Origin of the sequence: Gordonia desulfuricans NBRC 100010, assembly GCF_001485495.1 — a bacterium.
Classification (GTDB): domain Bacteria; phylum Actinomycetota; class Actinomycetes; order Mycobacteriales; family Mycobacteriaceae; genus Gordonia; species Gordonia desulfuricans.
Genome location: NZ_BCNF01000036.1, coordinates 1 through 107585 on the forward strand (window position 1 = coordinate 1; position 107585 = coordinate 107585).

At 68.7% G+C, this 107585-nt stretch carries 93 protein-coding genes, 1 tRNA gene, 2 pseudogenes and 1 riboswitch; of the genes and pseudogenes, 41 read left to right on the forward strand and 55 right to left on the reverse strand.

Annotation, left to right across the window (positions count from 1 at the left end):
- Nucleotides 1–155: 155 nt before the first annotated feature.
- The 12 genes from GD1_RS05390 to eccCa form a co-directional block, all read right to left on the reverse strand.
- Complete coding sequence (locus tag GD1_RS05390; RefSeq protein WP_059036168.1) at nucleotides 156–1616, reverse strand: bifunctional ADP-dependent NAD(P)H-hydrate dehydratase/NAD(P)H-hydrate epimerase; 1461 nt, start codon at nucleotides 1614–1616, stop codon at nucleotides 156–158.
- Between the two features lie 6 nt (nucleotides 1617–1622).
- Nucleotides 1623–3485 carry a glutamine--fructose-6-phosphate transaminase (isomerizing) gene (gene glmS, locus GD1_RS05395; protein ID WP_059036170.1) on the reverse strand — a complete coding sequence of 621 codons (1863 nt, stop codon included), beginning with the start codon at nucleotides 3483–3485 and terminating at the stop codon, nucleotides 1623–1625.
- Nucleotides 3486–3491: 6 nt separating this feature from the next.
- Nucleotides 3492–4433, reverse strand: a complete 942-nt coding sequence (locus tag GD1_RS05400; RefSeq protein ID WP_373855247.1) for a dienelactone hydrolase family protein — start codon at nucleotides 4431–4433, stop codon at nucleotides 3492–3494.
- A 10-nt stretch (nucleotides 4434–4443) separates the two neighbouring features.
- Complete coding sequence (locus GD1_RS05405; protein ID WP_059036172.1) at nucleotides 4444–4704, reverse strand: hypothetical protein; 261 nt, start codon at nucleotides 4702–4704, stop codon at nucleotides 4444–4446.
- The gene (locus GD1_RS05410; protein WP_059036175.1) at nucleotides 4701–5840 is read right to left on the reverse strand and encodes a hypothetical protein; all 1140 of its coding nucleotides are present in this window, start codon (nucleotides 5838–5840) and stop codon (nucleotides 4701–4703) included. Before GD1_RS05410 ends, GD1_RS05405 begins: the two co-directional genes overlap by 4 nt.
- Nucleotides 5837–6163: a hypothetical protein gene (locus tag GD1_RS05415; protein WP_059036177.1), complete on the reverse strand. Its 327-nt coding sequence runs from the start codon at nucleotides 6161–6163 to the stop codon at nucleotides 5837–5839. Before GD1_RS05415 ends, GD1_RS05410 begins: the two co-directional genes overlap by 4 nt.
- Before the next feature lie 289 nt (nucleotides 6164–6452).
- Nucleotides 6453–7169 carry an HAD family hydrolase gene (locus GD1_RS05420; RefSeq protein WP_059036179.1) on the reverse strand — a complete coding sequence of 239 codons (717 nt, stop codon included), beginning with the start codon at nucleotides 7167–7169 and terminating at the stop codon, nucleotides 6453–6455.
- Nucleotides 7170–7171: 2 nt separating this feature from the next.
- Entirely contained in the window at nucleotides 7172–8503 is a 1332-nt protein-coding gene (glmM, locus tag GD1_RS05425) for a phosphoglucosamine mutase (protein WP_059036181.1), read from the reverse strand.
- A gap of 1 nt (nucleotide 8504) precedes the next feature.
- Entirely contained in the window at nucleotides 8505–9098 is a 594-nt protein-coding gene (gene rpsI / locus GD1_RS05430; RefSeq protein ID WP_083533879.1) for a 30S ribosomal protein S9, read from the reverse strand.
- Entirely contained in the window at nucleotides 9095–9538 is a 444-nt protein-coding gene (gene rplM, locus GD1_RS05435) for a 50S ribosomal protein L13 (protein WP_020791917.1), read from the reverse strand. Before rplM ends, rpsI begins: the two co-directional genes overlap by 4 nt.
- A 170-nt stretch (nucleotides 9539–9708) precedes the next feature.
- The gene (locus tag GD1_RS05440; protein WP_083533882.1) at nucleotides 9709–11034 is read right to left on the reverse strand and encodes a type VII secretion-associated protein; all 1326 of its coding nucleotides are present in this window, start codon (nucleotides 11032–11034) and stop codon (nucleotides 9709–9711) included.
- 13 nt (nucleotides 11035–11047) lie between these two features.
- Nucleotides 11048–15211 (reverse strand): type VII secretion protein EccCa, encoded by a 4164-nt coding sequence (eccCa, locus tag GD1_RS05445; protein WP_059036183.1) that lies wholly within the window; start codon nucleotides 15209–15211, stop codon nucleotides 11048–11050.
- 126 nt (nucleotides 15212–15337) lie between these two features.
- On the opposite strand from eccCa, the gene eccD reads away from it, so the two are divergent.
- A complete protein-coding gene (gene eccD / locus GD1_RS05450) occupies nucleotides 15338–16924 on the forward strand; it encodes a type VII secretion integral membrane protein EccD (protein ID WP_238403574.1) in 1587 nt (528 codons plus the stop codon).
- Nucleotide 16925: 1 nt separating this feature from the next.
- Complete coding sequence (gene mycP, locus GD1_RS05455) at nucleotides 16926–18329, forward strand: type VII secretion-associated serine protease mycosin (protein WP_059036185.1); 1404 nt, start codon at nucleotides 16926–16928, stop codon at nucleotides 18327–18329.
- A gap of 27 nt (nucleotides 18330–18356) precedes the next feature.
- Here the strand turns inward: mycP and GD1_RS05460 are convergent, their stop codons facing one another.
- Complete coding sequence (locus GD1_RS05460; protein ID WP_244882537.1) at nucleotides 18357–18980, reverse strand: TetR/AcrR family transcriptional regulator; 624 nt, start codon at nucleotides 18978–18980, stop codon at nucleotides 18357–18359.
- Nucleotides 18981–19101: 121 nt separating this feature from the next.
- On the opposite strand from GD1_RS05460, the pseudogene GD1_RS05465 reads away from it, so the two are divergent.
- The 3 genes and pseudogenes from GD1_RS05465 to GD1_RS05475 all read left to right on the forward strand — a co-directional run.
- A pseudogene (locus GD1_RS05465) lies at nucleotides 19102–19599 on the forward strand (enoyl-CoA hydratase/isomerase family protein); the annotation flags it as partial.
- Between the two features lie 6 nt (nucleotides 19600–19605).
- Nucleotides 19606–20756 (forward strand): annotated as a pseudogene (locus GD1_RS05470) (acyl-CoA dehydrogenase family protein).
- A gap of 103 nt (nucleotides 20757–20859) precedes the next feature.
- On the forward strand, nucleotides 20860–22380 hold the full coding sequence (locus GD1_RS05475; protein WP_059036187.1) for a class I adenylate-forming enzyme family protein: 1521 nt from the start codon (nucleotides 20860–20862) through the stop codon (nucleotides 22378–22380).
- A 100-nt stretch (nucleotides 22381–22480) separates the two neighbouring features.
- Here the strand turns inward: GD1_RS05475 and GD1_RS05480 are convergent, their stop codons facing one another.
- Nucleotides 22481–22813: a lipoprotein LpqH gene (locus GD1_RS05480; RefSeq protein ID WP_307190334.1), complete on the reverse strand. Its 333-nt coding sequence runs from the start codon at nucleotides 22811–22813 to the stop codon at nucleotides 22481–22483.
- Between GD1_RS05480 and GD1_RS25365 the strand changes: the two genes are divergently transcribed.
- On the forward strand, nucleotides 22716–23027 hold the full coding sequence (locus tag GD1_RS25365; RefSeq protein WP_202926808.1) for a hypothetical protein: 312 nt from the start codon (nucleotides 22716–22718) through the stop codon (nucleotides 23025–23027). The two genes, GD1_RS05480 and GD1_RS25365, sit on opposite strands and share 98 nt — an antisense overlap.
- Nucleotides 23028–23160: 133 nt before the next feature.
- On the opposite strand, the gene GD1_RS05485 is transcribed toward GD1_RS25365, so the two are convergent.
- Nucleotides 23161–24114, reverse strand: a complete 954-nt coding sequence (locus GD1_RS05485) for a 4-hydroxy-3-methylbut-2-enyl diphosphate reductase (protein ID WP_059036189.1) — start codon at nucleotides 24112–24114, stop codon at nucleotides 23161–23163.
- Between the two features lie 52 nt (nucleotides 24115–24166).
- Between GD1_RS05485 and GD1_RS05490 the strand changes: the two genes are divergently transcribed.
- From GD1_RS05490 to GD1_RS05500, 3 genes are read left to right on the forward strand one after another with little or no spacing between them, the layout of a single operon-like run.
- A complete protein-coding gene (locus GD1_RS05490; RefSeq protein ID WP_059036191.1) occupies nucleotides 24167–24958 on the forward strand; it encodes a lipid droplet-associated protein in 792 nt (263 codons plus the stop codon).
- 7 nt (nucleotides 24959–24965) lie between these two features.
- On the forward strand, nucleotides 24966–26270 hold the full coding sequence (xseA, locus tag GD1_RS05495) for an exodeoxyribonuclease VII large subunit (protein ID WP_059036194.1): 1305 nt from the start codon (nucleotides 24966–24968) through the stop codon (nucleotides 26268–26270).
- On the forward strand, nucleotides 26267–26527 hold the full coding sequence (locus GD1_RS05500) for an exodeoxyribonuclease VII small subunit (RefSeq protein ID WP_059036195.1): 261 nt from the start codon (nucleotides 26267–26269) through the stop codon (nucleotides 26525–26527). Before xseA ends, GD1_RS05500 begins: the two co-directional genes overlap by 4 nt.
- A 36-nt stretch (nucleotides 26528–26563) precedes the next feature.
- Here GD1_RS05500 and GD1_RS05505 read toward each other — a convergent pair whose 3' ends face one another.
- A complete protein-coding gene (locus tag GD1_RS05505; protein ID WP_053777673.1) occupies nucleotides 26564–27172 on the reverse strand; it encodes a DUF4245 domain-containing protein in 609 nt (202 codons plus the stop codon).
- Nucleotides 27173–27317: 145 nt separating this feature from the next.
- On the opposite strand from GD1_RS05505, the gene glpX reads away from it, so the two are divergent.
- The 3 genes from glpX to GD1_RS05520 all read left to right on the forward strand — a co-directional run bounded on the left by glpX (nucleotide 27318) and on the right by GD1_RS05520 (nucleotide 31622).
- Nucleotides 27318–28313, forward strand: a complete 996-nt coding sequence (gene glpX, locus GD1_RS05510; RefSeq protein WP_059036197.1) for a class II fructose-bisphosphatase — start codon at nucleotides 27318–27320, stop codon at nucleotides 28311–28313.
- Between the two features lie 114 nt (nucleotides 28314–28427).
- A complete protein-coding gene (locus GD1_RS05515; RefSeq protein WP_059036279.1) occupies nucleotides 28428–30128 on the forward strand; it encodes a fumarate hydratase in 1701 nt (566 codons plus the stop codon).
- Between the two features lie 93 nt (nucleotides 30129–30221).
- Entirely contained in the window at nucleotides 30222–31622 is a 1401-nt protein-coding gene (locus GD1_RS05520; protein WP_059036199.1) for a class II fumarate hydratase, read from the forward strand.
- Nucleotides 31623–31674: 52 nt separating this feature from the next.
- Here the strand turns inward: GD1_RS05520 and GD1_RS05525 are convergent, their stop codons facing one another.
- The 4 genes from GD1_RS05525 to GD1_RS05540 all read right to left on the reverse strand — a co-directional run bounded on the left by GD1_RS05525 (nucleotide 31675) and on the right by GD1_RS05540 (nucleotide 36376).
- The gene (locus tag GD1_RS05525; protein ID WP_059036201.1) at nucleotides 31675–32961 is read right to left on the reverse strand and encodes an NtaA/DmoA family FMN-dependent monooxygenase; all 1287 of its coding nucleotides are present in this window, start codon (nucleotides 32959–32961) and stop codon (nucleotides 31675–31677) included.
- Between the two features lie 75 nt (nucleotides 32962–33036).
- Nucleotides 33037–33936 (reverse strand): LLM class oxidoreductase, encoded by a 900-nt coding sequence (locus tag GD1_RS05530; protein WP_059036203.1) that lies wholly within the window; start codon nucleotides 33934–33936, stop codon nucleotides 33037–33039.
- Nucleotides 33933–35186, reverse strand: a complete 1254-nt coding sequence (locus GD1_RS05535; protein ID WP_053777669.1) for an acyl-CoA dehydrogenase family protein — start codon at nucleotides 35184–35186, stop codon at nucleotides 33933–33935. The genes GD1_RS05530 and GD1_RS05535 overlap by 4 nt, the downstream gene beginning before the upstream one ends.
- A 62-nt stretch (nucleotides 35187–35248) precedes the next feature.
- Nucleotides 35249–36376: a GNAT family N-acetyltransferase gene (locus GD1_RS05540; RefSeq protein ID WP_238403579.1), complete on the reverse strand. Its 1128-nt coding sequence runs from the start codon at nucleotides 36374–36376 to the stop codon at nucleotides 35249–35251.
- 382 nt (nucleotides 36377–36758) lie between these two features.
- Between GD1_RS05540 and GD1_RS05545 the strand changes: the two genes are divergently transcribed.
- Together GD1_RS05545 and GD1_RS05550 are read left to right on the forward strand one after the other, a co-directional pair.
- Nucleotides 36759–37373 carry a class I SAM-dependent methyltransferase gene (locus GD1_RS05545; RefSeq protein WP_059036205.1) on the forward strand — a complete coding sequence of 205 codons (615 nt, stop codon included), beginning with the start codon at nucleotides 36759–36761 and terminating at the stop codon, nucleotides 37371–37373.
- Nucleotides 37374–37377: 4 nt separating this feature from the next.
- Nucleotides 37378–38067 carry a PIG-L deacetylase family protein gene (locus tag GD1_RS05550; protein WP_059036208.1) on the forward strand — a complete coding sequence of 230 codons (690 nt, stop codon included), beginning with the start codon at nucleotides 37378–37380 and terminating at the stop codon, nucleotides 38065–38067.
- Between the two features lie 70 nt (nucleotides 38068–38137).
- Here the strand turns inward: GD1_RS05550 and GD1_RS05555 are convergent, their stop codons facing one another.
- From GD1_RS05555 to GD1_RS05570, 4 genes are all read right to left on the reverse strand, one after another.
- Nucleotides 38138–39718 carry an APC family permease gene (locus GD1_RS05555; RefSeq protein WP_083533891.1) on the reverse strand — a complete coding sequence of 527 codons (1581 nt, stop codon included), beginning with the start codon at nucleotides 39716–39718 and terminating at the stop codon, nucleotides 38138–38140.
- A 145-nt stretch (nucleotides 39719–39863) separates the two neighbouring features.
- Complete coding sequence (locus GD1_RS05560) at nucleotides 39864–41207, reverse strand: hypothetical protein (RefSeq protein WP_244882539.1); 1344 nt, start codon at nucleotides 41205–41207, stop codon at nucleotides 39864–39866.
- A complete protein-coding gene (locus tag GD1_RS05565) occupies nucleotides 41204–42004 on the reverse strand; it encodes an alpha/beta fold hydrolase (RefSeq protein WP_059036212.1) in 801 nt (266 codons plus the stop codon). The genes GD1_RS05560 and GD1_RS05565 overlap by 4 nt, the downstream gene beginning before the upstream one ends.
- Nucleotides 42005–42197: 193 nt before the next feature.
- Nucleotides 42198–43205 (reverse strand): L,D-transpeptidase family protein, encoded by a 1008-nt coding sequence (locus tag GD1_RS05570; protein ID WP_238404326.1) that lies wholly within the window; start codon nucleotides 43203–43205, stop codon nucleotides 42198–42200.
- 232 nt (nucleotides 43206–43437) lie between these two features.
- Between GD1_RS05570 and GD1_RS05575 the strand changes: the two genes are divergently transcribed.
- The 3 genes from GD1_RS05575 (at nucleotide 43438) to GD1_RS05585 (ending at nucleotide 47370) form a co-directional block, all read left to right on the forward strand.
- The gene (locus GD1_RS05575; RefSeq protein WP_020792717.1) at nucleotides 43438–44394 is read left to right on the forward strand and encodes a phosphotriesterase family protein; all 957 of its coding nucleotides are present in this window, start codon (nucleotides 43438–43440) and stop codon (nucleotides 44392–44394) included.
- 78 nt (nucleotides 44395–44472) lie between these two features.
- On the forward strand, nucleotides 44473–46005 hold the full coding sequence (locus GD1_RS05580; RefSeq protein WP_059036216.1) for a class I adenylate-forming enzyme family protein: 1533 nt from the start codon (nucleotides 44473–44475) through the stop codon (nucleotides 46003–46005).
- A 117-nt stretch (nucleotides 46006–46122) separates the two neighbouring features.
- Entirely contained in the window at nucleotides 46123–47370 is a 1248-nt protein-coding gene (locus GD1_RS05585; RefSeq protein ID WP_059036218.1) for an MCE family protein, read from the forward strand.
- A gap of 30 nt (nucleotides 47371–47400) precedes the next feature.
- On the opposite strand, the gene GD1_RS05590 is transcribed toward GD1_RS05585, so the two are convergent.
- From GD1_RS05590 to GD1_RS05625, 8 genes are all read right to left on the reverse strand, one after another.
- The gene (locus GD1_RS05590) at nucleotides 47401–48090 is read right to left on the reverse strand and encodes a TetR/AcrR family transcriptional regulator (RefSeq protein WP_059036220.1); all 690 of its coding nucleotides are present in this window, start codon (nucleotides 48088–48090) and stop codon (nucleotides 47401–47403) included.
- Between the two features lie 58 nt (nucleotides 48091–48148).
- Nucleotides 48149–49192, reverse strand: a complete 1044-nt coding sequence (locus GD1_RS05595; protein WP_059036222.1) for a phosphotransferase family protein — start codon at nucleotides 49190–49192, stop codon at nucleotides 48149–48151.
- A 35-nt stretch (nucleotides 49193–49227) separates the two neighbouring features.
- Nucleotides 49228–50493: an acyl-CoA dehydrogenase family protein gene (locus GD1_RS05600; protein ID WP_053777746.1), complete on the reverse strand. Its 1266-nt coding sequence runs from the start codon at nucleotides 50491–50493 to the stop codon at nucleotides 49228–49230.
- 57 nt (nucleotides 50494–50550) lie between these two features.
- Entirely contained in the window at nucleotides 50551–51360 is an 810-nt protein-coding gene (locus tag GD1_RS05605; protein ID WP_053777663.1) for an SDR family oxidoreductase, read from the reverse strand.
- A 141-nt stretch (nucleotides 51361–51501) separates the two neighbouring features.
- Nucleotides 51502–52812, reverse strand: a complete 1311-nt coding sequence (gene phoH2 / locus GD1_RS05610) for an RNA 5'-3' helicase PhoH2 (RefSeq protein ID WP_059036224.1) — start codon at nucleotides 52810–52812, stop codon at nucleotides 51502–51504.
- A 391-nt stretch (nucleotides 52813–53203) separates the two neighbouring features.
- Nucleotides 53204–54076, reverse strand: a complete 873-nt coding sequence (locus GD1_RS05615) for an acyl-ACP desaturase (protein WP_059036226.1) — start codon at nucleotides 54074–54076, stop codon at nucleotides 53204–53206.
- A gap of 171 nt (nucleotides 54077–54247) precedes the next feature.
- Entirely contained in the window at nucleotides 54248–55555 is a 1308-nt protein-coding gene (gene glyA / locus GD1_RS05620; protein WP_020791829.1) for a serine hydroxymethyltransferase, read from the reverse strand.
- Nucleotides 55556–55624: 69 nt separating this feature from the next.
- Nucleotides 55625–56878: a hypothetical protein gene (locus GD1_RS05625; RefSeq protein ID WP_059036228.1), complete on the reverse strand. Its 1254-nt coding sequence runs from the start codon at nucleotides 56876–56878 to the stop codon at nucleotides 55625–55627.
- 102 nt (nucleotides 56879–56980) lie between these two features.
- Here GD1_RS05625 and coaA point away from each other — a divergent pair, with 102 nt between their 5' ends.
- Nucleotides 56981–57922: a type I pantothenate kinase gene (gene coaA / locus GD1_RS05630; RefSeq protein WP_020791484.1), complete on the forward strand. Its 942-nt coding sequence runs from the start codon at nucleotides 56981–56983 to the stop codon at nucleotides 57920–57922.
- 36 nt (nucleotides 57923–57958) lie between these two features.
- On the opposite strand, the gene GD1_RS05635 is transcribed toward coaA, so the two are convergent.
- Nucleotides 57959–58324: a cupin domain-containing protein gene (locus GD1_RS05635; protein WP_059036230.1), complete on the reverse strand. Its 366-nt coding sequence runs from the start codon at nucleotides 58322–58324 to the stop codon at nucleotides 57959–57961.
- A 59-nt stretch (nucleotides 58325–58383) separates the two neighbouring features.
- Between GD1_RS05635 and GD1_RS05640 the strand changes: the two genes are divergently transcribed.
- Nucleotides 58384–58836: a MarR family winged helix-turn-helix transcriptional regulator gene (locus GD1_RS05640; protein ID WP_059036232.1), complete on the forward strand. Its 453-nt coding sequence runs from the start codon at nucleotides 58384–58386 to the stop codon at nucleotides 58834–58836.
- A gap of 15 nt (nucleotides 58837–58851) precedes the next feature.
- Here GD1_RS05640 and GD1_RS05645 read toward each other — a convergent pair whose 3' ends face one another.
- The 3 genes from GD1_RS05645 to GD1_RS05660 all read right to left on the reverse strand — a co-directional run bounded on the left by GD1_RS05645 (nucleotide 58852) and on the right by GD1_RS05660 (nucleotide 61962).
- A complete protein-coding gene (locus GD1_RS05645) occupies nucleotides 58852–59598 on the reverse strand; it encodes an SDR family oxidoreductase (protein WP_059036286.1) in 747 nt (248 codons plus the stop codon).
- Between the two features lie 88 nt (nucleotides 59599–59686).
- Nucleotides 59687–60820: an alpha/beta hydrolase family protein gene (locus tag GD1_RS05650; protein WP_059036287.1), complete on the reverse strand. Its 1134-nt coding sequence runs from the start codon at nucleotides 60818–60820 to the stop codon at nucleotides 59687–59689.
- A gap of 332 nt (nucleotides 60821–61152) precedes the next feature.
- A complete protein-coding gene (locus GD1_RS05660) occupies nucleotides 61153–61962 on the reverse strand; it encodes an isoprenyl transferase (protein WP_059036236.1) in 810 nt (269 codons plus the stop codon).
- A gap of 90 nt (nucleotides 61963–62052) precedes the next feature.
- Here GD1_RS05660 and trhA point away from each other — a divergent pair, with 90 nt between their 5' ends.
- On the forward strand, nucleotides 62053–62721 hold the full coding sequence (gene trhA / locus GD1_RS05665; protein WP_059036237.1) for a PAQR family membrane homeostasis protein TrhA: 669 nt from the start codon (nucleotides 62053–62055) through the stop codon (nucleotides 62719–62721).
- On the opposite strand, the gene GD1_RS05670 is transcribed toward trhA, so the two are convergent.
- From GD1_RS05670 to GD1_RS05680, 3 genes are all read right to left on the reverse strand, one after another.
- Entirely contained in the window at nucleotides 62688–63869 is a 1182-nt protein-coding gene (locus GD1_RS05670; RefSeq protein WP_083533896.1) for an ABC transporter substrate-binding protein, read from the reverse strand. The two genes, trhA and GD1_RS05670, sit on opposite strands and share 34 nt — an antisense overlap.
- A gap of 141 nt (nucleotides 63870–64010) precedes the next feature.
- Nucleotides 64011–64219, reverse strand: a riboswitch (cobalamin riboswitch).
- A gap of 55 nt (nucleotides 64220–64274) precedes the next feature.
- Nucleotides 64275–65369 carry a 3-deoxy-7-phosphoheptulonate synthase gene (locus GD1_RS05675; RefSeq protein WP_059036239.1) on the reverse strand — a complete coding sequence of 365 codons (1095 nt, stop codon included), beginning with the start codon at nucleotides 65367–65369 and terminating at the stop codon, nucleotides 64275–64277.
- Between the two features lie 283 nt (nucleotides 65370–65652).
- Nucleotides 65653–66099 carry an Lrp/AsnC family transcriptional regulator gene (locus GD1_RS05680; RefSeq protein WP_020790786.1) on the reverse strand — a complete coding sequence of 149 codons (447 nt, stop codon included), beginning with the start codon at nucleotides 66097–66099 and terminating at the stop codon, nucleotides 65653–65655.
- A 97-nt stretch (nucleotides 66100–66196) separates the two neighbouring features.
- Here GD1_RS05680 and rocD point away from each other — a divergent pair, with 97 nt between their 5' ends.
- Together rocD and GD1_RS05690 are read left to right on the forward strand one after the other, a co-directional pair.
- The gene (gene rocD / locus GD1_RS25625) at nucleotides 66197–68269 is read left to right on the forward strand and encodes an ornithine--oxo-acid transaminase (protein WP_083533893.1); all 2073 of its coding nucleotides are present in this window, start codon (nucleotides 66197–66199) and stop codon (nucleotides 68267–68269) included.
- A 52-nt stretch (nucleotides 68270–68321) separates the two neighbouring features.
- Complete coding sequence (locus GD1_RS05690) at nucleotides 68322–68945, forward strand: histidine phosphatase family protein (protein WP_059036241.1); 624 nt, start codon at nucleotides 68322–68324, stop codon at nucleotides 68943–68945.
- Nucleotides 68946–68950: 5 nt separating this feature from the next.
- On the opposite strand, the gene GD1_RS05695 is transcribed toward GD1_RS05690, so the two are convergent.
- From GD1_RS05695 to mca, 3 genes are read right to left on the reverse strand one after another with little or no spacing between them, the layout of a single operon-like run.
- The gene (locus GD1_RS05695; RefSeq protein WP_059036243.1) at nucleotides 68951–70969 is read right to left on the reverse strand and encodes a thioredoxin domain-containing protein; all 2019 of its coding nucleotides are present in this window, start codon (nucleotides 70967–70969) and stop codon (nucleotides 68951–68953) included.
- Between the two features lie 23 nt (nucleotides 70970–70992).
- Nucleotides 70993–71292: a hypothetical protein gene (locus GD1_RS05700; RefSeq protein ID WP_059036245.1), complete on the reverse strand. Its 300-nt coding sequence runs from the start codon at nucleotides 71290–71292 to the stop codon at nucleotides 70993–70995.
- Complete coding sequence (mca, locus tag GD1_RS05705; protein WP_059036292.1) at nucleotides 71289–72155, reverse strand: mycothiol conjugate amidase Mca; 867 nt, start codon at nucleotides 72153–72155, stop codon at nucleotides 71289–71291. The genes GD1_RS05700 and mca overlap by 4 nt, the downstream gene beginning before the upstream one ends.
- Nucleotides 72156–72296: 141 nt before the next feature.
- Here mca and GD1_RS05710 point away from each other — a divergent pair, with 141 nt between their 5' ends.
- From GD1_RS05710 to greA, 3 genes are all read left to right on the forward strand, one after another.
- The gene (locus tag GD1_RS05710; protein WP_059036247.1) at nucleotides 72297–72770 is read left to right on the forward strand and encodes a DUF4307 domain-containing protein; all 474 of its coding nucleotides are present in this window, start codon (nucleotides 72297–72299) and stop codon (nucleotides 72768–72770) included.
- Nucleotides 72771–72780: 10 nt separating this feature from the next.
- Nucleotides 72781–73533 (forward strand): queuosine precursor transporter, encoded by a 753-nt coding sequence (locus GD1_RS05715; RefSeq protein WP_059036249.1) that lies wholly within the window; start codon nucleotides 72781–72783, stop codon nucleotides 73531–73533.
- A gap of 136 nt (nucleotides 73534–73669) precedes the next feature.
- Nucleotides 73670–74167 carry a transcription elongation factor GreA gene (greA, locus tag GD1_RS05720; protein WP_020790408.1) on the forward strand — a complete coding sequence of 166 codons (498 nt, stop codon included), beginning with the start codon at nucleotides 73670–73672 and terminating at the stop codon, nucleotides 74165–74167.
- 132 nt (nucleotides 74168–74299) lie between these two features.
- Here the strand turns inward: greA and GD1_RS05725 are convergent, their stop codons facing one another.
- A complete protein-coding gene (locus GD1_RS05725; protein WP_059036251.1) occupies nucleotides 74300–75001 on the reverse strand; it encodes a DUF4352 domain-containing protein in 702 nt (233 codons plus the stop codon).
- A gap of 232 nt (nucleotides 75002–75233) precedes the next feature.
- Between GD1_RS05725 and GD1_RS05730 the strand changes: the two genes are divergently transcribed.
- From GD1_RS05730 to GD1_RS05740, 3 genes are all read left to right on the forward strand, one after another.
- Nucleotides 75234–75542: a hypothetical protein gene (locus GD1_RS05730; RefSeq protein ID WP_020790255.1), complete on the forward strand. Its 309-nt coding sequence runs from the start codon at nucleotides 75234–75236 to the stop codon at nucleotides 75540–75542.
- 101 nt (nucleotides 75543–75643) lie between these two features.
- Complete coding sequence (locus GD1_RS05735; protein ID WP_059036294.1) at nucleotides 75644–76717, forward strand: ATP-binding cassette domain-containing protein; 1074 nt, start codon at nucleotides 75644–75646, stop codon at nucleotides 76715–76717.
- Complete coding sequence (locus GD1_RS05740; protein ID WP_059036253.1) at nucleotides 76714–77547, forward strand: ABC transporter permease; 834 nt, start codon at nucleotides 76714–76716, stop codon at nucleotides 77545–77547. Before GD1_RS05735 ends, GD1_RS05740 begins: the two co-directional genes overlap by 4 nt.
- Here GD1_RS05740 and GD1_RS05745 read toward each other — a convergent pair.
- Entirely contained in the window at nucleotides 77476–80865 is a 3390-nt protein-coding gene (locus GD1_RS05745) for an AfsR/SARP family transcriptional regulator (protein WP_083533897.1), read from the reverse strand. The genes GD1_RS05740 and GD1_RS05745 overlap by 72 nt on opposite strands.
- A gap of 68 nt (nucleotides 80866–80933) precedes the next feature.
- On the opposite strand from GD1_RS05745, the gene GD1_RS05750 reads away from it, so the two are divergent.
- A complete protein-coding gene (locus tag GD1_RS05750; RefSeq protein ID WP_059036255.1) occupies nucleotides 80934–81446 on the forward strand; it encodes an SRPBCC family protein in 513 nt (170 codons plus the stop codon).
- 101 nt (nucleotides 81447–81547) lie between these two features.
- On the opposite strand, the gene GD1_RS05755 is transcribed toward GD1_RS05750, so the two are convergent.
- Together GD1_RS05755 and GD1_RS05760 are read right to left on the reverse strand one after the other, a co-directional pair.
- Entirely contained in the window at nucleotides 81548–82702 is a 1155-nt protein-coding gene (locus tag GD1_RS05755; protein ID WP_020790045.1) for a cystathionine gamma-synthase, read from the reverse strand.
- A gap of 37 nt (nucleotides 82703–82739) precedes the next feature.
- Nucleotides 82740–84140 (reverse strand): cystathionine beta-synthase, encoded by a 1401-nt coding sequence (locus tag GD1_RS05760; protein WP_020790046.1) that lies wholly within the window; start codon nucleotides 84138–84140, stop codon nucleotides 82740–82742.
- Between the two features lie 128 nt (nucleotides 84141–84268).
- On the opposite strand from GD1_RS05760, the gene GD1_RS05765 reads away from it, so the two are divergent.
- Together GD1_RS05765 and GD1_RS05770 are read left to right on the forward strand one after the other, a co-directional pair.
- Nucleotides 84269–85237, forward strand: coding sequence for an SGNH/GDSL hydrolase family protein (locus tag GD1_RS05765; RefSeq protein ID WP_053777736.1), 969 nt, complete (start codon nucleotides 84269–84271; stop codon nucleotides 85235–85237).
- A 108-nt stretch (nucleotides 85238–85345) separates the two neighbouring features.
- On the forward strand, nucleotides 85346–86569 hold the full coding sequence (locus GD1_RS05770; protein WP_059036256.1) for an acetyl-CoA C-acetyltransferase: 1224 nt from the start codon (nucleotides 85346–85348) through the stop codon (nucleotides 86567–86569).
- 67 nt (nucleotides 86570–86636) lie between these two features.
- Here the strand turns inward: GD1_RS05770 and GD1_RS05775 are convergent, their stop codons facing one another.
- The 3 genes from GD1_RS05775 to GD1_RS05785 all read right to left on the reverse strand — a co-directional run bounded on the left by GD1_RS05775 (nucleotide 86637) and on the right by GD1_RS05785 (nucleotide 90650).
- Nucleotides 86637–87491, reverse strand: coding sequence for a Bax inhibitor-1/YccA family protein (locus GD1_RS05775; protein WP_020791628.1), 855 nt, complete (start codon nucleotides 87489–87491; stop codon nucleotides 86637–86639).
- A gap of 125 nt (nucleotides 87492–87616) precedes the next feature.
- Nucleotides 87617–88300, reverse strand: a complete 684-nt coding sequence (locus GD1_RS05780) for a TetR/AcrR family transcriptional regulator (RefSeq protein ID WP_020791631.1) — start codon at nucleotides 88298–88300, stop codon at nucleotides 87617–87619.
- Complete coding sequence (locus GD1_RS05785) at nucleotides 88251–90650, reverse strand: MMPL family transporter (RefSeq protein WP_059036258.1); 2400 nt, start codon at nucleotides 90648–90650, stop codon at nucleotides 88251–88253. Before GD1_RS05785 ends, GD1_RS05780 begins: the two co-directional genes overlap by 50 nt.
- 155 nt (nucleotides 90651–90805) lie before the next feature.
- On the opposite strand from GD1_RS05785, the gene GD1_RS05790 reads away from it, so the two are divergent.
- Nucleotides 90806–90882 (forward strand) — tRNA-Leu (locus GD1_RS05790).
- Nucleotides 90883–91146: 264 nt separating this feature from the next.
- A complete protein-coding gene (locus GD1_RS05795) occupies nucleotides 91147–91791 on the forward strand; it encodes a GPR1/FUN34/YaaH family transporter (RefSeq protein WP_152972792.1) in 645 nt (214 codons plus the stop codon).
- A gap of 98 nt (nucleotides 91792–91889) precedes the next feature.
- Here the strand turns inward: GD1_RS05795 and GD1_RS05800 are convergent, their stop codons facing one another.
- Nucleotides 91890–93350, reverse strand: a complete 1461-nt coding sequence (locus tag GD1_RS05800) for a dihydrolipoyl dehydrogenase family protein (RefSeq protein ID WP_059036296.1) — start codon at nucleotides 93348–93350, stop codon at nucleotides 91890–91892.
- A gap of 62 nt (nucleotides 93351–93412) precedes the next feature.
- Between GD1_RS05800 and GD1_RS05805 the strand changes: the two genes are divergently transcribed.
- The 4 genes from GD1_RS05805 to GD1_RS05820 all read left to right on the forward strand — a co-directional run bounded on the left by GD1_RS05805 (nucleotide 93413) and on the right by GD1_RS05820 (nucleotide 98182).
- Complete coding sequence (locus tag GD1_RS05805) at nucleotides 93413–94363, forward strand: hypothetical protein (protein WP_020791135.1); 951 nt, start codon at nucleotides 93413–93415, stop codon at nucleotides 94361–94363.
- A 177-nt stretch (nucleotides 94364–94540) separates the two neighbouring features.
- On the forward strand, nucleotides 94541–96076 hold the full coding sequence (locus GD1_RS05810; protein WP_059036261.1) for an alkaline phosphatase family protein: 1536 nt from the start codon (nucleotides 94541–94543) through the stop codon (nucleotides 96074–96076).
- 20 nt (nucleotides 96077–96096) lie between these two features.
- Nucleotides 96097–96345, forward strand: coding sequence for a hypothetical protein (locus tag GD1_RS05815; protein ID WP_059036264.1), 249 nt, complete (start codon nucleotides 96097–96099; stop codon nucleotides 96343–96345).
- 277 nt (nucleotides 96346–96622) lie between these two features.
- Nucleotides 96623–98182 carry a DEAD/DEAH box helicase gene (locus GD1_RS05820; RefSeq protein WP_059036298.1) on the forward strand — a complete coding sequence of 520 codons (1560 nt, stop codon included), beginning with the start codon at nucleotides 96623–96625 and terminating at the stop codon, nucleotides 98180–98182.
- A gap of 118 nt (nucleotides 98183–98300) precedes the next feature.
- Here the strand turns inward: GD1_RS05820 and GD1_RS05825 are convergent, their stop codons facing one another.
- Nucleotides 98301–98621 (reverse strand): putative quinol monooxygenase, encoded by a 321-nt coding sequence (locus GD1_RS05825; RefSeq protein ID WP_020791066.1) that lies wholly within the window; start codon nucleotides 98619–98621, stop codon nucleotides 98301–98303.
- Nucleotides 98622–98785: 164 nt separating this feature from the next.
- On the opposite strand from GD1_RS05825, the gene GD1_RS05830 reads away from it, so the two are divergent.
- Nucleotides 98786–100210 (forward strand): aldehyde dehydrogenase family protein, encoded by a 1425-nt coding sequence (locus GD1_RS05830; RefSeq protein ID WP_059036266.1) that lies wholly within the window; start codon nucleotides 98786–98788, stop codon nucleotides 100208–100210.
- A 99-nt stretch (nucleotides 100211–100309) separates the two neighbouring features.
- Here GD1_RS05830 and GD1_RS05835 read toward each other — a convergent pair whose 3' ends face one another.
- From GD1_RS05835 to GD1_RS05845, 3 genes are all read right to left on the reverse strand, one after another.
- Nucleotides 100310–101149, reverse strand: a complete 840-nt coding sequence (locus tag GD1_RS05835) for an alpha/beta hydrolase (RefSeq protein ID WP_020791062.1) — start codon at nucleotides 101147–101149, stop codon at nucleotides 100310–100312.
- Between the two features lie 25 nt (nucleotides 101150–101174).
- Complete coding sequence (locus GD1_RS05840; RefSeq protein WP_020791061.1) at nucleotides 101175–101570, reverse strand: hypothetical protein; 396 nt, start codon at nucleotides 101568–101570, stop codon at nucleotides 101175–101177.
- A 71-nt stretch (nucleotides 101571–101641) separates the two neighbouring features.
- The gene (locus GD1_RS05845) at nucleotides 101642–102271 is read right to left on the reverse strand and encodes a TetR/AcrR family transcriptional regulator (RefSeq protein ID WP_059036300.1); all 630 of its coding nucleotides are present in this window, start codon (nucleotides 102269–102271) and stop codon (nucleotides 101642–101644) included.
- Between the two features lie 170 nt (nucleotides 102272–102441).
- Here GD1_RS05845 and GD1_RS05850 point away from each other — a divergent pair, with 170 nt between their 5' ends.
- The 3 genes from GD1_RS05850 to GD1_RS05860 are packed head-to-tail and all read left to right on the forward strand — an operon-like array spanning nucleotide 102442 to nucleotide 105888.
- Entirely contained in the window at nucleotides 102442–103569 is a 1128-nt protein-coding gene (locus GD1_RS05850) for a DUF5938 domain-containing protein (RefSeq protein ID WP_059036302.1), read from the forward strand.
- A gap of 11 nt (nucleotides 103570–103580) precedes the next feature.
- On the forward strand, nucleotides 103581–105140 hold the full coding sequence (locus GD1_RS05855; protein ID WP_059036268.1) for an acyl-CoA synthetase: 1560 nt from the start codon (nucleotides 103581–103583) through the stop codon (nucleotides 105138–105140).
- The gene (locus GD1_RS05860) at nucleotides 105133–105888 is read left to right on the forward strand and encodes an SDR family NAD(P)-dependent oxidoreductase (protein ID WP_059036271.1); all 756 of its coding nucleotides are present in this window, start codon (nucleotides 105133–105135) and stop codon (nucleotides 105886–105888) included. Before GD1_RS05855 ends, GD1_RS05860 begins: the two co-directional genes overlap by 8 nt.
- On the opposite strand, the gene GD1_RS05865 is transcribed toward GD1_RS05860, so the two are convergent.
- Nucleotides 105849–107120, reverse strand: coding sequence for a benzoate/H(+) symporter BenE family transporter (locus GD1_RS05865; protein ID WP_157079378.1), 1272 nt, complete (start codon nucleotides 107118–107120; stop codon nucleotides 105849–105851). The genes GD1_RS05860 and GD1_RS05865 overlap by 40 nt on opposite strands.
- Nucleotides 107121–107585: the final 465 nt, after the last annotated feature.

A 107585-nucleotide genomic window follows, 5' to 3' on the forward strand; every position in this document is an offset into this window, starting at 1 on the left:
CGCGATGCTCGGTCCCGGCTCAATCAGCCACGCCCAGTAGGTAGCCGACGTCGCCAACGCAACCACGTCCGACGTGGCCACCACCCAACCCAAGCCACGGAGATTTCGACACAGCTCAATCAGCGAAGTAGGTGCGGCAACCTGTCCGGTGACACTCAGGGCGCCAGTAACTCTCGGATCGTGGGGCGCAGTGCGGCAAGCAGATCCGAGGCGCCGATGGGGGCACCGGATGCGGCGTTCCGTGCCGCGTGGGCGTGGACCCGGGCGGCGGCAGCGCCGGCCCAGATCGGGGGAAGGCCGGCGGCCAGGAGCGATCCGGCGATCCCGGAGAGCACGTCTCCGGCACCTGCGGTCGCAGCCCACGACGATCCGGCGTCGTTGCCGTAGACGGTGCCATCGGCCTGGGCGACGAGGGTGATCCGTCCCTTCAACAGCACCGTGGCACCCCAGCGTTTGGCCAGGTCGGCGACGGCGGCCAGGCGGTCGGCGCCGACGGGTTCGCCGGTGAGACGGGCGAATTCGCCGGCGTGTGGGGTGAGCAGGGTCGGCGCATCCCGGCCGATGACGAGGTCGGGGTGCGCGGCGAGCACCGTCAGCGCGTCGGCGTCGACGAGGACAGGCAGATCGGTGGCGAGCACTGTCCGCAACCGTTCCAGGGCGGCGTCGTCGGTGCCGGCGCCGGGACCGATCACCCACGCCTGCACCCGTCCGGCCTCGGAGAGTTCCGGTACCACAACCACTTCCGGCCGGTGTGCGACGACCTCGGCATGTGCCGAACCGACGTAGCGCACCATCCCCGACGTGGCGGCGACCGCCGCACCGGTGGACAGGATGGCCGCCCCCGGGTAGCGATGCGAGCCGGCGATCACCCCGACCACGCCTTGGGTGTACTTGTCGTCATGGGCACCGGGGACGGGCCATGCCGCGGCGATGTCGGCGTCGGTGAGTGCCTGCAGCCGGATCTCCCCAGGTGCATATTCCTCGGCGACATCCGGATCGCCTTCGTGGTCGGCGGGAAGTCCGATGTCCACCACCACGATTCGCCCGCACTGCGGCCCGGCCAGCAGATGGGCACGCCGGCGCACACCGAAGGTCACGGTGATGTCGGCGCGGACCGCCGGATCGTGCACCACTCCGGTGTCGGCATCCACTCCGGAGGGAAGGTCCACCGCGACGACGACCGTCGACGGCGCCACCCCGGCGAACACCTTTGCGGCGGTGGGCCGCAATGGTCCCCGACCACCGATCCCGACGACTCCGTCGATCACCACGTCGAGACCGCGGGGCAGTTCGGTCCCGAGTCGGCCGCCGGCGGAGCCGAAGGCGAGCAGCGCCTTCGGATGAGCCTTGTCCGGAGCCAGGAGCACTGCGGTGACCCGGATCCCGCGACGCGCCAGCTCGGCGCCCGCGAACAGGGCATCCCCGCCGTTGTCACCGGCACCGACGACGATCCCCACCGTGCGGCCGTAGCAGCCGCCGGTGGCGGCGAGCCGGCCGACCACCACCTGCGCCACACCGTGCGAGGCCCGGCGCATCAGTGTGCCGTTGGCGAGCAGCTCACCGGTGGAACGCTCGGCCACACGAACCTGTTCTGCGGTGAGAAGGCTGACCGGCATGGCGGACTATTCGACCGTGACCGACTTGGCGAGGTTACGCGGCTTGTCGACGTCGTATCCGCGGGTCTGGGCGACCGTCGCGGCGAAGACCTGCAGCGGCACCGTCGACACCAGCGGCTGCAGCAGCGTCGGGGTGCTGGGGATCGGGATGAAGTGGTCGGCGACCGTCTGGGCGGCCACGTCGTCGGCCTCGGAGATGACGATGGTGCGCGCACCTCGCGCCTGGATCTCGCGGATGTTGGACACCATCTTGGAGTGCAGCAGGGCACGCCCGGCCGGTGACGGCATCACGATGATCACCGGCAGGCCGTCCTCGATCAGGGCGATCGGGCCGTGTTTGAGTTCACCGGCGGCGAACCCCTCGGCATGCATGTACGCGAGCTCCTTGAGCTTGAGCGCACCCTCGAGTGCCACCGGGTACCCGACGTGGCGACCGATGAACAGCACGGTGTTGTGATGGGCGAGCGACCGCGCGAGCTCGCGGACCGGCTCCATGGTGTCGAGGACCTCGCGCACGGCCTCGGTCATCGATTCCATCGCCGCGAACTCGCGGGCCACCTCGTCGGCGTATTTGGTGCCACGCGCCTGGGCCAGCGCCAGACCGACCATGTAGGCGGCGGCGATCTGCGCCAGGAAGCACTTGGTGGATGCGACACCGATCTCCGGGCCGGCGTGGGTGTAGAGCACCGCGTCGGATTCACGCGGGATCTGCGCGCCGTTGGTGTTGCAGATCGCCAGGACCCGGGCCTTCTGGTCCTTGGCGTGCCGGACGGCCTCCAGGGTGTCGGCGGTCTCGCCGGACTGCGAGATCGCGACGACCAGCGTCGATCGGTCGAGCACCGGATCGCGGTAGCGGAACTCGCTGGCCAGCTCCACCTCGACGGGCAGCCGGGTCCAGTGCTCGATGGCGTACTTGGCGAGCAGACCGGCGTGATAGGCGGTGCCACAGGCGACGACGAAGACCTTGTCGACATCGCGCAGGTCGTCGTCGGTCAGCCGCTGCTCGTCGAGGACGATGCGGCCGTCCTCGAGGTGGCCGAGCATGGTGTCGGCCAGTGCGGCGGGCTGCTCGGCGATCTCCTTGAGCATGAAGAAGTCGTGGCCGCCCTTCTCGGCGGCGGCGAGGTCCCAGTCGATGTGGAACGGCTTGCCCTCGCGGGGCTCCTGATCGAAGTCGGTGACGGTGTAGCTGTCGGCGGTGATCACGACGACCTCGTCGTGGCCGAGCTCGACGGCATCACGGGTGTGCTCGATGAAGGCGGTGACATCCGAGGCGACGAACATCTCGCCGTCGCCCACGCCCACCACCAGCGGCGTGGACCGGCGTGCGGCGACGATCGTGTCCGGGTGATCGGAGTGCGTGAAGACCAGGGTGAACGCACCGTCGAGCCTACGCAGTGCCGCGTAGGCGCTGGCCACGAAATCACCGGCGGTCGCACCCTGCGTGTACTCCCGCGAGATCAGGTGGACCGCGGTCTCGGTGTCGGTGTCGGATGCGAACTCGACGCCCTCGGCCTCCAGCTCGGCTCGCAGCGGCGCATAGTTCTCGATGATGCCGTTGTGGACGACGGCGATCTTGCCGTCGAGGCTCACATGCGGGTGGGCGTTGCGATCGGTGGGCTGACCGTGCGTGGCCCACCGGGTGTGTCCCATGCCGGTGCTGCCGGCCAGCGAGTCCCGGCCGACCGTGGCGATCTGCTTGTCGAGGTTCTCCAGCCGACCGGCCTTCTTCTCGATCGCGGTGTGACCTTGCCCGTCGAGGATCGCCACACCGGCCGAGTCATAACCGCGGTACTCCATACGCCGAAGCGCTTCGACCACGATGTCGAGGGCGTCGCGGCCCCCCACGTATCCGACGATTCCACACATAAGTCGTCAGGGTACCGGGATTTCTGCAGTGGCCTTGCCACGCCGCTTGCGCGGTTTGGCGCCGAGCAACGCCGACACGTGATCCAGTTCTCCCTCCGGGGTCACCTCGGGGTCTGCGACCAGGGTCTTTCCGATGACGGCGGCCGGATCGGCGAACCCGGCGTAGTCGGTGTCCAGGGTCAGCGAATGCAGCAGGAATCCGGTCAGCAGAGCCCTGACCTGGGTGTGGGTCAGCTTGTCCGCCCCGTTGATGCCGACCAGCGACTTGGGCGTGCGGCGCTCGAGCAGGCCGCGGCTACTGGCGCCGAGCAGGGTGCGCAACACCACATCGCCCCCGTAGGCGCGGGCCAGGGGGCGGGCGTTGGCGTCGACGGTGTCGAGGGCTGTCGGCGAGGCCAGGATGAGCCCCGGTGCGGTCACGGTCGCGGCGGCCGGCTCCAGCACCGGTGTGGTGGGCGCCGGGAACAGCGCCACCACCGCCTTGGTCTCGATGGGCGGCTGACCGGCCACCACATCCGATGACGCCGCGATCACCGCGGCAGATGCACCGAATCCGTGCCCCACATAGCCGACGCGACGGGGGTCGACGGTGATGCCGCCGTCGCCGAGCGGCGCATGCGACACCACCGACAGCGCAGACCGCAGTTCACCGGCGAACCCGACGTCAGATGGCATCAGACCACGCTGCCCGTCCGGGGCGGCGACCACGATGCCCCAGGAGGCCAGGTGGTAGAGGAGGTCGCGGTAGCGGCTGCTCCCGGTGAGCCAGTGATGGCCGAAGGCCACTGCGGGCAGGTGCGTCCCCTCGGACGGCGCGAACACCCGGCCGTCCATCCCGACGATCCCGAGGCTGCCGGACAGCACCCGGTGCGGACCGCGTCGGGCCAAGGTCTTCATGAGCTTGGCCGGAGGCTTCGACGGCTTCTTGGAACCACTTGTGCCGAACACGTCACACAGCCTATTCGGAGTGGCGCCCGCGGTGGGGACTGGCCTCGGCCACGTCGGCCGGGAGCAGGATTCGCGGGGTGGGACTGTCGCACGCATCGGCGGCCACCTCGAGGTCGGCGCGGAGTCGGGCGGTGGCATCGGCGGTGGCCTGCCGGTGCTGGCCGGCGACCCCGGAGAGCCGACGCTGCACGGCGCTGAACTCCCGCGATGCCTCCGCCAGCCGGGTGGTGGTGGCGCGGGCGATCTGTTCGATCTGGTCGGCGGTGTTCACTGATCACCGGCGAGCGCGAGATCGGACTGGGTGGAGGAGGCGTCGGGAACCGGCGGTGCCGGCCGGGACGGCGGTTCGGGCACGCCGGGTGACGCCGGTGTGGCCGCGTCCGGGGTGGTGACGTGCGGTGTGGCCGTATCGGATTGCGTGGTGTCGGATTGCGTGGTGTCTGGCGACCCGGTGGGCGGCGTCGCCGGGATCGTCTGGGGGCGGGCGCCCGGGTCGTCGGTGGTCCGTCCCGCCGGAGGGCCCGGATCGTTCGCCGGGGGCTCGACGTGCCGGGGCGCAGACGCCCCGGACGATGCCGTGTCCGGTGACGGTTCGTCCGATGCCAGGGTGAACGGCACGTCGGCGGCGGGTGGGACGTCGACCGGCTGTGCGATGCCCGCCGGCGGCGCGCCCGCCCGATCCGTGTCGGGTCCCGCGGTGCGCCGGTCGGCGTGCGGGTCGTCCGGCAACTCGGCACGCACCGCCGTGCCCGCCTGGCCGCGTGGGTCGCCGAGCTCGCCGTCATCCCATGTGTCCGAGGTCCTCGACAGCACCGCGAGGACCCCGCCGATCCCCTGTCGTGCGGAGTCGGAGGCATTGCGCAACAGCGTTATCCGAGATCCGACGTCATCGATGACGACCTGCAGCGGGATCTCCCCGGTCAGCACCCGGGCGGGGATCTCGGGTACCGGCACTCCGGCCACCATCGGACTCGACAGACGCGCCACCGTGAGATACCAGGTGCGCAGGATCTGGTCGATGCCCGCTGCCGCGGCGTTCGCCGCATCCGACACCGACCGCAGCGCATGCAGGTCGGCTTCGGCCCGGCGCTGGTGTTCGATCACCAGTCCGAGCACCACCCGCCCGGCCTCCGAGACCCAGCCGGCGTCGAGACGTACCTGCTGTTCGGGTAGCCGATGCAGCCGGTCGGCGACGGCACGGTGGGCCGATGCCAGCCGTCGGGCGTCTGCGGCGAGACCGTCGACGTCCACACCGCCGACGGAGGTGAGCATCGACCGGATCTCGTCATCGCCCGGTACGTGCATACCCAGCAGGCGACCCGTTCCGAGCACGGCGATCAGGTCCTCGACTCCGCGGATGGCCTGATCACGCAGCGCGGCAAGGGAATCCGTGCGCGGTGCGGTCATGATTGCGTTCCCGCGTCCGAATGCAACGCCCCGGCGGCCTCGTCGTCGGCGGCCACCACATGGTCCACGCCCCGACCGAGTGTCTCGGCCAGTGACGACGCGGATGCGGCCTGCACACGGAGCCGGTCGGCGAGCAGGCCCGCGGTCTGGGCGAAACGCCGGCCGAGTTCGTCGTGGTCGGGGCCGCACCACGATCCGAATGCGTCGCCGTCGAGGTCGGCGGCAGCCGCGTCGACCACCTGCGCGACCCGCCGGTAGTACCCGACGACGGCCGTCACCTGATCGACGTCCATCCGCATGTGTGCCCCGTCCGCACCCGTCATCCCCGCCCCTCCCCTGGACACCGCCATCGCAGGCGGTCATGAGATGGGTCACAGCCTAACGCCCGGATCCGACACCCACCCGCCGAAGACCCATCACCCACAGATCGGGGGCGTCGTGCACAGGGGACGGATTTCCGGTCCACGAGCCCACCGGATGTGGTAGCCGACGGCATCGGCACCGCCGGGTATCGGGGTGCACAAACGCCGAACCGGGAAAAGGGCCGTCAGCGGCGCCGGCCACGTGGAGCAGGACCGCCGCGGCGTCGCGACCGGATCGACCTCGAGTGGATCAGTCTGCTGCGGGGATGGTGACGCCGTGCGCGGCGACGGCGGAGATCAGCGCGTCCGGACGTTGTGTCACCGGACCGTCCGCGACGAGTTCGAAGGCGCATCCGAGGGTGCGCGATCCGCCGTCGGCGTGTTCGCTGTCACCGATCATCAGCGCCTGTTCGGGCGGCACGCCGAGACCGTCGAGGGCGGCCTGGAAGATCCGCGGGTCCGGCTTGATCACGCCGACCTCGTACGACAGCGCCCACGCCCCGACATGTCCGGTGAGCCCGTGCAGGGCCAGGACCTCGCGGAGATCGAAGGCGATGTTGCTGACCACCCCCACCGCGATGCCCTGTGCGGCAAGGCCGGCGAGTACGGCCACGGTGTCGGGGAACGGGACCCAGGAGTGCGGGTCGAGAATCCGTGCATACAGCTTCTCGGCATGGCCGGGAACGGTCAGGCCCGACGCCCGCAGCACCGCCAGGTAGGCCCGACGATGCTTCGCGGGATCGAGATCGCGTTGCTCCCAGGCGATCCGGTCGTCGCCGGTCAGATCTGCGGGCATCCCGACCGGCTGGGTCATCCGGCGGATCAGGTCCGCCTGCGCGTCGACGTGCAGGGGCCGGCCCTGCGCGTCGTGGAGTCCCGCGAACCATTCGTCGCGGGCCTCGAACCGGAAGAGCGTGCCGGAGAAGTCGAAGAGGACGGCACGCGGGACCGAGGTCTCCACCGCCATCGTCACTCCCCGACCGTCGCGACCACGCCCGCGACGCGCTCGGCGATCCCCAGCGCCAATTCCGGCGTGGGCGCCTCGACCATCACGCGTACCAGTTGCTCGGTTCCCGAGGGCCGCAAAAGAATTCGCCCGGTCTCACCGAGTTCGGTCTCGGCCTTGGCCACCGCGTCGGTCACCGATTGCGCCTGTGCCACGGCATGTTTGTCCGCAACGCGCACGTTGATCAGTTCCTGCGGCAGGACGGTCACGATCGACGCGAGATCGGCCAGACGCTTCGAGTTCTCGACCATCTCGGCCATCAGCAGCAGCCCGGTGAGGATGCCGTCACCGGTGGTACCCGAGCCGGGTACCACGATGTGGCCGGATTGTTCACCGCCGAGCGAGTAGCCACCGCGACGCAGTTCCTCGAGGACATAGCGATCGCCGACAGCGGTGGTGTGCAGGGAGATTCCCGCCTCACGCATCGCGATGTGCAGACCCAGGTTGCTCATCACCGTCGCCACCAGCACGTCCTCGTGCAGCCGGCCCTTCCGGTGCATCGCCGAGGCCAGGATGGCCAGGATGTGGTCGCCGTCGACGAGTCCGCCGGTGGAGTCGACGGCCAGGCACCGGTCGGCGTCACCGTCGTGGGCCAGCCCCAGGTCGGCGCCGTGTTCGAGCACCGCGGCCTGCAGCTTGTCCATGTGGGTGGACCCGCAGCCCTCGTTGATGTTGATGCCGTCGGGTTCGGCGTAGATCGGGATGACCGTCGCGCCTGCGGCCGCGTACACGTGGGGTGCCACCGCGGAGGCGGCGCCGTTGGCGCAGTCGACCACCACGGTCACGTCGTCGAGGCGCACGTCGATCGCCGCGGCGAGGTGGCGGGCGTACCGCTCCTCCGCGTCGGGGGCGTCGAGCAGACGGCCGACGTCACCGCCGGTCGGACGCGGGTGATCGTCGGCGGCCATCGCGGCCTCGATCCGGTCCTCGACGTCGTCGTCGAGCTTGTGCCCGCCGGCGCCGAAGAACTTGATGCCGTTGTCCGGCATGGGATTGTGGGATGCCGAGATCATGACGCCGAAGGCGGCGTCGTAGTCGGCGGTCAGAAAGGCGATCGCCGGTGTGGGCAGCACGCCCACCCGGATCGCGTCGACACCCGCGGCGGCCAGGCCTGCGCACACCGCGGCCTCCAGCATCTCGCCGGAGGCACGGGGATCGCGGCCCACGACCGCACGGGGTCGGGTACCGGTACCGAGAACGACCGCGGCGGCCGAGGCCAGGCGCAACCCGAGCTCGCAGGTGAGCTCGGAGTTGGCCAGGCCTCGGACGCCGTCGGTTCCGAAAAGGCGTGACAAGTCAGCGCTTGGAGTACTGCGACGCCTTGCGGGCCTTCTTCAGGCCGTACTTCTTGCGCTCGACCGCACGCGGGTCGCGCGTGAGGAAGCCGGCCTTCTTCAGGGCCGGGCGATCCTCCGGGGTGACCTCGATGAGGGCACGGGCGATCGCCAGACGCAGCGCACCGGCCTGACCCGAGGGGCCACCACCGACGAGGCGTGCGTGGATGTCGAAGGACTCGGTCCGCTCGACGGTGACCAGCGGGGCCTTGATCAGCTGCTGGTGCACCTTGTTCGGGAAGTAGTCCTCGATGGTGCGGCCGTTGAGGCGGAAGTCGCCGGTGCCGGGCACCAGGCGGACGCGCACGACGGCCTCCTTGCGGCGACCGACGGTCTGGATCGGGCGGTCGATGACGACCGGGCCGCGGTCGGCGACGGCATCGTCGTCGACGGCAACGTCGGCGTCGTAGTCGTCGGTGGCCTCTTCGACAGCCTCGACGGCCTGCTCGACAGCGGTCTCGGCGGCAGCGGTGTCGTCACCGGCATCGGCCTGGACCTCGGCAGCATTTTCCACGGCGGCCTCCACGGCCTCGTCCGAAATGTTCTCGTTGGTCACTGGGCCACCTGCTTGATCTCGAAGGGGACGGGGCGCTGGGCCGCGTGGGGGTGGTTCGGGCCGGCGTAGACCTTCAGCTTGGAGGCCATGGCGCGTCCGAGCTTGGTGTGGGGAAGCATGCCCTTGATGGCCTTCTCCAGGACGCGCTCGGGGTGCGACTCGAGCAGCTCGGCGGTGGTCTGGGCCTTCAGGCCGCCCGGGTGACCGGAGTGGCGGTAGTTGAGCTTGGTCTGCGCCTTGTTGTTGGTCAGCGCGACCTTCTCGGCATTGATGATGACGACGAAGTCGCCACCGTCCATGTGGGGGGCGTAGGTGGGCTTGTGCTTGCCGCGGAGCAGGTTCGCGCTCTGCACGGCCAGCCGGCCGAGCACCACGTCGGTGGCGTCGATGACATGCCACGTGCGTGTGATGTCACCGGCCTTCGGGGTGTAGGTAGACACAGTTGGTCCTTCAACTCTTGTCGACGGTGCTGGTCAGATGCAGCGGCAGAGGAACACCCGGCGACCAGTGGGGACCCGGGACTCGACTACCCGGAACACCACGAGGGTGACCAGGTGCCACGCACCAGCGATCCAGAGTACGGGATCGCGCAGTTCAGGGTCAAAATGCCTCAGCCGGGCCCGATCCGTACCGACGCCACCGCCTCGGTGCACGGGCCGTCGATCGTCTCCGCGCCGGTTCCGCCCTGACACCCGACACTCACCTGCAGATCGTCGTCGACCAGGACGTACCAGCGGATCGGCGCCCCCGACACCGGGGCCTCGCGATAGCTGATCACATCCCGCCCGGCATAGCGCGTGGACGGCGAGAACTCGGTGACGACGTCGTCGCCGCGCTGCCGGATCCGGTTGTGCAGGCTGGTGGCCACCGAGGCCGGCGTCGACCCGGCCCGTACCGGGCTCTGGACCAGGAGGATGCGGGAGCCGTCGTCGCCGGCGGCGAACACGGTGCGCGTCTGCGAGCCCGGGCCGGCCGTCCCCGACGGTGCGGGCGGATCACTGCGATGCCAGTCGCCGGGCACCGTGAGCGTGGTGCGTCCCACCGTGACGTCGTCGGTGTGCGACCCGGCCGGTCCGTCGTGTTGCCAGATCCCCACCCCGGCCGCCACGGTGGCCACCGCGGTCGCACATGCCGCGGCCACCCAGATCCATCGGATGCTGCGTGACGTCGTGGGCTCGTCGCCGACGGCGGGCCCGGGGCCGGTGCCGAGGGCCGCCCGCCGGCTGCGTGCACCCCACCGCGCGATCAGCTGCGGATCCACCTGGAGAATCCGTCCGGCCACCGTGTGCCGGCCGATCGCGTCGACCGCCGCGGCACGTTCGGCCGGGATCGCGCCGTCGACGAACACCACCTCGATGCCGTCGTCGACGGCCGCCTCCACCTCGACGCGGTCGGCTCCGGCACCGGTGACAGCGACGACGGCGCTCGCCTCGATCTCCCAGTCACCGCCGCGGCGGCGCAGGCGTTGCACATCCCACGTCGGTGCCGAACCGGCCGGGTACCGCGGCAGATGTGTCGTCTCCACCACCGCACACCGCGACACGGTGGTGTCGGTGTGGCCGCGGGCGATCAGCACCGCCCGCGGCACCACGTCGATGTCTGCCGGGACGCGCGCGGCGGCACGACGCAGGACACCGGCGCGCACCGCACCCCAGGTGCTCGGATGTCCGATGATCAGCGACGCCCCACACGATTCCGACCACCGGGTGAAGATCTCGGTCCACCGCTGCTCCACCATCACCGCAACGCCGTCGAGGACGATCCGGTCGGCATCGATCGCGTCCATCAGTCCGGTCAGATCGGGTCCCGGCACCGCACCGATGCGGGTGTGCCCGTAGCCGAGGTCCACCACGACCGGGCCCACCACCGCGGATACTTCCGCGGATGAGACCGACTCGGGTACCACCGATCCGGCGTCGGACAGCTCGATCACCATGACGATCCCCGCGTTACCGCGTCGGCCCGGGGTCCGAGTCCGCCAGCCCCACCTGGATCATCTCCTGGACCCGAGTGCGAGACACCAGTTCTCCGCGCCCGGGTACCAGTCGCTGCAGCCGGGTGCGTCCGGTGATGTACCCCTCGTCCCGGTCCCCGCTCATCAGCAGCATGTCGCAGGAGAGGTCCTTCAGGCGTGCGATCACCGGGTCGAACATCGCGCGGCCGAGCCCGCCCGAGCGGCGGGCCAGCACCAGATGCATCCCGATGTCGCGGGCGTGGGCGGCCAGATCCAGCAGTGCCAGAAGCGGATTGCCCGACGACGTGGCGACCATGTCGTAGTCGTCGACGATCACGTACACGTCCGGACCCGACCACCAGCTGCGATCGCGGAGCTGCTCGACGGTGAGGTCTTCCGGGGGCAGCCGTTTGGTGAAGTACGCGGCGAGCTGACGCATCATCGTCGTCGCGTTCTCCCCGGTACTGGCATACCCGGCAAGATGGTCTCCGGTGATCACGCTCAGCAGGGTGCGGCGGTAGTCGACGAGGACGATCTTGACCTCCTCCGGCGTCGAGTTCGCGACCAGCCCGGTGACGATCGCGCGCAGCAGTGCAGTCTTTCCGCATTCGGCGTCCGCGAAGGCCATGAAGTGCGGTTGGGTGGTGAAGTCCAGGACCACCGGGCTCAGTTCGAGTTCGCCGACACCGATCACCACCTGGTTCGGCCGCAACGCGACACCACCGGCGGCGACCAGCTCGCGCACGCTCTCGAGGGAGATCTCGGTGCCGAGTTTGCGGACCGGCATCGCCGCCCGATCGTCGTAGGCGGCACCGACGGCGGCCACGGCCAGGGCCACCCCACCGGGCAGGGATGCCGGTGACGGGTCACCGTCGAGACGCGGCAGGGCGATCAGCAGGTGCAGTCCGTCGGGGCTCAGTCCGCGGCCGGGGCGGCCGTGCGGGACCGTCGACGCCTCACGCCGCCCGACCTCGGAGTCCATCGCATCACCGAGGCGTAGTTCGACGCGACTGCCGATCAGATCCCGCATCGCCGGGCGGACGTCGGCCCACCTGGTGGCGCTGACCACCAGGTGCACACCGTAGGACAGTCCCTGTGTGGCGATCGTGGCGATCTGGTCCTCGAGGAAGTCGAGTTCGGAACGGACCACCCCGATCCCGTCGATCACCAGGAAGACGTCCCCGTGCAGATCGTCGGCGAGCGGATCGTCGTCGGTGCACGCCCCGGTGGTCATCCAGTCGCGTCGCCGTGCCCGATAGTCGGCCATCGACTCGATCCCCAGTCGCACGAACCGGGATTCGCGCGCCCGGATGATCGCGGCCACCTCGGCGACGGTGCGCCGCACCGCATCCAGGTCGCCGCGGGTGGCAACCGAACCCACATGCGGCAGGCCTGCGATGCCGGTGAGCGCACCGCCACCGAAGTCGAGAACATAGAACTGCACCTGTTCGGGGGTGTGCGTCGCCGCCGCCGACAGGATGAGACTGCGCAGGGCCGTCGACTTGCCGGTCTGGGGGCCGCCGACCACCGCGACATTGCCCGCCGCCCCGGACAGGTCCAGGACGTGCACGTCACGACGCTGGTCGAAGGGCCGGTCGACGATGCCCACCGCAACCCGCAGCGACCCGGTGGTGGCGGGCAGGCCGAAGTCCCGGTCGCCGACCAGCGCGTCGACGGTCGGTGACTCGTCGAGCGGTGGCAGCCACACTTCGTGGGCGCTCGGGCCGTGACCCGCGATCCGGCCGACGAGCGTCTGCAGCAGGGTCGGTACCACCGCCGGGGCGGTGCCGGAACCGAGATCGGCGTCGGTGTCGGGCGTTTCCGGCGCCTCGTCCAGCAGCGCCGCCGCGCGGTCGAGTACCGATCCCCCGGCATCTGCGATCGCGCCCGGCGTCTCGATCGAATCCGGCGTCCCGGTCGAATCCGGGGCCGCGGTCGCGGCGGAATCGGGATCCATCGGTACCGGGAGTGCGGTGAACATCCGCATCCGATGCCGCACGGCGGCGGGCCCTATTCCTGCCGACACCGTCCCGGGGAGGGCGGCCGGCGAGTGGTAGGGCCCCGACACATAGCTGGTGTTGAACCGGACCGGCTCGGCGGCATCGCATTTGAGATAGGCCGAACCGGGCACACTGGGCAGGTGGTAGGCATCGGGGACACCGAGGACCGATCGGGACTCGTTGGCCGAGAAGGTCTTCAGTCCGATGCGATACGACAGGTGCGAGTCGAGCCCACGGAGCTTGCCCTCCTCCAGCCGCTGCGAGGCGAGGAGAAGGTGGATGTGCAGGGACCGGCCGAGTCGACCGATCGCGACGAAGAGCTCCGCGAAATCCGGTTTCTGCGCGAGCAGTTCGGAGAACTCGTCGACGATCACGAACAGGGCGGGCAGCGGGGCGAGCGGGGCACCGGCCCGCCGGGCCTGCTCGTACTCGGTGACGTTGGCGAAGTTCCCCGCGGCCCGCAACAGTTCCTGGCGTCGGTTGAGCTCCCCCGACAACGCATCCTTCATCCGGTCGACCATCGCCAGTTCCTGCTCGAGGTTGGTGATCACCGCGGCGACGTGTGGACTCTGGTCGAGTCCGAGAAAGGTTGCACCGCCTTTGAAGTCGACGAGCACGAGGTTGAGCTCGGCCGGGGAGTGGGTGGCGAGCATACCCACCACGAGAGTTCGCAGGAACTCACTCTTTCCGCTACCGGTCGCTCCGATGCACAGTCCGTGCGGCCCCGTGCCGCCGTGCGCACTCTCCTTGATGTCGAGTTCCACCGCGGTCCCGGCCGGGGTGAAGCCGATCGGCACCCGCAATCGATCTCGTCCGGTGCGTCCACGCCAGTGCACGGCCGGATCGAACGATGCCATGTCGTCGATGCCGAGCAGCGCCGGCAGGCCCGGATCGGTGGCCGACGCCTCGGCGTCGAGGCTGGCCAGACTCGCCTTCGTCGCGGGGCGATAGCGGGCCATCCGTCGGGCCACCGCCTCACACTCGGCAACGGTCAAGGTGTCACCGGAGGCGAACTCCTCCACCCCGAAGGCACTGCGTGCCGACACTTTTCCGCCGCCGACCACCAGTTGCAGCCCGCGGCGGGCGGCGGGACCGTCGGCCGGTGCGGTCAGGTCGAGCACCGTCACCCCGGACATCCCGGCATCGTTCACCAGACGTTCGGTGCCGTCCACCCGGCCGTCGTCGATCACCACCACCAGGTGGTGCTGCCCGGGCACCGGTGGCGCGGAGCGGCTGAACCGGCCGCGGTCGGCGAGATCGGCGCCGAGGGACAGTTCGAGGTCGGCCAGACTCGGATAGATCATCCGGAACGGCCCGACCGCGTCGGCGATCGACGGATGACCGGCATGGGGAAGCCATTTCGCCCAGTCCCAGACCTCCCCGGCGGGATCCCGGGTGACGATCGCCACCCGCAGATGGTCTGGACCGTGGAAGGTGCACAAACCGATCACCATGGCGCGCACCAGTTCCCGGGTGTCCTGCCGCACCCCTTCGATGTTGATCGCCGGGAAGCCACGCAATGACACCGCGGTGGGTAGTCGATGGACCACCGAGTGGGTCCGGACGAAGCGACGCAGCGCCACCATCGACACCGGTTCGATGTCCTCGAGCGGACCGGTCTCCGGCGGCATCAGGCGGGTCGCGAGGCGTTGGGTCCCCAACCCCACACGGGCGTGCGCGAAGTCGGTGTCGGCAGGCCTGCGTTCCCACATCCGCCGACCGCCGACGACCTCCCCGAGCACCCGTGGGTCCGGGTGCGTCCAGGCCAGCGCAGCGCGCTGGGCACGAGCGGTGTCGGCCACCTCGTCACGCAGTTGTCCCAGGTAGCGGAAGTAGTCCTTGCGTTCCTCGTTGAGTTCGGCAGCCCGTTTTCCGCCGCCGCGGCCACCGGCCGCGAACATGCCGAACATCGACATCAGCATCATCAGCGGGAACATCATGAACAGCGGGTTGCTGAGGATGTTGCGCCCGCCGGTGGCGACCATCATCGCGAGCATGCCGACCACGGCGACGATCATCACCACCGGCAGCAGCTTCATCAGGAGCCCGCCGGGTACCACCCGCGGTACGTCCGGCGGCGGTGCGATGTTCAGTTCACCGCCCGGCGTCCGCGGCGGTGTGATGCGTGGCCGCCGCACGAATCCCTCAGTCGTCGTCACCCGTTCCCCCTACTAGGTCTCCCCTGACCCGACACCCCGCACTTGTCCACCGGCTTGTGTCCAACCCCTGAACCGGATGCGGAGTGTGGTTATGGTAACTGCGAATCCAGGGGGAGGAGCAGGTTGATGCCGATTGTGGATATGCCGGCCGCGACGGACACGTCGGGCTCGGCTGCAGCAGGGGTCTCGGGAGCAGCGGGGGTCTCGGGAGCAGCGGGGGTCTCGGGAGCAGCGGGGGTCTCGGGTCCGATCGAGCCCGCACTGGTGCGGGTGTCGGTCCTCGGCGGCAACACCCAGCTCGACATCGCGTTGCCGGCAGCGGTCCCGCTCGCCGCGCTGATCGGTGAGCTGGTGGCCCAGATCGAATCGCGCAGTCCCGCCGGGCGGGAGGTCGACGACGCGGACGCGGGTTCCGACGACCATCGGCCACATACCCACCGCACCCGGTGGACACTCGCGCCGATCGGCCAGGAACCGTTGCCGGTCAACCGATCCCTGGCCGAGTCCGGTGTCCGCGACGGCGATCTGCTGATGCTGTCGACGGCATCGACCGGCGATTCGGCGGCCTTGTTCGACGATGTCGTCGACGCCATCGCCCGGCTCAACGACTCCCGATTCGCCAACTGGTCACCGGCCGCCGCACGAATCGTCGGGCTCGGGTTGGCCGTGCCGGCGTCGGTGGTGGCCGCGGTCTGTCTACTCGGCGCCCGGTCGGCAACCGAGGCCCTGTGGCCTGTCGCACCGGCCGCGGTGTCGGTGCTCGCGCTGCTCGTCGCGGCGACCCTGATCGCCCGGCGCCACGGCGATCCGGGCACCGCCGCGACCCTCTCGGCGACGTCGTTCGCACCCGCCTTCGCCACTGGGATGCTGTGCGTTCCCGGAGGTTTCGGATCGGCGCATCTGGCACTCGGGGCCGCGGCGGTCCTGTTGACCGTGGTGCTCTCCTATCGACTGACCACCGTCGGTCCGGTGCTGCACGCCGCGGCGTCGACGGCGGCTGCGCTCACCGCGTCCGCGGCGGTCACCGCGCTGCTGTCGACGATGACCGTGCCCCACGTCGCTGCGGTGTGGGCTGCGGTGGGCCTGGCGACCGTTGCGGTGGCCCCGCGCCTGACCATCGTCCTCGCCAAGCTGCCGTTGCCGCCGGTCCCGACGGCGGGCGCGAGCCTCGACGCCGACGATCTCGAACCCGCACCGGCCATCGAGGGGATCGGCGCGATCGGCGCGATGGCGCTGCCCCGTGCCGACGCCCTGGAGCGGCGGGCGCATCTGGCGAACGCCTACCTGACCGGCATCATCATCGGGGGTGCCACGGTCACCGCGACCGGGGCCGTCCTCACCGTCGTGCCGTGGCCGCAACATCCGGTGGTGCCTGCGATCTACGCGGTGGTCGTCGCGGTGGTCCTGTGTCTTCGCGGACGTTCACACACCGATCTCGCACAGGCCTGTGTACTCACCGTCGCGGGTGCTCTCGCGCTGGCCGTGCTGACGGTGTCCCTCGCCGTCGCCGGTGGCGGTTGGGCGCTGACCGGTTTCGGTACCGCGATGGTGTTGCTGATCCTGGCGGTGGTGCTCGGCGTCGTCGCACCGAACCGCGAGTTCTCCCCGGTGATGCGGCGCATGGCCGAACTCGGCGAGTACCTGCTCGTCGGAACGGTTGTCCCGCTGCTGCTCTGGGTACTCGACGTCTATCAGATGGTCCGGGACATCTGATATGCGCCGCCGTGATCCGGCGACCCGCCGCGGGGTGATCCTCACCGCCGTCGCCGTGATCGCCCTCGCCCCGTCGGTGCTGCCGTCCGTCCCCGCACAGGCCATCACCCCGCCACAGGTCTCCCCCGGCGCCCTGGTCCGCGGGGCCACGGTCGGACCTCCCGAGCCCACCGAACAACGCACGCTGTGCGCCGAGCCGGTGGCCGCAGGCCCGCAGACGACCCCTTCGAACGCCCAGCAGATGATGAATCTCCCAGGCGCGTGGCGGTTCTCACGCGGGCAGGGCCAGCGGATCGCGGTGATCGACACCGGGGTGACCCCGCATCCACGACTCCCCCGACTCCGCGGCGGCGGAGACTATGTGTCCACCGGCGACGGACTGTCGGACTGCGATGCACACGGCACCCTGGTCGCCGGGATCATCGCGGCGAGCCCGTCGGCGCGCGACGGATTCACCGGCGTCGCACCGGATGCCTCGATCATCTCGATTCGACAGTCCAGCAACGCCTTCGACGCCAAGAGCCGCCGTACCGAGTCGGCCGACGCCACCGTCGGCAGCGGTTACGGATCGGTGCGCACACTGGCCGCCGCCGTGGTGCGGGCCGTGGACCTCGGCGCCACCGTCATCAACATCTCCGAGGTGGCGTGCGTGCCGGCCGGGACCCCGCCGGGCGACGGGGCTCTCGGTGCAGCGGTTCGCCACGCCTATGAACGCGATGTGGTGGTGGTCGTCGCGGCCGGCAACCTCTCGTCCGGGTCGTCTTGCGCGACACAGAATCCCGATCCCGATCCGGCCGATACCCCCGGATGGGGTTCGGTGCGGACCATCGCCAGCCCGGCCTGGTTCGACGACTACGTGCTCGCGGTCGGATCGGTGGATGCCGACACCGGCCGGCCCAGCGGCTTCAGCCTGCACGGCCCATGGGTGGACGTGGCCGCACCCGGGTCCGGGATCGTCAGCCTCGACAGTTCCCCGCGCGGCACCGGGCTCGTCGACGCCCAGCAGGGTGATTCCGGTCCGCTGCCACTGCTCGGCACCAGCTTCGCCGCACCCTATGTCGCGGGGACCGTGGCGCTGGTCCGCGCCCGGTACCCGCAGTTGTCGGCGGGTGAGGTGATGGACCGCGTGGTGCGGACCGCACACGCTCCCGGGACCGGCCATGACCAGGCGATCGGGTACGGCGTGATCGATCCGGTCGCCGCACTGACCGCGGAACTGCCCGAGGAACCCGGCCCGGCGCCCATCGCCCGGATCGCCGCGCCCGCACCGGTGGCGCCCCCCGACCACACCGCACGCGATGTGGCCTTGATCGGTGCCGGGGTCGCCGCTGCGGTGATCATCGCGGTGGTCGCGGCGTCGTTGCCCTTCCGGCGAGACCGCAGGCTCGATCCGGACGAGTTCTGACCCGAGCGGTCTCCGGCCCACCCGAGTTCAGTTCCGGCGGGGCGGTGGGACCTCGATGGAGACTCGCAACGACGGCTTGACCGCGTCCGCGTGGTCCGGATCGGCGAGTTGGGCCCACATGGCGTCGACCATGGGCTGCAAGAACATGCTGCCCAATTGGCGGACCATCAGACCGATCACATGATCGGACTCGGCCCGGGTGGTGGAGGCCTGTCCCGATTCGCGCAGTTTGGCCACCTCGCGGCGGCTCAGCTCGGTCAGCCTGGAGAGCAGACCGTTCCCCGCTTCGCCGGGGTCGAGGACCGCTCGCCGCAGGTAGTTCACCACCGGCGGGTTGTTCTCGAGCATGGTGCGAACCGCGTCGTCGCGCGCGGCGGCGACCTCGGCCGCAGTGCCCTCGCCGGACGCCGACGCGATCGCCTGCGCGTGATAGTCGACGATCAGCTGTTCGACGGCGTCGCGGAGCCCGTCCTTGTTCTTGAAGTGGTGCTGCACTGTTCCGACCGTTACGCCGGCGGCGGCGGCGACGGTCCGCATCGAGACCCGATCCTCGCCTTTCGCGGCGTACAGATCCAGTGCGACATTCCGGATCCGTGCCTTCGCGGTCAGGTCGTCGAGCGTTGCGCGAGGGTCGGTCGTGGTCGCATTCACGCAGATCATCATACATCTCCATGGCTGCCGTTACATACGCATGGCATTGACCACTTACGATCGCATGGATTACTATACAGTTGTATGCGGCCGAAAGGAGTCCTCGAATGTCAGCCGCACCTTCCCCAAGCCGGTGATCGCCGCGGTCGAGGGCCTCGCCCTGGGCGGTGGCTGCGAGATCATGATGGCCTGCGACATCGTCGTCGCCGCGGCGTCGGCCAGAATCGGCGTACCCGAGGTCAAGCTCGGGGTGATTCCCGGCGGCGGCGGGACACAGCGGCTCATCCAGGCGATCGGCAAGCCCAAGGCGATGGCGTTGCTGCTCAGCGGTGACCTGATCCCGGCCGAACAGGCCGGCGAGTGGGGGCTGGTCTCGCGCGTGGTGCCCGACGGGCAGGCGCTGATCGAGGCGACGGCACTGGCCCAGCGGATCGCCGCGAACTCGCCCCTGGCCGTCGCACTGGCCAAGGATGCCGCGCTGCAGGCGCTGGAGACCTCCCTCGCGCAGGGCCTCGAACACGAGAAACGCAACTTCTACGTCGCCATCCACTCCGCCGACAGCCGGGAAGGGCAGTCCGCCTTCCTCGGCAAACGCACCCCCGAATTCACCGGAGAGTAGGAAACCATGTCCGAGCTTTTCCCCGACTACCGTTCCCCCTGGGAGTCCGACGATCAGGCCATGCTGCGCAAGCACGCCGCTGACTTCTTCCGCAAGGAGCTCACCCCCAACGTGGCCAGGTGGGCCGCGAACCACGAGGTCGACCGCGACTTCTGGAACAAGGCGGGCGCCGCCGGGCTGCTGTGCCTGGACATCCCCGAAACCTACGGCGGCGGTGGCGGCGACTTCGGTCACGAGGCGATCGTGCAGCAGGAGCTGGCGAAAGCCCAGGACGGCGGTTTCGGTTTCGCCGTGCACTCGACGATCGTGGCGCACTATCTCAACACCTACGCCACCGACGAGCAGAAGAAGCGCTGGCTGCCCAAGTGTGCGAGCGGCGAATCGGTCCTGGCCATCGCCATGACCGAACCCGGAACCGGATCCGATCTGCAAGGGGTTCGCACCACCGCCGTTCGCGAAGGCGACCACTATGTGGTCAACGGCAGCAAGACCTTCATCTCGAATGCCAGCCACTGCGATCTCCTGGTGATCGTCGCCAAGACCGACCCCACGCAGGGGGCCAAAGGCATTTCCCTGCTGGTCGCCGAAACCGACGGCCTGGAAGGCTTCGGGCGCGGCCGGGTCCTGGAGAAGATCGGCCAGCACGGTCAGGACACCCGGGAGCTGGCGTTCACCGACATGCGGGTGCCGGTGGAGAACCTGCTCGGCGGCGTCGAAGGCCAGGGCTTCTACCAGCTGATGAACCAGCTGCAGCGGGAGCGCCTGATCCTGGGTGTCGGCGGGATCGCGGTCGCCGAGGCGGCCGTCACCGAGGCCATCTCGTACGCGAAGCATTCGGCAAGCCGATCATCGAGTTCCAGAACACCAAGTTCGTTCTCGCCGAATGCAAGACCGAGGTGCTCGCGGGCAAGACGCTCATGGACCACTGCATCGCCCAGCAGATCGCCGGAACCCTCGATCCGGCGACCGCGTCGATGGCCAAACTCTGGGGCACCGAACGGCAGGGCGAGATCGTCGACCGTTGCCTGCAGATCTTCGGCGGCTACGGCTACATGGTGGAGTACCCGATCGCCCGCATGTACGCCGATGCGCGCGTGCAGCGTATCTACGGGGGCACCAGCGAGATCATGAAGGAACTCATCGGCCGATCGCTCTGATCAAGCCCCCGGGACCCTGCTCGGCGCGCCGGGCAGATCCGCGCCGAATCCACCTCATGACCCATCGGTCGTGCCACCGCCCACAGCGAAGCACTCCCGTTCCATGGCCACCCTGCACGGACAACTCACACGCAATGCTCACCGGCTGCCCGACAAGACGGCACTGATCTTCGGCGACACCGAGCACACCTATCGCGATCTCGACGAGCTCACCGACCGGTACGCGAACGCCCTGATCTCGCTGGGAGTTCAGAAGGGTGATCGGGTCGGTCTGATGTCGGCCAATTCGGACCGGTTCCTGATCGCGTTCTACGGAGCACTCAAGGCCGGTGCGATCGTCTCGCCGTTCAATCCGCGATCCACTGCACGGGAACTGCACTACCTGCTCGAGGATTCCGGTGCCACGGTGCTGCTGTTCGCCGGCGCCACCGTGGCGGCGGTGTCGGGCCTGGACCGGTTGGAACCCGCACCGGACGTGCGCATCCTGTCGATCGACGGCACCGACGGCTACGACGATCTGCACGCGCTGGCGGTCAGCACACCTGCCCGCGCCCCCGGCGTCGACGTCGCCGAGGACGACGACTGCATCATCATCTACACCTCGGGCACCACCGGACGACCCAAGGGTGCGTTCTTCGATCACCACCGGATGCTGTGGGTGGGGCACAGCGTCAGCGCCCTGGGGCTGAACATCTTCGACCGGCAGCTGCACGTGGCGCCGCTGTACCACTGTGCCGAGCTGGTGCTGTTCGCATTGTCCGGCCTGTCACTGGGTACCACGCATGTGGTGCTGGCCGAGTTCGAGCCGACTGCAGTGGCCGATGCGCTGGCCGAGCACCGGATCTCGGTGTTCCTCGGGGTGCCGACCATGTACCAGATGATGCTCAGGCTGCCGGACCTGACCGAGCGAGACCTGTCGGCGTGGCGCCTGGGCTTCTTCGGTGCGGCCCCGATGCCGGCGTCCATGGTCTCGCGACTGGTGGAGACCCTCCCGACCGTCGGCTTCGTCCAGCTGTGCGGTCCCACCGAAGGCGGGCCCACCGGAATGTACTCGTCACCCGAGGACGTCGTGGCCCGCCCGGACGCCACCGGACGCCGGCCGATACCCAACGCCGAGGTGCGCGTGGTGACCCCGGACGGCGACGATGTGGGGCCCGGTGAGACCGGTGAGGTCATCATCCGGGGTGAAACGGTGATGAAGGGGTACTGGAACAAGCCGGACGCCACCTCTGAGGCCATCCGCGACGGTTGGCTCCACACCGGCGACCTGGCGACCAAGGATGCCGACGGCTACATGACCCTCGTCGACCGGCTCAAGGACATGATCATCACCGGCGGCCGGAACGTCTATTCGGTAGAAGTCGAGAACGCCCTCGCGGCCCACCCCGATGTGCTCGACGTGGCCGTGGTGAGCCAACTCGACGAGCACTTCGGCGAGACCATCGTCGCGGTCGTCATGCCGATCGAGGGGCGCGAGGTGACCTTGGAGTCCCTGCGCGCCTTCGCCGCCGAGTACATCTCGGACTACAAGCTGCCCCGCGAACTGGTCATCCGGCCGATCCCGCGGAACCCGTCCGGCAAGATCCTCAAGCACGTGCTGCGGGCGCAGGTGAGGGGCGAGTGACGTCCGCGCCGCGTACCCGGTCCACGGCGAAGATCTACGGCGACGATCTCCGGCCACACGCCCACCTCTTCGGCGTGCGGCCGGAGATCGCGCCCCCGGATCAGGGGCAGGTCACCGTGATCTCGTAGGACTTGGTGACCACCGATGTGGGATTGCTGATGTCGATGCCGGTGGCCTTGCCCTTGATGGTGTAGGTGTCACCCTTCTTGGTGGCCGCACCGCTGCCGTCCCCGGCATCCTTCTGGTAGGCCAGGGTCACACCGTCGACGGAACCGAGTCCCGCCGACTCGACCTCCGGCGAATCGCCGCTGGTCACGACCGCTCCGACGGCGCCGATGTCGGCTCCTGAGATCCCGATCGTCACCCTGCCCCCGCCCTCGGTGCATCCGACCGTGGCGTCGCCCAGATCGACGTCGTCGCCGTCGACCACCACGGAGGCATCGCGGCCGACGCTCGCCGACCCGGTCTCGGTGGCGTCGGTGGTGGAGGTGCTGCTGGTCTCGTCGCTCTCGGTCGTGGTGCTGGTGCCGGTGGTCGTGGCGCCGGTCGTGGCACTGGTCGCGGTGGCCGAATCCGAGTCGTCGGAACCGCATGCGGTGAGCACGACGGCCTATGCCGCCGCACCCAGTAGGGAAGTGGTCATGTGAACTCTGCGCATGAAAGAACTCCTGGACGGTTGCCGTGTGGTCCGTTTGACCGACACACCCAGCGAACCTAGACGCCCATTCGGGAGATTCCACGCAGAACACGCGAACCCGGACATATCGCCCGGGAGTGTCCTCACTTCGCGGTGCGCGCCGGACGCAGTTCGCGCGGCAGCGCGAAGGTGAGTGTCTCCTCGGCGGTGGTGACGGTCTCGACGTCGGCGAAGCCGTAGTCGCCGAGGAAGTCGATCACACCGCGCACCAGCACCTCCGGTACCGACGCACCCGAGGTGATGCCCACGGTGCTGACACCCTCGAGCCACGACGGGTCGATCTCGCGGGCGTAGTCCACCAGGTAGGACGCCGCCGCACCGTTCTGCAGGGCCACCTCCACCAGGCGCACCGAGTTGGACGAGTTCTTCGACCCCACCACGATCACCAGGTCGCACCGCGGGGCCATCGCCTTGACCGCGACCTGCCGGTTCTGGGTGGCGTAGCAGATGTCGTCGCTCGGCGGGTCGTTGAGCTCGGGGAACTTCTCCCGCAGCCGCCGCACGGTCTCCATGGTCTCGTCCACCGACAGCGTCGTCTGCGACAACCAGATCACCTTGGACTCGTCACGCACGGTCACGTTGTCCACGCTGTCGGGGCCGTCGACGAGTTGGATGTGTTCGGGCGCCTCACCGGCGGTCCCCTCCACCTCCTCGTGGCCTTCGTGGCCGATCAGCAGGATGTCGTAGTCGTCGCGGGCGAAGCGCTTGGCCTCCTGGTGCACCTTGGTGACCAGCGGGCAGGTGGCGTCGATGGTCTTGAGACTGCGCGCGGCCGCGGTCCGATGGACCTCGGGCGACACCCCGTGTGCGGAGAACACCACGATCGCGCCCTCGGGAACCTCGTCGGTCTCGCCGACGAAGATCGCGCCACGTTCGGCGAGGGTGTCCACCACGTGACGGTTGTGCACGATCTCCTTGCGGACGTAGACAGGAGCGCCGTGCTTGTCGAGGGCCCGTTCCACCGTCTCCACCGCACGATCGACGCCCGCACAGTAGCCGCGCGGTTCGGCGAGCAGGATGCGCTTGGATTCAGCCATGACTCCCAGGGTACGTGTTGGCCGACCCGGTCAGAGGTGGCAGAGTATGGGAATGGTTCGCGCACCGTATCCGGCACGCATCGCCGCAGGTCTCATCGTCACCGCCATCGAGGAGACGCGCAAGCTGCCGACCCTCATCGTCACCCTCCCGATGACCGCGATCAGCCAGACGCTGCAGGCCGGTATGCGGGCCCAGCAGCAGATCGCCGAGCTGGCCATCAAGGGTGATGCGGCGCTCGAGTTCATCTTCGACTCCCCCGCCGAGGAACCGTCGTGGGCGCGCTTCGACGAGGACGAGATCGACGTCACCGAATCGGTGGTCCCGATCGAGTCGGCGAGCAGCGCCGGCCGCCCCACCCCCGCCGTGCTGAGCACCCCGACACCGGCGGTCCCGAAGCCCCCCACGGACCCCGCCGGCAGCGACACCCCCGACACGACACCGGATTCCGCCCCCGCGGACTCCGCCGAGGCGACCACGACCGCCGACCCCGCAACCACCGACGAGTCCGCAACCACCGACGGGTCCGCGACGACCCGCTCGGATGTCGGCCGCTTCGCGCTGTACAGCTCGGCCCCGGCCGAGGTCGTCGCCGCGGCCAACGGTGCCGCCGCGACCTCCGACGACTCCACCGACGACGACTCCGACAAGCCCGAGGCGGTGGTCCTGCTCGACTACGACACCCTGACCCTGGCACAGCTGCGCGCCAAGCTGCGGTCGGTGGGCGTCGACGATCTCGGTGTGCTGCTCGACTACGAGAAGGCCGGCCGCAACCGGGCGCCGTTCGTGACGATGATCGACAACCGGATCAGCTCGGCCACCGCGAAGCGCCCGTCCCAGTCGTGACCCGGCGGTGAGCACATCCGCGAACTCGGCGGACAACCCGTGGCCGGTCCGCACGGTCAACACCAAGATCGCCGACTGGATCCACAAGCTCGGCCAGATCTGGGTGGAGGGGCAGGTCACCCAGATCTCCCGTCGGCCCGGTACCCGCACCTCGTTCCTGACGCTGCGCGACCCGGCCGCGGACATCTCCGTCTCGGTGACCTGTAGCCCGGATCTGCTGGCGCGCTCGGAGGTCCCGATCACCGACGGCGCCCATGTGGTGATGCTCGGCCGGCCCAGCTTCTACACCGGCCGCGGCACGCTCTCGTTGCGCGTCACCGACATCCGGCCGATCGGCATCGGGCAGCTGCTGCTCCGGATCGAACGGTTGCGGCAGCTCCTGGCCGCCGAGGGACTCTTCGATCCCCGGCTCAAGCGACCGTTGCCGTTCCTGCCGCGCACGATCGGCCTGATCTCCGGGCGGGCCAGCGCCGCGCAGCGCGATGTGGTGTCGGTGGCATCCGCCCGGTGGTCGTCGGTGCGCTTCGACATCCGTGACGCCCCGGTACAGGGCCCGACCGCGGTGCCGCGCATCCTGACCCATCTCGCCGACCTCGACGCGCACCCCGACGTCGACGTGATCATCATCGCGCGCGGTGGCGGCAGCGTGGAGGATCTGCTGCCGTTCTCCGACGAGGCGCTGTTGCGGGCGGTCTCGGCCTGCACCACCCCGGTGGTCAGCGCGATCGGACACGAACCCGACAATCCCCTGCTGGACTTCATCGCCGACCTGCGCGCCGCGACGCCGACCGACGCCGCGAAACGCGTGGTACCCGACGTGGCGGCCGAACTCGCCGGGATCGCGGCGATGCGCCACCGCAGTGCGCATGCCCTGCGCAACTGGGTGCACCGCGAGGAGCGGGTCCTCGCCGGGTTGCGGGCACGCCCGGTGCTCGCCGACCCGTTGTCGATGATCGACCGGCATGCCGACCAGGTGGAACGGCTGCGTGCCGATGCCCGGCGCGACATCCGCCGGCTGGTCGACGCCGAGGAGCGTCGTACCGAGCATCTCGCGGCACGGCTGGGTAGCCTCGGCCCGGCCCAGACCCTGGCCCGCGGGTATGCGGTGGTGCAGCGCGTCGACACCGATCCGGCCCAGATCCTGACCTCGGTCGACGAGGTCACCGACGGGGCCGCATTGCGTGTCCGGGTGGCCGACGGGTCGGTGCACACCGTCGTCTCCGGGGTCGAGCGGTCACCGCAGCACCACCACGACGGCACCGAGACCGAACAGAAGAATCCCGGCCCGAACAATCCTGAGGAGGACCAGTGAGCCCGCGCGGAAAGTCCACCGACGACGCCCCCGTCCCGGTCGGTGAACTCGGCTACGAGCAGGCCCGTGACGAACTCGTCGAGGTGGTCACCACTCTCGAACGCGGCGGTCTGGACCTCGATGCCTCCCTCTCGCTGTGGGAGCGCGGCGAGGCCCTGGCCAACCGCTGCGAAGAACACCTGGCCGGTGCGCGGGACCGGATCGAGGCCGCGATCAACGACGGTGAGGACGACGCCGACCCCGACGACGAGGACTGACCCGACGACGACTGACCCGACGAGGACTGGCCCCGGTCAGTTCCCGGTCGGCAGTTCGGTCAGGATCGCCGCGCCGCCGGCGCGTTGTGTCAGCGGTTGCTGGGCGAGCACCAGCCCGGCCATCTGTGCCATGGCGTCGTCGGAACCCCGCGACATCACCGCGATCCGGACGTCACCGAGGTCGGTGATCCAGAACTTGTTGCCGTCGTAGGTGGTGTAGGTGATCCACTTGTGGCCACCGATCTCACGGGACCCGGTGTCCGACGACACCTGGTCACCACCGAGCTTGTGTTCCACCTCGTCGACCGCGGCATCGGTCTGGGTGAGCTGCAGATACGACCCCGCGGCGGTCAGCCAGCCGACGTTGCTGGCCAGGTGGGTCTCGATCGAGTCCCGGCTGCCCGAATTGGGTTTCCAGCCCTCCGGGGTCGGTGGCCGCCGGATCGGGAACGGCATGGTCTGCGCATCGGAGTCGAGTGCGGCGGCGACATCGAACGAGGGCCGCTTGTCGTCGCTGGCGGTGCCGTTGAGCCCCACCGAGCAGTTGCCGGACACCATGGCGACGAACGCACAGATCGCGAGCAGCGGGATCACCGACCAGATCATGTCCTTACCGCTGGTCAGGATGCGCGGTTTCTGTGCCATGCCCGCCAGTATTCCAGCCGGACCCCGAGTGATCTGTCCCACGCCCGGTTCGCGGTGTTCAACCGCAGGGTGGCCGACCGGCCGTGCGGTGTGACATGCGAGGATAGGCGAGAGAGCCACGTCGCACGCCGAGGAGTCGAAGAACATGACCGAAACCAACCACCAGGCACCTGACCGCAACCTCGCGATGGAGTTGGTGCGAGTCACCGAAGCGGCCGCACTGGCCGCCGGACGCTGGGTGGGTCGCGGCGACAAGAACGGCGGCGACGGTGCCGCCGTGGACGCGATGCGCGAACTGCTGTCGACGGTGTCGATGCGCGGTGTGGTCGTGATCGGCGAGGGCGAGAAGGACGAGGCGCCCATGCTGTTCAACGGCGAAGAGGTCGGCGACGGCACCGGCCCCGACTGCGACGTCGCGGTGGACCCGATCGACGGCACCACCCTGATGGCCGAGGGCCGCCCCAACTCGATCTCGGTGATCGCGGTCAGCGAGCGCGGCACCATGTACGACCCGTCGGCGGTGTTCTACATGGACAAGATCGCCGTCGGCCCGGAGGCCAAGGGCGCGATCAACATCAACGAGTCGGTCGAGTGGAACGTCAACTCGGTCGCCAAGGCCAAGGGCATCGACGTCGCCGACCTGACCGTGGTCGTGCTCGACCGTCCGCGTCACGCCGATCTGATCGGCGAGATCCGTCAGGCCGGCGCCAAGATCCGGCTGATCTCCGACGGCGACGTGGCGGGCGCGATCGCCGCGGCCGGCGATTACAGCACCGTCGACATGCTGATGGGTGTCGGCGGTACCCCCGAGGGCATCATCACCGCCGTCGCGATGAAGTGCATGGGTGGCGAGATCCAGGGCAAGCTGTGGCCGCGCAACGCCGAGGAGCGCCAGAAGGCCCTCGACGCCGGACACGACCTCGACCGGGTGCTGACCAACGACATCCTGGTGAGCGGCGAGAACTCCTTCTTCTGCGCCACCGGCGTCACCAACGGCGACATGCTGCGCGGTGTCACCTACCGTCGCGGCGGCGCCACCACGCGCTCGCTGGTGATGCGCTCCAAGTCGGGCACCATCCGCCGCATCGAGGGCGTCCACAAGACCGAGAAGCTGCGCGAGTACTCCCGCATCGACGTCTAGTTCGACGCCGTCTGCGACACCTCTTGCGACCCTCGTCGCCTCCCCGCCATCACGGCCCGGAGACGGCGAGGGTCGCGCATGTGGGCCCTGACCGCCCGCGATACGATTTCCCCCGTGAGCAAACCAGCCCTTGCTCCGGAGTTCCGCTATGCCGATTTGCTGCCCTCCGGCGCCGATGAGACCCCCTACCGACTGATCACGACCGAGGGTGTGTCGACGTTCGACGTCGACGGCCGCACGTTCCTCAAGGTCGAACCCGAGGCCCTGGAAAGACTGACCGCCGAGGCGATCCACGACATCAGCCACTACCTGCGCCCCGCCCATCTGGCGCAGCTCCGCAAGATCATCGACGACCCCGAGGCATCCGGCAACGACCGGTTCGTCGCCCTGGACCTGCTCAAGAACGTCAACATCTCCGCGGGCGGTGTCCTGCCGATGTGCCAGGACACCGGCACCGCGATCGTGATGGGCAAGAAGTCCGAGGGTGTCCTCACCGGTTCCGACGACGCCGAGTGGATCTCCCGCGGCGTGTACGACGCCTACACCAAGCTGAACCTGCGGTACTCGCAGCTCGCCCCACTGACCACCTACGACGAGAAGAACACGGGCACCAATCTGCCTGCGCAGGTGGAGATCTACGCCACCGAGCAGGGCCCCAAGGGGCCGGAGTACAAATTCCTGTTCATGGCCAAGGGCGGTGGGTCGGCCAACAAGTCGTTCCTGTTCCAGGAGACCAAGGCCATCCTGAATCCCAAGCGGCTCTTGGAGTTCCTCGACGAGAAGATCCGTTCGCTGGGTACCGCGGCCTGCCCGCCGTATCACCTCGCCGTCGTGATCGGCGGCACCTCGGCCGAATTCGCGCTCAAGACCGCGAAATACGCCTCGGCACACTACCTCGACACCCTGCCGACCGAGGGATCGATGGCCGCGCACGGCTTCCGCGACGTCGAACTCGAGGAAGAGGTGTTCAAGCTGACCCAGTCGTTCGGGATCGGCGCCCAGTTCGGCGGCAAGTACTTCTGTCATGACGTGCGCGTGGTGCGGCTGCCCCGTCACGGTGCGTCGTGCCCGGTGGCCATCGCGGTCTCGTGCTCGGCCGACCGTCAGGCCCTCGGCAAGATCACCGCCGACGGTGTCTTCCTCGAGCAGCTCGAGACCGACCCGGCCAAGTACATGCCCGCCGTCGGCGTCTCCGAGGACATCGAGGGCGGCGAGGTCGTGAAGATCGACCTGAACCGTCCGATGCCGGAGATCCTGGCCGAGCTGTCGAGGTACCCGGTCAAGACGCGCCTGTCGCTGACCGGCCCGCTGGTGGTGGCCCGCGACATCGCGCACGCCAAGATCAAGGAACGCCTCGACGCCGGCGAACCGATGCCCGAGTACCTGCGCAACCATCCGGTGTACTACGCCGGTCCGGCCAAGACCCCCGAGGGGATGGCGTCGGGCTCGTTCGGTCCCACCACCGCGGGCCGCATGGACAGCTATGTCGAGCAGTTCCAGGCAGCCGGCGGATCGATGGTCATGCTGGCCAAGGGCAACCGCTCGCAGCAGGTCACGCGCGCCTGTGACGCCCACGGCGGTTTCTACCTCGGCTCGATCGGCGGCCCCGCCGCGCGACTCGCCCTGGACTGCATCAAGAGCCAGGAGGTCATCGAGTACCCCGAGCTCGGCATGGAGGCGGTCTGGAAGATCGAGGTCGAGGACTTCCCCGCGTTCATCGTCGTCGACGACAAGGGCAACGACTTCTTCACCGATCCCGGAGGAGCGGTGACGGTGCCGCTGGGCGGGGTCAGGATTCGCTCCAAGGAGCGCTGAGGAGAAATCTCACAGCCTCGGGCGATCCGATCGCAGTACCGTGAGTAAGGACAACCTTACAACCAGATCGGCTCCCCGGAGGATGTGCACGTCATGACCGAACCGCAGTACCGCATCGAACACGACACCATGGGCGAGGTCAAGGTACCCGTCGACGCGTTGTGGCGCGCACAGACCCAGCGTGCGGTGGAGAACTTCCCGATCAGTCATCGGCCGCTGGAGCGCACGCAGATCCGTGCGATGGGACTGCTCAAGGCCGCATGCGCCCAGGTGAATGCCGACCTCGGTCTGCTCGATGCGCAGAAGGCGGAGGCGATCATCGCCGCGGCCACCGAGATCGCCGACGGCAAGCACGACGACCAGTTCCCGATCGACGTCTTCCAGACCGGTTCGGGCACCAGTTCCAACATGAACGCCAACGAGGTCATCGCCTCGATCGCCAAGGCGCGCGGCGTCGAGGTCCACCCCAACGACCACGTCAACATGTCGCAGTCGTCCAACGACACGTTCCCGACGGCCACCCACGTCGCGGCCACCGAGGCCGTGGTGACCGACCTGATCCCGGCGCTGGATCACCTGCGGCTGGCCCTGCTGGAGAAGTCCACGGAATGGCGTGAGGTGGTCAAGAGCGGCCGCACACATCTGATGGACGCGGTGCCGGTGACCCTGGGCCAGGAGTTCGGCGGATACGCCCGGCAGGTCCAGGCCGGCATCGAGCGGGTCTCGGCCACCCTGCCCCGCGTCGGCGAACTTCCGATCGGCGGCACCGCGGTGGGTACCGGACTCAACGCCCCCGACGGCTTCGGCACCAAGGTGGTCGCCGAACTGCGCACGCTCACCGATGTCGACGCGCTCTCGCTGGCGCAGGACAACTTCGAGGCGCAGGCCGCCCGCGACGGTCTGGTGGAACTGTCCGGACAGCTCAAGACGGTGGCGGTGTCGTTGACCAAGATCGCCAACGACGTGCGCTGGATGGGTTCGGGTCCGCTGACCGGCCTGGGCGAGATCACCCTGCCGGATCTGCAGCCCGGCTCGTCGATCATGCCCGGCAAGGTCAATCCGGTTCTGCCGGAGGCGGTCACGCAGGTCGCTGCCCAGGTCATCGGCAACGATGCGGCGGTCACCTGGGGTGGCGGCAACGGAGCCTTCGAGCTCAACGTCTACATCCCGATGATGGCCCGCAACGTGCTCGAGTCGCTGAAGCTGCTGGCCAATGTCTCCCGGCTGTTCGCCGACCGCTGCATCTCCGGTCTGGCCGCGAACACCGACCGCCTCAAGACCCTCGCCGAGAGCTCCCCGTCGATCGTGACGCCGCTGAACTCGGCGATCGGCTACGAGGAGGCGGCCGCGGTCGCCAAGCAGGCCCTCAAGGAGGGCAAGACCATCCGGCAGACCGTGATCGATCGCGGCCTGATCGGCGAGTCGCTGTCGGAGGCCGAACTCGACAAGCGTCTCGACGTGCTCAAGATGGCCAACCTGGATCGGCAGCGCTGACCCGTCACGCCTGACCGACACCCGTTGCCGACGCCGGTCGACGGGATGGGGATCAGATGGGCGCCGACGGTGCAGCTGCGGCGAGATGTCCTCGCAGGGTGACGGTCTCGTATTCGTGGCGGTAGAGACCCCGGCGACGCAGGATGGGCACCAGTTCGTCGGCGATCACCTCCAGCCCGTCGAGAAGCGCATCCGGCTGCAGGTTGAATCCGTCGATCGCACCGGCATGGAACCAGTCCTCGATCCGATCGGCCAACTGTTCCGGGGTGCCGACGAATCCACCGTGTCCCGATCCCGAATACCTTGTCTCCCGCAGGTAGTCGCGCACGGTGGGATTGGTCTCGCGAATTCGGGCGATGATCGACTCGCGGAACCCCACGCTGCCGGCGAAGGTTGCCAGATCGACCGGACCGTCGAGCACTTCGGCCGGAAACGGCTCGTCCAGTTCGAGTTTCGAGGCGTCGATCCCGATCGCGTGCGAGAGCCACCCCACCGCATACGACGACGGACTGCGGTCGTGGAGGTCGTCGTTGCGCCGGCGTGCCTCGGCCTCGGTGCTGCCCAGCGACACCAGCAGGCCCGGCAGGATCTTGATGTCGTCGGGCGATCGGCCGTGTGCCACCGCCCGCCGCTTCACCAGGCGATAGTGGTCGACGGCACCGGCGCGGGTGAGCTCGGCGGCGAAGACTCCCTCGGCGACCCGGGCCGCGAGTTCTCGCCCCTTGGCCGAGCCGCCCGCCTGGAACAGCACCGGATCACCGCCCGGGCCGGCCGGGACATGCAGCCGCCCGTCGACGTCGAAGTGGGCGCCGTGATGGGTGACCGCTCGCCCGCTGCGCGACGATCCCCACAGTGCGCGAACCACATCGACGAACTCGGCGGCACGCTCGTACCGGTCGTCGCGCTCCGGGACGTCGGGTTGCCCGAAGTTCCGTGCCGGTGCCTGGCCGCGTGAGGTCACCACATTCCACGCCGATCGGCCACCGGAGAGGGTGTGGAAGGTGAGGAGCCGTTCGGCGAGTTCGACCGGATCGTTGAAGGTGGTCGACGCCGTCGACACCAGCCCGAGGTGTTCGGTCACCCCGGCGACATGCGCCCAGTTGACGGTCGGTTCCAGATGGGCCGGGTTCGCGTCGTAGGCCGGGTCACCGAGCGCCGGGACATCGGCGAGGAACACCGCGTCCAGGGTGCCACGTTCGGCGGTCCGCCCGATCGTCTCCCAATAGCCGGGGTCGACGAACGAATGGGGGTGCAGGCCAGACGATTGCCATGATGCCGGGACATAGCCGAGCACCAGGGCGTTGATCCCCAGGACCACGTGTCCGTCACGTCGCGTCATCGTGCCACTCCTCGTCTGCGATCGGTTGCGTCACTGCGATTCTCGTGTGTCCGCTCGTGTGGCGGCCGTACTCGGTCACCGACTCGCCAGCGGTTCGGGTGCGGCGAAGGCACGTCGCCGGCCTTCTCGTGCCACCGGCCGGGGCAGACCGAGTGCGTGCCGCAGCGGGCCTGGTCCCACGTGGTGGGCACCCACCAGCAGACGCTCGGCTGCGTCCAGCAGCGCACCGATCGGACGGTCGTCGCCCGCGCGGACCAGCACCCCGCCCACCTGGCCGCCGGGCAGCCCGGCATCGGCGTCGATCACCGGGATCGCCGCGCCCGCACCGAGGACCAGATCCAGGACCGCCTCCGCCTGTGGTGGCGGTGGTGTGTCGGAGGTGAACCATCCGATCACCGACGGGCCGGTGAGCGGTTCGGGCACGGTGAGCGGGCCGGCGATCCGGTACCTGCCGTCGAGATCGACGTGGCGGATCTCCTCGGAGCGCACGAAGATCCCGGTGTGGCGATCGGCGATCACCGACTCGGCAGGCCAGCTCTGCTCGAGGTCGCGCACCGCCACGGCGACCTCGCCGACGAGCGCCGCGGTGCCCGGGGCCGATACCGCCGCGCTCGTTGCCGCTGCCGGCCATGGCCATCCACCCACGGCGCGTGGATCGACGGTCCCCAGGAGCAGGCCGCTCCGGCCCCGGGAGAGATGACCGACCGATGCGACGCGTCGTGCCAGGTTGTAGGGGTGGTCCCGGCTCGGGGCGGTGGCCGCGAGGAACCGCGCCTGTCGGGTGCGCGCCCCCAGGAGGCCGGCCGCGACGGTCGACTCGATCGTGGCGTCTGCGGCAGGGCGCCCGTCCACCCGGTCGATCCCGATCACGCTGAACGCCAGCGGAAGACGGTCCCATCGATGCAGGGCATCCGGGTCGGCGAGCAGCCGCGTGACGTCGGCGCCGGTCAGCCCCAGTGCGACATACGGAGTCAATTACCCTGTCCCCCACGACCGAATGCGGACAGGTCGGGCACCGGGTCGGTCCCGTTGACCAGCCAGTCCCCCAGGATTCGCGCCTTGTACACGCGCGGGTTGTGGGATGCCAGGGTCCGTGCGTTACGCCAGTGCCGGTCGAGTGCACGGTCTTTCGACACCCCGGATGCGCCGAGTGCGTCGAAGACGGTGGAGGTGGCGGTCAGTGCGGCCTCGATGATGACCAGCTGGGCGTGATCGGTGGCGACCTGGGCCTCGGTCACCAGCTCGGCCCGTCGCTCGAGGTCGCCGGCCGCGTGCGCGGCGGCGAGCCGGTCGAGTACCCGCGTCACCTGTCGCAGCGCCGCCTCGGCGGCGAAGGCCTGCGTCGAGACCTCCCCGATCACCTGGAGCAGCTGGGGGTCGCGCGCCGGCACCGGATCGAGTCCCTGCGGATAGTTCCGGCGGCGATCATGCAGTGCCGCAACACCGTCACGGAGCGCTCCACGGATGATCCCGGTGAGTACCGCGAGGATCGCCACCTGGTAGAAGTGCCCCTGGTAGACGAATCGTTCGGACACCGGGAAGACATCGGCGGGGTCGGCCGGGACATCGGTGTAGGCGGCGCTGCCGCTGGCGGTGGTCTGCTGGCCGAAGCCGCCCCAGTCGTCGACGAGGGTGACCCCGGCGTCGTCGCGGCGGACCAGTGCGGTCAGCAGCGATCCGTCGTCGGACTTCCCGATGACGTCCAGCCAGTCCGCGTAGAGACTGCCTGTCGCATAGTATTTCGCACCCGACACGAGGTAGTGGTCGCCGTCGCGCCGGACGGTGGTGGCGATCGCGGCCAGTGTGCGGTTGTCCGCCTCGGTCCATCCGCCGCCGACGAACTCCCCGGCCAGGAACCGCCGAATCCACCGGTCGTTGCCCTCCGACGGGCGCGCGTTGAGCCGGTCCTCGACGAATGCCAGATGGTTGCGGAAGACGTGGGCGATGTTCGGGTCGGCCTCGGCGACCCGGGACAGGACGACGAAGGTCTGCTCGAGCGAGGCGCCGAGACCGCCGTGGTCCTCCGGGATTCGCAGTCGGCCGAGTCCGCGTTCGTTCAGCTCACGCACCAGGTCGTGGGCAAAGGTGCGGTCGCGTTCGCGAACGGCCTCGTCGCGGGCGATCCGGTCGAGAACCGGCGCGAACCGGGCCAGGAGCGCGTCCTCGTCGGCCGTGGACGACTGCAGGTAGCTGACGGCGACGGGTGCGTCGACGAGTTCGGTCATGGGTGACTCCTCGGAACTGATGTCCCGATCGCCGGGTGGCCATCGGAATCGGATGGGAAAGGTCAGAAGGTGGTGCCCGAGTAGGGCTGGGTACCGGTGCCGAACAGGCGGTCCAGCCGGTTCACCGCGTCGCCGGTGTGGACGTCCACGCGTCCGGCCGATGCGAGCCGGCGCCACGTGGTGCCGCCGAGATAGGCCGCGGCGAGGGTGGCGACGTCGACCGTCGCCTCGGCGGCACGAGTCGAACGTGTCACCGCACCGGCGGTGATCTCGAAGACCGCGGTGTTCGCGGGCAGGCGACGATCCTCGACGCCGATCCGCACTCCGGGCCCGTCGCCGAATCGTCTGGCCCGCAGTGCGGCCTCGACATCGATCAGACGCAACCACGTCTCGTCATGTGCCGCACCGAGTTCCACCGCACGCTCATCGGTCAGCGCCAACGGCAGCGGGTCGTCGAGTGCCGCGGAGCCGACGTGGATGACGTCGACCAGGTCGAGGTCGAGCAGGTGCCGCCACAACCCGAATCGGGCGGCATCGGTGAGCGCCACGAAGTCGATCACGTCGATGGCCTTCTCCCGGCTGGTGAACCAGGCCTCGGTGTCACGGGGCCGATAGATCACATATCCCTCGTCGACGCCGTCGCGCGAGTGCACCGCGACGTAGTGCACGGTGGGATCGGCCGCGCGGCGCAGCTCCTGGAGCCGCCACCATCCGGCCGGGCGTTCGATCGCACCCACCCCGTTCGTGCGGCGATGAACCGCGGCGAGCAGCTCGGTGTCGGCATCCGCGTCCGCCAGACGCACCGAACCCTGTGCCACAACCGATTCCCGGAGGCGGGCGCGGCGGGTGTCCACGAGCAGTGATCTGGCCGTCGAGGCGATCCCGTAGCCGAAACGCTCGTAGATCCCGGCTTCGGACGCCCGCAGGGTGGCGACCACCTCGCCGCGGTGGGCGAAGTCCTCGAGCTGACGCTCGATCAGGGCCGTCACGATCCCGCGGCGTCGATGAGTCGGCAGCACACCCACGTGGGTGACGGCGGCGTGCGCCACCCGCGCACCCCCGGGAACCACGAGGTCGCTGGTGTACGAGTCGGCACCACCGACGATCCGATCACCGTCGAATGCGCCGAGATAGCGCCCGGTCTCGGTGACGGCGGTGGCGTCGACGCCCCGGAACGGCAGCCCCACCATGGACCGGAGAAACACACCGAAGGCGGTGTTCACCTGATCGGCCCCGGTCAGCGCGGCGATCGTCGGCCGTGTGCCGGTCGAATCCGCTCGAGCCGCGCCGTCGGCAACGTCAACCGTCATGCGCTCGCCCCTGAGTCGCCTCGTCGAACCCGCATGTCCTCATCTCCTCGTCGAAGTCTCACCGATCACCACCGGCCCTGTCGCCGGCCACCCAGCGAGCCTGCTCGCGCGGTGCCGTGACGCCCAGCCTTGTACTCAGCCAGATTCTGGTTCGGTCGTTCCACAAACCGGAGGAATCGCCCCGCCGGCGGCGGGCGGTCACGCCCGGGCGCACTCCGGCGGTCCGGACACGTGGGCATCGTGAGCGGGTAACGTCACACCCATGGCCACGACCCCGCCCAGATGGTTCACCGACACCAAACCCGGCCACAGCGAGTGGTACATCGAACGGTTCCGCACGATGGCCCGCGAAGGTGCCGACCTGGGCGGCGAGGCCCGGATGATCGATGCGATGGTGCCGCGTGGCGCCCGGGTTCTCGACGCCGGGTGCGGGCCGGGCCGCATCGGCTCCTTCCTGCACGTCGCCGGACACACCGTGGTCGGCGTGGACGTCGACCCGGCCCTGATCGCCGCCGCACAGGCCGATCATCCCGGGCCGCGGTGGCTGGTCGGCGACCTCAGCGAACTGGACCTCGCCGCACAGGGTGAGACCGATCCGTTCGACGCGATCGTGTGCGCGGGCAATGTGATGGTCTTCCTCGCCCCGGGTACCGAGGTGCAGGTGCTGCGCCGGCTGTCGGCGCATCTGGCCGAGACCGGCGTGCTCGTGGTCGGCTTCCACACCAACCGCGAGCTCTCCCTGGAGGCCTTCGACGCCGCCGTGGCCGAGACCGACCTCTACGTCGAACATCGTTTCGCCACATGGGATCTGCGCGCATGGCATCCGGATGCGGACTTCGCGGTGACGGTCCTGCGCCACACCGCCGATCGAGCGTGACGCCGTGACCGGGCTCGACGAGTTCCCCACCGGCTGGCAGACCGCACTGGCGCTCGTCGCCCATCCCGACGACCCCGAGTACGGCATGGCCGCCGCGGTCGCACGCTGGACCGGCGAGGGCCGGCGCGTGGTCTACGCCCTGGCCTCGAGCGGTGAGGCCGGTATCGCGGGCATGGCGCCCGAACAGGCCGGACCGCTGCGCGAGGACGAGCAGCGGGCGTCGGCGCGGATCGTCGGGGTGGACGAGGTGGAGTTCTGGGGCTTCCCCGACAGCGAGATCCGCAACACCCCCGAACTGCGGGAACGGATCGGCGAGACCATCCGGCGCGTCGCACCCGAGGTGATCCTGTCGCTCTACGGCGGACCCGAGTGGGCGCCGGGTGCGCCGAACCAGCGCGATCACATGGAGTTCTCCGCGGCGGTCCTCGACGCATACGACGCCTTGCCCGCCGACGCCCGCCCGCGTTGGCTGTTCGAGAACGGCCCGCACCCGACGCACGCCGTGGACGTCGAGGCACAGGTCCCGGCCGCGATCGACGCCTTGTCGGCGCACCGGGTGTACCTGGAGGTGCTCGATCCGACGACACCGGTCGCCGATCAGGCCCGGGCACAGGTGGACCGGACGACCACACCGCGCGACGACTTCGACGGTCGCCGCGCGGCGTGCTTCGAGCTCAAACGGGTCACCGGCTGAACCGGGTCGACCGACACCGGATGTGCTTGCCGGCCAGGATGCCTCACCCGGTTCCGGCATCCGGCGGCGTCTACCGGTCGACGGTCCGGTGGCCGGGCGCCTCCTCGTCGAGTACCTCGAGGATGCCCAGGTCGGCCAACCGTTCCTGTTCCTCGGTGGACAGCGTCTGGATGCTGCCGACGCGGGCCGCGATCTCGGGGCGGGCGACGCGCAGGTAGGCGTACCACAACAGCCCGACGGCGAGGATGCCGAGGAAGACGAACGGCAGGATGCTGAACGGGAACGCCGGCACCGGGTACACATTGCTGACGATCACATATCCGAGCGCCGCGATCGCCAGGCCGGACACGATCGCCCGTGCCGGGGTCAGCGCCTTGATCCGGTACAGCCAGATCGGTGTGGCGATCACCACCAGCAGGTAGCTGACCAGGAATCCCCAGGTCGCCACGTAGCCGCCGTACACGTCGAACACGAGGCGGCCGGCCGAGGAGAAGGTGGCCACGACGGCGAAGACCAGGGCCAGCGCACCGACGAAGACCACACCGACCCACGGCGTCTTGTAGCGCGGATGGACCTTGGCGAAGACCTGCGGGAGTGCACCCTCGTGGGCGAGGGTGAACAACGACCGTGCCGCCGACGTGGTGACCGCGGTGACGAAGACGATGAACGCCACCGAGACCGCGGCACTGACCACCGGGTTGATCCATGACACGTGCGAGGCATCGGCGAGCTGTGGCAGCACCGCCTTGTCGCCGTCGATCCCGTTGAAGTGCAACACCTGTGGGTAGGTTGCAAGGATGTAGAGCACCCCGAGGATGAGTACGACGCGCAGCAGCGACCGTGCGATCGTGCGGTGCGCATCACGCGCCTCGGCCCCGAGGGATGCGACACTCTCGAAGCCGGCGTAGGCGCCGACCGCGGTCACCGCGGCGACGAAAGTCGAACTGTGCCCGAGATTGCTCGGATTCCACTGCTCGGTGTCGATCCGCCAGCCGTAGCTGACATAGGACGCCACGATGATCACGAATATCGCTGCGACGGCGACGACCTCGAAGATCAGCTCGTACTTGGCGGCCAGGGAGGCACCACGGAGCGGGAGGTACACCCCCACCCCGACGACGACCGCCACGAGCAGCAACCGGAACCACGATGCCTGCGAGCCCAACCCGATCTCCTCGAGGAAGGCGTCGACGTAGAGGACGCCGCCGAGAGTGCCGGTGGTGGCGAATCCGATGTAGCCCAACAGAAGACTGAACCCGGCGGCGAAGGCGAAGCCCGGCCCCAGACCGTTGCCGGTGTAGGTTCCCAACGATCCCGAGGTCACCGTGCGCCGCGCCTGATAGCCGATGGTGGTGGCGATCAGGACCGCGATCACCAGACCGACGATCGCCGCCCAGGCCGCTCCCTTACCCGATGCGGTGTAGAGCGAGAACGGCACCGAGGCGATCGCGACGCTCGGTGCGGCCGCGGCCAGTCCCTGCGCGAACACTCCCCAATGCCCGAGTGCACCTCGCGCCAGGCCGGTGCCCTCGGCGGCCGTCAGCCGACGGCCACCCAGGCTCACCGCCTGCGCACCACGTTCCCGGACTTCGACGCCCTCTGCCGGACTCACCTCGCTCCCCGGCGAATCAGGCTGTACCTCAATCGACATGACACTTCACCTTCCACGCGAGCATAGATCGTGCATTGACCAGAAGGAGTATGCCCGACAGCGATATCCGTTACCCCCCTTAGGTTCTCACGGGTTCTATCGGTGTGGACGGCGCGATCGGCCGCCACCGGATCCGCGACGACCGTCAGGAGTGCCACACGTCCTGGTGGTCACGATGCGTGGGCAGGTAGGCACCCGGATCGAAGTGGTGGTCATAGAAGTCGGTGTCGATATGTTGCGCCTGAAGGTAATTCAGGATGTGTACGGTCGGTACGGTTCCCGGTATCTTGCCGAACACGTCGTCCACGTAGGCGATCTGGCCGGTCAGCAGTTCGGTGAACCGCTCGTCATAGGGCGCCGCGGATGCCCGCACCCGCGGGGTGTCCCGCCACGGACCGTCGGTGTCGGGGTGAAAGGGCCCACCGGGGCCGAACTTCCGTTCCGTGAAGCGCGCCACCGCCTCGCCGGCATCGGCCACGTGCGGGCGTGACAGCGTCTCGAAGACTCCTGGCAGCCCCGTGGGATTGGGCAGCGACCACCTGTCGTCGGTCTGTACCTCGAATCCCAGACCGGGTACCGCCGGATCACCGGAGGCACCGAGGACCGACAATCGGTCGATCCCGTCGAAGGTCCATCCGCCCAGACCGAGTGCACCCAGGACGAGATGGCCGTTGTAGGCGGCGGTGACCAGCTCCGCACTCGCCTCGGCGAGGGTGTACTGCTCCACGAACGACAGCGGGAAGGGATCCCCCGCATGACGCAGCGACGGATCCGAGGCACCGGGGATCTCCCGATCGTGGATGTCGTCGTAGAGCCCGTATCCGTTCTGCAGGAAGAACGCGACGTTCGCGATGAAATGCTGGGCGAGGTCGGCGATGGGGATCACCAGCAGCGAGCCCGGATGGTTGGCGATCCAGGTGTTGTGGCCTTCCAGATACGGTTCTTCGCGTGGGAGATGTATCCGGTGATCAGAGATCTTGCGATACCGGCCGACCGTCTCGGCGAGCCAGTCCTCGATGCCCCCGTCCCCGATGTCCCCGCCCTCGATATCCCCGTCCCCGATGTCCCCGCCGCCTCCACTGGAAGCAGGGGCGGCGTCGCGACTGGACAGGAAGTAGGTGCCCGAGTCGTCGGTGAAGAAGAACTCGGTGGTGTGGAATCCGGCGGCGGACGGAAACGTGCGCCCCGTGGCCGATCCCGAGTAGTTCGGCAGCGCCGGTGCATATCCGGGATGGTGGCTGATGCCGAAGTGCCGGCCGGTGACGCCGGTGACGACCGACAGGACGAGGGCACGCTCGACCTCGCTGAGCGGTTGGACCGGCCGGTTGCTGGTGAAGGCGAGTTCTCCGGCGGGGATACGGCCGCCGACCGGGAAACGACGGGATCGGCGCCCGGTGATCGCACCGAGTAACGGGAAGGCGGCGAGGTCGGTCAGGGCGCGACGCTCGCCGTCGGTCAGGTCGAATCCGCGCCGGTCCGTCGTCGTCACGAGGACACCGCCGAGGGCACGTGGTCGCCGATGTGCCGGCCGATCACCGCGGCGACGTGGGCGTGGGCCACCTCGTTGAGCACGTCGTGGGCGCCGTCGGCGACGACCTCCACGCGGAGCGTCGGCAGCCGGTCCTGCCACGCGGTGACACCGTCGAGCGGCGCCACGGCGTCGTTGCGGCCGTGGACGGCCAGCAGCGGGATCGTCGACGCCGGCAGGTCGCGGTCGAGTCTCTCCCATGCGGGCGTGAACAGTCGGCTCAGTTCGCCACCGATGTCGGCGGCGGTGAAGGCCAGCGGATCGTTGGCCAGCTCGTCGCGATAGAACGGGTCCGCCGACAGCGCATCCAGATCGAGTTCGAACGGGTCGTCGGAATCGACGGCGGCCTGCAGCCACGGCAGCGGCGACAGCGGCGCACCCGAGACGACGACGCTCGTGTACCGCCCGGGCCGGTCGAGTGCCGCGAACACGGCGCCGAGGCTGCCCAGCGAATGACCGCCGATCGCCAGGGGGACGTCGGGACGGTGCGCGGCGGCGAGATCGGTCAGCACCCGGGCGTTGTGGACGACGGCGTCACAGGAGCCGACGTTGCCGCGTTCGCCTTCGGAGAGTCCGTGGCCCGGCTGGTCGAGCGCCCACAGCTCGACTCCGTGCGAGGCGAGTTCGGCGGCATACCGGTGGTAGAGACCCGAGTGTTCACCGAATCCGTGCAAGAAGATCAACGCTGCGGTCGGTGTGGTCGCGGCCGGCCAGTGACGATAGAACACCCGGCCCTGCGCACCGTCGAAATAGGGCATGGCTCACTCCTTTCCGGGGCGCGACGGGTTTCGTGCCCCGATTCGCTGCACGAGTACTTCGCAACCCACAGAGCATTCACCCGGCACCGGAGGGGTCGCCAGACTATGGCCCACCGCGATTCTCAGGGAGGCCGACGCACAGCGCCGCCGGTCATCGGACCGACGGCGCTGCGTTCTTCAGATGGTCAGGGATTCAGCCTCCGACACCGAGTAGCGCCGGGAGCACGCCCACGAGCTGGTTGAGCAACTGGGTCAGGGCATTCGAGTCGCCGAGTCCCGTCCCGGGAGTGGTGGTACCCGGAGTCGTGGTACCCGGGGTGGTGGTGCCCGGGGTGGTCGGGGTCGTCGTCGACGGCGCGGTGCCGCCTTCGGGGGTGGTCGCCTGCGCCTGCCCGGTGGGTGCCGGCTGGTTGACGCCGATGGTGATCCGCGGGTTCTTTGCCGGGTCGAGCCAGACCAGGATCTGCCGCAGGATGTCCTTGTCGATGGCGACGCAGCCCATGGTGGGTTCACCGGTGCTGGCGTGCAAGAAGATCGCCGACGCCTTGCCCGGAATCCGTTGCGGGTTGTGCGCGATGTTCACCGCGTAGTCGTAGGCGGCACCGGAGTTGTACAGGTTCTCGCTGTCGCCGCCCGGACTCTGTGCCTGACGGACGTGGGTGTTGTAGGTCGGCGAGCTCGTGTCGGAGTCCCACCAGTCCTGCGTGTCGGTCTTGAAGTAGGGCATCTTGGTGCCGGGGTCGGCCAGCCGTCCGAAGGCCTGGTCGAGTGCGAAGGTGCCCTCCGGGGTGCGGTAGACGTTGTCCTGCGGCTGCCCCATCCCGAGTTCGCCGAGGAAGGCCTTGGTCGGACCGAACACCGGCCGCCAGGTCCCGTTGTCCTCCTTCTGGAAGGCGGTCAGTGTCGCGGTCTGGTCGCTCGCCTTGGGCGCGGTGACCACGATCATCTGACTGCTCTCACCGGCCTGCGGACCCAGCTCGGACGAGCCCGCACCGGAGAGCTTGTTCAGGATCGTGTCGAGCTCGGGAATCCCGGTCTCGGGAATGGAGATCCCCCCGAGCGCGCCCAGCCCGTTCGTACCCGGTGTGGATGTACCCGGTGAGGATGTACCGGGAGTGGATGTACTGGGCGTCGTCGTGCCCGGGGTGGCTTGCGGCGCCGCGAGTGCGGCTCCGTTCCCGCCCGCGACGGCAGCGAGCATCGCCGCCACCATCAGTCCCACTAGTCCCAACGACCTCATCAGTAACTTCAGCACCACACCAGTGTGGCAAAAGGCAAGAGCCACTGAGTCTCGCAACGGTCACAGTGCGACATGGATCCGATCACTACCGACTCTTGAATCTGAAATCAGGCTCAAGTAGTCTCGACGCCAGAGTGATCCACCCCACACTCCATCGCGACTGTGGGGTCACCCCCACCTCGAAGGGATGCGCATGTCCGTCGTCAACACCGTCACCGGCCCGATCGAATCGGCCGATCTCGGCACCACCCTGGTCCACGAGCACGTCTTCGTCCTCGGCGAGGAGTTCCGCCAGAACTACACCGAGTGGGACGAAGAGCAGAAGATCGCCGACGCGGTGCGCGACCTCAACGAGCTCAAGGGGCTGGGCGTCGACACGATCTTCGACCCCACCGTGCTCGGCCTGGGGCGCTACATCCCGCGGATCCAGAAGATCGCCGCACAGACCGACCTCACCATCGTGGTGGCCACCGGGCTCTACACCTACAACGACATCCCGTTCCAGTTCCACTACACCGGTCCCGGCCTGCTCTTCGACGTCCCCGAACCACTGGTCGAGTACTTCACCAAGGACCTCACCGAGGGCATCGCAGACACCGGGGTCAAGGCGGCGTTCCTCAAATGCGCGATCGAAGAACAGGGACTGACCCCCGGCGTCGAGCGGGTGATGCGCGCGGTCGGCATCACCTCCGCGCAGACCGGCGCACCCATCACCGTGCACACCAACCCGCACACCAGGTCCGGTCTCGTGGCCCAGAAGATCCTCGCGGAGGAGGGCGCCGACCTCACCAAGGTCGTGATCGGACACTCCGGCGACAGCACCGACCTCGACTACCTCATGGAGATCGCCGACGCCGGGTCGATCCTGGGCATGGACCGCTTCGGCCTCGACGTCCTCCTCCCGTTCGAGGACCGGATCAACACCGTCGTCGAGCTGGTCGCACGGGGGTACGCCGACCGCATGGCCCTGGCCCACGATGCGTCGTGCTTCATCGACTGGTTCGACCCCGATGCGAAGCGGGCGGCCGTGCCCAAGTGGAACTTCCGCCACATCAGCGAGGACGTCCTGCCCGCCCTACGCGAACGCGGCGTCACCGACGAGCAGATCACCACCATGCTCGTCGACGTCCCACGCCGCTACTTCGAGTGACCCACCCGGACCCGCCGCACCCCTCATCACGCGCCTCCCGGCCCCCCTCACGAATCCACCCGAGCAGAAACGGATCCCATGGCCAGCATCGTCACCGACCTGCGGCAGTGTGCCGACTCCCATCCCGATCGCCCCGCCGTGCGCGCCGGCGACCGCATCCTGTCCTACGCCGACCTGCGTGACCGGATCGCCCGCGCCGCAACCAGACTCGCCGCGGCCGGGGTCTCCCGCGACGACCGCGTACTGCTGATCGCGCCGTCGGTCCCGGAGTTCGCGATCGCCTACTACGGACTGCAGTCGGTCGGGGCCACCGCGATCACCCTGAACGTGATGTCGACGCCCGCCGAGATCGGTTATGTCATCGACGATTCCGGGACATCGCTGGTTCTGGCGTGGCATCGGTGCGCCGAGGCCGCGAGGTCAGCGGCGGGTGAACGCGGTCTCCCGATGCTCGAACTCACCGAGTTCGAGAACGAACCCGACGACGCCGTCGCGGCCACCGCACCGGTCGACCGCGACGCCGACGACACCGCGGTGATCCTCTACACCTCCGGCACCACCGGACGGCCCAAGGGCGCCCAGCTCACCGTCGCCAACATCGATGCGGTCCCGGCCGCCTTCCAGGCCGCCCTGCAGGTCGGCGAACACGAACGCTGGGCCACCGCGCTGCCCCTGTTCCACTGCTTCGGGCAGGTCGTGGTGATGCACAACGCCCTCGCCGGTGGCGGCACCCTCTCGCTGCTGAGTCCGTTCACCCCGACGGCCTTCATGGATCGTCTGCGTGACGAGCACATCACCATCGCCTGCGGCGTGCCGACCATGTGGAACGCCATGCTGCAGGTCACCGAGGGCTACACCCCCGCCGACTTCGCCGACCTACGGTTGGCGTGTTCGGGTGGCGCATCCATGCCCGGCGAGGTGATCCGGGAGTTCTCCGACCGGTTCGGCTGCTCCATCCTCGAGGGATACGGACTCACCGAGACCGCCGGCACCACCACCTTCCGCAACCTCGAGGGGCCGCCGAAGGTGGGCACCGTGGGTCCGGCCCTGCCCGGGTTCACCATCGAGGTCCGCGATCCCGACGGCCATCCGGTGCCGGCCGACGAGATCGGTGAGATCTTCATCAAGGGCCCCACCGTGATGAAGGGCTACTGGAACCGGCCCGACGCCACCGCCGCCGAACTGGTCGACGGCTGGTTCCGCACCGGCGATCTGGGCACGATGGACACCGACGGCGATGTTCGCATCGTGGACCGCACCAAGGACATGATCATCCGCGGTGGGTACAACGTGTACCCGCGTGAGGTCGAGGAGGTCCTCTACACCCATCCCGACATCGTCGAGGTGGCGGTGATCGGTGTGTCCGACGACCACTACGGCGAGGAGATCGCCGCGGTCATCACTCCCCGGCCGGGCACCCAGATCGATCCGGATGCGTTGCGCGCGTGGACCAAAGAACGCCTCTCGGCCTACAAGGTGCCGCGCATCATCCGCTTCGTCGACGCACTCCCCAAGGGCGCGACGGGCAAGATCCTCAAGCGTGCGATCGACCGCTCGGAGCTCGTCGCACCGACGAGTGCGGCCACCGGACGATCCGGTGGCGGCCTGTGACGGCACCCACAGCCGAATGTACCCATGGACGTTGTCACGATCCTCTGGCGCGGCGAACTGACCCGTGGGTAACCTGACCGGGCCCCGGCCGGGGCGGAAGGGTCGGGTCCTCGTCACATGCCACCGCTCAGTCGTCTCGCACGACTGCAGATCGCCGCGATCCTCGTGATCGGCCTGGCGGTCAGTGTCTTCGCCGGTATCCGCTACGTGCACATCAACCGGGTGGTCGGGATCGGGGTCTACACCGTCACCGCACAACTACCCGACTCCGGCGGGATCTTCACCAATGCCGAGGTCACCTACCTCGGCATCCCGGTGGGGCGGGTCGGCGAACTCCGGCTCACCGCCGACGGTGTGGACGTCGACCTGCAACTGGACTCCAGCGCCCCCGAGATCCCCGAGTCGTCGGTGGCCGTGGTGGCCGCACGATCGGCGATCGGTGAGCAGTACATCGACCTGCAACCGTCGAAGATCGACGGCCGGCACCTCGCCGACGGCTCGCGGATCACCCGGGCGTCGATCCCGCCGAAGGTCGAGGACGTCGTGTCGTCGGCGATCGATCTCTCCGAGTCGATCCCGCTCGACGACCTGCACACCGTGATCACCGAGCTGGGCAAGGGATTCCACGGCCAGAACGAGAACCTCCCACGGCTGGTCGACTCGCTGTCGAAACTCGCCGAGGCCGGTGCCGACAACATCCCGGCCACCATCGGCCTGCTCCGCGACGCCGACACCGTCCTGGCCACCCAGGCCGACCAGTCCGACGCGATCCTGTCGTGGTCACGCGGACTCGACCTGGTGTCGGCCACGCTGGCCACCGCCGACCCGGACCTCCGCCGACTGCTGACCACCGGCTCGGCATCGGCCACCCAGATCTCGGAACTGGTGCAGCGCAACGGCGGTGACCTCGCCACCGTCGTCGGCCAGCTCGCCGACGTGGCACGCACCGTCGGGCCGGCCACCTACACCACGTCGATGACCTTCGCCTTGCTGTCACAGCTGTCGGCCGGTGCGCACTCCCCCGCGCCCGGTGACGGACAGATCCATTTCGGCGTCGTGCTCGAGACCAACGACCCGCCCGCCTGCACCAGAGGCTACGAGAGCACGCAGCGGATCATCGACGAGATGAAGCGCACCAAGCCGGATTTCGACATCCGCTACGACGACTTCCCGTTCAACACCGACGCGCGGTGTGCCGTACCGTTCGGCAATCCGACCGGGGTGCGCGGTGCCGACCGGGCCCGCTATGCCGATCCGTCGACCGCACAGCCCTGGGACACCACGCCGAAGAAGGATCCCGACCGCCTGAACCTCAATCCGCTTGCGCGGCAACTGGCGACACTGCTGGGTGTGCGGACCGACTGACACCCACCCGCACCCGATCGTCCGAGCCGCTCAGCCCTTCGGTGACCGCAACCCGATCGCATTGGCCCACAACCGGGTCGCGGTGAAGGTGAGATCGTCCATGGACACCTCGTCGACGCCGATCGCAAAGGCCTGGTAGGCCATTCGCGACACCATCCCCGAGAGCGCCTGGGCGGCACCCATCGCGTCGAGGTCCGGATCGGCGAGCCCGGACTCCTGGAGCTTCTCGATATGGCGCGCATTGCGACTCGCGAACACCAGACCGCGTTGCCGTCGCTTCTCCCGGAACTCCGGCATGTTCGCGGTCACCTGCTCGAGCACGAGACGTAGCTTCGCATTGCGTTTGTACGCCTCGAAATACGCCCGATTGGCGGCCTCGAGCACGGCGATCGGATCGCCCTCCGATCCGGACTCCACATGCGGGAACCCGGGATGCAGCATGTCCTCGTGTGCCTCCGCCAGCACCGCGTCGAGGATCTCCTCCTTCGAGTCGAAGTAGGTGTAGAAGGTACCCGTCGAGCAGCTCGCGGCCACGGTGATGTCGGTGAGCCGGGCATCGGAGAAGCCGTCGCGCTCGAAGATCTGCCGGGCGGCCGCGATCAGCGCCGCCCGGGTCCGTTCCCCGCGTGCGGTGGCCGGCGGCGCCTTCTCGGTGCCCGCGGCGGCGATCCGCGGCAGATCCGATCCGACCAGCTCGGACCCCCTCGATTCTGCGGTCATCGTGCCATCCTGACACCCGCCGTCGCCGCCGTGCACATCGAGTACCCCATGGACGCGACTAGAGTCCCGCGGAATCCGCGACAGCGGTCGCCTTGGACACCAGGATGTCGATCACCTCACCGGTCGGGACACCCGCCGACGCCCGGTTGGCGGGATTGTCCGCCGCTCGACGCAGCACGCCCTCGGCGATGATCGCCACCTTCCACAACCCCAGCGCATGCCAGAACTCGAGGGCACGCGGATCACGACCGGTGCGTTCGATGTAGCTCGCGGCCAGTTGCGCCCGGTCCGGGAATCCCTCGAGCAGTTCCACCGGCGCTCCGGTCAGGGACGGCTCACCGGGACCGGGCCAGTACGCCAGCGTGCTACCGATGTCGGCGAGCGGATCGCCCAGCGTCGACAGTTCCCAGTCGAGTGCCGCACGCACCGCGCCGGTGGCCGGATCGATCATCACGTTGCGGATGTGGAAGTCGCCGTGGACGAGTCGGGTCTCGTGCTGCTCGGGCGCACTTCGGATCAGTCGCTGTGTCAGCGCGTCCAGGGCCGGGATCTCGCGGGTCTTGGACTTCTCCCACTGCGCACTCCAGCGCTTCAACTGACGTGCGGCATAGGGCTTGTGGCTCGCCAGGTCGTCGAGTCCGACGGCCTCGATGTCGACGGCGTGGATGCGGGCGAGCGTCTCGATCATCGACTCGCCGATCCGGGTGCGGATGGCGGGATCCAATGCCTCCCCGGCCGGCAGGTTGTCGAGCACCACCGCGTCGACGAACTCCATGACGACGAGGGGAACCGGGGTCACCGACTCGTCGGTGCACACCCCCAGCACCTGCGGGACCGGTACGTCGGTGGGGCCGAGCGCGGAGAGAATCCGCGCCTCGCGCACCACGTCGTGTGCCGATGCCAGCAGGTGTCCCACCGGCGGTCGCCGCAGGACCCAGCGGCCGCCGGCGTCGTCGGACAACAGGTAGGTGAGGTTCGATTGACCGATTCCCACCCGCGTGCAGGTGATCTCGCCGTCCGCGTCGACACCGATCTCACCCAGCCATCGCTGCAGTGCACCGGAATCCACCTCGGGGATCACCGACAGTCCACTCGTCGTCATGGTGTTGCCGTTCGTCCTCTCTGTTCCTCTGCCCGTCAGAAACGGGCGCTCAGTGCGGCATCGGAGACACCCGGCACCGTCTCCGGTGCGGGGGTGTCACGGTAACGACGCAGCTCACGACGGGCGATGGCACGCTTGTGCACCTCGTCGGGGCCGTCGGCCAGACGCAGGGTGCGGATGCCGGCATAGGCCGAGGCCAGCGGGAAGTCGTCGGTGACACCGCCACCGCCGTGCACCTGGATGGCCCGGTCGATGATCTTCAGCGCGATGTTCGGCGCCGCGACCTTGATGGCGGCGATCTCGGTGGCCGCCGCCTTGTTGCCGACGGTGTCCATCATGTGGGCGGCCTTCAGCGTCAGCAGACGCACCATCTCGATGTCGATGCGCGACTCGGCGATCCAGTCCTGGATGTTGGCGCGGTTGGCCAGCGGCTCCCCGAAGGTGGTGCGCCGGGTGGCCCGCGTGCACATCAGTTCCAGTGCGCGTTCGGCCATGCCGATGATGCGCATGCAGTGGTGGATACGACCCGGGCCCAGACGTGCCTGGGCGATCGCGAATCCCTCGCCCTCCCCCTTCAGCACGTCCTTGGCGGGCACCCGCACGTTCTCGAAGACGAGTTCGCCGTGGCTTTCCCGGTCGGTGTAGCCGAACACCGGCAGGTTGCGCAGGATGGTCAGACCGGGGGCGTCGGTCGGCACCACCATCATCGACTGCTGGCGATGCGGCGGACCGGTCGGATCGGTCTTGCCCATCACGATCAGGACCTTGCAGTCGGGACGAACAGCGTTGGAAGCAAACCACTTCCGGCCGTTGAGGACGTACTCGTCGCCGTCGCGGACCATGGCCATCTCGATGTTGGTGGCATCCGAGCTGGCGACGTCGGGCTCGGTCATCGCGAATGCCGAGGCGATCTCGCCGTCGAGCAGCGGACGCAGGTACTTCTCCTTGTGCTCATCGGTACCGAAGAGCGTCAGGACCTCCATGTTGCCGGTGTCGGGGGCGTTGCAGTTGAACACCTCCGACGCCCAGTGCACCCGGCCCATGATCTCGGCCAGCGGGGCGTACTCCAGATTGGTCAGGCCCGGCGCCCATTCGGCGTGCGGGTGGAAGAGGTTCCACAGGCCGGCCTCCTTGGCGCGGCCCTTGAGTTCGGTGAGGATCGCGGGCATCCCGTGCGGGTTGTCCAGCGCAGCCATCTGCTCCTCGTAGACACCCTCGTTGGGGTAGACGTGGGTGTCCATGAAGGCCAGCAGCTTCTGCCGGTACTCCTCGGCACGGGGCGACGGGTCGAACAACGTCATGATCACTCCTTGATATCCGGTTGAAAGTCTTTGTGGCCGTGCGGGTCACGGCTCCGCTCAGGAGAGCAGCGAGGCCTGGAAACGGCGCATGCCGCGCAGCCAGCGGTCGTAGTCGGCACCCTTGCGGCGGTACATCTCGAGGACCTCCGGGTGCGGCAGGATCAGGAACCGCTCGTCGTCGATCGCCGCGAGGACCACCTCGGCGACCTCCTCGACGGTCAGCACCTCCCCGGCGGTCTCCACCGCACGCTGCATCAGGTCGCCGTTCGGGTCGTCCGGCATGGCCTCCGGCCGCAGCAGTTTGGTGTCGACGCCCATCGGGCACAGGCAGCTGACCCGGACCCCGCGGTCGCCGTAGCTGGCCGAGAGCCACTCGGCGAAGCCCACCGCGGCGTGTTTGGTGACCGAGTAGGTGGCCGATCCGAGCTGGGTGAGCAGTCCCGCCGCCGACGCGGTGCTCAGGAAGTAGCCACGGCCCCGTTCCACCCAGTCCGGGACGAGGAGACGGGCGGCGCGCACGTGGCCCATCAGGTTGATGTCGATCGCCCGCTCCCAGTCGGCGTCGGTGGCGTCGATCCCACCGCGACCACCGATCCCCGCATTGGCGACATACAGATCCACCGGACCGAATGCCTCTGCCGCAGCGGCGATCACGGCCTCGATGTGCTCCTGTGACGCGGCATCGCCGGCGAGTGCGCGAGCAGAACCACCGGCCTTCTCGATGTCGGCGGCGGTGACCGCGACCGACGCCTCGTCGAGGTCGGTGACGACGACGCGGGCACCGCGGGCGGCCAGCGCGCGGGCGATGGCCCCGCCGATCCCGCCACCCGCTCCGGTGACGACGGCGACTGTGTTCTCGATCTCCATGAATCGAACGTACTTGAACCCAGTTTCAAGTTCAAGGACCTGGGTCCGCACAGAACGGGACCCCGAGGTCAACCGACCCCGGGGTCCCGAAAAAATCGCCCGCTCGCTACGCTCCCGGTGCTGCCACACCGCGCCCGCTCGCTACGCTCCCGGTGCGCCCGGCCCGAATTCCTCCAGCATGTCCGTCACCAACGCCGCAATCGGCGACCGCTCACTACGGGTGAGCGTGATGTGCGCGAACAGCGGATGCCCCTTGAGCTTCTCGATCACCGCGGCGACACCGTCATGACGCCCCACCCGCAGGTTGTCACGCTGCGCCACATCGTGGGTGAGCACCACCCGCGAACCCGCACCCAGCCGTGACAGGACCGTCAGCAGCACATTGCGTTCCAGCGACTGCGCCTCGTCGACGATCACGAACGAATCGTGCAGGGACCGCCCGCGGATATGCGTCAGCGGCAAGACCTCCAGCATCCCGCGACCGAGCACCTCCTCGATCACCTCCGGCGACGCCAGCCCCTCGAGGGTGTCGAACACCGCCTGCGCCCACGGCCCCATCTTCTCGGCCTCACCGCCGGGCAGGTACCCCAGTTGCTGGCCACCGACGGCGTACAGCGGGCGGAACACCACCACCTTGCGCTGGGTACGGCGCTCGAGCACCGCCTCCAGACCCGCGCACAACGCCAGCGCCGACTTGCCGGTACCGGCCTTGCCGCCCAGCGACACGATTCCCACGCTCTCGTCGAGCAACAGGTCCAGGGCGACCCGCTGCTCGGCCGAACGCCCGTGCAGACCGAACGCCTCACGGTCACCGCGGACCAGCTGCACCTGCTTGGCCTCGTTCACCCGGCCCAACGCCGACGACGACCCGTGGCCCAACAGCCGAATCCCGGTGTGGCACGGCATTTCCCGGGCGTCGTCGATGTCGACCACACCGTCGGTGAACAGGGTGTCGATCACCTGCTGGTCCACGTCGAGCTCGGTCATCCCCGACCAGCCGGAGACCACCACGTCCTGGGCGTGGTACTCGTCGGCGGCCAGACCCACCGCGCCGGCCTTCACGCGCAACGGGATGTCCTTGGAGACCAGGGTGACCTCGCGACCCTCGGCCCGCAGGTTCAGCGCACAGGCCAGAATCCGCGAATCGTTGGTGTCGGTCCGGAAACCGGCCGGCAGCACCGCCGGGTCGGTGTGGTTGAGCTCCACCTGCAGGGTGCCACCGTCCTCGCCGATCGGGAGGGCGAGATCGAGGCGGCCGTACTCGAGTCGCAGGTCGTCGAGCAGACGCAAGGCCTCACGGGCGAACCAGCCGAGCTCGTGGTGGTGACGTTTGCCCTCGAGTTCGCTGATCACCACCAGCGGCAGGACCACATGGTGTTCGGCGAAGCGCTTGACCGCCCAGGGATCGGACAGGAGCACGGAGGTGTCGAGGACGTAAGTGCGAGTGGTCACGTGAGCTCCTCGTCTGTGCGGCGCCCGCACAAACCTGTTCAAGGTCGACCGGTCGGTTCTTGTCGGTGCTCTCTCGGCGTCAGCCGAGAGCGACGAGGACCGGGGCCGGCCCCCTCGCGCTGCTGCTGCAAACCACGAATCGAACCTCCCGGACGAGCCGCTTCCCCGCGACCCGTCACTGGTCAACGTACGCGGGAACCGGCATGACGGCGCGGTGGACAGGGTGTGTCGGCGTGAATTTCGCGTTAACGGACGTAGCGTGGAAGTCACTGTCGCACAAAGTGCGTCACCTGGGATTTTGCGGCCCTTTACCACCACCGGGCCCCGCTCGCGAGTGCGAGCGGGGCCCGGTGGGGTGGGAAGTGGGTGACCCGGAGGCGGGTCCTGCCGATCAGCGACCGGCGAGCGTCAGGATGCGCGTGCGCGCCGCTTCGGCGTCGTCGCCGAGTTCCTGTACCGAGTCGAGCTTGAGCGCATCGGCAAGGCTCCCGGCGATCGCGGCACGGGTCTCGTCGGTCTCGTAGCCGGCGATCAGTGCGCGCTCGGCGTCGAAGTTGTCGATGTCGTAGCCGAGCGGCTCGTCGACCAGTCGCGCCAGCGCCCGGTCCACCGCGACGACCGTGGCATCCTGGTCGGCCACCAGCGCCGCGTTCAGGAAGTTCCCGAAGGTGACTCCCTGCTGGGCGTCGTCCCCGGCGATCAGATGCAGGATCTCGCTGTACACGTCGTCGCCGACGACCGTGGCCAGCCGGTTGGTGAAGTGCACGCACTGGTACTCGTGCACCGCCATCAGCGCCAGCACGTCCAGCGGGCCGAGTTCGTCGACCTGCTCGGGGGTCTGCCGGAAGCCCTTGGTGACGTGATCACGACGCCGCTCTTCGGAGTCCACCGGATCGATGGCACGACGCACCACGAGGTAGTCCCGCAGCACCACGGCATGGCGGTTGTCCTCGGCGGTCCACACGCCGACCAGCTGCCGCCAGTCGGAGAAGGCCGGGAAGTACTTGGCCAGCACACGGTGGTAGGACGGCAGGTTGTCCTTGGTGAGCAGCAGCGCCAGCGAACCCGCGCGCGCCTCGTCGGACAGGGTGGCCTGTGAGGGATCCCAGTCGTCGCCGCCGAGGAAGGCGAAGTTGCGGCCGTCCTTCCACGGGACGTAGTCGTGCGGGTTCCACACGACCGCAGCCGCCTGGTGGTCCTCGGCGATCTCCGGAAGCGCCTTCTCGAGCGCGATGATCAGGTCGTCTTCGGTGAGTGCGTTCATCGCGTCCAGGATACGGATCCGTAACCCCCGAGGGCAATCGGGTCATATCCGCAGCACGACGGCGTGCCGGGGCCACCGGCGGCGGGACCGGCGGAGACGACGTACCCCCGGTATGCCGTCGGCACACCGGGGGTAGCTGACCGGATCTCCGGAAAGATCGGGCCGAGAAGATCAGGCCCGGCTCATCAGACCCCACGACTCGAGACCCTCGTACAGCGGGAAGTCCAGGGCCAGCTTCGACACGCGCGCACGCAACGCCGAGACATCGGCGGCCTGGCCCGCGGCCAGCGCGGTACCGATGATGTCGGCGACCTCGGTGAACTGCTCGTCACCGAATCCGCGGGTGGCCAGTGCCGGGGTGCCGATCCGCAGGCCGGAGGTGACCATCGGCGGGCGCGGGTCGAACGGCACGGCGTTGCGGTTGACCGTGATACCCACCTGATGCAGGAGGTCCTCGGCCTGCTGGCCGTCGAGGGCGCTGTTGCGCAGATCGACCAGCACCAGGTGCACGTCGGTGCCGCCGGTGAGCACCGAGACACCCGCCTTGGCGACGTCGGCGCCGGTCAGGCGCTCGGCGAGCAGCTTCGCGCCCGACAGAGTGCGGCGCTGACGCTCGGCGAACTCCTCGGTGCCGGCGATCTTCAGGGCGACGGCCTTACCGGCGATCGCATGCATGAGCGGGCCACCCTGCTGGCCGGGGAACACCGCCGAGTTGAGCTTCTTGGCCCACTCCTGTTTGGCCAGGATGATGCCCGAGCGCGGGCCACCGAGGGTCTTGTGCACGGTCGAGGAGACGACGTCGGCATGCGGCACCGGCGACGGGTGCAGACCCGCGGCGACCAGGCCGGCGAAGTGCGCCATGTCGACCCACAGGCGGGCACCGACCTCGTCGGCGATCTCGCGGAACGCCGCGAAGTCGAGGGTCCGCGGGTAGGCCGACCAGCCGGCGACGATCACCTTGGGGCGGGCGTCGAGGGCGATCTTGCGCACCTCGTCCATGTCGACCCGGAAGTCTTCCTTGCTGACGCCGTAGAAGGCGTTCTCGTACAGCTTGCCCGAGAAGTTCAGCCGCATGCCGTGGGTGAGGTGGCCGCCGTGGGCGAGATCGAGACCGAGAAGGGTCTCCCCCGGCTCCATGAGTGCCTGCAGCACAGCGGCATTCGCCTGCGCTCCCGAGTGCGGCTGCACGTTGGCGAAGTCGGCACCGAACAGTTCCTTGGCCCGGTTGCGGGCGATGTCCTCGACGACGTCGACGTACTCACAGCCTCCGTAGTACCGACGTCCGGGGTAACCCTCGGCGTACTTGTTGGTCAGCACGCTGCCCTGCGCCTGCAGCACCGCGCGCGGCACGAAGTTCTCCGACGCGATCATCTCGAGCGTGTCGCGCTGACGGCTCAGCTCACCGTTCATCGCCGCGGCTACGTCGGGGTCGAGGTCGGCCAACGACATCGAGTTGACGGACTGGGAGTTCTCGGTCATGGGATCGAGTCTATTGGTTGACCCGCAGGTCCCCGAAATCCGGTCTCGGTGCTGCCGCAGGTCACACCCTCAGGCGGGTGCACCCGCCAATTCGGCCCGCAACGACGCCGGGATCAGCGGCTCGTCGAGCAACCGCCCGAACCGTGCCGCACGGCCGTCCCCGGCGATGGTCGGCACATCGGCGTCGAGCCACTGCTCGAGGAGCCGGTAACCCTCCACATAGGTCGAGATATAGGCACGCCACAACGGCGAGGTCAGGAATCGCAGCATCTGCCGGGCGCGGGCCTCCGGGGCGAGCAGCCACCGCTGCAGGAAGGCGGTGGCCTCGTCGGCGTCGGCGTGCCGGTCGTGCAGCAGCAGGGCCGCATCCTGGCGCACCCCGATCAGACCGCCGGTGGCACCACCGACCCGCTGGGCGCGGTCACCGTCGAATCGCAGCCCGAGGTCGGCGTAGATCTCCTGCGCCCACAGTCCCCAGTCCGGCCCGACGATCGCCTGGAGTGCGTGGTCGGCGAGCCCCTCGGCCATCAGGCACTGCGGGGTGTTCACCAGGAAGATGGTCTGTTCGTCCTGGCCGCCGCCGACGAGTCGCTGTTCCTTGCGACAGTGTTCGGTGTGGTGCCCCGGGTACGCCTCGTGGGCGATCAGGTGCGGCAGGCTCGACATGTACTGGGTGAGGTCGGCGTTGATCGCGACCCGGGAGCGGTAGTCGCCGAGGTAGTAATTGAATCCCGACCACGGTTTGTCGGTGACCACCTCGAACTCGACGATCTCGGCGTCGGGCAGCGGGTAGGCGTCACGAACCTTCTCCCGCAGCGCGCCGCTGAACGCGCGCACGCACTCGTCCACCCGCTCGGGCGGGATCTCGTCGGCACGACGGTAGGCGGTGTAGCTCGACAGCAGACGGTCGGCGGCGGCATCCGGTTCGCCGAGTGCGACGGCGAGCTCGGCATGTGCCGCCCGATAGGTCTCCACATCGCCGAGGGTGATGTCGACGTCGAAGTACGCACGCACCTCGTCGACGAAGGAGATGTCCTCCCCGGCGAACGTGCGGGCCGAACACTCCAGCGCACGCAGATGCGCACCGACGAACGCCGCACGTTCGGGGTCGAGGTCGGCGGGGAGATCGCCCTGCAGGCCCCGCGCGACCTGCGCCAGCTGCGCCGGATCCGGGGCCGGTCCGCTCATCACGTCGGCCCGCAGGGACGGGTCGCCGGTGTAGGCGTCGACGAAGCCCTCTTCGAGCCGGTCGAACGCGAGGCCGAGGCGCAGATAGTCGGTGACCAGCGGCGAGATGGGTCGGTGACCATGTTCGGAAGGCATGGAAGGAAGGCTACCCATGGCGCGGGTTACACGTGGTCCTAAGCTGTAGCGCATGACATCTCGGGTCTCCTGTGACCTCGCCCCGACGGGACGCGCCGGCTGATGGCGCGCGACACGACCGGGCGCGATCCGAGCCTCTATCTGGAGCTCGATCGCAAGCAGTGGCGTGAACTCCGCGAATCGATGCCGATGGTGCTCACCTCCGACGAGCTCGACCAGCTCGTCGGACTCGGTGAGCAGATCGATCTCACCGAGGTCGCCGAGGTCTACCTGCCCCTCTCGCGTCTGATCCACCTGCAGGTCGCCGCGCGGCAACGGCTGTTCGCCGCGACGTCGACATTCCTCGGCGAGCGTCAGACCAACAAGCAGGTGCCGTTCGTGATCGGGATCGCCGGCAGCGTGGCGGTGGGCAAGTCGACCACCGCGCGAGTGCTCGCGGCACTGCTCGCACGGTGGGAGTCGCATCCGAAGGTCGACCTGATCACCACCGACGGCTTCCTGCTGCCGACCTCGGAGCTCGAACGCCGGGGAATCATGCACCGCAAGGGATTCCCCGAATCCTATGACCGACGCGCGCTGCTGCGGTTCGTCACCGAGGTCAAGTCGGGCGCACGCGAGGTCACCGCACCGGTGTATTCGCACATCACCTACGACATCGTGCCCGAGGTGCGTCACTATGTGCGTCAGCCCGACATCCTGATCATCGAGGGACTCAACGTCCTGCAGACCGGCGAGAACCTCATGGTGTCGGATCTGTTCGACTTCTCCATCTACGTCGACGCCAAGACCACCGACATCGAGCGCTGGTACATCTCTCGGTTCCTGCAGATGCGGTCGGGCTCCTTCGCCGACCCCAACTCGCACTTCCACTACTACGCATCGCTGACCGACGAGCAGGCGACCATCGCCGCCCGCGACATCTGGACGTCGATCAATCTGCCCAACCTGCGCGAGAACATCCTGCCCACCCGGCCCCGCGCCACCCTCGTGTTGCGCAAGGACGCCGACCACTCGATCAATCGGGTCCGACTGCGCAAGTTGTGAATCCGGGCCACCGCCGAGCCCGGTGCACCACCGGCGCTAACGCGTCCACGGCGGACTGATCGGGTCGCCACCGGCGATCGTGGCGGTGAGCCCGACGACGGTGGTGACCCACATCGTCACCGGGTCGGGGCCGGGGTTGTCCACGGCCACCGCCGACCCGGCGGGCACGAAGACCACCTCCCCCGGCGACGGGGTCACGGGCTCGCCGTCGAGCCGGATGACCGGTTCACCGGCCAGCACGAGGAAGACCTCCTCGTGGTCGACGGTGTGCTCGGCCCCCGACTGCCCCGGACCGATGGTGGTTCGCCAGGCGCACAGTTCCCGGCTGCCGGACGAGGGCGACACGAAGGAGTCGAAGTCGGCTCCGTGCAGGGAGTGTCGGACGGGTTGGGTGATGTGCATGGCCAGGCCCTTCAATTAGACAAAATGACTGTCTATATTCAGACAGTTAGGCTGTCGATATGTCAAGGCCCCGTCCCCCACGCGATGCACTGCCGTTCCTGCTGATGTCGGCGACGTCGGCGGTGGCCGAGCGGATCGACGCGGCGGTCCGGGCCGCCGGACACCCCGGACTCCGGCCGGTGCACGGGCTGATCTTCGGCCGCATCGCCTCGGGCGGCGCCACGATCAACGAGATCGCCGCCCATCTCGGCATCACCAAGCAGTCCGCGGCCGCGATCGTCGGCGGCCTCGAGAAGTCGGGGATCGTCGAGCGACGCCCCCACCCCACCGACCGGCGCGCCGTGCTCATCGAACTCACCCCGCTCGGCCACGAGATCACCCGGGTGGCCGCCGACGCCGCCACCGCCGAGACACGGTCTCTGGAAGAGGCTCTCGGGCAGTCCGATTCGCAGGTATTCCTACAGGCACTCGGGTATCTCGGCGCGGGCGCGCCGCCCCGATCGGTCTGGTGATCGGGCACCGGCGCCCTACCGGGCGGCCAGCCACTGCTCCAGGGTTGTCGAGGTCTGCGTGAACTCACCGCGCGGGACGAGTCCACCGTCGCGCATCGCGGGTCCGCCGACGTTGACCGCGAACACCCACCGTGGTGAGCCCTGCTTGCGGGCAAGATGTTTCGCGATGTCGGCCAGGTCCATCTCGGCGGGTCCGGCCACCTCCACATCTCCGCCCGCCGAGTCGGTGACCGCGTCGGCGAGGACCCGCGCGGCGTCGGCGGCGGCCAGCGGACGGCACCGCATGTGCGCGACGGCCGCGACCGGACCGAACCTCGCCCTCGACAGCAGCTGTTCGGCGAGTTCGAACCATTGGGCGGAGCGGACGATCCGCAGCATTCCGGGGCCCAGGGCGTCGGTGTAGACGCGCTCCTGGGCCGCTTTTCCCTGGTAATAGCCGAATTTGGCGTTCACCTGCTCGTCGGCGGCGTTGATGATCGACAGGCAGACCACGCGCCGCGCCCCGGCGCGTTGCGCCGCCGCGGCGATGTTGGCGGCCGACGTCGAGAAGAAGTCGACGGCGACCTTCGCCTTGAGAGTGGTCACGTTGATCGCATCGACCACCACATCGGTCCCGGTACAGGCGCCGTCGAGACCCGTGCCCGCATACGCATCGACCCCGGTCGACCGTTGCGCGGCAACCACATCCACGCCGCGCGCCTCGAGTTCCCCCACCAGCCTGCGGCCGATCTCTCCGCTCGCCCCGAACACCGTCACACGCATGGCACCCTCCATCGATCCGCCGAGTGGTCGCAGTCCACGCTACTGGCAATCGGCGCCGGCGACAGCTGCGATCAGGGTCTGGGACCGATCATGTGGCGAAGAGCCGATGGACGAACGGGATGCTGTCGGCGAGGGAGGCGTTGACCGTTCCACTGTGGTCGAGGTCGTAGGTCTTCAGCGTCACCGGTTGACCGTTGTTCTTCATCCGCTGCGCCAGCAGGAGCGTTCCCGCCGCGTTGACATCGGTGTCCCTGAGCCCCTGACCGATGAGAACCGGTTGGTGGTAACCGGATTCGGGAACCCCCATGTAGTTCTTCAGCGCACCGGCGAACCCCGCGATGTGATCGAGCGGACGACTGTAGAAGTTCCCGGTAATCACATTCGACTTCCGGATGACATCACCGAAGCCGTAGTCCTGCCCCGGCCCCTCGGTGGTGTCACACAGCGGTCCCTCCGCCTCGTCCACCCAGTGCCGGCCATACGGCGTCAGATAGGAGTCCACGTTCCATTCGGGGAAGGAGGCACGCAGGCCCGACAGGATGTAGAGGACATAGCTGGTCGTCTCGGGCAGTGTGTTACCGAGCGGGACGGGTACCACCCCGGGCCGCGCCACCAAGGGGATGGCGTCCTCGATATAGGCGGGAACCCCGGTCGCGACGGCACCTCGATACGACAGGCCCCCGGAGTTGCCACCGAAGTCGTCGGCGTAGCGTGCGGTGAACATCGCCGCGCCGCCGCCCTGCGACTGCCCGACCGTCACCCACTTCCCGGCCAGCGACGGATAGGTGGCGGTCGCCGCCTTCACCGCGTCGACCACACTGTGCGCCTCGGTCTTCCCGTCGAGGTAGGGATGCGCGCCCGGGGTTCCCAGGCCGACGTAGTCGGCGGCGACGATCGCATAGCCCTGCTGCATCCAGCGACCGAGATATGCCCAGTCGCGGTCGGGCAGGATCGGCCCGTTGATCGAGTAGGCGCAGGCATCGTCGAGCCCGGTGGTGCCATGCGCCCACGCGATGACCGGCCAGCCGCCTTCCGGGGGTTGTCCGGGCGGGAAGTACACGGCCGCACTGGACTGCGCGGGGGCACCCTTGATCCCCGTGGTCCAGTACACAATTCGCTTGCCGTCGACGGAACCGGGAAGCGTTGCGCGGGCAGTCAGCGGCGCGGTCGACGTCACCTGGCCCGGGGTCGTGTCGTCGGCGTGGGCGAGCCCCGGTGACATCGACACCGCGCCTGCGAGCACTGCCAGCGTCGCCGACACCGCGGCAACCGGTCTGCGCCACCTGGGTGCCGCCGGATCAGATCGCCGGTCCTGTCGGAATCGATGGATCATCGGTGAGGCCTCCCGCTGGGGACCGCCGCGACTGCGACGATCGGCAGAATCGATGGGCCGGGAGACGTCGGTCGTCGGTCGTCATACCCTCGAACGGCAGGTGTCGGCACCCGGTCATCTCTGCGTACCAGAGATCGGTGACCGGCCGCATCCGCTGAGACCGATTCGCGCGCACGCGTCACGGACCGGAACCGGTCGTGAGGGCCGTCACGACGGATGCCCTACTTGCCGAACCGCCGATTGCGCGCGGCGAAGTCACGCAGTGCGCGCAGGAAGTCCACCCGGCGGAACTCCGGCCAGTAGGCGTCGGTGAACCAGATCTCGGAGTAGGCGCTCTGCCACAGCAAGAATCCCGACAACCGTTGCTCTCCGGACGTGCGGATCACGAGGTCGGGGTCGGGCTGACCCTTGGTGTAGAGATTGCGGTCGATCGCCTCGACGGTGACCGCGTCGATCATCTCCGCCGGCGACGCCCCCTCGGCCGCCTTCTCGGTCAGCAGGGCACGCACGGCGTCGACGATCTCCTGCCGTCCGCCGTAGCCGACGGCGACGTTGACGTTCATCCCGGTGTGTCCGGCGGTGCGTTCGGACGCCGCGCGCAGCCGGTCGGCGACGGCGTCGGGCAGCTGGTCGAGTGTCCCGACGATCCGCACCCGCCACGGGGCGGTGGCCCCGTCGGTGCCGGGATGGGCGACCGGACCGGAGATCTCGTCGACGATGTCCGGGACGATCTGCATCAGTGCGTCGAGTTCCTCGGAGTCGCGCTGCAGGTTCTCGGTGGACAGCAGGTAGATGGTGACGGTGGTGATCCCGAGTTCCGAGCACCAGCCGAGCATGTCGGCGATCCGGCGCGCGCCGACCCGATGCCCGTGGCTGACGTCCTCGAAGCCCGCCTCCTTGGCCCAGCGCCGATTGCCGTCGCAGATGATGGCGACATGCTGGGGCAACCGGGTGGAGTCCATCAGCTGGATCAGCCGCCGCTCGTACACACTGAGCATCGGTCCACGCAGGCGGTCGGGAAGCAGTTTCATCGTGGTCCACACTAGTCCGCAATCCCTCGCCGCCGAGGCGTCGGACACGAACCCGACGCCCGGACCTACGGTTACGGTACCGTAGGTTACGTGACTCCCCTGCTGACGACGCCGGTCGCCGAGCGACCCCGCCTGCGTGGCGTCATCCACCAGTACGCGGCCTTCGTCGCCGCGGCGTGCGGCATCGCCGTGATCGTGGGCGCCGCACTCCTGCGCGGCAGCGCCGCCGCGGTGTCGTGCGCCGTCTACGCCGTCACCATCGTCGGACTGTTCGCGGTGTCGGCGAGCTACCACCGCATCCCGTGGAAGTCGCCGCGCGCCCAGATCCGGATGAAACGCGCCGACCACTCGATGATCTTCGTCTTCATCGCCGGCACGTACACGCCGTTCTGCGTGATGGCACTGCCCGACCCCGCCCGCTGGTGGGTGCTCGGCATCGTCTGGGCCGGCGCACTCAGCGGCGTCGTCCTCAAGATCGCCTGGCCCGCCGCCCCACGCTGGCTCGGTGTGACCCTCTACGTCCTGCTCGGCTGGGTGATCGTGGCCGTCGCCCCGGTGCTGGTCGCGCATGCCGGCGTCACCGTGCTGGTACTGCTGGCACTCGGCGGGGTCTTCTACACCGTCGGCGGCGTGCTCTACGCGATCCGCTGGCCCGACCCGTGGCCGACGGTCTTCGGCCACCACGAGGTGTTCCATGTGTGCACCGCGATCGCGGCGCTGGCCCACTATGTCGCGGTGTGGCTGGTCGTCGCCGGCTGACGCGACGCCCCCGCCTCCGGCCGGGTACCGGCCCCGAGGGAGCGCTTGTACACCACCGTGAGCTCACCGTCGTCGGTGAGGATCCGCGTCTGCACCCCGTACACATCGGCGATCAGCTCGGTGGTCAGCACCTCGGCGGGCGGACCGAACGACACCACCCGACCGGACCGCATCACCAGCAGCCGGTCGCAGTACCGTGCCGCCAGGTTGAGGTCGTGCAGGGCGACGTAGCTGGTCACCGGCAGATCCGCGACCAACGCGAGGACGTCGAGCTGGTGGGCGATGTCGAGATGGTTGGTCGGCTCGTCGAGCAGCAACTCGCTGCGGCGGCTGAGGTCGGCGAGCACGATCGCGGTGGGATTGCGGTCGGCCACGCTCTCCCAGCTCACCTGCGGCCACTCGTCGGTGGTGTCGGCGTAGATGTTCTTCGCGCCGACGGCATCGGAGATCACACCCGACGATCCGCAGCACCCGGCCATATACGGCGTCTGGGTGTCGGCGAACCAGTACACCAGCGAGGTGTTGTCATCGGTCCCGGTGATGGCCGCCGCCGAATACCGTTGCTGCAGAGAGGAGATCAGCTCCTCACCACGGTCGGAGACATCGAAGATCTGGGCGAGCTCGCGGATCTCCTGGTAGATCAGGTCCATGGTCAGCGGTTCCGAACGCGCACCGTCGGCGTTCACGCTGGTCGCCGCGCGTCCCACGCAGTCGGTCGGCGAGAGGTAGGTGCCCACGCCGAGCCGTTCGAACTGGTCGCGGTCGCCGACGCCGCCGGGACCCAGCGTTCCGCCGAACGACGCGGTCACGAAGTCGGGCTCGGTGGCCAGCACCGTCTCCAGCGACGGCTTGTTGTCGGCCAGACGCGGGACCGACTCATTCGCCTGTGCCAGATCGGGTTTCACCGGATCGGTCCAGGTCGCGGTCCCCACCATGCGATCGGCGAGACCCAGCGACAGCAGGATCTCGGTGGAGCCCTGGTTCAGCGACACGACGCGCTGCGGGGCCTGTTCGACGGCCACCGTCTGGCCGCAGTTCTCGATCGAGACCGCCGCCGCGGAGGCCGCGTCACCGTCGGAATCGGTCGAACATGCCACTGCGGCAGCCGCTATCGTCAACGATCCGATGATCGCGAGCGATCGCCGCATCGACGTCTGTGAGATCACGTGACCCACCTGCGCCCTTCGTCATATGCGGGCACATCGGAGCGTCAGGACACCGAGCGGCCACCTACCGCCCAGATGTGAACGCACCGACCATATCCCGCGAGGTCGATGTGCACCGCGGGGGTGTTCCGCGGTCACGTCGGCAGGTCTTCGGACTCCGGACCCGGCACCTCCGTGCCACCTACCGATGGCCGCTTCCCAGATCGTCACCGACCCAGTGCCCTGGCCACCATCGTTTCCGTCACCGCTGCGGGGCAGCTCTGGATTCTCACCAGATTCCCTCTTGGCCGGCCGGGACATCTCCCGGCCAGACCGACGCGGGGCGAGCCTATCAGCCACCGGATCGCGACATTCCGGCATCCACGGCGCCGGGGCGGCACGCAGGTGTCAGCCGCGTGCCAGATCGGCCAGTACCGCGGCGCTGACCTCCCAGTCCATGCACTTGTCGGTCACCGACTTGCCGTAGACGAGCGGCTCGGCGTCCGGTGACTGCGCCCCGGCCTCGATGAAGCTCTCCAGCATCACACCGCTGATGACCGGTTCGCGGCCGGCCGCGCGGGTGGCGCGCACCGATGCCGCGATCTCGGCGGCCACCTGCGCCTGGCGCACATGGTCTTTGCCGGAGTTGGCGTGGCTGGCATCGATCATGACGCGAGCGGGCAGGCCCGCCTTGTCCAGTGCCGCAACCGCATCGGCGATCGACACCTCGTCGTAGTTGGGGCCGGGGGTGCCGCCGCGCAGGATGATGTGACAGTCGGTGTTGCCCGCCGACTCCACCAGTGCACCACGCCCGAAGTCGTCGACACCGAAGAAGACATGCTGTGCCGCAGCGGCTTTCACACCGTCGATCGCGACCTGGACATTGCCGTCGGTGCCGTTCTTGAATCCGATCGGCATCGAGAGGCCGGAGGCGAGCTGACGGTGTACCTGCGACTCGGTGGTGCGGGCACCGATCGCACCCCATGCCACCGCGTCGGCGATGTACTGCGGGCTGGTCGGCTCGAGGAACTCACACCCCACCGGCAGCCCGAGGTCGATGATGTCGAGCAGCAACGAGCGTGCGGTGCGCAGACCCCGCTCGACGTCGTAGGTCCCGTCCATACCCGGGTCGTTGATCAGACCCTTCCATCCGACGGTGGTGCGCGGCTTCTCGAAGTAGACCCGCATCACGATCTTGAGGCGGTCGTCGTACTGGGTGGCCAGCGGCGCCAGGCGGCGGGCGTAGTCGATGGCGGCCACCGGATCGTGTACCGAACACGGCCCGACGACGACGAGCAGGCGGTCGTCGGCACCGGCCAGGATAGCGGCGATCTCGTCGCGATCACGCTGCACGGCAACGGCCCGGCGTGCGGTGAGCGGCAGTTCGGTGCGGATGACATCCGGCGACGGGATCGAGCGGAATGCCTTGACCCGACGGTCCGAGGTGTTCTCGACGGTGTCGGTGGACGGCGATGTCCGGGGCAGATCTCCGAGGGTGGTCACGGTGTGCCTTTCGCGGGTGTGAGGGGCCTGTCATCTCGGCCGGCCACCCGCTGTCGTCATCGGAGGCCCTTGAAATGACAAGAGCAGCGACCGTTCTGGTCACTGCTCGGGCTCCGGGTTGTGTGGTGTGCGCAGTCAGCGCTTCATCGCAGGCTCACCCGGAGCCTCGATAAAGCGCCAATAGCCGCGCACGGAGTGGATCACGTCGCCGAGGTTAGCACACGACGACGCAACCCGACGAAACACGGTCGTCACAGGTCACGGCCGTTTGCCGGCGCCGACGCTACGGATGACCACGGTCGATGAGGTGGCTGAGCACGATGATCGACTCGGTCCGGTCCACCGGACCGGCCTGCCGGATACGTTCGAGGGCCTGCTCGAGGTGGTGCACATCGCGGGCCATCAGTCGCAGGATGGCATCGGCCTGGCCGGTGATCGTCGCCGCCGACACCACCTCCTGGATCGGTTCCCACGACGCCCGCAGGTCTTCCGGCGAGATGTTGCCCCGGCAGAACACCTGCACATAGGCCTCGGTGTTCCACTGCATCGCGGCCGGATCGATCACCGTGGTGAAGCCGGTGATCACGCCGTCGGCGACGAGCCGGTCGACCCGCCGCTTCACCGCCGGCGCCGACAGCCCCACCTGCGCACCGATGTCGGCATAGGTGGCGCGGGCATCGCGGGTGAGGCAGACGAGCACCTTTTCGTCGAGATCGTCGAGCTCGCGCAAGACTTCACCCCTTACCCGCCGACGACGACCGAAATCTTCAACAGAGACGCAATCGGTGACGATTGATTGCGTCAGATACCGACCCTACGCTCGAATTATGACGCTGACCAGCTCGTACTCCGCCGTGTCCGCTCCCCGGATCGCCCACCATCGCACCTTCGCGATGACCCCGCCGACCCACTTCACCGTCACCTACGCGATCAATCCCTGGATGGACCCGACGGTCCCGGTCGACACCGCCCGTGCGCTCGCCCAGTGGGAACAGCTGTGCCGGGTCTATCGCGACCTCGGACACACCGTGCGCCTCGTCGATCCGCAGCCGGGCCTGCCGGACATGGTCTATGCGGCCAACGGCGGGCTCGTGGTGAACGGCCGGGCGATCGCCGCACGGTTCACCTTTCCCGAGCGGGCCGTCGAGGCCGGTCACTACGCCGACTGGTTCACCGCCGCAGGCCTGGGCGAGGTGTACCGCACCGCAGGCACCCAGGAGGGCGAGGGCGACTTCCTCGTCGTCGGCGAGCGCATCCTGGCCGGTACCGGGTTCCGCACCGATCCGGCCACACATGCCGAGGTCGCCGCGATCACCGGGCTGCCGGTGATCACCCTGGAGCTGTGCGACCCGCGGTTCTATCACCTCGACACCGCCCTCGGTGTGCTCGACCAGAACACCATCACCTACTACCCGCCCGCCTTCTCCGAACCCTCCCGCCGACTGCTGGCGCAGCTGTATCCGGATGCGATCATCGCGACCGCCGCCGACGCCGAGGTGCTGGGGCTCAACCTGGTCTCCGACGGGCGCAACGTCGTGATGACCGATGCCGCACCGGGACTGGCGGCCCGGCTGCGCGAGGCGGGATTCGAGACGATCGGCGTCGATCTGTCCGAACTGCTCGCCGGTGGCGGCGGGATCAAATGCTGCACACTGGAGCTGCGCCCCTCCGACCCCGACCGGCCGGTGCCCCACCGAACGGAGGAAATGATGCCTGATCTCGCCGAACCCCATGTGGCCCACAACTACTCACCGCTACCGGTGACCGCGGCATCCGCCGAGGGCGCCTGGATCACCGATGTCGACGGGCGCCGGTATCTCGACTGCCTCGGCGCCTACTCCGCGGTGAACTTCGGCCACCGCAATCCCGAGATCGTGGCCGCGGCGCGCGCCCAGCTCGATCGGGTCACCCTGACCAGTCGTGCTTTTCGTTCCGATCGGCTCGAACCCTTCTGTGCCGCACTGGCCGAGCTGTGCGGCAAGGAGATGGTGCTGCCGATGAACACCGGCGCAGAAGCCGTCGAGTCGGCCCTCAAGGTGGCCCGTAAGTGGGGCTACGACGTCAAGGGGGTACCCGACGGGCGTGCCGAGATCATCGTCGCCGGCGGCAACTTCCACGGTCGCACGATCACCATCGTGGGCTTCAGCGACGACGACGACGCCCGCGGTGGATTCGGGCCGTTCACACCGGGATTCGTCCGCGTGCCCTACGGCGACGCGGCCGCGGTGGCCGACGCGATCACCGACGACACCGTCGCGGTGCTCGTCGAGCCGATCCAGGGCGAGGCCGGGATCATCGTCCCGCCCGACGACTATCTGCCCGCCGTGCGGACGCTGTGCACCGACAACCGGGTGCTGATGATCGCCGACGAGATCCAGTCCGGACTCGGCCGCACCGGCACCACCTTCGCGTGCGAGCACTGGGGTGTGGTCCCCGATGTCTACACACTCGGCAAGGCCCTCGGCGGCGGCATCCTCCCGGTGTCGGCGGTGGTCGCCGACACCGAGGTGCTCGGCGTCCTGCATCCCGGTCAGCACGGCTCGACCTTCGGTGGCAATCCGCTCGCCGCGGCGGTCGGGCACACCGTCGTCCGGATGCTCGCCGACGGCACCTGGCAGGCCCGGGCCGCGTCTCTCGGCACCCGGCTGCACACACGGCTCGCCGACCTCGTCGGTCCCGATGTCCTGCAGGTCCGCGGCAAGGGCCTGTGGGCGGGAATCGACATCGACCCGGCACTGGGCACCGGCAAACAGATCTGCCTCGCGCTCGCCGACGCCGGGGTGCTCGCCAAGGACACCCACGGTTCCACCCTGCGGCTGGCCCCGCCGCTGGTGATCACACCCGACGAGATCGACTGGATGGTCGACCGATTCGCCGCGGTGCTGCGCGGGCGCCACTGATCACAGCCGATCGCGGCCCGTCGGTCCACCGGGCAGGACTAGGCTCGGACAGATGACCGACGCCGACCGCACCCGCCGCGTCCTGTTGATCCGACACGGCCAGACCGCCTGGTCGTTGTCGAATCAGCACACCGGACGCACCGACATCGACCTGACGCCACGGGGTGAACAGGACGCTGCGGCGCTGGCGGGCCTCGCCGACCGGATCGGTCTGTGCCGACCGTATGTGATCGCCTCGCCCCGGCGCCGCGCGCAGCGGACCGCCGAGCTCGCGGGTCTCCATGTCGACGAGACGAGTGAACTGTTCGCCGAGTGGGACTACGGCGACTACGAGGGTCTGACCCGTCTGGAGATCCAGCGCGACCACGAGCCGAGCTGGACGATCTGGACGCATGGCGCCCGCGGTGGCGAGTCGGTGGCCGACATGACGCGGCGGGTCGACGCCGCGGTCGACCATGTGGAGGCGCGGCTACCGGAGTCGGATGTGATCGTGGTGTCCCACGGTCATTTCTCCCGCTCGTTCATCTGCCGGTTCCTCGGCTGGCCGATCACGCAGGGCGCCGCGGTCGACCTGCGTCCGGCCGGATCGGCACTGCTGGCCGAACCCGACGGTGATCGACGGCTCTCGGAACTGCGTGGCCCCGAGGGATACTGGGCCTCGGCCGCATCGATCTGATCGCGTCAGATCCCCTGATCGCGTGAGAACCCCAGTGCCGCAGCGAGTTCCGCCGACGATGTGACCGGGAGATCGCACACGGTGCCACGGCACACATAGACCGCGTCGGCACCGTTCACCGGTCCCCGATCGGTCAGCAGTGACATCGAATCCCGGCGGCCCGCCACGACGATCGCCCCGCCCGGGGCGAGTTGTCGTGCCCGAGCGGCCAACTCGCCGTCGGTGCCCCCGTCCTGCGCCACCGCCAGCTGTATCGGCCCGGACAGGCGCGCCTGGGTCACGGCCAGCCAGTGCCCGGCCGATCGTGCGACCTTGGCCTGCAGCACCGCACCCCGGGACAACGTCGCATCGAGCAGTCCGGCGTACCGGGCGGCGCGGTCGGGTGTGGCCAGGGTCGACGCCAGGAGCAGCGCCTCGGCCAGCAACGACGCGCCGGCCGGGGTGGCGCCGTCGATCGGGTCGCGCGGCCGGGCGATCAGGTCACCGGCGGGTGCGTCGAACCAGCTGCCCTCCTCACCGGGATCGCCGAAGGTGTCGATCGCGGTGTCGAGGAGGGTGAGAGCCGCGTCGGCCCACCGTTTCTCGCCGGTCGCCTGGTACAGGGTGAACAGGGCGGTGCACAGCGCCGCATGATCGTCGAGGGCCGCGGCCGGACGCCCCACCACACCGCCCAGCGACGACCGGCGCAGGGTGCCGTCGACGATGTGCCGCGCCAGCAGTGCGTCGGCGACGCCGGCGCCCAGGGCGACCCACTCGGCGCGGCGCAGTCCCGTCCCGGCCTCCACGAGCGCGGTCACCGCGAGCGCATTCCAGCCGGTGACCACCTTGTCGTCACGCGCGGGCTGGACCCGGTCGGCGCGTGCGGCGAGCAGCCGGCGGCGGACATCGGCGAACCGGTCCGGGTCGTCGGCGTCGAACCGCAGTTGCAGCGTCGAGCTGCCGTGCTCGAAGGTCCCCGCGGCGGTGACCCCGAACACCTCTGCCGCCCAGGCGCCGTCGTCGGGGCCGAGTACCTCGGTCAGCTGCGTCGGGGTCCACACATAGGTCGATCCCTCCACCCCGTCGGCATCGGCGTCGAGGGCCGAGGCGAATCCGCCGTCGACGAGCAGATCGCGTTTCAGGAACTCGATGACCTCCTCGGCGACGCGGAGGGCGAGCGGTTCACCGGTGCGGCGGGCCAGATGTGCGTACACCCGGAGCAGTTGCGCATTGTCGTAGAGCATCTTCTCGAAATGCGGCACCACCCAGGCGGAGTCGACGGTGTACCGCGCGAAGCCCCCGGCCAGCTGGTCGTAGATGCCGCCGCGTGCCATCGCGTCGCAGGCTCGCACCGCGGCCGCGGCGGCGTCGGGCAGGCCGGTGCGTTCGGTGTGCCGCAGCAGCCCCTCGAGCAGCGCCGACGGCGGGAACTTGGGTGCCCCGCCGAATCCGCCGTTCTCCCGGTCCTCCTCGCCGAGGACCGTGCTCACCGCATGTGCCGCCAACCGGTTGTCGACGTCGAGTGCTCCGCCCGGCAGCGGCGCGGCGTTGGCGTGCAGGTGGTCGCGAACCTTGGCGCCGACGTTCTCCAGTTCCTTGCGCCGCTCGGTCCATGCGGTGGTGACCGCCGACAGCACCTGCCGGAACGACGGCATCCCGCCCCGCGGTGTGTCCGGGTAGTAGGTGCCGCAGTAGAACGGTTCACCGCCCGGGGTGAGGAAGCAGGTCATCGGCCAGCCGCCCTGACCGGTCATCGCCACGGTCGCGTTCATGTAGATCGCATCGATGTCGGGCCGTTCCTCGCGGTCGACCTTGACGCACACGAAGTCCCGGTTCATCTGTGCGGCGGTGGCGTCGTCCTCGAACGACTCGTGCGCCATCACATGACACCAGTGGCACGCCCCATATCCCACCGACAGCAGGACCGGGACGTCACGGTGGCGGGCCTCGGCGAGGGCGGCCTCGCCCCATTCGCGCCAGGCGACGGGGTTGTCGGCGTGCTGACGGAGATAGGGGCTCGTCGATCCGCCCAGTTCGTTGCGCATCGGCCCTCCGGTGGTGTCGGCGCTCAGGTTCCCGCGGACTTCCTGGCCGCTGCGGTGCCGTCGGCGGCGGCCGAACTCGGGTCGGACGCGTCGGGTGTCACGGTGTCGGTGCCCTCGTCGAAGGCCTGATCGGCCTCGGGATGATCGGTGTCGAAGTTCTTCGGCAGCTTCTTGAGCTGACGGTTCATCGACCAGATGAGCAGCGCGGTGCAGATCAGCAGCACGATGATCACGAGCAGTCCCAGCGGGGACGCCTTGCCGAACTCGGGGCCCTGCGGTTCCTGCTGTGCGGCGAGGATCGTGGTGTACAGAGCGGTGGTCATGGCTGCGCCTCACTTGCTGCGTCGACGCCGGCGAACAGATCGTTCTCCGGGATCGAGGTGGTCACCCGCGTCTGTGCGAGTTCGAATTCCTCGGTCGGCCACAACCGCTGCTGCCATTCCAGGGGTACCGCGAAGAAGATTCCGTTGGGGTCGATCTGGGTTGCGTGCGCCCGGAGGGCGTCGTCGCGCTGCGGGAAGTACTTGCCGCATTCGACCTGGGTGGTCACGCGGGCCATCAGGTCCCCACGGTTGGAGTCCCAGCGGCTGAGCCATTCCTTGAACGGACTCTCCTGCCCGTGCCGCTCGAACTCGTCGGAGAACAGCACCATCCGGTCCCGGATGAAGCCATGCGTGTAGTAGAGCTTCGAGATCGTCCACGGCTCCCCCGCGTCGGGGAACGCCCCCGGATCTCCGGCGGCCTCGTAGGCCGCCACCGACACCTCGTGGCAGCGGATGTGATCGGGATGCGGGTAACCGCCGTGCTCGTCGTAGGTGATCATCACGTGCGGACGGAACTCCCGCACCACCTTGACCAGGGCCTCGGTGGGCCCTTCGAGCGGCAGCGTCGCGAACGATCCCTCCGGCAGCGGCGGACGGGGGTCGCCCTCGGGCAGGCCGGAGTCGACGTAGCCCAGCCACGTCTGCTGCACGCCGAGTGCGGCGGCCGCGGCCGCCATCTCCTCCTTGCGCACCTCGTGGATGCGTTCTTTGATGCCCGGACGGTCCATCGCCGGGTTCAGGATGTCGCCCCGCTCACCCCCGGTCAGGGTGACGATCAACACCTCGTTGCCCTCGGCGGCATACTTGGCGGACGTGGCCGCACCCTTGCTCGACTCGTCATCGGGATGGGCATGCACGGCCATCAGACGCAACCCGCCGGCTGCCCTGAGCTCGCTCGGGGAGCCGGATGTCGACGCGGTCGACGGTCCGGGTTCGGCGGTCTGGGTGTCGCTCACAGTTCCTCGCCTTCGGATCGGTACTCATCTCATGGTAGGTATTGACGAGTGAACAGTTCAGACGGGGGCACACCACAAGGCCCCGACCTGCACGATCGCCCGCAGAGCGGTCCGCGGGCGACCTACCCCGTCGAACAATCGGCGCGCAGCAAGCGCTACTGGTTCCTCGGATTGTCCGCTCTCGTCGTCATCACCGGTGTGGTGTTGGCCCTCATCGGCTACCAGAAGTTCGCCGACCCGGATGTCTCCGGTCAGGCCACCGGTTACGAGATCCTCGACCCGTCGACCGTGGCGGTGCAGTTCACCGTCAACCGTGCCGATCCGACGCAGCCGGCGTCCTGTGTGGTGCGCGCCCGGTCGATCGACGGTGACGAGACGGGTCGCCGTGAGGTGCTGATCGCCCCGGGGGTCGCGCAGGAAGGGCATCGTGTGAACGTCAGCACGTCCAAGCCCCCGGTGATCGGTGAGGTCTTCGGCTGCACCACCGACGTCCCGGCGTACCTGACCGAACAGGTCCGGTGACACCAGAACAGTGACGGTCACCGAACAGCAGAAGCCGCGCGCCGCCTTCGCCTCGATCTCGAGCCCCTACCTGCCGATGCTCACGGCGATCTTCGTCGGCGTGATGCTGATCAGCAATGTCACCGGCACCAAGGGCGTCCTGCTGTTCGACCAGTGGCTGCACATCGATGCCGGCCCCATCCACATGGACGGGCTGGTCACCGACGGCGCATTCTTCCTGTTCCCGCTCGCCTACGTGCTCGGCGACGTGATCAGCGAGGTGTACGGCTTCCGCGCCATGCGCCGGACGATCCTGGCCGGTTTCGTCGTCCTGCTGATCGCCTCCGCCTGTTTCTGGCTCACCATCCATCTGCCCGCCGCCCCCTTCTACGAGGGGCAGAGCTCGTTCGAGACGGTCGCCGGGGTGGTCCCGCAGTTCCTGCTCGCCGGGCTCCTGGGGTATCTCGCCGGCGAGTTCCTCAACTCGTTCGTGCTGGTCAAGATGAAGGAGCGGGCCGGGGAGAAGCGTCTGTGGGCGCGGCTCATCGGGTCGACGGTGGTCGGCGAGTTCGCCGACACCCTGGTCTTCTGTTCGGTCGCCGCGAGCGCTCTGGGTATCTCCACCTGGGGCGACTTCATCAACTACACCGTCGTCGGGTTCATCTGGAAGACCCTGGTGGAGGTGATCGTCATGCCGATCACCTATCTGGTCGTCGGCTGGCTCAAGCGCGCCGAGCCCACATACGCCATCGCCCTGGAAAAAGCCCAGTCCGACGACGTGTGAATTCGCCCTCATCCACATTCGCTGCTACCCTGTACAGATACACGGCTCCGCGAGGGGTCGTGTTGCTGCATTTAGAGCAGTCCACATGTCGCGGCGAACCGCTCGCCGGGCCGCGGACGACACAAAGGAGTGACCGATGACCGACACCCAGGTGACCTGGCTGACACAGGAGTCGCACGACCGCCTCAAGGTCGAGTTGGACTCATTGATCGCCAATCGTCCGGTCATTGCTGCCGAGATCAACGAGCGTCGCGAAGAGGGCGACCTCAAGGAGAACGGCGGGTACCACGCTGCACGCGAGGAGCAGGGCCAGCAGGAGGCGCGAATCCGCCAGCTGCAGGAACTGCTGAACAACGCCAAGGTGGGCGAGGCCCCGACCCAGTCGGGCGTCGCTCTGCCCGGCTCCGTCGTGACCGTCTACTACGACGGCGACGAGTCGGACACCGAGACCTTCCTGATCGCCACCCGTGAAGAGGGCGGTGCGCAGGGCGGTTCGCTCGAGACCTACTCACCGAGTTCCCCGCTCGGCGCGGCTTTGATCGACACCAAGATCGGCGAGACGCGCGAGTACACCGTGCCCAGCGGCGCCACCATCAAGGTGACCCTGGTCAAGGCGGAGCCGTACCACAGCTGATCGGACAGACGACGAACGCCGCCACCCGCTTGGGTGGCGGCGTTCGTCGTTGCGGCGGGCGTCACTTCCGGTCCTGGCGGGCCACCTGTCGCGCACCCGCCATCGGGTGTGGACGACGATGGCGTCGGCGTGTCAGGACAGGGCGACCTTCGCACCGCCCGAGAACAGCGAGTCGTGCAACTCGATGGACGCCGGCTGGGCATCGGCGGGCATGTCGTAGACGACCTTGGCGGTCACCGTGTTGCCCGGATTGATGTTGTCCCACACCGGGATGTCCGAATCACCCAGTGCGATCTGTGCACTGGTGCTCGGCTCGAAGCTGCGGCCCTGCGCGTCAAACAGCTTCTGATCCGTCGGCGAGAAGCTGTAGGGCTTGTCCGAGATGTTCTTGACCGTCATGGTCACGATCACGAACTGCCCCTGGGCCTTCTCGGTCAGGTACGGGTTGTCGCCGACGCTGCTCAGGCCCTTCTCCACGCCGGTGACGACGAACTCGAACTTGCCGTCGCGTACCGGGGTGTTCAGACCCGGCGTCTGGTCGCCGCCTCCAGACCCGCCGTCCTGCGCGGTGGTCGCCGACGACCCGGATTTCGACGCCTGGTCGTCACCCGAGGTCCCCGACATCACCGCGATGATGATGATCAGGACCACCAGCGCACCGACGATCCACGGCCACTTGCGCTTCTTCTGCGGCGGGGTGGGCACCGGCGGCTGGGGCGGAATCCCGTACTGCGCACCGTAGTTCGGTGCACCGTAGTTCGGGGCACCGCCGTTCGGCACAGCGGCGTACTGGGGCTGCTCGCCGTACGGCGAGGTGTTCTGCGGATCGGTCATCGAGTTCTCCTTCACTCGTGCGGCTCCGGGGAAGTCGGTGCCGCCACGCGCATCACTCTCCGCAGCCCCACCGACAACTCGGGCAAACCCGTCATTCACCCAAATGAACGCCACTCCCGTGGCGCCTCGCGGCGCTGGTCACAGGCAATCCACAGCGGTAGCGCAGACCCCCGGCAACCTCGGGGTTCATCGTGGAAGCACGGACCAACAGGGGTCCGGAGAGGAGAGTCCGATGCGCATCCACAAGCCCGCCCCCACCGTGCCGTTGATCGTGCTGACCGACGACGCCGTCGTCCGCTCCTATGCCGAGCACCTCTTCGACGCCGACGTCCCGCTCGCGGTGATCAGCGCCGCCTACTCCGACGTCGTGCCGTACATGCTCGGCAACAACGGCCACACCGTCGCCCTGGTCGCCGACATCGACGACCCGGCCCAACTCGCCGACGCGATCCTCACCGTCGAGCGGCGTCTCGGCACCGTCGGTGCCGTCGTCCGGTATGCCTCTGACGTGCCGACCGCACCGGTCCCGCACGCCGCCTGACCGCACCCGCGCACCCGGCGAGCAGGCCCGACGACAGCGGCCGTGACCGCATGTGAGCGCATGTAAGGGCCACGACAGCAGCACCACGCACAGTGGTCACCATGACCACAGCAACCACCACCGGCCCGGTCTCGGCGCGAGGCGGTCTCGGCACCGACCTCGCGATCGAGGCCCACGGGCTGGTCAAGCATTTCGGATCGACCCGCGCCGTCAACGGCGTGGATCTGGCCGTCCCCACCGGATCGGTGTACGGCGTCCTGGGCCCCAACGGCGCCGGGAAGACCACCACCGTCAGCATGCTGGCCACCCTCCTGCGCCCCGACTCGGGACACGCCACCGTCTTCGGCTACGACGTCGTCCGCGACGCCGTCGCCGTCCGCTCCCTCGTCGGGGTCACCGGGCAGTACGCCTCGGTCGACGAGGACCTGACCGCCACCCAGAACCTCGTCGTGTTCGCGCGGCTCCTCGGCTTCTCCCGACCGGCCGCCAGATCACGCGCGGACGAACTGCTCGAGGAGTTCGCACTCACCGAGGCCGCCGACCGCCCGCTGAAGAACTTCTCCGGCGGCATGCGCCGCCGTCTGGACCTCGCCGCCAGCCTCATCGACACCCCTCCCCTGCTGTTCCTCGACGAGCCGACGACCGGCCTCGACCCGCGCACCCGCGCCCAGATGTGGGACACCATCCGCAGTCTGGTCGCCGGCGGTGCCACGGTGCTGCTCACCACGCAGTACCTCGACGAGGCCGATCAGCTCGCCGACCGCATCGCCGTGATCGACCACGGCCGGGTGATCGCCGACGACACCGCCGACGGCCTCAAGAACTCCGTCGGCGCGGCCACCCTGCAACTGTCGCCGGCCGACCGCGCCGACGCCCCGCGCGTCGCGGTGATCGTCGAGAACGTGCTCGGCGAGCCGGCCGCATTGTCGGCGGAAGCGGGCCGGATCTCGGCATCGCTGCACCGCCCCGACCTCGTCCCCGACGTGCTGATCGCCATGCGCGAGCAGGGCATCGCCGTCGACGAGATCACCGTCCAGAAACCGAGCCTCGACGAGGTGTTCCTGACCCTCACCGGCAAACCGTCCGAGCCCGACTCTGCCGACCAGACCAGGGCCGACCAGAGCACGGCCGACCAGACCACCACCGACGCCACCGCCGAGGAGGCGAACCGATGACAACCACCCTCGACCGCAGCACTGCGGCACCCATCACCACACGCGAGGTCCGCGCCCGCGCCAAGACCGCGGTGGGTCTGGCCGAGACCGCGCGACAGTCGCTCACCATGGCCTACCGGGGTGTGCTGAAGATCCGGCACAACCCGGAGCAGCTCTTCGACGTGACCATCCAGCCGATCATCTTCACCCTGATGTTCACCTACATCTTCGGCGGGGCGATCAGCGGGAACGTGAATGCGTATCTGCCCGTGATAATTCCGGGAATCCTGGTGCAGACCGTGGTGATGACCTCCATCGTCACCGGCACCCAGCTGCGGGAGGACATGGACAAAGGCGTCTTCGACCGGTTCCGATCGCTGCCGATCAGTCGGATCAGCCCGTTGTCGGGGGCGTTGCTGGCCGACGTCATCCGATACGGTGTGGCCACCGTCCTCACCGTCACGATGGGCGTGATCATGGGCTGGCGTCCCGACGTCTGGGGTGTGATCGCCTCGGCCGTCCTGGTGATGATCTGTAGTTTCGCGGTGTCCTGGATCTTCGCCCTGATGGGCTGTGTGATGAGCAAGGCCTCTGCGGTGCAAGGTATCTCGATGCTGATCATGTTCCCGCTGACCTTCATGTCCAATGCCTTCGTCCCGGTGGAGACCATGCCCGGCTGGCTGCAGGCCTTCGTCAAGGTCAATCCGGTCAGCCATCTCGTGACCGCGGTCCGCGAACTCACCGCCTCCGGTCACGCCGGTATCCACGTGGTGTGGGCGCTACTCGGCGCCGCCGTCATCGTGGCGGTCTTCGCGCCGCTGGCCGTGCGCGCCTACATGCGCAACACCTGAGCGGCCCAACCGTTCGACATCGTCTGCCCGCGACGCCAGGATCGACCGCAACCGTTCGGTCGCCTGGTGTCGCGACAGGCTCTCCAGACCACGGGTCTCGGTGTGCCACCGGTCTTCCGACAACCCGGAGACCGCGATCACCTGTTCGTCGACGGCGGCGCAGCCGGGGAAGTCGCGACGCCCGCGCATCCGTCGCGACAGCATCAGGATCCGGGCGCCGTCGGCGCGAAGGGCGTCATCGGTGCACAAGATGGTGCCGAGTGCCCGCGCCACCGTCCCCGCCTGCGGCAGATCGCGCCACGCCGTACCCGACAACGTCAGGTCCACCGCCTCGACGAGCAGCGGCAGCAGGGCGCGGGCATCGGCTGTCAGTCCACACCGCCACAGCCCGACGGCGATCACGCCCAGCATCATCGACACCGCCGGATCCTGCACGCCGAGCGGATGATCCCGGCGCAGGGTCGACGTCGCCCGACGGTACAACGCGCCGGCGGTGTCGACCTCGCCTCGCTCGCAGGCGAGTTCTGCGGCGACGAGCATGATCACCCCCGCGGTCTCCGGCCCGCCCTGCGGATCGGGGTCATCCGGCGTCCAGCCGTCGGCGAGGATCTCGAATTCCCGCTCCGCGGCGTCGATGTCGCCGGCCGAGGCCAGGGCGGCGACCAGACAGGTACGTGACTGCAGGACGTCGTCCTCGGCCTCGAGCCGTTCGAGGTCCACCAGTCCCGCCCGGTAGTAGGCGATCGCCCGCTGCCAGCGGCACTGCTGCCCGTGGAGTCCGGCGAGGGCCACCCGCGCCATCCCCGACATCCAGAAGTCGCCGAGTTCGACGGCCCGCTCGATCACCCGGCGGCCGTCCCGCAGTGCCCCGTCGAGATCGCCGAGGTTCTCCGCGAGGTTCATCCGGGCCACATGCGAGGTCAGGCTGACCCGCGCGTCCCGTGCCCGCGTCCCCCGCACCAGGTGGGCGATCGCGGCCGTGGGGGTCCGGCTGAGCACGCATGCGGCCGCGAGTTCCACAGCGTCGTCGTAGGTCTTCTCCGGCCGATGGAGCCGCCGGAGGTGGTAGCGGCAGCGCGCGATCAACCGCAGGTCGCCGCGCACCACCTGATGTGCCCCGGCCGTCTCCACCGTCGCCATCCAGTCACGTCGCAACCGCTCGTCCTGCAGGTCTTCCGGTGGCGCCGGCAGGGCGAGCAGGACCCGCGCACCCCAGGACACCACCTCGGCGTGCAGTCCGCGGGCCATCCAGAACGAGGCGAGTACCGGGAAGACCCGGATCAGGGTGTCGAGGGCATCGGCGACGACCGCCGAGTCCCCCTCGTCCCCCGACTCGATCAGGCGCAGACATTCGCGCAGGACCCACACCAGGTTCTCGGAATCGTCTGCGACATGGCGCACCAGATGCGCATCGACCCGCGTCTCGTACTGCTCGACGGCCTGCCGCGCCACCTCCCGCGCCCATCGGCGCATCGCGGTGTGCACCGACAGCGATTCGTCGGCGTCGGTCGCCAGGGTACTCTCGCCGAACTCTCGGACCATCTCCAGCATGCGGTAGCGCACCCGGCCGCCGGACTCGGTCACCGCCAGCAAGGATTGGTTCGCCAGCGCCGTCAGGGCATCGTCGAGCCGGAAACCGCTGAATCCCAGGATGATCCCGGCGGCTCCTGCGGTGAATCCGCCCGGCAGACGGCAGAGCCGACGCAGTGCACGACGGCCGTCGGCGTCGAGCAGGTCCCAGCTCCATTCGATCACCGCATACAGCGTGCGATGGCGGTCCGGTGCGGTCCGGTCGGTGCCGCGCAGCAGGGCGAACCGTTCGACGAGGCGGTCGGCGATCTCGTCGACGGTCATGGTGCGGATGCGGGCGGCGGCGAGTTCGATCGCCAACGGCAGACCGTCGAGATGAACGCACAGGGCGGCGACGGCGGCCGGCTGCAGGTCGGCGTCGGGACGGACCGCACGGGCCCGGGTGACGAACAGTTCGACAGCCGATCCCCCGGCATCGACGTCGAGGGTGGGCAGCTGATAGATCTGCTCCCCGGCGAGCAGCAGCGGTGCCCGGCTGGTGGTGAGCACCCGGATACGGGCGTCGGCGACGAGCAGTTCGGCCACCAGCCGGGCGCAGGCGTCGATCACCTGCTCACAGTTGTCGAGGATCAGGACCAGATCCCGACCCCGAACCGAATCGATCAGTCGCACACGGAGATCACCGACGGTACGCCGGGGCCGGCCGGATGCGGCGAGTTCGGACTCACCGACGCCGAGCACGGCGGCGATCGCCGGGACGAGATCGTCGGCGTCACGGATCGGGGCCAGCGGGGCATAGAAGACGGTGGCACCGGCGTCGACGAGCCGGTGACCGACGCTCGTGGCCACGCGGGTCTTGCCGACCCCGCCGGGGCCCTGCACGGTGACCAGGCGACCGGAACCGAGTAGGCCGGCCAGGGCATCGACATCGGCGGCGCGGCCGACGAGTTCGGTGGTGTCGGCGAGCAGACCGACGCCACGTCCGGAGCCGGGCGCCGGCACCCGGCCATCCTCGGCCGTCGCCGGTTCACCCGGGTCGTCTTCTGCGGCAAGCAGTTCGGCATGCAAAGCGGCGATCCGCGGTCCGGGGTCGACGCCGAGTTCGGTGACCAGGCGGCGACGTAGTCCGGCATAGACGGCGACCGCCTCGGCGACCCGGCCACCGGCAGCCAGCGCATGCATCAGATCCAGATGCGCGGATTCGTCGAGAGGATCGCGGCGGCAACGGTTCTCGGCCACCACACGCGCCGCGTCGGCGTTCCCGGCACCCATCGCGGCGTCGAACTCCCGTCGGTCGAGCCGGTCCTGCGCCCGCGCCGCACGCTGCCGCACCTCCGCCACCGGCCCGCCCGGTCCGTCGGCCCCCAGATCGTCGCCGGGCACGCCCCGCCGCCACGACCGTGCGGCGGCCACCGCCTCGTCCGCGGCCTCGGCGGCATGTACCAGATCGGTCACCAGGTCGATGTCGGTGCGGCAGCCCACCAGTCGGTATCCGGTGCCCGTGGCCTCCAGATGGGCCGCACCGATCAGGTGGCGCAGACGGGATATCTGGGTGTGCAGCGCCGCGGTCGGTGACCGGGGCGGGTCGTCACCCCACACATCGTCGATCAATGCGGTCGCCGAGCGGGTGCGGCCGTCCGCCAGGGCCAGCGACGCCAGCAAACGACGGGCCCGCAGGCCGGGCACCACGGTCAGATCGGCGTCCGCATCCAGCGCCCCGGTCGCCGACGCACGGATCACGGCCACCGGACCCCACAGTCCGACGATCAGCACCCCGCCGTCCACCACCACGCCAGGCTAGTCCACGCCCGCGGCAAACCGTTCCCCCCGGCCTCCCGAATCGCTATCGTCGGGCCATGGCCTATGACCTCGAGCCCTTCGAACTCGACTTCTTCGACAACGCGCCGATCTCGTTCCGTATCGACGTCAACATCCCGGTCACCCCGCAACGCGCCTGGGCCGAACTGACCCGCCCCAACACCCTGGACTGGTGCAAGGCGATCAAGTCCGTCACGTTCACCTCGTCGGCGCCCTTCGGGGTGGGCACCACCCGCCGGGCCGAGCTCGCCCCGGGGTATGTCGCACTGTCGGAGGAGTTCTTCGACTGGACCGAGGACGCCGCGACGGGCAACTACCACAACGCTTTCCGCGTGCGATCGGTGAACGTGCCGGGGATGCGGAAGTTCGGTGAGTACACCGAGATCAGTCCGGCCGAGGTCGGTTCGCGACTGGTGTGGGTGTTCGCGCTCGAGCTCGGCACGTCGTCGTGGCCGGTCACCGCGATCTCCAATCCACTGTCCACGCCGGTGTTCCGCAGCATCGAGTCGGACACGTTGCGGTACTTCGCCCATCTCTCACCCCAGGCCTGACGCAAACCCTCCACACTTACGCAGAAACCCCCGGAAACTCCGGGGGTTTCTGCGTAAGTGTGGAGGGTCTGGCCGGTCGATCAGACCAGACCCGCCGAGCTCTACTGCAGCGCCTGCTCCAGGTCGGCCAGGATGTCGTCGATGTCCTCGATGCCCACCGACAGCCGCACCAGGTTGGCGGGGACCTCCAGCAGCGACCCCGCGGTGGAGGCGTGGGTCATCGCGCCCGGATGCTCGATCAGCGACTCGATCCCGCCCAGGGACTCGGCCAGGGTGAACACCTCGGTACGGGCACAGAACTTCTTGGCGTCCTCGATGTCACCGGCCACCAGCACCGACACCATGCCACCGAACCGCGACATCTGCTTGGCCGCGGCGGTGTGCCCCGGATGCGTCGACAGGCCGGGGTACAGCACCGACTCGATCCGGGGATGCTTGGCCAGGAAGTCGACGACGGTCTCGGCGTTGTCGCAGTGCTTCTCCATCCGCACCGCGAGGGTCTTGATGCCACGCATGGTGAGGTAGGCGTCGAACGGGCCTGGCACCGCACCGGCACCGTTCTGCAGGAAGGCCACCGCCTCGTCGATCTCGGCGTCGTCGGTCACCAGCGCACCGCCGACGACGTCGGAGTGCCCGCCGAGGTACTTGGTGGTCGAGTGCAGCACGATGTCGGCACCCAGGGTCAGCGGCTGCTGCAGGTACGGGGTGGCAAAGGTGTTGTCCACCACCAGCTTCGCGCCGGCCTCGTGCGTCACCGCGGCGATCGCCTCGATGTCGCCGACGTTGAGCAGCGGGTTGGTCGGGGTCTCCAGCCACACCAGTTTGGTCTGCGGGGTGACCGCCGCACGCACCGCGTCGACGTCGGTCACCGGCGCCACCGAGTAGGTGATCCCCCACTGGGTGAACACCTTGTCGATCAGGCGGAAGGTGCCGCCGTAGGCGTCGTTCGGGATGACGAGGTGGTCGCCGGGGCGCAACTGCGAACGCAGCACGGCGTCGGTGGCGGCCATCCCCGACGCGAATCCCCGCCCGTAGGTGCCCTTCTCGATGGCCGCGATGTTGGCCTCGAGCACCCGACGGGTGGGGTTACCGGTACGGGCGTACTCGAATCCGTCGCGCATCCCGCCGACGCCGTCCTGGGCGAAGGTGGAGCTGGCGTAGATCGGCACGTTGACCGCGCCGGTCCGTGGGTCCGGGTCGTAGCCCGCATGGATGGCCTCGGTGGCGAATCCGCGACGACGCTGCTGATCACTCACGTGAAAACTCCTCGCTGAGTTGGACTCTGGTCGGCGGTCAGCCGGCGGTGATGGTGGGGTGGGTGCTGACGAAGGCAAGCAGGTCGTGCCGGGTGATGACGCCGATCGGCTTGCCGTCCTCGACCACCATCAGGGCGTCGGTGTCGGAGAGCGCCTTGGTGGCCGCCGACACCGGCTCACCGGAACCGATGAGCGGGAACGGCTCTCCCATGTGCGCCGACACCGGATCGGCCAGGTTGGCACGTCCCTCGAACACCGCCGACAGCAGGTCGCGTTCGGTGACCGCACCGGCCACCTCACCGGCCATCACCGGCGGTTCGGCACCGACCACCGGCATCTGCGAGACGCCGTACTCGCGCAGGATCTCGATGGCGTCGCGCAGCGTCTCCTGGGGGTGGGTGTGCACCAGATCCGGCAGGGCGCCGGTCTTGCCGCGCAGCACATCTCCGACCAGCGGCTCGGTGGCCTTGGCATCGAGCGGGGAGCGCAGGAAACCGTAGCTGCTCATCCACTCGTCGTTGAAGATCTTGGCCATGTAGCCGCGACCACCGTCGGGCAGCAGCACGACGACGACGGCGTCGGGGCCCTCACGCTCGGCCACCTGCAGTGCCGCGACGACGGCCATCCCGCACGAGCCACCCACCAGCAGGCCCTCTTCCTTGGCGAGGCGGCGGGTCATGTCGAACGAGTCGGCGTCGGAGACGGCGATGATCTCGTCGGGGATGCTCGGGTCGTAGGCGGCCGGCCAGAAGTCCTCACCCACGCCCTCGACGAGGTAGGGCCGTCCGGTGCCGCCGGAGTAGACCGAGCCCTCCGGGTCGACGCCGACCACCTTGACCGCACCGTCGGAGATCTCCTTGAGGTAGCGGCCGGTGCCGGTGATGGTGCCGCCGGTGCCGACGCCGGCCACGAAATGGGTGACCTTGCCGTCGGTGTCGGCCCAGATCTCCGGGCCGGTGGTCTCGTAGTGGCTCTGCGGGCCGGCCGGGTTGGAGTACTGGTTGGGCTTCCAGGCGCCGTCGATCTCGGTGACCAGGCGGTCGGAGACGCTGTAGTAGCTGTCGGGGTGTTCCGGCGGGACCGCGGTGGGGCAGACCACGACCTCGGCACCGTAGGCGCGCAGGACGTTCCGCTTGTCCTCGCCCACCTTGTCCGGGCACACGAACACACACTTGTAGCCGCGTTGCTGGGCCACCAGTGCCAGTCCCACACCGGTGTTGCCGGAGGTGGGTTCGACGATGGTGCCACCGGGCTTCAGCTCGCCGGACTTCTCGGCCGCCTCGATCATCCGAAGGGCGATCCGGTCCTTGCTGCTGCCGCCGGGGTTGAGGTACTCGACCTTGGCCGCCACGAGACCCGATCCGGGCTTGACCACCGAGTTGAGCTTGACCAGAGGGGTGTTGCCCACCAGGTCCACGACAGTATTGGCGATGCGCATGCCTCTATCGTCCCAGAGTGCCCCGCGGCACCCACATCCGACTCGGGTTCTCTCCCCCGCCCCTCGACGACGGGCCGGGGATCGCGCACTCGACCGTCGCGTCGCCGGTGATCGCTAAGCTGACAGACGTGTCCGGACCGCGTCCCACCGACCATCACCTCCTCCGTGACATCGGCGCCACGGTGGCTGCGACCTCTGCGGCCGCCGGAGTCACCTGGGGAAGCTACAACCTGCTGGTCTGGCAGGCACAGAAGGCCCGCACGGTGATCCCGCATCGCACCGACAACGCCCCCGACGGCGACGGCCTCTATCGGCCCGACGGCACCGGACCGATCCGCGTGACCCGCGCCAATGCCGCCGACGCCACCCTGCATCTCGCCGTGTTCGGCGACTCCACCGCGGCCGGTCTGGGCGCCGACACCGGCGTGCAGACCCCGGGGGCGCTGCTGGCGCACCGCATCGCCGTCGAGACCGGCAACGTGGTCCGGTACAGCAACAAGGCGATCGTCGGCGCCACGTCGAAGGGCCTCGACTCCCAGATCGACGCCATGCTGATCGCCGGTCACCGGCCCGACATCGCCGTCATCCTGATCGGCGCCAACGACGTCACCGCCCGTAACGGCATCCGGTCGTCGGCGGTGCGGGTCGGCAAGGCCGTCGACCGGTTGCGCACGATCGGTGCCCAGGTGGTCGTCGGCACCTGTCCCGACATGGGCGTGATCACGGCGGTGCCGCAGCCGCTGCGGTCGGTGTTGCGGCTGTGGGGTCTGCGCCTCGCGGCGTCACAGAAGTCCGCCGTCGTCGCCGCCGGTGGACGGGCGGTCCCGATGGCCGACCTGCTGTCCGAGGAGTTCCGCGAGGCACCCGACCGGATGTTCTCCTTCGACCGCTATCACCCGTCGAATGCCGGGTACGAGCTCGCCGCCGACATCCTGATGCCCGAGGTGCTCGTCGCCCTCGGCGAGTGGGGACCCGAGCCGCTGCCGGAACCGCCGGAGATCTCGCCGTCGGTGGACAACAGCAAGTTCACCGAACGGCTGCTGCGGGTGGTGCGGACGGTGCGACATGTGCCCATGCCGCACGGTCGTCTCGGCTAGCTCACGGGTCATCTCCGGGTTGTGCCCGGTCTCATTCGACCACCGCACAACCGTTTCGGACAGGGCACGCCCCGGCCTACCGGACAGCGGTGAAGTAACGTGTTTCACATGCCTGAAGCTGTCATCGTCGCCCATGCCCGTTCGCCCATCGGCCGCGCCGGAAAGGGATCTCTGAAGGACGTCCGTCCCGACGAGCTGTCCCGTCAGATGGTCGCCGCCGCCCTCGCCAAGGTGCCGGCCCTCGATCCGGCCGACATCGAGGACATTCACTGGGGTATCGGCCAGCCCGGTGGTCAGGGTGGTTACAACATCGCCCGCGTGATCGCCGTCGAGCTCGGCTTCGACCACATCCCCGGCGTCAGCGTCAACCGTTACTGCTCGTCGTCGCTGCAGACCACGCGTATGGCCCTGCACGCCATCCGTGCCGGTGAGGGCGATGTCTTCATCTCCGGTGGGGTGGAGAGCGTCTCGAGCTTCGGGATCTCCGGTGGCGCCGACGGTGCCCCGAACTCCAAGAACCCGCTCTTCGACGAGGCCATGGCCCGCACCGAGAAGACCGCCGAGGGCGGCGCGGGCACGTGGTCCGACCCGCGTGCCGACGGCATCCTGCCCGACGTCTACATCGCGATGGGCCAGACCGCCGAGAACGTCGCATCCTTCACCGGCATCTCCCGGGAGGACCAGGACCGCTGGGGCGTGCTGAGCCAGAACCGCGCCGAGAAGGCGATCGCCGACGGCTTCTTCGCCCGCGAGATCGACCCGGTCACCCTGCCCGACGGATCGACCGTCAGCACCGACGACGGCCCGCGCGCCGGCACCTCCTACGAGAAGGTGTCGCAGCTGAAGCCGGTCTTCCGCCCCGACGGCACCATCACCGCCGGCAATGCCTGCCCGCTCAACGACGGCGCGGCCGCGCTGGTGATCATGAGCGACACCAAGGCCAAGGAGCTGGGCCTGACCCCGCTGGCCCGCGTCGTGGCCACCGCTGCCACCGGCCTGTCGCCGGAGATCATGGGCCTGGGCCCGATCGAGGCGATCCGCAAGGTGCTCAAGGTGTCGGGGATGTCGCTGTCGGACATCGACCTCGTCGAGATCAACGAGGCCTTCGCGGTGCAGGTGCTGGGTTCGGCCGACGAGCTCGGCATCGATCACGACAAGCTCAACGTCTCCGGTGGGGCGATCGCGCTGGGCCACCCGTTCGGTATGACCGGTGCCCGCATCACCACCACCCTGCTCAACAACCTGCAGACCCACGACAAGACCTTCGGCATCGAGTCGATGTGTGTCGGCGGTGGCCAGGGTATGGCGATGGTGCTCGAGCGCCTGAGCTGACCCCGGTCGGCACAAACGAAGAACCCCGCTCCGATCGGAGCGGGGTTCTTCGTTTTCAGGAGACTGTCTAGTCGCTCTGGAAGTAGCTCAGCAGACGCAGGATCTCGACGTAGAGCCAGACCAGGGTCACGGTGAGACCCAGTGCGACGCCCCAGGCGGCGCGATCGGGGGCACCGGCACGGATCAGGCGATCGGCGGCGTCGAAGTCCAGCAGGAAGCTGAACGCGGCGAGCGCGATGCAGACCAGCGAGAAGATGATGGCGATCGGGCCGCCGTCGCGCAGGATGCCTGCGCTGCCGGTGAACAGACCGATGATCAGGTTGCCGACCATCAGCACGATCACGCCGATCAGGCCCGCGAACAGCATGCGGGTGAAGCGCGGGGTCACGCGGATCGCGCCGACCTTGTAGACCAGCAGCATGCCGAAGAACACGCCGAAGGTACCGAGCACGGCCTGACCGATGAGCGCACCGGCGTTGGCTCCGCTGACCACCCAGTTGGCGAAGACGTAGGAGATCGAGCCGACGAACAGGCCTTCGAGGACCGCGTAGCCCAGGACGATCGCCGGGTTGTCCTGCTTGCGCCCGAAGCTCGCGATCAGCACCAGGACCAGCCCGCCGATGGCACCGACACCGCACAGCAGCGGCGCGAGGGTCTCGTTGGACGAGCTGAGGAAGTACGACACGATGGCCGAGATGGTCAGCACCCCGAGGGTGATGGCCGTCTTGGTGACCACGTCGTCGATGGTCAGCTGACGTGTGCTCGGCGGCGCGGCGGGCGGGCTGTACGGCGCCTGCTGGCCGTACTGGTTGTACATGGCGGCCTGTCCGGCGCCGGCAGCACCGCTGCCGAAGCCTGCATAGCCACCGGACTGATTGTCACGGACAACGCCGCGCATCACCGGATTGCTACTGTCTCGCACCTGATGCTCCCTTGTCTTCGACGTTCGAGTGGACGTCTGAACTGTCAACGGGGACGAACCCCCATGAGTTCCGACTTTACCTTTTCTTGACCATCGATGCCGGAACCGCGCCTACCGGGGCCTGGTCAGTCGGTTCCCAGCCGGTCGACGAGCCGCCGGACGGCATCGGGGTCGGCGCAGTCGACCGTCCGCATCACCACGCGCCCCAGGCATGCCGCGCGCAGCAGGGTCGTGGCACGCTGCTCCTCGTCACCCCAGTCCAGTACCGGTTTCGCGATCATCAGCGAGGCCACCCCGTGGGCCGCAGCCCACAGTTCGAGGACCACGTCGGCGATCTCGTCGGGATCGAACAGCCCGTCGTCGGCGAGTTCGGTGACGGTGTCGGTGAACCGGACGAAGGCCGATGCGGCGAGCACCATGTCGACCTTCGTCCGGGTGTCGACGGTGGTCCGGGAGAACGCCTGCCGGTAGAGCACCGGGGTGGACACGGCGAACCGCACATACGCCAGTCCCTGCTGCAGGGCACGTTCCATCGGGTCGTCGACACCCGCACAGGCCTGCGCCATCCGGTCGTCGAGCTGCTCGAAATAGCGGGCACAGACCGCGTCCAGGAGTTCTTCCTTGTCGGCGAAGTGCAGGTAGATCGACGGTGGGGTCACCCCCACCCTCGTCGCGACCGCCCGGATCGAGACCGCGCTGCTGTCCTGCTCGTCGAGGAGCAACTCGGTGGCGGCATCGATGATCTCCTCGGCGAGGAGTTCACCCGAGCCGCGGGGGGACCGCGTCCGGCGTCTCGACGTCGTGCTCACTGCTCTCCTGTTTCTCCGTCTTCGTTGTGGTGGCCGTCGTCCCTGTGGCCGCCGTCCCTGTGGCCGCCGTCCCTGTGGCCGCCGTCCCTGTGGTCCCCGTCCCGGCCGGGAGCCCGTGGTCACCTTCCTCCGACAGCCCGATCCGGTCGTGCAGGGCCCGTAGCGGCGCCGGCGCCCACCAGTTGGCACGACCGGCGAGCCGCATGAATGCCGGGACCAGCAGCATCCGGATGACGGTCGCATCCATCAGCACCGCAAGGGTCAGACCCACCCCGAACATACGCATGAACGACACCTGGGAGGCCGCGATCCCGGCGAACACGATGCTCATCAGCAGTGCCGCGGCGGTGACCACGCGTCCGGTGCGGGCCAGGCCGACCGCGACCGCGTGATCGTTTGCGGCCCGGCTGCGATCGGATGCGAGCCACTCCTCGCGGACCCGGCCGAGCAGGAACACCTCGTAGTCCATCGACAGGCCGAAGGCGATGCAGAACATCAGTACCGGCATGGTCGCGACGAGGTAGCCGGTCGCGGTGGTGCCGAGGCCCCCGAGGTGGCCTTCCTGGAAGAACCAGACCATCGCACCGAACGTCGCCGACAACGACAGCACGTTGAGCACCAATGCCTTCAGTGGCAACACCACACTGCCGGTGAACAGGAACAACAGGATGAAGGTGGCGATCGCGATCACCGCGAGCACCCACGGCAGGTGGGCGTAGATGGAGTCGACGGTGTCGGCGTTGAGTGCCGCGAGGCCGGTGAACGACGCGGCGAGGCCCGGCGGTGTGGGCACCGCGCGCAGGGTGTCGAGCTGGTCGGATCCGGCGTCACTGAGCGGCTCGACCTCGGTGGAGATCGACAGCAGTCCGGTGACGGTCCCGTCGCCGGCGGTGTGGGTGCCGGCCGGATCGGCGGGCCCTCGGGCGGCGCCGTCGACGAAGGTCCCGGATGCGCCCGACACCGACGTCACCCCGTCGACGCGGGACAGGGCGGCGGCGTATTCGGCGCGGGCCGCGGGATCGGCGGGACCGACGACGACACCGGTCAGGGTGCCGGACAGGTCGTCGGTGAACCCGTCACGGATCTCCTGCTGCACCTCGTGCGCGCTCGCCGAGCTCGGCAGCACCCTGTCGTCGGGGAACCCGAACCGGATCGACAGGAACGGGGCGCCGAGTACCAGCAGCACGATGATCACCCCGGCGCCGACCGGGGCGGCGTGGCGCAGCACCCACTGCACGAAGCGATACCAGCCGCTCTCCTCGATGGGCAGCGATGCCGGTTCGGGGCGGCCGCGGACCCGGCGGATCGCCCGCCGCACGTCGAGTGCGTCGATGCGGGGGCCGAGGACCATCAGCAGGGCCGGCGTGACGACGAGTGCGGCGAGGACCGCGACGATCACCACGCCGAGTCCGGCATAGGCGAACGACCGCAGGAAGTACATCGGGAAGATCGCGAGCGCCGAGAGCGACAGTGCGACCGTCACCGCCGAGAACGCGACGGTGCGTCCGGCGGTGTTCATCATCACCAGGATCGCCTGACGACGTTCACGACCGGATGCGAGTTCCTCCCGATAGCGGGTCACCAGCAGCAGGGTGTAGTCGATGGCGAGCGCCAGACCCATTGCGGTGGTGAGGTTGAGCGCGAAGATCGACACATCGGTCACGCTGCCGATCAGGCGGAGGACGGCAAAGGTGACGACGATCGCGAACACGCCCACCGCGATCGGCAGGGCGGCGGCCACCACCCCGCCGAACACCACGATGAGCACCAGGAAGCTGATCGGGATGGCGATACCCTCGGCGATCGCGAGGTCGCGGCTGGTCTGTTCGTTGACCTGCTGGAAGACCAGCGCCTGACCGCCCGCGCGGATCGTGATGCCGTTGCGCTCACCGACGATCTGGCCTTCGAGTTCCTCGGCATGTCGCGGGGCGTCGTTGTCGCCGCCGGACAGGGTGGCCACGATCAGCGCCGACGTCCGGTCCTCGGAGAGCAGCGACGACGCCAGCGCGGGCTGCTGCCAGACCGACAGGATCGGCCGTTGCACATTCGGATTCGCCTCGAGCTCGGCGATGATCTCCCGTCCGGTGCGCATGCCGACGGGGTCGGTGGCCATGTCGGTGCCCGGCGGGGCGTCGAGTTTGAAGACGATCTGCAGACCGCCACGGTCGAAGGTCTCATCGACGACCTGTGCCGCGGTGGCCGCCTCGGAATGCGGGTCCTCGTATCCGCCGGACAACAGGTACTGCGACGCCGACGCGCCATAGATCCCCGCCCCCACCAGAACCAGGAACACCACGGCCAGCACACGTTTGGGTGCCGCCGTCACGAGCTGTGCAATTCGGGTCAACATGGGTCCCCCAGACCTGTTGGTCGATCCATCCGGCATTTTGACTTATCGGCGTTAAGTTAACGTCGATAAGTCCCGTCGGTCAAGGGCCGTCCCGCATTCGGCAGACACCACCCCCACGCACACAGGACGCCCCGCGATGGCATGCTGATGCCCACGCCCCCATAGCCCAATCGGCAGAGGCAGCCGGCTTAAAACCGGCACAGTGTCGGTTCGAGTCCGACTGGGGGCACCATGTCATCCCTGCCGGCCTCCGGCCGGAGTGCGCCCACTGAGTTCGAGTGACATCCCGGAGGGCGCACCATCACACCCCTGCCGGCCTCCGGCCGGAGTGCGCCCGAATCCGGTCACACCACGACCTGATCGGCCACCTGACCCACTGGCCTGCCGGACAGTCGCGGGTCAGGTCGATCCCGTAGCCATTGTGATCGCAGCCACACCATCCCTACATTTGCGACGGAAATCACCTATGAATGTCGAGATCTATGAAGGGATCACGATGACCGACGTTGCCATGGCTCCGCCCGAGACGTTCACCGCACCGGCCGGATCGGTCGAACCGGCCACTCCCCCTGCCCCACCGGCGAATCCCGCCGCGATCGGCGTGCCCACGTTCATCGTCGGGTCGGTGGCCCTCGGCATGGTACTGGTGGGATTCGTCCCAGCCACCGGCGCATCCATCCCGATCATCCTGGCCGCCACCAGCATCGGCCAGCTGGTCGCGGCGGTCTGGGCATCGTCGTCGGGACAGAGCGCGGTTGCCGCGATCTTCGGCATCTTCAGCGGATTCTGGCTCAGCTACGCGGTCCTGGTCCTCGGCCTCACCCACGGATGGTTCGGGGTCGGCGAGGCGAATGCCGTTGCCACCCAAGAGGTCTTCCTCACCTCATGGCTGGTGGTCGTGGGTCTGCTGACCGTCGCGACGCTACGCCTGCCGTTCGCGTTCACCCTGCTGTTCGTCCTGATCGACATCGCACTCGTCCTGGTGCTGCTGGCAACCGCCCAGGGCAGCACCGCGATCCAGACCGCCGCCGGCTGTGTGGTGTTCGCCTTCGCCGCGGTCGGCGCCTACCTGTTCCTCGACGCCATGTCGACGTCCACCGGCGGACCGGCCCTCCCGATGGGACGGCCGGTCCTGGCCTGATCCACCTGGCCGACGCCGCCACCTCCTCGACGGGGGATGTGGCGGCGTCACAGGCCTTTTCACCCGACCACACGAAATCCTGCGCGTGTGCGCGCAGATCAGTGCAGGCTCTCCAGGAGCCGTAGCCACACCTCGCTGACGGTCGGATAGGCCGGGACCGCATGCCACAACCGGTCCAGCGGGACCTCTCCGACCACGGCGACGGTCGCCGAGTGCAACAGTTCGGCGACGTCGGGACCGACGAAGGTGGCACCCACGATCACCTCCCGCAGGGCGTCGATCACGAGTCCCGCATGTCCGCGATAGTCCGACCGAACCAGCGCCGATCCCGCGACGGCGATGTCGAGTTCGGTTGTCCTTACCTCGATCCCGGCGGCACGCGCGGTCTGCTCGGTCATTCCCACCGAGGCCACCTCGGGGCGGGTGAACACCACCTGCGGGACGGCCGAATGGTCGGCGAGCGCCCGATACCGGGGGCCGTCGAGCCGGTATCCCTCTGCGCGGGCGGAGATCACATCGCCCACCACCCGCGCCTGGTACTTGCCCATGTGGGTCAGCGGAGCACGCCCGTTGGTGTCACCGACGGCGTACAACCATCCCCGACCGGCCACGTTCAGGTGATCGTCGACGTCGAGGGGTTGCGTCGGATCGATCCCGAGGGTCTCCAGGCCCAGCCCCACCGTGGCGGGGCGGCGTCCGGCGGCGACGAGGACCTCGTCGACCTCCAGTCCATCGGCCCGCGAGCCGTCGGCCCCGGTCAGCGAGATCCGGACCGGCCCCCCGTGAACACGGCCGGGGCCGGTGTCGCGGGTCTTCACCCGCTGCACATGCCCGAACGTCTCGCCGAAGCGTAGGTCCACTCCGCGGGCTCGCAGGCCCTCGGCGACCATCGCCGACGCCCACGGTTCCATGGCCGGCAGCAGCGCCTGCCCACGCACGGCCATCGTCACCGTCGCACCGAGATCGGTGAGCCAGGTGGCGGCCTCACAGGCCACCACCCCACCGCCGAGTACGCCCACCCGTTCCGGGACCTCGACCACGGCGGTCACGTCACGGGACGTCCAGGGCGCCGCGTCGCGCAGTCCCGGGATGTCCGGGATCGACGCGGTGCTGCCGGTTGCCAGCACCACCGCCTCCCGTGCCCGGATGCGACGGCCGTCCACCTCCACCACACCGTCCTCACCGGTCAGCCGTGCCCGGCCGCGCACCAGGTCGATACCCGCGCCGTCGAGCCAGCGGACCTGGGACGCGTCGTCGCGGTGCGAGGTCATCGTGTCGCGCCAGCCGAGCAGCGCGTCGCGGTCGGGCCGGGTCGAGGTGACCCGGGGCGCCGAGCCGGGCAGTCCGGCCGCGGCCTCGAGCACCGCCCCCGCCCCGAGCAGCGCCTTGCTCGGCATACACGCCCAGTAGGAACATTCCCCGCCGACGAGCTGGTCTTCGATGATCACCGCGGTGCGACCGGAACCGCGGATGGCGTAGTCGGCGGCGTTCTCGCCGGCGGGACCACCGCCGATCACCACGACGTCATAGGTGTCGGTGTTGTCTCCCGAACGACTCATGTCACCACGGTAGGCGCCCGGTGCCACCCACCCGACCCGATCGCCAGGAATGATCGACAGTCATGTCGGACAGCGTTCACCAGGGCCCCTCGGTGCCGGACGAGCCGGAACCGGGCGCCCCCACCAAGCCGAACCACCCGGACCAGGTGCACTGGATCCGGGGAACACGACGCATCCTGGCCGCCGAATGGCGCGTGATCCGCGGTCGCGACCCCGATCTCAACCCCGTCGACATCACCGAGTACTCGGGTCCGCTGCTCGTCGCCGGGGTCGCGATCGCCATCGTCGGCATTCTGCCGCTGGTGGGGACACACCTGGGATCCGATGCGGTATTCGGCCCGCTGATCGGTTCGTTCGCCCTCGCCGCCGTCGCGACCACGACGATCGCCTGGTTGCTGGCCACCGTCCTGGCCGGGCTGGTGGTGCTGGTGGTCTATCACTCGTCACCGAAGACGGCGACCATGACCACCGAGCACGCCGTGCGCGCCTCCTTCGACCGCATCACCGGGATCTCGTCGTCGGTCACCCTGATCGCGTTCATCTCCGGTCTGGTGTCCCTGGCGATCGCCCTGCCCCGGCTGGAGTCCACCGACGACGAGGACTCGGTCCTCGCCCGCCTGTTGAGCGCCCAGGTGGCCTGCCTGCTGCTCGCCCTGGTGCTGGCGTTCACCGTGGAGGCCTTGCGTACCGCGACCGCCATCCTGGGGTCGCAGGTGAAGGTGATCGCATCGGTGGGTGGCCTGCTCATCACGCTGGTCTCGTTCTATCTGGCCTCCACGATCGGCCCGTTCGAGCCGATCGCGCTGACCCGGACCCTGCTCGACGCATGGCTGCCCGCGACGGTCGACGGGACGCCCCGCGACGAGGTCATCGCCGACCTGCTGCCCGGATCGGCGCGCGCGTGGACGGCGCTGACCGTGACCGGATACGTGGTGGTGATGTGGCTGCTCCTCGGGTGGCACACCGGGGATCTCCGACGACTGCGGGCGGCCGTCCGGATCGTCGGACACTGACACCCGCCCGCAACAGCCGACACCGGCTCCACACGCTCGACGACCGATCCGCGCCGTGTTCATCCGGGATTCACCGCGCGCCCACCGAACTCTGCCTACACTCTGCGGGCGGCCGCATCACCTTCTGTCTGCGGACCAGCCCATCCGGTGCGACCGCCCGACAGCGAGGAGCACAGGGTGAGCAACGCCGGATTTGCCGGATATTCGCGGCGGGACTTCCTGGCCCGTGTGGCCGCGACCGGTGGCGCAGGACTGCTGACGTCGTGGGCGGCGCCGATCATCGACAAGGCGTACGCCTCGGCCGATCCCGGCGGGAGCGGCTCCCTGTCCGACATCGAGCACATCGTGCTGTTCATGCAAGAGAACCGCAGTTTTGATCATTACTTCGGAAGCTATTCCGGCGTAAGGGGTTTCGGCGAGCAGTCGGCCGCATGGAAGCAGTACGGCTGGGCGCCGGGCGTCGGTCCCACCACGTCCGGCCACACCGTACCGTTCCGCCTCGACACCGCGCACGACGCCAATCTCGACGGGCAGTGCATCAACGATCCCGACCACTCCTGGGCCGGTATGCACAAGGCGTGGAACAACGGACGCAACGACGGCTGGCTGCCGATGTCGATCGCATCGGTCGGACCGGAGAACGCACCGGCGCTGATGGGGTACTACGAGCGTGCCGACATCCCGGTGCACCGGTCCCTCGCCGAGGCCTTCACCCTGTGCGACGGCTACCACTGCTCGGTCCTCGGCCCCACCGATCCCAACCGTCTGTACTGGATGAGCGGCACGCTCGACCCCGACGGCAGACACGGCGGACCACTGCTCGAGACCCCCACCCTCATCCCCAAGTTCGCCTACAGCTGGCGCACCATGCCGGAGAACCTCCGCGACGCCGGGGTGAGCTGGAAGATCTACAACAACAAGGACTTCGGCCCGGTGTCGTCGGTGATCCTCGACGGGATGATGGGCTGTTTCACGCAGGCCCGGAACCCGAGTTCCGAACTCGCCCGCCGCGGAATCGATCCCACCTATCCGGCCGACTTCGCCGCCGACGTCAAGGCCAACCGCCTGCCCAAGGTGGCGTGGGTGGTCCCGCCCGCACTGGAATGCGAGCATCCTGCGCTCCCGGCAGCGCTCGGCGCGGTCGGCATCGTCGGGTTGCTCGACATCCTGACCTCCAATCCGGCGGTCTGGGAGAAGACCGCGCTGATCATCAGCTACGACGAGAACGGCGGCTTCTTCGACCACGTCACCCCGCCGACCGCTCCGCCCGGCACCCCCGGTGAGTACGTCAGCGTCCCCGATCTGGGCAAGGTGTCCTCGGCCAAGGGCATCCGCGGGCCGATCGGACTGGGCTATCGCGTGCCGTGTTTCGTCATCTCCCCCTACAGCCGGGGCGGTCTGGTGGCCACCGAGACCTTCGACCACACCTCGCAGCTACGGCTGATCGAGAAACGTTTCGGGGTGCCGGTGCCCAATCTGACCGCATGGCGCCGATCGACGGTCGGCGACATGACCTCGGCGTTCGACTTCGGCAACCGTCCCGACGCCACCCGGCCCAGGTTCGGTGATCCGGTACCGGCCGCACAGAACGCCCTGGTCAAGTGTGGTCCCAACGTGGCCGCCGGAACCCTCGGGCAGGGTACGCCCTACCCGGTGCCGCCCAATCGGATGCCCGGCCAGCAACCGGGAACCCGTCGCGCACCCACCGGATAGGGCCGTGATGTACTCGACCCATGACCGATTCGGGTGTCTCCGCTGCCGACCGGCTCACCGGGCCGCAGATCCTGGCCATGGGTGATGCCGCCGTCGCGGGCCTGACCATCGGTATCTCGGTGTATGCGGCGGCGATCCTGATCGCCGTCGGAATGGGACTCACGGCGGCACGTCAGGGGCGCCGGCGCCGCGCGATCATCTGCGCGGTGATCGTCGGCATCCTCACCGTCGCGGGTGTGGTGATCGCGGTGGCCAGCAGCATCGTCTGAAACATCGCCTGATCCGTTCGGTTCCGACGTGTCGCCGGTCACGCGATTCGTCGGATGCCACCCCGACCGTGTACGGTCGAAACATCGTGATGCGCCTCGAGCAGCGTCACTGCGTCGTAGAACGACTGTTGTCGGCGGGACGCCCGAACTTCCGGAGCGCCGCCTCGATCACTCCACTTCATACGGCGAACGAATGCGCGACCCCGCGCCTTCGCCATCCGATCGTCGCTATGTGGGTGTTCCACTCGGTGTCGATCCCTGCCCGAAAGGCATGACTTTGACCACCTTCGCCGATCTCGGTGTGCCCAACGCCCTCGTCGAGGTTCTCGCCGCCGAAGGAAAGACCGAGGCCTTCCCGATCCAGGCCGACACCCTGCCCGACACCCTCGACGGTGCCGATGTCCTCGGCCGCGGCCGCACCGGCTCCGGCAAGACCCTGGCCTTCTCCATCCCCCTGGTCGCCGGACTGGCCGACCTCGACGTCGCCCGCACCCCGGGTGCACCCACCGGCCTGGTGCTGGCCCCGACCCGCGAGCTGGCCACCCAGATCGCCGACGCCGTCACCCCGCTCGCCGAGGCCGTGGGCCTGCGCGTCACCACCGTCTTCGGCGGCGTGAAGCAGAGCCGTCAGGAGCAGGCCCTGCGCCGCGGCGCCGACATCGTCGTCGCCTGCCCCGGACGACTCGAAGATCTCATGAGCCAGAAGATCATTCGGCTCGACGACGTCGAGATCACCATCCTCGACGAGGCCGACCACATGGCCGACCTGGGCTTCCTGCCCGCGGTCACCCGCATCCTCGCCTCGACCCCGGCAGACGGCCAGCGCATGCTGTTCTCGGCCACCCTCGACAACGGCGTGGACAAGCTGGTCCGCCGCTTCCTGCACGAGCCGGTCATGCACTCGGTCGACGACGCGTCGTCGCCGGTGGAGAAGATGACCCACCACGTCTACGAGCTGGCCGACGCCTCGACCAAGAACGACGTCATCCGGACCCTCGCCTCGGGCACCGGGAAGCGAATCCTGTTCACCCGCACCAAGCATCAGGCGCGCAAGCTCGCCAAGAAGCTCACCGCCGAGGGCATCCCCGCCGTGGATCTGCACGGCAATCTCAGCCAGGCACAACGTGATCGGAGCCTCGCGGCCTTCGGCGGCGGCAACGTCCGCGTGCTGGTGGCCACCGACGTCGCCGCCCGCGGTGTGCACGTCGACGGCATCGAGCTGGTCGTCCACGTCGACCCGCCGGCCGAGCACAAGGCCTACCTGCACCGTTCGGGCCGTACCGCCCGCGCCGGCAGCGCCGGTGACGTGGTCACCCTCTGCCTGCCCGAGCAGCGCCGCGACCTCCGACAGCTGCTGAGCAAGGCCAAGATCTCGGTCACCCCGCAGCGCGTGGATGCCACCTCCGAGCCGGTCCTCACCCTTGTCGGCGAGCGCGCCGCCTACGTGGAGCCCGCCCCCGAGCAGCCCGCCCAGCAGCGTCAGCCCCGCAGCCCGCGCCGCGCCGGCGGTCAGTCCGGTGCACGCAACGCCAACCGCAGCGGCCGTGGACGCGGCGAGCAGTCCGGTACCGGAGGCTCGCAGGGTTCCCGTTCGCGGACCGGCGCCCCGCGCCGGTCGGCCGGTGGCCATCCGGAAGGCGGCGCCGCACGCTCGGGCGCGACCACCCGTTCCGGCGGCACGGGACGTTCCGGTGGCACCGCACGCTCCGGCGGTGCCGGGCACGCCGGCGGCACCCGTACCCGCGATGCGCAGGCCGGTGGCGGCGCTCGTCGCGGCAACGGCCGCAACGGCAACGGCCAGGCCGCGCGTCGTCGCACCTCCGCCCCCACCCACTGATCGTCGGACCTCTGCCCCGAATCGGCCGGAGGTTTCGACCGGGTCCACCATCCGCGTGGACCCGCGTCGAAACCTCCGGCCGAGATCGTTTGTGCCGCTGTCGTTTCGATACTCCGAATCAATCGACGGCCATCTCCCCCAGTTCCGACCAGCCGTCCTGGTCGACGGTGGTGTTGATGATCTTGGGCGTCGACACCAGGTAGGCCGGCAGTTCCGCGGTGGCCTTCTTGAAGTGATCGCTGCTCACGTGTGCCACCGCGGCGTCGTCGTCGAACGCCTCGATGAGCACGTACTCGTCGGGGTCGGCGAGGCTGCGCGACCACTGGAACCACTTGTTGCCGGGTTCGGCCTGGGTGGCCTGGGTGAACTCGGCGCTGATCTCGGGCCATCGATCGGCGTGTTCGGGCTTGATCTTCCACAGTGCGACGATGTGAATCATGGGGCCGAGACTAGCCCGCCCCTGCCGGTCCGGCGGTCTCAATCCGCGACGCCTGCGCGCGAGCCCCGGTCGGTTAGCGACCGCTCACTCGGGCTCATCGGCCATGAGGCATAGTGTGGGGTACGACACAGTTCGTGGTGACCATCCCGACACGGAGGACAAGCATGCGCGAGATCACCCAGTTCTACATCGACGGCCAGTGGGTCGACCCGATCGAGCTCAACCTCATCGACGTCATCAACCCGGCAACCGAGAAGGCCGCGGGTCATGTCGCGATCGGCAACGCGGCCGACGTCGACGTGGCGGTCGCCGCAGCCCGCCGCGCCTTCACGACCTGGGGCTCCACCACTGCCGCCGAGCGCCTGGAAGTGCTCAACGCGATCATCGCCGAGTACCAGAAACGGATGGACGATCTGTCGGCGGCGGTCACCGAGGAGATGGGCGCCCCCGACTTCCTGTCCAAGAACGTCCAGGTGCCGATCGGCCTGGGCCACCTGATGACCGCAGCCGCCGCCCTGCCGAACTACTCGTTCGCCGAGGACCGCGGGACCTCGCGCATCGTCAAGGAACCCATCGGTGTCTGCGGCCTGATCACGCCGTGGAACTGGCCGCTCAACCAGGTGATGTGCAAGGTGGCACCGGCACTCGCCACCGGCTGCACCATGGTGCTCAAGCCGTCCGAGGTGGCTCCGTTCAGCGCTGCGATCGTCGCCGAGATCTTCGACACCGCAGGCGTTCCCGCGGGTGTGTTCAATCTGGTCAACGGTGACGGGCCGGGTGTGGGCACGGCCCTGTCGACGCACCCCGGAATCGACATGGTGTCGTTCACCGGCAGCACCCGCGCCGGCGTCGAGGTGGCGCGGAACGCCGCCCCGACCGTCAAGCGCGTGGCGCAAGAGCTCGGCGGCAAGAGCCCCAACGTCATCCTCGACGACGAGGATCTCGCCAAGAACGTCGCCGCCGGCGTGTCGTCGATGATGGTCAACTCCGGTCAGTCCTGTAACGCCCCCACCCGCATGCTGGTGCCGGCGAGCCGACTCGACGAGGCCACCGAGGCCGCCCGATCGGTGGCGCCCGCCCTCACCGTCGGCGATCCCACCGGCAAGGTGCGGCTGGGGCCGGTCGTCTCCGAGCCGCAGTTCACCAAGATCCAGGGCCTGATCGAGCGGGCCATCGCCGACGGCGCCACCCCCGTCTTCGGCGGCCCCGGCCGTCCCGACGACCTGCCGACCGGCTACTACGTACGCCCCACGGTGTTCCGCGATGTCACCAACGACATGGAGATCGCCCGCACCGAGGTGTTCGGCCCGGTGCTGGTGATGATCGGCTACGACGATCTCGACAACGCCGTCGAGATCGCCAACGACACCGACTACGGCCTCGCCGGATACGTGTCGGGCAAGGACACCGACAAGGTCCGTGAGGTCGGCAGTCGGATCCGTGCCGGGTCGATCTCCCTGAACGGTGCACAGCTCGATCCGTCGGCGCCGTTCGGCGGCTACAAGCAGAGCGGCAACGGCCGCGAGTGGAGCGACTACGCCTTCGACGAGTTCCTCGAGGTCAAGTCGCTGCTGGGCTTCGGCGCCTGACTCCTGCCACCTCCTCCCTCACCACACCGGCGGGGGCATCCGCATCGGATGCCCCCGCCGGTGTGCTCGGCGATTGATTGCGATGGCGCCGAACAGGTCTCAGCGTTGCGTCGGGGTGTGGCCCTCGATCCACCGCAGCAGGGTGCCGAGCACCTCGCCCTTCTCCGGTTCGTTGAAGATCTCGTGCCGCAGGCCCTCCCAGATCACCAGCGTCTTGTCCGCCGACGACGCGAGCCGTTCCACGAGCCGGCTGCCCTCGGGGTTGGTCAGCGTGTCCTCGCTGCCGTGCATCACCAGGACCGGCATCCGCAGCGACGGGAGCCGTGCCGGGAAGGACTGCATCGTCGAGATCATCTCGGCGCCCAGCCTCGCCGGGATCTTGCCGCGATACACCATCGGGTCGGCCTCGTAGGCGGCGATCACCGCGGGATCGCGGCTGATGCTGCCGGCGTCGAGAGCCATGGTCGGCAGACCGGGCGCGATCTTCCCGACCAGCTTCGACACCGCGATCAACGGTCCGGGCAGATCGTCACCGGGCATCACCGCCGCCCCCGACAGCACCAGGCCGTCGAGACGGTCCGGGTGGTCGAGGGCGTAGTCCAGGGCGATGCAGCCGCCCATGCTGTGCCCGACCAGGAACAACGGGATGCCGCCGACGCGCACCTCGCCGATCACCCGGTGCAGATCGTCGGTGTAGTCCTCGAAGCGGCTGACCTGCATACGCCGTCCTCCCGACCGGCCGTGCCCGAGATGGTCCGGTACCGCGACGAGATAACCTGCGTCGGTGAACATCTCGACGACGTGACGGTACCTCCCGCCGTGTTCTCCCATGCCGTGTGCGATCACCACCACCGCACGCGGTGTATCCGCCGGCTCGAACACGTCGAAGACGATCCGCTCGCCGTGCCTGCCGATGAACTCGTGCTCCACCTGTGCCATCCCCTGCCCTCTCATCCCGTCCCTGTCAGCCCAACCCGATCCGGTTCAGCACGCTGCGGCCGGCCGACTCGATCGCGCCGAGCGGACGTAGCGCCGCCTCCCCGATACCCACGAGCGCCTCGATCCGGCTGACCACCGTCTCCAGTCGTGCGACCACCGCGACCATCCGGTCGACCGTGTCGTCGACGCGGGTCAGCGTGCCGGTCAGTTGCGACAGTGTGGTGTCGAGCTTCTCGATGGTGCCATCGAGATCGCCGAGCGTGTTGCCGAATCCGTCCAGCGCCGAACCCATGTCGGTGAGAATGGTGTCGACCTGCTCGACCGTGACATCCGCGTTCAACGCGGCCTGTGCCAGCTTGCGGAACCGCTGCCGCTCCCCCGGACGCGCCGCCGCGCCTTGCGTAACCCCTTTGTCGGCCATGGTGGCGATTATCCCGGTCCCCCCGAGCGCAGGAGGGCGATTCGGCGTGCCGCCTTCGTCCGGTCCCCGCCTCAGCGGCCGGCCAGCACCTCGAAGACGGCGGCGAGCCGGATCCTGGCGGCATCCACCTCGGCGTCGTCGCCGGCCAGGTGATGCAGCAGGGCCCGTTGGAAGATCCCGTCGAGCAGCAGGTAGGCGGTGGCGGAGTCCAGGACGGGCTGCCCGTCCAGTAGCTCGCAGTAGCGGGTGACGACCCGCCAGATCATCTCCTCGCGGCGGGCCTCGATGTCGAGGACGTCGGCGCGGAAGGCATCGTCGAACAAGCTCTGGTTACGCAGGTCGTACCAGAGCCGATGAATCGGGGCATCCGCGACGAGGGTACCGAAGTAGTTGTCGCCGAATGCCTTTCGCAGTCCATCGGCGTCGGTGGCGGCATCCACCACGTCGTCGTAGCGGGTCACACAGACCGCCTCGTACTGGCGGACCGCATGGGCGATCAGGTCGAGCTTGTCGGAGAAGTAGTAGTGCAGCACGCCGTGGGAGTACTCGGAGTTCTGGGCGATCTCCCGCAGGCTGGTGCGCGCATATCCGAGTTCGGCGAGGGTGTGCAGGGTGGCCAGCGCCAGCTCGGTGCGTTTGGCCGAGAACTTGTCCCGAGCCCGCTCGTCGATGCGGGCACGCGTTGCACTCGGTCCTGTCATGGCGTCACCCACCTCCACGTCGAACCGGCCCATCCGGCGCCGGAGTTCCCAGTCTAGCCCCGCTGCCTGCGCCGACGCCCTTGACAACCGTCCAGACTTTCCTTGACGACTGTCAAGATCAGACCCTAGTGTGTGAGCTGCACCACACACTCGACGAACGGAGCAACACCATGCCCACCGACAAGCGCGTCGTCGTCTATGGCGCATCCGGGTACACCGGCCGCCTGATCTGTGAATACCTGCGTGAGTACAACATCCCGTTCCTGGCCGCCGGCCGGAACTCCGACCGCCTGAAGGCCGTCGTCGACGCGGTCCCGGGTATCGACACCGTCGACCACGAGATCGTCGACGTCGAACACTCCACCGAAGCGCTGGTCGACGCCTTCCGCGGCGCCGAGGTGGTCCTCAACACCGTGGGCCCCTTCGCGCGATGGGGCGACCCGGTGGTGCAGGCATGCCTCGAGATCGGAGCCCACTACACCGACACCAACGGCGAGCAGAACTGGATGATCGACGTCGAGAAGCAGTACGGCGCCGAATTCGCCTCGCGTGGAATGGTTCTCACCCCTGGATTGGCCCAGATGTACACCATCGGCGAGATCGCGGCCAACATCTGCCTGGAGACGCCCGGCCTCGACACCCTCGACATCGAGGTGTTCTGGAAGGGATATCCGACCGTCGCCTCCACCAACACGATCCTGACCAACGCCGCGTTCGCCAAGGCCTACTACCTGGAGCAGAACGAGTACGTGGAGTGGCCCGCCGACGCCGGGATCTACGAACTCGTCGTACCCGGTCAGCACGAGCTGGGCCTGGCCCTCCCCTGGGGCGGGACGTCGCATCCGGTGTGGTTCAAGAACGATCCGCGCGTCGCCAACGCGAGGGCACTCGGTGGCGTCATCAACCGCCCGCTCATGCTGGGGGTCCCGCAGATCGTGGCGGCGGCGCTCGAACAGATGGAGGGCAAGTCCGACGCGGAGAAGTTCCAGATCATCGACACCGTCTCGGCGTCGGTGCGCAGCGAGACCCCGCCCCGGGAGAACCCGCGGATCAACACCTCACTGGACTCGGTCCACGCCTCCGGCCCCCTGGGTCGCGTGCACTGTGTGATCCACGGCAACTGCAACTACAAGCAGACCGCCCTGCTCAACGCCTACGGTGCGGCACATCTGCTGCAGGCCACGCCGCGTGCGGTCGGATTCGTCTCGGGCTGTCAGGTCTTCGGTCATCGCGAGATGCTCGGGGTGCTGCGCGCATTCGGTCTCGTGCTCGACCCGATCGTCACCGCCCACGGCTGAGGAGCTCGGCGATGCGACTGTCCGACTATCTCGACAGGGGTGTATCGCTCGGCCGGGATGCGCCGTGCCTGACCGCGGGCACCCGAACACGCACCTACGGTGAGGTCTGTGACCAGACCGTGAGCATCGCGGCCGCACTGCAGCACAACGGAATCCAGACCGGAGACCGGGTCGCGGTGCTGTCGGCGAACGATCCGCTCGCCCTCACCTGCGTCTTCGCGATCGCCCGGGCCGGGGCGGTGTGGTGTCCGGTGAACCCCCGCAACGAGGCCGACGAGAACCGGCAGCTGTTCGACCTGTTCGGCTGCCGATTTCTGTTCTTCCAGAGCGCTTTCGCCGGTCTCGTCGCCCGCATCCGCGATCGGCTGCCCCGTCTGGAGTGGCTGGTGTGCCTCGACGACGACACCGGCGACGACATCGACGGGGCGGTGCCGTTCGACCGCTGGCTCACCGAGCATCCGGGAGAACTCGACTCGCAGCGTCATCCCGACGGCGGTCTGTGCATGCTCGCCGGCACCGGCGGGACGACGGGAAAACCCAAGGGCGTGCGGCTCACCGAGGACAACCTGATGACGTCGACGGCGCTGGCGTTGATGTCGTATCCGTTCGGTCGACGACCCCGCTACCTGGCGATGGCACCGCTCACCCATTCGGCGGGTGTCCTCACCTTCCCGATCCTGAGCCTGGGCGGCGAGGTGGTGATCATGCCCGCACCGGACCTCACCGAATTCCTCACCCTGGTGCAGGAGCACGGCATCACCCACGCCTTCCTCCCGCCGACCGCGATCTACGGTCTCCTCGACACCCCGGCCCTCGATCGCACCGATCTCTCGTCGCTGCAATGCCTGTGGTACGGCGCGGCACCGATGTCACCGACCCGGCTCGAGGAGGCCCTGACCCGGATCGGCCCGGTACTCGGACAGCTCTTCGGCCAGACCGAGGCACCCAACATGATCGCCACGATGGCGCCCGCCGACCACTTCCGCCCGGACGGCTCGATCGCCACCGAACGGCTCCGCTCCGCGGGACGGCCCACCCCGCTCACCACCGTGGCCATCATGGACGAGGCGGGACGGCTGCTCGGGCACGGCGAGCCCGGCGAGATCGTGGTCCGCGGACCGCTGGTGATGGACGGATATCACGAGAATCCCACGGCCACAGCCGAGGTGAGCCAGTTCGGGTGGCATCACACCGGCGACATCGGCTACCTCGACGACGACGGATTCCTGTTCGTCGTCGACCGCGCCAAGGACATGATCATCACCGGCGGGTTCAACGTCTACTCCGCCGAGGTCGAGCAGGCACTGTTCACCCACCCGGCGGTCAAAGAGAGTGCGGTGGTGGGCCTGCCCGACGCCAAGTGGGGTGAACGGGTCACCGCAGCAGTACAACTGCGTCCCGACCAGACGGTGACCCCGGAGGAGCTGATCGCCTTCGTCAAAGAACGAATCGGCAGTGTGAAGACCCCCAAACAGATCGAGATCTGGCCCGACCTGCCCCGTTCCAAGGTCGGCAAGATCCTCAAGAACGAGATCCGAGACACCCTGCAGCAAGGAGAGAACAATGAGTGAACTGTCCGGCAAGCGCGTGTTCGTCACCGGTTCCGGCGCCGGGATCGGCAAAGCCATCGCGGCGCTGTTCATCGAACGCGGCGCATCGGTCGTGGTGAGCGACCGCGACGAGGCGGCCGCAGCATCGGCCGCCACCGAGATCGGCGCCGCCGGTGTCGCCAACTGCGACGTCACCGACGAGTCGGCGGTACAGGAGGCGATCAGCGCTGCCGTCGCGATCCTCGGTGGTCTCGACGTCCTGGTCAACAATGCCGGCATCGAGATCTCGTCGCCGCTGTCGCAGCAGTCCACCGACTCCTTCGATCACATCTACGCGGTCAATGTGCGTGGTCCGTTCGTGGCGATGAAGGCCGCGATCGGTCATCTCGTCGAGTCCAAGGGCAATGTCGTCAACATCGCCTCGGTCGCCGGGGTCGGCGGCAGCCCACTACTCGGATCATATTGTGCGACAAAGGCTGCGCTCATCCAGCTCACCAGGGTGGCCGCAGTCGAGATGCGTCCGGCCGGGGTACGGGTGAACGCGGTGTGCCCGGGATTCGCCGACACCAGCATGGTGGAGCGCCTCGTTCCCGACTTCGAGGCCGCGACCCAGGTGCCGTTCGGTGATCTCGTCGCCGCCAAGCAGGGGCGTCTCGGGACTCCTCAGGACATCGCCGAGGTCTGCGCCTTCCTGGCCTCCGATCGTGCATCCTGGATCACCGGCAGCCACTACATCCTCGACGGCGGGCTCACCGCTTCGCTGGTCTGACCCCCACCACGCGGCGTCGCCGTCGACGTCGGCGGTGACGGCGAGACGCTGCGGTCGGCCGCCGCCCTCCCGAAGTCGTCACGTTCGACCAGCCACGAGACCAGGACCCCGGCGATCAGAGCCCAGAACGCCGAACCGATGTTGAGAATCGTCAGGTCTGACACCGACACCAGAAAGGTGACCAGTGCACCCATCGTGAACCGGGAGCCGAACGCACCGCGGAAAGCGCTCTGCAGTGCCCCGAGCAGGGCGAGTCCGCCGACCGTGGCGATGAACGCCGCCGGCATCGCCTGCATCAGCTCGACGAACACCGGCGCGAACAGGCCAACCACGATCGCCAGCACGCCGAAGGTCAATGCCGCGATGTAGTGCCGTTCGCGGCGGCCGTCCGACACCAGCAACGCATTGGTGGGGCCGGTCAGGCACGTCGAGATGGCCCCGACCGTCGCGGCGGCCGCCGACCACACCCCGCAGGCGATGGTCACGGCGTTGACCGGCACACGATGCCCCGAGGCGCGCAGCACCGCCACGCCCTGCCCGTTCTGCACCACGATCACCGTGATGGCCAGCGGGAGCACCAGTTCCAGTGCGGCCCGCACCGTGAACTCCGGCACGGTGAACACCGGGACCGCCAGCGGCGACGACGGCTTCGGTCCGGAGTGGAACGACCCGGTCGCGGCAACGGCGATGCCGCCCACCACGAACGCCCCGATGATCGGTGGCATCCACCGACTCACCGTGCCGTGGAACTGCAAGCCGAAGAAGGCGATCACGATGGGTGCGGCCACCCACGGGTCGGCACCCACGGCGGCGACGATGTCCAGGCCGAAGTGCAGGAAGACGCCGGCGACCATGCCCATCACGATCGGCATCGGCAACGCCGACATCGCTTGTCGCACACGGCCGGTCAATCCGACGAGAAGGATCAGCAGACCGGTCAGCAAGAAGGCGCCGACCACCTCGGCCCAGGACAGGTGCTGCAACGACGCGCCGACCAGCACCGTGCCCGGAATGGTCCACGCGAAACCCAGCGGCGCCCGGTACACCCAGCTGGCGATCAGCGTCAGGATGCCGTTGAGCACGAACACCCCGAAGATCCACGACGACAGTTGTGCGGCGGTCAGATGTCCGGCGGCACCGGCCGCCAGGATGACCGCGACCGGACCCGACGCCGCGAAGATCAGGCCGATCACACCGTTGACCACGTAGGTGCCGCCGATGTCCCGAAGCATCTCCCTGGGGCGCGGGGGCCGCAGGGTCGGCCGTTCGACGATTCCCGCGATCGGTCGTGGTTCGTGAACGACGGCGGCCTCGTTCTCGGCGTCGTTCTCCGAGATGGGTGCGGACATTCTCGTGCTCTCCTCGTCCGTCGTTGTGCCGTCCTCCTCGTGGGGCTGCTGTCTGTGATGCTAGCCACGGATTCATCACGAACAAGGACGTGATTTCTGTCGATTGATCGGCGAGGTTTATCAACCGATGTCCCGTCGGCGTTTCCCTCGAACGCACCTGATCACCGCGCAGCACGAATCCGGACTCCCCACTCGCCGAATCCCGACATCTCGCCCACAGCCCCCGTTCGCGACTCTCGCTCTCTGTTCCCACTCGCGAAACTAGGGGAAGGTCGTCCTTCCCCTAGGTTTGCGACCTTCCCCCAGTTGAAACCCGGGGAAGGTGACGAAAGTAGGGGAAAGTTCGCC

Bases quoted from the DNA above. Each gene is read 5' to 3' on its own strand.
- GD1_RS05390 (WP_059036168.1), bottom strand. From the start codon at position 1,616: ATGCCGGTCAGCCTTCTCACCGCAGAACAGGTTCGTGTGGCCGAGCGT.
- glmS (WP_059036170.1), bottom strand. From the start codon at position 3,485: ATGTGTGGAATCGTCGGATACGTGGGGGGCCGCGACGCCCTCGACATC.
- GD1_RS05410 (WP_059036175.1), bottom strand. From the start codon at position 5,840: ATGACCGCACCGCGCACGGATTCCCTTGCCGCGCTGCGTGATCAGGCC.
- GD1_RS05415 (WP_059036177.1), bottom strand. From the start codon at position 6,163: ATGACGGGTGCGGACGGGGCACACATGCGGATGGACGTCGATCAGGTG.
- GD1_RS05420 (WP_059036179.1), bottom strand. From the start codon at position 7,169: ATGGCGGTGGAGACCTCGGTCCCGCGTGCCGTCCTCTTCGACTTCTCC.
- GD1_RS05440 (WP_083533882.1), bottom strand. From the start codon at position 11,034: ATGGTGATCGAGCTGTCCGACGCCGGATCGGTGGTACCCGAGTCGGTC.
- eccD (WP_238403574.1), top strand. From the start codon at position 15,338: ATGCCGATTGTGGATATGCCGGCCGCGACGGACACGTCGGGCTCGGCT.
- mycP (WP_059036185.1), top strand. From the start codon at position 16,926: ATGCGCCGCCGTGATCCGGCGACCCGCCGCGGGGTGATCCTCACCGCC.
- GD1_RS05475 (WP_059036187.1), top strand. From the start codon at position 20,860: ATGGCCACCCTGCACGGACAACTCACACGCAATGCTCACCGGCTGCCC.
- GD1_RS25365 (WP_202926808.1), top strand. From the start codon at position 22,716: ATGTCGGCTCCTGAGATCCCGATCGTCACCCTGCCCCCGCCCTCGGTG.
- GD1_RS05485 (WP_059036189.1), bottom strand. From the start codon at position 24,114: ATGGCTGAATCCAAGCGCATCCTGCTCGCCGAACCGCGCGGCTACTGT.
- GD1_RS05490 (WP_059036191.1), top strand. From the start codon at position 24,167: ATGGTTCGCGCACCGTATCCGGCACGCATCGCCGCAGGTCTCATCGTC.
- GD1_RS05505 (WP_053777673.1), bottom strand. From the start codon at position 27,172: ATGGCACAGAAACCGCGCATCCTGACCAGCGGTAAGGACATGATCTGG.
- glpX (WP_059036197.1), top strand. From the start codon at position 27,318: ATGACCGAAACCAACCACCAGGCACCTGACCGCAACCTCGCGATGGAG.
- GD1_RS05520 (WP_059036199.1), top strand. From the start codon at position 30,222: ATGACCGAACCGCAGTACCGCATCGAACACGACACCATGGGCGAGGTC.
- GD1_RS05525 (WP_059036201.1), bottom strand. From the start codon at position 32,961: ATGACGCGACGTGACGGACACGTGGTCCTGGGGATCAACGCCCTGGTG.
- GD1_RS05535 (WP_053777669.1), bottom strand. From the start codon at position 35,186: ATGACCGAACTCGTCGACGCACCCGTCGCCGTCAGCTACCTGCAGTCG.
- GD1_RS05540 (WP_238403579.1), bottom strand. From the start codon at position 36,376: ATGGTGGGGCTGCCGTTCCGGGGCGTCGACGCCACCGCCGTCACCGAG.
- GD1_RS05545 (WP_059036205.1), top strand. From the start codon at position 36,759: ATGGCCACGACCCCGCCCAGATGGTTCACCGACACCAAACCCGGCCAC.
- GD1_RS05555 (WP_083533891.1), bottom strand. From the start codon at position 39,718: ATGTCGATTGAGGTACAGCCTGATTCGCCGGGGAGCGAGGTGAGTCCG.
- GD1_RS05565 (WP_059036212.1), bottom strand. From the start codon at position 42,004: ATGCCCTATTTCGACGGTGCGCAGGGCCGGGTGTTCTATCGTCACTGG.
- GD1_RS05570 (WP_238404326.1), bottom strand. From the start codon at position 43,205: ATGCTCGCTGCCGTCGCGGGCGGGAACGGAGCCGCACTCGCGGCGCCG.
- GD1_RS05575 (WP_020792717.1), top strand. From the start codon at position 43,438: ATGTCCGTCGTCAACACCGTCACCGGCCCGATCGAATCGGCCGATCTC.
- GD1_RS05580 (WP_059036216.1), top strand. From the start codon at position 44,473: ATGGCCAGCATCGTCACCGACCTGCGGCAGTGTGCCGACTCCCATCCC.
- GD1_RS05585 (WP_059036218.1), top strand. From the start codon at position 46,123: ATGCCACCGCTCAGTCGTCTCGCACGACTGCAGATCGCCGCGATCCTC.
- GD1_RS05590 (WP_059036220.1), bottom strand. From the start codon at position 48,090: ATGACCGCAGAATCGAGGGGGTCCGAGCTGGTCGGATCGGATCTGCCG.
- GD1_RS05595 (WP_059036222.1), bottom strand. From the start codon at position 49,192: ATGACGACGAGTGGACTGTCGGTGATCCCCGAGGTGGATTCCGGTGCA.
- GD1_RS05600 (WP_053777746.1), bottom strand. From the start codon at position 50,493: ATGACGTTGTTCGACCCGTCGCCCCGTGCCGAGGAGTACCGGCAGAAG.
- GD1_RS05605 (WP_053777663.1), bottom strand. From the start codon at position 51,360: ATGGAGATCGAGAACACAGTCGCCGTCGTCACCGGAGCGGGTGGCGGG.
- GD1_RS05615 (WP_059036226.1), bottom strand. From the start codon at position 54,076: ATGAACGCACTCACCGAAGACGACCTGATCATCGCGCTCGAGAAGGCG.
- glyA (WP_020791829.1), bottom strand. From the start codon at position 55,555: ATGACCGAGAACTCCCAGTCCGTCAACTCGATGTCGTTGGCCGACCTC.
- GD1_RS05625 (WP_059036228.1), bottom strand. From the start codon at position 56,878: ATGCCTTCCGAACATGGTCACCGACCCATCTCGCCGCTGGTCACCGAC.
- coaA (WP_020791484.1), top strand. From the start codon at position 56,981: ATGGCGCGCGACACGACCGGGCGCGATCCGAGCCTCTATCTGGAGCTC.
- GD1_RS05635 (WP_059036230.1), bottom strand. From the start codon at position 58,324: ATGCACATCACCCAACCCGTCCGACACTCCCTGCACGGAGCCGACTTC.
- GD1_RS05640 (WP_059036232.1), top strand. From the start codon at position 58,384: ATGTCAAGGCCCCGTCCCCCACGCGATGCACTGCCGTTCCTGCTGATG.
- GD1_RS05645 (WP_059036286.1), bottom strand. From the start codon at position 59,598: ATGCGTGTGACGGTGTTCGGGGCGAGCGGAGAGATCGGCCGCAGGCTG.
- GD1_RS05650 (WP_059036287.1), bottom strand. From the start codon at position 60,820: ATGTCACCGGGGCTCGCCCACGCCGACGACACGACCCCGGGCCAGGTG.
- GD1_RS05660 (WP_059036236.1), bottom strand. From the start codon at position 61,962: ATGAAACTGCTTCCCGACCGCCTGCGTGGACCGATGCTCAGTGTGTAC.
- GD1_RS05670 (WP_083533896.1), bottom strand. From the start codon at position 63,869: ATGCGGCGATCGCTCGCGATCATCGGATCGTTGACGATAGCGGCTGCC.
- rocD (WP_083533893.1), top strand. From the start codon at position 66,197: ATGACGCTGACCAGCTCGTACTCCGCCGTGTCCGCTCCCCGGATCGCC.
- GD1_RS05690 (WP_059036241.1), top strand. From the start codon at position 68,322: ATGACCGACGCCGACCGCACCCGCCGCGTCCTGTTGATCCGACACGGC.
- GD1_RS05695 (WP_059036243.1), bottom strand. From the start codon at position 70,969: ATGCGCAACGAACTGGGCGGATCGACGAGCCCCTATCTCCGTCAGCAC.
- GD1_RS05700 (WP_059036245.1), bottom strand. From the start codon at position 71,292: ATGACCACCGCTCTGTACACCACGATCCTCGCCGCACAGCAGGAACCG.
- mca (WP_059036292.1), bottom strand. From the start codon at position 72,155: ATGGCCGTGCATGCCCATCCCGATGACGAGTCGAGCAAGGGTGCGGCC.
- greA (WP_020790408.1), top strand. From the start codon at position 73,670: ATGACCGACACCCAGGTGACCTGGCTGACACAGGAGTCGCACGACCGC.
- GD1_RS05725 (WP_059036251.1), bottom strand. From the start codon at position 75,001: ATGACCGATCCGCAGAACACCTCGCCGTACGGCGAGCAGCCCCAGTAC.
- GD1_RS05730 (WP_020790255.1), top strand. From the start codon at position 75,234: ATGCGCATCCACAAGCCCGCCCCCACCGTGCCGTTGATCGTGCTGACC.
- GD1_RS05735 (WP_059036294.1), top strand. From the start codon at position 75,644: ATGACCACAGCAACCACCACCGGCCCGGTCTCGGCGCGAGGCGGTCTC.
- GD1_RS05740 (WP_059036253.1), top strand. From the start codon at position 76,714: ATGACAACCACCCTCGACCGCAGCACTGCGGCACCCATCACCACACGC.
- GD1_RS05750 (WP_059036255.1), top strand. From the start codon at position 80,934: ATGGCCTATGACCTCGAGCCCTTCGAACTCGACTTCTTCGACAACGCG.
- GD1_RS05760 (WP_020790046.1), bottom strand. From the start codon at position 84,140: ATGCGCATCGCCAATACTGTCGTGGACCTGGTGGGCAACACCCCTCTG.
- GD1_RS05770 (WP_059036256.1), top strand. From the start codon at position 85,346: ATGCCTGAAGCTGTCATCGTCGCCCATGCCCGTTCGCCCATCGGCCGC.
- GD1_RS05785 (WP_059036258.1), bottom strand. From the start codon at position 90,650: ATGTTGACCCGAATTGCACAGCTCGTGACGGCGGCACCCAAACGTGTG.
- GD1_RS05795 (WP_152972792.1), top strand. From the start codon at position 91,147: ATGACCGACGTTGCCATGGCTCCGCCCGAGACGTTCACCGCACCGGCC.
- GD1_RS05800 (WP_059036296.1), bottom strand. From the start codon at position 93,350: ATGAGTCGTTCGGGAGACAACACCGACACCTATGACGTCGTGGTGATC.
- GD1_RS05805 (WP_020791135.1), top strand. From the start codon at position 93,413: ATGTCGGACAGCGTTCACCAGGGCCCCTCGGTGCCGGACGAGCCGGAA.
- GD1_RS05815 (WP_059036264.1), top strand. From the start codon at position 96,097: ATGACCGATTCGGGTGTCTCCGCTGCCGACCGGCTCACCGGGCCGCAG.
- GD1_RS05825 (WP_020791066.1), bottom strand. From the start codon at position 98,621: ATGATTCACATCGTCGCACTGTGGAAGATCAAGCCCGAACACGCCGAT.
- GD1_RS05830 (WP_059036266.1), top strand. From the start codon at position 98,786: ATGCGCGAGATCACCCAGTTCTACATCGACGGCCAGTGGGTCGACCCG.
- GD1_RS05835 (WP_020791062.1), bottom strand. From the start codon at position 101,149: ATGGCACAGGTGGAGCACGAGTTCATCGGCAGGCACGGCGAGCGGATC.
- GD1_RS05840 (WP_020791061.1), bottom strand. From the start codon at position 101,570: ATGGCCGACAAAGGGGTTACGCAAGGCGCGGCGGCGCGTCCGGGGGAG.
- GD1_RS05845 (WP_059036300.1), bottom strand. From the start codon at position 102,271: ATGACAGGACCGAGTGCAACGCGTGCCCGCATCGACGAGCGGGCTCGG.
- GD1_RS05850 (WP_059036302.1), top strand. From the start codon at position 102,442: ATGCCCACCGACAAGCGCGTCGTCGTCTATGGCGCATCCGGGTACACC.
- GD1_RS05855 (WP_059036268.1), top strand. From the start codon at position 103,581: ATGCGACTGTCCGACTATCTCGACAGGGGTGTATCGCTCGGCCGGGAT.
- GD1_RS05860 (WP_059036271.1), top strand. From the start codon at position 105,133: ATGAGTGAACTGTCCGGCAAGCGCGTGTTCGTCACCGGTTCCGGCGCC.
- GD1_RS05865 (WP_157079378.1), bottom strand. From the start codon at position 107,120: ATGCTTCGGGACATCGGCGGCACCTACGTGGTCAACGGTGTGATCGGC.